At 58.5% G+C, this 114,610-nt stretch carries 105 protein-coding genes, 3 tRNA genes, 3 pseudogenes and 1 riboswitch (2 of these 112 cut by a window edge); of the genes and pseudogenes, 56 read left to right on the top strand and 55 right to left on the bottom strand.

The window, feature by feature from the left end; translation table 11 throughout:
* From DCL27_RS06925 to DCL27_RS06895, 7 genes and pseudogenes are all read right to left on the bottom strand, one after another.
* On the bottom strand, window positions 1-420 hold the 5' portion of the coding sequence (locus tag DCL27_RS06925; protein ID WP_035597688.1) for a cobalt-precorrin-4 methyltransferase. It extends 354 nt beyond the left edge of the window; the window shows 420 of its 774 coding nt (coding positions 1-420); it begins with the start codon at window positions 418-420; its stop codon lies off the left edge, out of view.
* Window positions 413-982 carry a decarboxylating cobalt-precorrin-6B (C(15))-methyltransferase gene (locus DCL27_RS06920; RefSeq protein ID WP_035597683.1) on the bottom strand — a complete coding sequence of 190 codons (570 nt, stop codon included), beginning with the start codon at window positions 980-982 and terminating at the stop codon, window positions 413-415. Before DCL27_RS06920 ends, DCL27_RS06925 begins: the two co-directional genes overlap by 8 nt.
* Window positions 972-1,577 (bottom strand): cobalt-precorrin-7 (C(5))-methyltransferase, encoded by a 606-nt coding sequence (locus DCL27_RS06915; protein WP_005293967.1) that lies wholly within the window; start codon window positions 1,575-1,577, stop codon window positions 972-974. The genes DCL27_RS06920 and DCL27_RS06915 overlap by 11 nt, the downstream gene beginning before the upstream one ends.
* Window positions 1,571-2,711 (bottom strand): annotated as a pseudogene (gene cbiD / locus DCL27_RS06910) (cobalt-precorrin-5B (C(1))-methyltransferase CbiD). Before cbiD ends, DCL27_RS06915 begins: the two are co-directional and overlap by 7 nt.
* Window positions 2,708-3,346 carry a cobalt-precorrin-8 methylmutase gene (locus DCL27_RS06905; RefSeq protein WP_035597680.1) on the bottom strand — a complete coding sequence of 213 codons (639 nt, stop codon included), beginning with the start codon at window positions 3,344-3,346 and terminating at the stop codon, window positions 2,708-2,710. The pseudogene cbiD and the gene DCL27_RS06905 overlap by 4 nt, the downstream one beginning before the upstream one ends.
* 10 nt (window positions 3,347-3,356) lie before the next feature.
* Window positions 3,357-4,316: an adenosylcobinamide-phosphate synthase CbiB gene (gene cbiB, locus DCL27_RS06900; protein WP_035597677.1), complete on the bottom strand. Its 960-nt coding sequence runs from the start codon at window positions 4,314-4,316 to the stop codon at window positions 3,357-3,359.
* Window positions 4,313-5,692 carry a cobyrinate a,c-diamide synthase gene (locus DCL27_RS06895; RefSeq protein ID WP_035597673.1) on the bottom strand — a complete coding sequence of 460 codons (1,380 nt, stop codon included), beginning with the start codon at window positions 5,690-5,692 and terminating at the stop codon, window positions 4,313-4,315. Before DCL27_RS06895 ends, cbiB begins: the two co-directional genes overlap by 4 nt.
* A gap of 95 nt (window positions 5,693-5,787) precedes the next feature.
* Window positions 5,788-5,964, bottom strand: a riboswitch (cobalamin riboswitch).
* 676 nt (window positions 5,965-6,640) lie between these two features.
* Here DCL27_RS06895 and DCL27_RS06890 point away from each other — a divergent pair.
* From DCL27_RS06890 to DCL27_RS06860, 7 genes are all read left to right on the top strand, one after another.
* On the top strand, window positions 6,641-7,507 hold the full coding sequence (locus DCL27_RS06890; RefSeq protein WP_005293955.1) for a GHMP family kinase ATP-binding protein: 867 nt from the start codon (window positions 6,641-6,643) through the stop codon (window positions 7,505-7,507).
* A gap of 869 nt (window positions 7,508-8,376) precedes the next feature.
* The gene (locus DCL27_RS06885) at window positions 8,377-8,970 is read left to right on the top strand and encodes a hypothetical protein (protein ID WP_035597671.1); all 594 of its coding nucleotides are present in this window, start codon (window positions 8,377-8,379) and stop codon (window positions 8,968-8,970) included.
* Between the two features lie 544 nt (window positions 8,971-9,514).
* Window positions 9,515-10,549, top strand: a complete 1,035-nt coding sequence (locus tag DCL27_RS06880) for an ABC transporter substrate-binding protein (protein ID WP_035597668.1) — start codon at window positions 9,515-9,517, stop codon at window positions 10,547-10,549.
* On the top strand, window positions 10,546-11,538 hold the full coding sequence (locus DCL27_RS06875; protein ID WP_035597666.1) for a FecCD family ABC transporter permease: 993 nt from the start codon (window positions 10,546-10,548) through the stop codon (window positions 11,536-11,538). Before DCL27_RS06880 ends, DCL27_RS06875 begins: the two co-directional genes overlap by 4 nt.
* The gene (locus DCL27_RS06870) at window positions 11,535-12,302 is read left to right on the top strand and encodes an ABC transporter ATP-binding protein (RefSeq protein ID WP_035597664.1); all 768 of its coding nucleotides are present in this window, start codon (window positions 11,535-11,537) and stop codon (window positions 12,300-12,302) included. Before DCL27_RS06875 ends, DCL27_RS06870 begins: the two co-directional genes overlap by 4 nt.
* Window positions 12,302-13,108, top strand: coding sequence for a class I SAM-dependent methyltransferase (locus DCL27_RS06865; protein ID WP_035597662.1), 807 nt, complete (start codon window positions 12,302-12,304; stop codon window positions 13,106-13,108). Before DCL27_RS06870 ends, DCL27_RS06865 begins: the two co-directional genes overlap by 1 nt.
* A gap of 69 nt (window positions 13,109-13,177) precedes the next feature.
* Window positions 13,178-15,145 carry a TonB-dependent receptor plug domain-containing protein gene (locus DCL27_RS06860; protein ID WP_035597660.1) on the top strand — a complete coding sequence of 656 codons (1,968 nt, stop codon included), beginning with the start codon at window positions 13,178-13,180 and terminating at the stop codon, window positions 15,143-15,145.
* A 357-nt stretch (window positions 15,146-15,502) separates the two neighbouring features.
* Here the strand turns inward: DCL27_RS06860 and dsdA are convergent, their stop codons facing one another.
* Window positions 15,503-16,831, bottom strand: coding sequence for a D-serine ammonia-lyase (dsdA, locus tag DCL27_RS06855; RefSeq protein WP_035597702.1), 1,329 nt, complete (start codon window positions 16,829-16,831; stop codon window positions 15,503-15,505).
* Between the two features lie 17 nt (window positions 16,832-16,848).
* Window positions 16,849-18,186 (bottom strand): D-serine transporter DsdX, encoded by a 1,338-nt coding sequence (gene dsdX, locus DCL27_RS06850; protein ID WP_005287028.1) that lies wholly within the window; start codon window positions 18,184-18,186, stop codon window positions 16,849-16,851.
* 227 nt (window positions 18,187-18,413) lie between these two features.
* On the opposite strand from dsdX, the gene dsdC reads away from it, so the two are divergent.
* Both dsdC and DCL27_RS06840 read left to right on the top strand, forming a co-directional pair.
* Entirely contained in the window at window positions 18,414-19,343 is a 930-nt protein-coding gene (gene dsdC, locus DCL27_RS06845; protein WP_005293944.1) for a DNA-binding transcriptional regulator DsdC, read from the top strand.
* A gap of 40 nt (window positions 19,344-19,383) precedes the next feature.
* Window positions 19,384-19,732, top strand: a pseudogene (locus DCL27_RS06840) (transposase); the annotation flags it as partial.
* Between the two features lie 74 nt (window positions 19,733-19,806).
* Here the strand turns inward: DCL27_RS06840 and araD are convergent.
* Complete coding sequence (gene araD / locus DCL27_RS06835; protein ID WP_035597659.1) at window positions 19,807-20,502, bottom strand: L-ribulose-5-phosphate 4-epimerase; 696 nt, start codon at window positions 20,500-20,502, stop codon at window positions 19,807-19,809.
* Window positions 20,503-20,931: 429 nt separating this feature from the next.
* On the opposite strand from araD, the gene DCL27_RS06830 reads away from it, so the two are divergent.
* From DCL27_RS06830 to DCL27_RS06800, 7 genes are all read left to right on the top strand, one after another.
* Window positions 20,932-21,741: a DeoR/GlpR family DNA-binding transcription regulator gene (locus DCL27_RS06830; RefSeq protein ID WP_035597657.1), complete on the top strand. Its 810-nt coding sequence runs from the start codon at window positions 20,932-20,934 to the stop codon at window positions 21,739-21,741.
* Window positions 21,742-21,979: 238 nt separating this feature from the next.
* Complete coding sequence (locus DCL27_RS06825; protein ID WP_035597654.1) at window positions 21,980-22,984, top strand: substrate-binding domain-containing protein; 1,005 nt, start codon at window positions 21,980-21,982, stop codon at window positions 22,982-22,984.
* Window positions 22,985-23,051: 67 nt separating this feature from the next.
* Window positions 23,052-24,554: a sugar ABC transporter ATP-binding protein gene (locus DCL27_RS06820; RefSeq protein ID WP_035597651.1), complete on the top strand. Its 1,503-nt coding sequence runs from the start codon at window positions 23,052-23,054 to the stop codon at window positions 24,552-24,554.
* On the top strand, window positions 24,547-25,533 hold the full coding sequence (locus DCL27_RS06815) for an ABC transporter permease (protein WP_035597649.1): 987 nt from the start codon (window positions 24,547-24,549) through the stop codon (window positions 25,531-25,533). Before DCL27_RS06820 ends, DCL27_RS06815 begins: the two co-directional genes overlap by 8 nt.
* 13 nt (window positions 25,534-25,546) lie before the next feature.
* Complete coding sequence (locus DCL27_RS06810; RefSeq protein ID WP_035597646.1) at window positions 25,547-26,599, top strand: ABC transporter permease; 1,053 nt, start codon at window positions 25,547-25,549, stop codon at window positions 26,597-26,599.
* Window positions 26,592-27,482 carry an L-ribulose-5-phosphate 3-epimerase gene (locus DCL27_RS06805; protein WP_050979571.1) on the top strand — a complete coding sequence of 297 codons (891 nt, stop codon included), beginning with the start codon at window positions 26,592-26,594 and terminating at the stop codon, window positions 27,480-27,482. Before DCL27_RS06810 ends, DCL27_RS06805 begins: the two co-directional genes overlap by 8 nt.
* Entirely contained in the window at window positions 27,479-28,966 is a 1,488-nt protein-coding gene (locus DCL27_RS06800; protein WP_035597643.1) for an FGGY-family carbohydrate kinase, read from the top strand. The genes DCL27_RS06805 and DCL27_RS06800 overlap by 4 nt, the downstream gene beginning before the upstream one ends.
* Before the next feature lie 404 nt (window positions 28,967-29,370).
* On the opposite strand, the gene DCL27_RS06795 is transcribed toward DCL27_RS06800, so the two are convergent.
* Both DCL27_RS06795 and xapA read right to left on the bottom strand, forming a co-directional pair.
* Window positions 29,371-30,630: a NupC/NupG family nucleoside CNT transporter gene (locus DCL27_RS06795; protein WP_005287037.1), complete on the bottom strand. Its 1,260-nt coding sequence runs from the start codon at window positions 30,628-30,630 to the stop codon at window positions 29,371-29,373.
* A 25-nt stretch (window positions 30,631-30,655) separates the two neighbouring features.
* Window positions 30,656-31,483 carry a xanthosine phosphorylase gene (gene xapA / locus DCL27_RS06790; protein WP_228594489.1) on the bottom strand — a complete coding sequence of 276 codons (828 nt, stop codon included), beginning with the start codon at window positions 31,481-31,483 and terminating at the stop codon, window positions 30,656-30,658.
* A gap of 230 nt (window positions 31,484-31,713) precedes the next feature.
* Between xapA and DCL27_RS06785 the strand changes: the two genes are divergently transcribed.
* The 9 genes from DCL27_RS06785 to DCL27_RS06745 all read left to right on the top strand — a co-directional run bounded on the left by DCL27_RS06785 (window position 31,714) and on the right by DCL27_RS06745 (window position 42,067).
* The gene (locus DCL27_RS06785) at window positions 31,714-32,760 is read left to right on the top strand and encodes a LysR family transcriptional regulator (protein ID WP_223931140.1); all 1,047 of its coding nucleotides are present in this window, start codon (window positions 31,714-31,716) and stop codon (window positions 32,758-32,760) included.
* 313 nt (window positions 32,761-33,073) lie between these two features.
* Entirely contained in the window at window positions 33,074-34,900 is a 1,827-nt protein-coding gene (atoS, locus tag DCL27_RS06780) for a two-component system sensor histidine kinase AtoS (protein ID WP_071526334.1), read from the top strand.
* Window positions 34,897-36,279 (top strand): acetoacetate metabolism transcriptional regulator AtoC, encoded by a 1,383-nt coding sequence (gene atoC, locus DCL27_RS06775; protein ID WP_005293931.1) that lies wholly within the window; start codon window positions 34,897-34,899, stop codon window positions 36,277-36,279. The genes atoS and atoC overlap by 4 nt, the downstream gene beginning before the upstream one ends.
* A gap of 290 nt (window positions 36,280-36,569) precedes the next feature.
* Complete coding sequence (gene atoD, locus DCL27_RS06770; RefSeq protein WP_035597635.1) at window positions 36,570-37,232, top strand: acetate CoA-transferase subunit alpha; 663 nt, start codon at window positions 36,570-36,572, stop codon at window positions 37,230-37,232.
* Complete coding sequence (locus tag DCL27_RS06765; protein WP_035597632.1) at window positions 37,232-37,882, top strand: 3-oxoacid CoA-transferase subunit B; 651 nt, start codon at window positions 37,232-37,234, stop codon at window positions 37,880-37,882. Before atoD ends, DCL27_RS06765 begins: the two co-directional genes overlap by 1 nt.
* Window positions 37,879-39,201, top strand: coding sequence for a TIGR00366 family protein (locus tag DCL27_RS06760; protein ID WP_035597630.1), 1,323 nt, complete (start codon window positions 37,879-37,881; stop codon window positions 39,199-39,201). The genes DCL27_RS06765 and DCL27_RS06760 overlap by 4 nt, the downstream gene beginning before the upstream one ends.
* Window positions 39,202-39,234: 33 nt before the next feature.
* Window positions 39,235-40,419: an acetyl-CoA C-acetyltransferase gene (locus tag DCL27_RS06755; protein ID WP_005293926.1), complete on the top strand. Its 1,185-nt coding sequence runs from the start codon at window positions 39,235-39,237 to the stop codon at window positions 40,417-40,419.
* A 133-nt stretch (window positions 40,420-40,552) separates the two neighbouring features.
* A complete protein-coding gene (locus DCL27_RS06750; protein ID WP_035597627.1) occupies window positions 40,553-40,882 on the top strand; it encodes a 5-methylcytosine restriction system specificity protein McrC in 330 nt (109 codons plus the stop codon).
* Window positions 40,883-41,206: 324 nt separating this feature from the next.
* The gene (locus DCL27_RS06745; RefSeq protein WP_005287083.1) at window positions 41,207-42,067 is read left to right on the top strand and encodes a helix-turn-helix transcriptional regulator; all 861 of its coding nucleotides are present in this window, start codon (window positions 41,207-41,209) and stop codon (window positions 42,065-42,067) included.
* On the opposite strand, the gene DCL27_RS06740 is transcribed toward DCL27_RS06745, so the two are convergent.
* The 5 genes from DCL27_RS06740 to DCL27_RS06720 form a co-directional block, all read right to left on the bottom strand.
* Window positions 42,054-42,410: a PTS fructose-like transporter subunit IIB gene (locus DCL27_RS06740; RefSeq protein WP_005287086.1), complete on the bottom strand. Its 357-nt coding sequence runs from the start codon at window positions 42,408-42,410 to the stop codon at window positions 42,054-42,056. The two genes, DCL27_RS06745 and DCL27_RS06740, sit on opposite strands and share 14 nt — an antisense overlap.
* A 1-nt stretch (window position 42,411) precedes the next feature.
* Entirely contained in the window at window positions 42,412-43,290 is an 879-nt protein-coding gene (locus DCL27_RS06735) for a [formate-C-acetyltransferase]-activating enzyme (protein ID WP_035596620.1), read from the bottom strand.
* Window positions 43,256-45,553, bottom strand: coding sequence for a formate C-acetyltransferase (locus tag DCL27_RS06730; RefSeq protein ID WP_035596617.1), 2,298 nt, complete (start codon window positions 45,551-45,553; stop codon window positions 43,256-43,258). The genes DCL27_RS06735 and DCL27_RS06730 overlap by 35 nt, the downstream gene beginning before the upstream one ends.
* Window positions 45,554-45,666: 113 nt before the next feature.
* A complete protein-coding gene (locus tag DCL27_RS06725) occupies window positions 45,667-45,987 on the bottom strand; it encodes a PTS fructose-like transporter subunit IIB (RefSeq protein ID WP_005293916.1) in 321 nt (106 codons plus the stop codon).
* A gap of 14 nt (window positions 45,988-46,001) precedes the next feature.
* Window positions 46,002-47,081: a PTS fructose transporter subunit EIIC gene (locus tag DCL27_RS06720; protein ID WP_005287098.1), complete on the bottom strand. Its 1,080-nt coding sequence runs from the start codon at window positions 47,079-47,081 to the stop codon at window positions 46,002-46,004.
* Window positions 47,082-47,391: 310 nt separating this feature from the next.
* Between DCL27_RS06720 and ptsP the strand changes: the two genes are divergently transcribed.
* The 5 genes and pseudogenes from ptsP to DCL27_RS06695 all read left to right on the top strand — a co-directional run.
* Window positions 47,392-49,893, top strand: a complete 2,502-nt coding sequence (gene ptsP / locus DCL27_RS06715) for a phosphoenolpyruvate--protein phosphotransferase (RefSeq protein WP_035596614.1) — start codon at window positions 47,392-47,394, stop codon at window positions 49,891-49,893.
* Window positions 49,894-49,903: 10 nt separating this feature from the next.
* Window positions 49,904-50,566 carry a fructose-6-phosphate aldolase gene (gene fsa, locus DCL27_RS06710; RefSeq protein WP_035596610.1) on the top strand — a complete coding sequence of 221 codons (663 nt, stop codon included), beginning with the start codon at window positions 49,904-49,906 and terminating at the stop codon, window positions 50,564-50,566.
* A 462-nt stretch (window positions 50,567-51,028) separates the two neighbouring features.
* The gene (locus DCL27_RS06705; RefSeq protein ID WP_035596607.1) at window positions 51,029-51,664 is read left to right on the top strand and encodes a hypothetical protein; all 636 of its coding nucleotides are present in this window, start codon (window positions 51,029-51,031) and stop codon (window positions 51,662-51,664) included.
* A 371-nt stretch (window positions 51,665-52,035) separates the two neighbouring features.
* Window positions 52,036-52,326, top strand: coding sequence for a hypothetical protein (locus DCL27_RS06700; protein ID WP_005287116.1), 291 nt, complete (start codon window positions 52,036-52,038; stop codon window positions 52,324-52,326).
* A 105-nt stretch (window positions 52,327-52,431) separates the two neighbouring features.
* Window positions 52,432-52,719: pseudogene (locus DCL27_RS06695) on the top strand (site-specific integrase); the annotation flags it as partial.
* Window positions 52,720-52,737: 18 nt separating this feature from the next.
* On the opposite strand, the gene DCL27_RS06690 reads toward DCL27_RS06695, so the two are convergent.
* The 7 genes from DCL27_RS06690 to uvrY form a co-directional block, all read right to left on the bottom strand.
* Complete coding sequence (locus tag DCL27_RS06690; RefSeq protein ID WP_035596604.1) at window positions 52,738-53,538, bottom strand: HNH endonuclease; 801 nt, start codon at window positions 53,536-53,538, stop codon at window positions 52,738-52,740.
* Between the two features lie 169 nt (window positions 53,539-53,707).
* Window positions 53,708-53,794 (bottom strand) — tRNA-Leu (locus tag DCL27_RS06685).
* Between the two features lie 14 nt (window positions 53,795-53,808).
* Window positions 53,809-53,882, bottom strand: a tRNA-Cys gene (locus DCL27_RS06680).
* 40 nt (window positions 53,883-53,922) lie between these two features.
* A tRNA-Gly gene (locus tag DCL27_RS06675) sits at window positions 53,923-53,998 on the bottom strand.
* 137 nt (window positions 53,999-54,135) lie between these two features.
* A complete protein-coding gene (gene pgsA, locus DCL27_RS06670; RefSeq protein WP_005287119.1) occupies window positions 54,136-54,684 on the bottom strand; it encodes a CDP-diacylglycerol--glycerol-3-phosphate 3-phosphatidyltransferase in 549 nt (182 codons plus the stop codon).
* Window positions 54,685-54,739: 55 nt separating this feature from the next.
* Window positions 54,740-56,572, bottom strand: coding sequence for an excinuclease ABC subunit UvrC (gene uvrC, locus DCL27_RS06665; RefSeq protein WP_005287122.1), 1,833 nt, complete (start codon window positions 56,570-56,572; stop codon window positions 54,740-54,742).
* A complete protein-coding gene (uvrY, locus tag DCL27_RS06660) occupies window positions 56,565-57,221 on the bottom strand; it encodes a UvrY/SirA/GacA family response regulator transcription factor (protein ID WP_005287125.1) in 657 nt (218 codons plus the stop codon). The genes uvrC and uvrY overlap by 8 nt, the downstream gene beginning before the upstream one ends.
* A gap of 555 nt (window positions 57,222-57,776) precedes the next feature.
* On the opposite strand from uvrY, the gene DCL27_RS06655 reads away from it, so the two are divergent.
* Window positions 57,777-58,001 (top strand): DUF2594 family protein, encoded by a 225-nt coding sequence (locus DCL27_RS06655; protein WP_005287130.1) that lies wholly within the window; start codon window positions 57,777-57,779, stop codon window positions 57,999-58,001.
* A 112-nt stretch (window positions 58,002-58,113) separates the two neighbouring features.
* Window positions 58,114-58,443: a GlpM family protein gene (locus DCL27_RS06650; RefSeq protein ID WP_035596397.1), complete on the top strand. Its 330-nt coding sequence runs from the start codon at window positions 58,114-58,116 to the stop codon at window positions 58,441-58,443.
* A 152-nt stretch (window positions 58,444-58,595) separates the two neighbouring features.
* Here DCL27_RS06650 and icd read toward each other — a convergent pair whose 3' ends face one another.
* Complete coding sequence (icd, locus tag DCL27_RS06645; RefSeq protein ID WP_035596394.1) at window positions 58,596-59,849, bottom strand: NADP-dependent isocitrate dehydrogenase; 1,254 nt, start codon at window positions 59,847-59,849, stop codon at window positions 58,596-58,598.
* A 242-nt stretch (window positions 59,850-60,091) separates the two neighbouring features.
* On the opposite strand from icd, the gene rluE reads away from it, so the two are divergent.
* The 7 genes from rluE to DCL27_RS06610 all read left to right on the top strand — a co-directional run bounded on the left by rluE (window position 60,092) and on the right by DCL27_RS06610 (window position 66,747).
* Window positions 60,092-60,721 (top strand): 23S rRNA pseudouridine(2457) synthase RluE, encoded by a 630-nt coding sequence (gene rluE, locus DCL27_RS06640; protein WP_223931142.1) that lies wholly within the window; start codon window positions 60,092-60,094, stop codon window positions 60,719-60,721.
* A 59-nt stretch (window positions 60,722-60,780) separates the two neighbouring features.
* Window positions 60,781-61,227 (top strand): NUDIX hydrolase, encoded by a 447-nt coding sequence (locus DCL27_RS06635; protein WP_035596229.1) that lies wholly within the window; start codon window positions 60,781-60,783, stop codon window positions 61,225-61,227.
* 89 nt (window positions 61,228-61,316) lie between these two features.
* The gene (gene mnmA / locus DCL27_RS06630; protein ID WP_035596225.1) at window positions 61,317-62,420 is read left to right on the top strand and encodes a tRNA 2-thiouridine(34) synthase MnmA; all 1,104 of its coding nucleotides are present in this window, start codon (window positions 61,317-61,319) and stop codon (window positions 62,418-62,420) included.
* Window positions 62,421-62,575: 155 nt separating this feature from the next.
* Window positions 62,576-63,631, top strand: coding sequence for a GGDEF domain-containing protein (locus DCL27_RS06625; RefSeq protein ID WP_005287150.1), 1,056 nt, complete (start codon window positions 62,576-62,578; stop codon window positions 63,629-63,631).
* Between the two features lie 163 nt (window positions 63,632-63,794).
* A complete protein-coding gene (hflD, locus tag DCL27_RS06620) occupies window positions 63,795-64,421 on the top strand; it encodes a high frequency lysogenization protein HflD (protein WP_035596222.1) in 627 nt (208 codons plus the stop codon).
* Window positions 64,422-64,449: 28 nt separating this feature from the next.
* Window positions 64,450-65,820, top strand: coding sequence for an adenylosuccinate lyase (gene purB / locus DCL27_RS06615; RefSeq protein ID WP_005287154.1), 1,371 nt, complete (start codon window positions 64,450-64,452; stop codon window positions 65,818-65,820).
* Window positions 65,821-65,988: 168 nt separating this feature from the next.
* Window positions 65,989-66,747: a GntR family transcriptional regulator gene (locus DCL27_RS06610; protein WP_005293897.1), complete on the top strand. Its 759-nt coding sequence runs from the start codon at window positions 65,989-65,991 to the stop codon at window positions 66,745-66,747.
* A 40-nt stretch (window positions 66,748-66,787) separates the two neighbouring features.
* Here DCL27_RS06610 and DCL27_RS06605 read toward each other — a convergent pair whose 3' ends face one another.
* The gene (locus DCL27_RS06605; protein WP_035596219.1) at window positions 66,788-67,840 is read right to left on the bottom strand and encodes an ADP-ribosylglycohydrolase family protein; all 1,053 of its coding nucleotides are present in this window, start codon (window positions 67,838-67,840) and stop codon (window positions 66,788-66,790) included.
* A gap of 334 nt (window positions 67,841-68,174) precedes the next feature.
* Here DCL27_RS06605 and phoP point away from each other — a divergent pair, with 334 nt between their 5' ends.
* From phoP to DCL27_RS06590, 3 genes are all read left to right on the top strand, one after another.
* A complete protein-coding gene (gene phoP, locus DCL27_RS06600) occupies window positions 68,175-68,849 on the top strand; it encodes a two-component system response regulator PhoP (RefSeq protein WP_005287166.1) in 675 nt (224 codons plus the stop codon).
* Window positions 68,846-70,312: a two-component system sensor histidine kinase PhoQ gene (phoQ, locus tag DCL27_RS06595; protein WP_035596216.1), complete on the top strand. Its 1,467-nt coding sequence runs from the start codon at window positions 68,846-68,848 to the stop codon at window positions 70,310-70,312. The genes phoP and phoQ overlap by 4 nt, the downstream gene beginning before the upstream one ends.
* Before the next feature lie 101 nt (window positions 70,313-70,413).
* Window positions 70,414-71,535, top strand: a complete 1,122-nt coding sequence (locus DCL27_RS06590) for a ribosomal protein uL16 3-hydroxylase (protein ID WP_035596213.1) — start codon at window positions 70,414-70,416, stop codon at window positions 71,533-71,535.
* 51 nt (window positions 71,536-71,586) lie between these two features.
* On the opposite strand, the gene cobB is transcribed toward DCL27_RS06590, so the two are convergent.
* Genes cobB through lolC form a run of 5 tightly spaced genes read right to left on the bottom strand, consistent with a single transcriptional unit; the run spans window position 71,587 to window position 76,571 of the window.
* On the bottom strand, window positions 71,587-72,447 hold the full coding sequence (gene cobB, locus DCL27_RS06585; RefSeq protein ID WP_161598454.1) for a Sir2 family NAD+-dependent deacetylase: 861 nt from the start codon (window positions 72,445-72,447) through the stop codon (window positions 71,587-71,589).
* A 6-nt stretch (window positions 72,448-72,453) separates the two neighbouring features.
* A complete protein-coding gene (gene nagK / locus DCL27_RS06580; RefSeq protein ID WP_035596211.1) occupies window positions 72,454-73,398 on the bottom strand; it encodes an N-acetylglucosamine kinase in 945 nt (314 codons plus the stop codon).
* Window positions 73,399-73,409: 11 nt separating this feature from the next.
* On the bottom strand, window positions 73,410-74,657 hold the full coding sequence (gene lolE / locus DCL27_RS06575) for a lipoprotein-releasing ABC transporter permease subunit LolE (RefSeq protein WP_035596207.1): 1,248 nt from the start codon (window positions 74,655-74,657) through the stop codon (window positions 73,410-73,412).
* Entirely contained in the window at window positions 74,657-75,376 is a 720-nt protein-coding gene (lolD, locus tag DCL27_RS06570; RefSeq protein WP_035596205.1) for a lipoprotein-releasing ABC transporter ATP-binding protein LolD, read from the bottom strand. The genes lolE and lolD overlap by 1 nt, the downstream gene beginning before the upstream one ends.
* Complete coding sequence (lolC, locus tag DCL27_RS06565; RefSeq protein ID WP_035596202.1) at window positions 75,369-76,571, bottom strand: lipoprotein-releasing ABC transporter permease subunit LolC; 1,203 nt, start codon at window positions 76,569-76,571, stop codon at window positions 75,369-75,371. The genes lolD and lolC overlap by 8 nt, the downstream gene beginning before the upstream one ends.
* 204 nt (window positions 76,572-76,775) lie before the next feature.
* Here lolC and mfd point away from each other — a divergent pair, with 204 nt between their 5' ends.
* Entirely contained in the window at window positions 76,776-80,237 is a 3,462-nt protein-coding gene (gene mfd / locus DCL27_RS06560) for a transcription-repair coupling factor (RefSeq protein WP_035596199.1), read from the top strand.
* Between the two features lie 96 nt (window positions 80,238-80,333).
* On the opposite strand, the gene DCL27_RS06555 is transcribed toward mfd, so the two are convergent.
* From DCL27_RS06555 to DCL27_RS06545, 3 genes are all read right to left on the bottom strand, one after another.
* Entirely contained in the window at window positions 80,334-80,873 is a 540-nt protein-coding gene (locus DCL27_RS06555) for a glycine zipper 2TM domain-containing protein (RefSeq protein WP_035596196.1), read from the bottom strand.
* Window positions 80,874-81,031: 158 nt separating this feature from the next.
* Entirely contained in the window at window positions 81,032-81,940 is a 909-nt protein-coding gene (locus DCL27_RS06550) for a DMT family transporter (RefSeq protein ID WP_035594640.1), read from the bottom strand.
* Window positions 81,941-82,044: 104 nt separating this feature from the next.
* Complete coding sequence (locus tag DCL27_RS06545) at window positions 82,045-83,349, bottom strand: NAD(P)/FAD-dependent oxidoreductase (protein WP_035594642.1); 1,305 nt, start codon at window positions 83,347-83,349, stop codon at window positions 82,045-82,047.
* Window positions 83,350-83,733: 384 nt separating this feature from the next.
* Between DCL27_RS06545 and DCL27_RS06540 the strand changes: the two genes are divergently transcribed.
* The 7 genes from DCL27_RS06540 (at window position 83,734) to pdxR (ending at window position 89,410) form a co-directional block, all read left to right on the top strand.
* Complete coding sequence (locus tag DCL27_RS06540; protein WP_005293873.1) at window positions 83,734-84,501, top strand: DeoR/GlpR family DNA-binding transcription regulator; 768 nt, start codon at window positions 83,734-83,736, stop codon at window positions 84,499-84,501.
* A gap of 98 nt (window positions 84,502-84,599) precedes the next feature.
* Window positions 84,600-84,848 carry a DNA damage-inducible protein I gene (dinI, locus tag DCL27_RS06535; RefSeq protein WP_005287203.1) on the top strand — a complete coding sequence of 83 codons (249 nt, stop codon included), beginning with the start codon at window positions 84,600-84,602 and terminating at the stop codon, window positions 84,846-84,848.
* Between the two features lie 187 nt (window positions 84,849-85,035).
* Entirely contained in the window at window positions 85,036-85,290 is a 255-nt protein-coding gene (bssS, locus tag DCL27_RS06530) for a biofilm formation regulator BssS (RefSeq protein ID WP_005287207.1), read from the top strand.
* A 144-nt stretch (window positions 85,291-85,434) separates the two neighbouring features.
* A complete protein-coding gene (gene solA, locus DCL27_RS06525) occupies window positions 85,435-86,559 on the top strand; it encodes an N-methyl-L-tryptophan oxidase (protein ID WP_035596193.1) in 1,125 nt (374 codons plus the stop codon).
* Between the two features lie 505 nt (window positions 86,560-87,064).
* Window positions 87,065-87,667 (top strand): helix-turn-helix domain-containing protein, encoded by a 603-nt coding sequence (locus DCL27_RS06520; protein ID WP_223931144.1) that lies wholly within the window; start codon window positions 87,065-87,067, stop codon window positions 87,665-87,667.
* Window positions 87,668-87,743: 76 nt separating this feature from the next.
* Window positions 87,744-87,860, top strand: a complete 117-nt coding sequence (locus tag DCL27_RS06515) for a DUF2770 family protein (protein ID WP_097364525.1) — start codon at window positions 87,744-87,746, stop codon at window positions 87,858-87,860.
* A gap of 92 nt (window positions 87,861-87,952) precedes the next feature.
* Window positions 87,953-89,410 carry a MocR-like pyridoxine biosynthesis transcription factor PdxR gene (gene pdxR / locus DCL27_RS06510; RefSeq protein ID WP_005293866.1) on the top strand — a complete coding sequence of 486 codons (1,458 nt, stop codon included), beginning with the start codon at window positions 87,953-87,955 and terminating at the stop codon, window positions 89,408-89,410.
* A gap of 30 nt (window positions 89,411-89,440) precedes the next feature.
* On the opposite strand, the gene DCL27_RS06505 is transcribed toward pdxR, so the two are convergent.
* The gene (locus DCL27_RS06505) at window positions 89,441-89,977 is read right to left on the bottom strand and encodes a hypothetical protein (RefSeq protein ID WP_005293863.1); all 537 of its coding nucleotides are present in this window, start codon (window positions 89,975-89,977) and stop codon (window positions 89,441-89,443) included.
* Between the two features lie 413 nt (window positions 89,978-90,390).
* Between DCL27_RS06505 and DCL27_RS06500 the strand changes: the two genes are divergently transcribed.
* Together DCL27_RS06500 and osmB are read left to right on the top strand one after the other, a co-directional pair.
* The gene (locus DCL27_RS06500; protein ID WP_035596186.1) at window positions 90,391-91,053 is read left to right on the top strand and encodes a DedA family protein; all 663 of its coding nucleotides are present in this window, start codon (window positions 90,391-90,393) and stop codon (window positions 91,051-91,053) included.
* Window positions 91,054-91,214: 161 nt separating this feature from the next.
* Entirely contained in the window at window positions 91,215-91,433 is a 219-nt protein-coding gene (gene osmB / locus DCL27_RS06495; protein WP_005293858.1) for an osmotically-inducible lipoprotein OsmB, read from the top strand.
* Window positions 91,434-91,526: 93 nt separating this feature from the next.
* On the opposite strand, the gene yciH is transcribed toward osmB, so the two are convergent.
* The 4 genes from yciH to DCL27_RS06475 all read right to left on the bottom strand — a co-directional run bounded on the left by yciH (window position 91,527) and on the right by DCL27_RS06475 (window position 94,209).
* Window positions 91,527-91,853: a stress response translation initiation inhibitor YciH gene (gene yciH / locus DCL27_RS06490; RefSeq protein ID WP_005287240.1), complete on the bottom strand. Its 327-nt coding sequence runs from the start codon at window positions 91,851-91,853 to the stop codon at window positions 91,527-91,529.
* Window positions 91,854-91,874: 21 nt separating this feature from the next.
* Window positions 91,875-92,597, bottom strand: a complete 723-nt coding sequence (gene pyrF, locus DCL27_RS06485; RefSeq protein WP_005293855.1) for an orotidine-5'-phosphate decarboxylase — start codon at window positions 92,595-92,597, stop codon at window positions 91,875-91,877.
* A 122-nt stretch (window positions 92,598-92,719) separates the two neighbouring features.
* Complete coding sequence (gene lapB / locus DCL27_RS06480; RefSeq protein WP_035596176.1) at window positions 92,720-93,889, bottom strand: lipopolysaccharide assembly protein LapB; 1,170 nt, start codon at window positions 93,887-93,889, stop codon at window positions 92,720-92,722.
* Between the two features lie 5 nt (window positions 93,890-93,894).
* On the bottom strand, window positions 93,895-94,209 hold the full coding sequence (locus DCL27_RS06475; protein WP_005287250.1) for a LapA family protein: 315 nt from the start codon (window positions 94,207-94,209) through the stop codon (window positions 93,895-93,897).
* Between the two features lie 440 nt (window positions 94,210-94,649).
* On the opposite strand from DCL27_RS06475, the gene ribA reads away from it, so the two are divergent.
* Window positions 94,650-95,240 (top strand): GTP cyclohydrolase II, encoded by a 591-nt coding sequence (ribA, locus tag DCL27_RS06470; RefSeq protein ID WP_005293851.1) that lies wholly within the window; start codon window positions 94,650-94,652, stop codon window positions 95,238-95,240.
* A gap of 204 nt (window positions 95,241-95,444) precedes the next feature.
* On the opposite strand, the gene ptsG is transcribed toward ribA, so the two are convergent.
* From ptsG to yceD, 14 genes are all read right to left on the bottom strand, one after another.
* Complete coding sequence (gene ptsG / locus DCL27_RS06465) at window positions 95,445-96,878, bottom strand: PTS glucose transporter subunit IIBC (RefSeq protein WP_035596173.1); 1,434 nt, start codon at window positions 96,876-96,878, stop codon at window positions 95,445-95,447.
* A gap of 305 nt (window positions 96,879-97,183) precedes the next feature.
* Window positions 97,184-97,972, bottom strand: a complete 789-nt coding sequence (locus DCL27_RS06460; protein WP_035596171.1) for a metal-dependent hydrolase — start codon at window positions 97,970-97,972, stop codon at window positions 97,184-97,186.
* A gap of 30 nt (window positions 97,973-98,002) precedes the next feature.
* On the bottom strand, window positions 98,003-98,986 hold the full coding sequence (gene holB / locus DCL27_RS06455; protein WP_005287273.1) for a DNA polymerase III subunit delta': 984 nt from the start codon (window positions 98,984-98,986) through the stop codon (window positions 98,003-98,005).
* On the bottom strand, window positions 98,983-99,624 hold the full coding sequence (gene tmk / locus DCL27_RS06450) for a dTMP kinase (RefSeq protein ID WP_005287275.1): 642 nt from the start codon (window positions 99,622-99,624) through the stop codon (window positions 98,983-98,985). Before tmk ends, holB begins: the two co-directional genes overlap by 4 nt.
* Complete coding sequence (mltG, locus tag DCL27_RS06445; RefSeq protein ID WP_035596169.1) at window positions 99,614-100,642, bottom strand: endolytic transglycosylase MltG; 1,029 nt, start codon at window positions 100,640-100,642, stop codon at window positions 99,614-99,616. The genes tmk and mltG overlap by 11 nt, the downstream gene beginning before the upstream one ends.
* A gap of 18 nt (window positions 100,643-100,660) precedes the next feature.
* Window positions 100,661-101,473, bottom strand: a complete 813-nt coding sequence (gene pabC, locus DCL27_RS06440) for an aminodeoxychorismate lyase (protein ID WP_035596168.1) — start codon at window positions 101,471-101,473, stop codon at window positions 100,661-100,663.
* Window positions 101,474-101,560: 87 nt separating this feature from the next.
* Complete coding sequence (gene fabF / locus DCL27_RS06435; protein WP_005293840.1) at window positions 101,561-102,802, bottom strand: beta-ketoacyl-ACP synthase II; 1,242 nt, start codon at window positions 102,800-102,802, stop codon at window positions 101,561-101,563.
* 82 nt (window positions 102,803-102,884) lie between these two features.
* Window positions 102,885-103,121, bottom strand: a complete 237-nt coding sequence (gene acpP, locus DCL27_RS06430; RefSeq protein ID WP_005293837.1) for an acyl carrier protein — start codon at window positions 103,119-103,121, stop codon at window positions 102,885-102,887.
* A 154-nt stretch (window positions 103,122-103,275) separates the two neighbouring features.
* Window positions 103,276-104,010: a 3-oxoacyl-ACP reductase FabG gene (fabG, locus tag DCL27_RS06425; RefSeq protein ID WP_005287291.1), complete on the bottom strand. Its 735-nt coding sequence runs from the start codon at window positions 104,008-104,010 to the stop codon at window positions 103,276-103,278.
* 12 nt (window positions 104,011-104,022) lie between these two features.
* Complete coding sequence (gene fabD / locus DCL27_RS06420; RefSeq protein ID WP_035596167.1) at window positions 104,023-104,952, bottom strand: ACP S-malonyltransferase; 930 nt, start codon at window positions 104,950-104,952, stop codon at window positions 104,023-104,025.
* Window positions 104,953-104,974: 22 nt separating this feature from the next.
* Window positions 104,975-105,928, bottom strand: coding sequence for a beta-ketoacyl-ACP synthase III (locus DCL27_RS06415; protein WP_005287299.1), 954 nt, complete (start codon window positions 105,926-105,928; stop codon window positions 104,975-104,977).
* A gap of 6 nt (window positions 105,929-105,934) precedes the next feature.
* A complete protein-coding gene (gene plsX, locus DCL27_RS06410; RefSeq protein ID WP_005293829.1) occupies window positions 105,935-106,969 on the bottom strand; it encodes a phosphate acyltransferase PlsX in 1,035 nt (344 codons plus the stop codon).
* Between the two features lie 28 nt (window positions 106,970-106,997).
* Window positions 106,998-107,168, bottom strand: a complete 171-nt coding sequence (rpmF, locus tag DCL27_RS06405; protein WP_005287307.1) for a 50S ribosomal protein L32 — start codon at window positions 107,166-107,168, stop codon at window positions 106,998-107,000.
* A gap of 16 nt (window positions 107,169-107,184) precedes the next feature.
* Entirely contained in the window at window positions 107,185-107,706 is a 522-nt protein-coding gene (yceD, locus tag DCL27_RS06400) for a 23S rRNA accumulation protein YceD (RefSeq protein WP_005287310.1), read from the bottom strand.
* 141 nt (window positions 107,707-107,847) lie between these two features.
* Between yceD and DCL27_RS06395 the strand changes: the two genes are divergently transcribed.
* Window positions 107,848-108,441: a Maf family protein gene (locus DCL27_RS06395; RefSeq protein WP_035596166.1), complete on the top strand. Its 594-nt coding sequence runs from the start codon at window positions 107,848-107,850 to the stop codon at window positions 108,439-108,441.
* Between the two features lie 315 nt (window positions 108,442-108,756).
* Here DCL27_RS06395 and rluC read toward each other — a convergent pair whose 3' ends face one another.
* Window positions 108,757-109,719 carry a 23S rRNA pseudouridine(955/2504/2580) synthase RluC gene (gene rluC / locus DCL27_RS06390; RefSeq protein WP_005287317.1) on the bottom strand — a complete coding sequence of 321 codons (963 nt, stop codon included), beginning with the start codon at window positions 109,717-109,719 and terminating at the stop codon, window positions 108,757-108,759.
* A 578-nt stretch (window positions 109,720-110,297) separates the two neighbouring features.
* Here rluC and rne point away from each other — a divergent pair.
* Window positions 110,298-113,501 carry a ribonuclease E gene (gene rne / locus DCL27_RS06385; protein ID WP_109691542.1) on the top strand — a complete coding sequence of 1,068 codons (3,204 nt, stop codon included), beginning with the start codon at window positions 110,298-110,300 and terminating at the stop codon, window positions 113,499-113,501.
* 126 nt (window positions 113,502-113,627) lie between these two features.
* Here the strand turns inward: rne and DCL27_RS06380 are convergent, their stop codons facing one another.
* Window positions 113,628-113,954 carry a putative quinol monooxygenase gene (locus DCL27_RS06380; RefSeq protein ID WP_080582873.1) on the bottom strand — a complete coding sequence of 109 codons (327 nt, stop codon included), beginning with the start codon at window positions 113,952-113,954 and terminating at the stop codon, window positions 113,628-113,630.
* A gap of 651 nt (window positions 113,955-114,605) precedes the next feature.
* Here DCL27_RS06380 and DCL27_RS06375 point away from each other — a divergent pair.
* On the top strand, window positions 114,606-114,610 hold the beginning of the coding sequence (locus DCL27_RS06375) for an undecaprenyl-phosphate alpha-N-acetylglucosaminyl 1-phosphate transferase (protein ID WP_035601087.1). It continues 1,093 nt past the right edge of the window; only the first 5 of its 1,098 coding nucleotides appear in the window; the start codon lies at window positions 114,606-114,608; its stop codon lies off the right edge, out of view.

Genomic DNA, 114,610 nt, shown 5'->3' with positions numbered 1-114,610 from the left:
CAGGCTCTGGGAGAGCTGCGGCACGGTGTACTCCACGCCAAGCTCGGCCGCCGCGCCGAGGAAGGCGCTGACGCCCGGCACCACCCGCCAGGCGATGCCGCGTTTCGTCAGTTCCTCGCCCTGCTCGCGAACCGAGCCATAGAGCGAGACGTCGCCGGTCTGCAGACGCACCACGGTCTTGCCCGCCTTCACCCCGGCCTCCATCAGGTCGAGGATCTGCGTCAGATGCAGCGTCGCGCTGTCGTGACACTCGGTCTCGGGCGAACAGTAATCCAGCAACGCCGGGTTAATCAGCGAACCGGCGTAGATGACCAACTGTGCCTGCTGCAACAAGCGGTAACCCTTGAGGGTGATCAGCTCTCGGTCGCCCGGTCCGGCGCCGACAAACCACACACACTGGGGATCGAAACGTTCAGACATGCTGCTGCTCCTTCTGGCAGGCGAGGACAAAGACGGGATTATTCGGTTTGAAGTAGTGGCCGCTCCCGAGCGCGCTCAGGGTGGCGATCTGCAGGTGTAGGCAATCGAGCGCCGCGACGTCGCAACGCCGCAGGTGGGTCAACGCCTCGTGCAGGTTCTCCTGCAGGATAAAGGTCATCACCAGCCGACCGCCGGGGCGAAGCTGTGCCAGGGACCAGTCGATCAGCGCCGTCAATCGGCCACCGCTACCACCGATGAACAGGGCGTCGGCCGGCGCGACCCCGGCCAACGGCGCCGTTCCTGCCAGGATCGTCATGTTATGGCAGGCGAACTGCTGCCGATTGTCGGCCAGCAGGCGCAGCGCCGCCGGCGCCTTCTCGATCGCCGTCACCCGCAGGGACGGGCACTGTAGCGCCGCCTCGATCGAGACGCTCCCGCTGCCGGCTCCGACATCGATCAGGTGATGGGCGCGGTGCAGCTCCAGCTTCGCCAGCACCACGGCACGCACCGCCTCCTTGGTCATCGGTACCGTCTCGCCGCGTAAGAAACACTCATCTTTCATCGAGGATCACCACCGTATTCATGTCATACTCGCCATCGACCTCACTGGCGCGCAGCCAGTGAATGCGCTCGTTCTCCATCGCCAGATTCTCCCCCACCACCATCCAGCGCTGCCCCTGGCCACGCGCCACCAGCTGCGCGGCGATCTCACGCGGGCCGCAGCGCGCATCCGTGACCAGCGCCACCTTGCTATGGCGCGCCAGCGCATCAAAGTCGAGCGCCCGCCCGTGGCTACTGGTAAGCCACATCTCGTTCATCGCGATCCCCGCCTGAGCGCACAAGTATTGCGGCGCGCTGATACCGGGGATGATGCACACCCGCTCACGGCCGAAATGCGCCAAGAGTCGCGTGCCGATGCCGTAAAACAGCGGGTCCCCCGAGGCCAGGATCACCACCCGCCGCCCCTGTTGTGCCTCTAGCCAGCACAGGAGCTCGGCAATATTGGCCCCCAGGACGAAGGTCTCTCCGGCAAAGTCGGGAAACTGTTGCAGATGACGCCGCCCCCCCACCAGGATCTCGGCGCACGCGATCGCTGCACGCGCCGCGGGCGTCATCAGCTCTCCCCCGGCCGGTCCCATTCCCACCACCGTTAACATTGCAGCGCCTCGGCGATCGCGGCCAGTGGGCGATTGCTACCCAACACCTGGTTATCGAAGGAGAACAGGATGGCATCACAGATCAAGGGCTGGCGGGTAAAACGCAGCCGCTCGTGGACACGCTGGCAGATACGCGCGGCCAGGTGATCATAAATCGCCTGAAAACCGTAGGCCGCGATCGGCTCCAGCGCGGCCTCGGTGGTGTCGCACTCACTGACCGCTTTCAGCAGCGCCGACGGGGCGCCGAGCAGCGCCAGATGCGCGACCAGCGTCTCCATGCGGGCATCGGCGATATGACTGTGGGTGTGAAAGATGCCGGCGGCGACCTTGATCAGCTTGCCGGGATGGCCGACCAACACGATCTGCTGAAAGCCCAAGCGGACCGCCTCTTCGATCATATAACCGACGAAGTTACTCATGGTGACCACCGCCTCGGCATCGATGCCCAGATGGGCGCAGGCGAAACGCTCGCCGTGATTACCCGGCACCAACACCACGCGCGTCAGCCCGGCGGCCCGCTTCATCTCTAACTCCAACGCCAGGGAGCGTTTCCAGCTCTCCTCCGACATCGGCGTCACGATACCCGTGGTGCCGATGATCGAGATCCCCCCCCACGATGCCGAGACGGGCGTTATAGGTCTGCTGCGCGCGGACCGCCCCCTCGGGGGCGAAGATTTCGACCTCGGCGCCGCGCGCCGGCCCGATCGCCTCGCGTACCGCCGCCTCAATGGTCTGGCGCGGCGTTCGATTGATCGCCGCGCTGCCGATCGGCAGGCCGATGCCTTTCCGCGTCACGGTCCCCACCCCCTCGCCGCCGCGCAGGCGGATCTCGCCGCTGTCGTCGAGCGTCACCCGCGCGAAGATCAGCATGCCGTGCGTCGCGTCGATATCGTCGCCGCCATCTTTACGAATCGCGGCGAGGGCCTGTTGCCCCGCGATATGCGGTGACTCGACATTCAGGCATAGGGTGACGCCGCTCGGCGTCACGATGGAGACCTGGTGGATCAGATGCTGGCGCAGCACCATCAGCGCGGCGACCTTGGCCGCCGCCGTCGCGCAGGAGCCGGTGGTATACCCCTTACGCAAGGCCTTGCCGTGGTGCCATACCGGGGCGCTAAATGTGGGATCGCTCATCCGGCCTCCCGCAGGTGGTAAAGTATCGCGTTGACGATCGCCGCCGCCACATTGCTGCCCCCTTTACGCCCAAGCGCGGCGATGGCGGGCAAGGCGCTATGCGTCAGCGCCGTCTTCGACTCCGCCGCCCCGACGAAACCCACCGGGACCCCGATCACACCGCCGACCGTAGCGCCGTGCTCTAACAGACGGAACAGCGCCGTCGGCGCGTTACCGAAGACGAACAGCGACGCCTCGCCTTCCGCCTCCGTCAGTGCGACATCCACCGCCGCCATGGAGCGCGTGATCCCCTGCGCCTGTGCCTGCGCCATCACCCGCGCATCACGGATATAGCAACGGCACTCGCCGCCGAAGTGGGCCAGCAGGGTCTTGTTGATGCCAGAGAGCGCCATGGTGGTGTCGGTATAGAGGATCGACGGCCGGCTCAACACCGCGGTGAGACGCGCCAGCGCATCCGGAGAAAACCAGAGAATATCCAGCCAATCGAAGTCGGCGGTCGTGTGGATCACCCGCTTGATAATCGCCTCATGCAGCGGGCTGGCGAAGCGGTAACTCGGCCGCGTCTCCCGGATGATCTCGTCGATGATGGCGAAGCTCTTGCTTTCGATCGCCTGGGGTTGTTGGATGTAGTGCATGTCCTGCTCCTCAGGCCGCGCCGACGACCAGCCAGCGCGCGGCGATAAACAGCAGCAGCGCCAGGGTCGAGGCGACCCACATCAGTCGAATCGTACGGGAGATATCGGCGACGGCGATCGGGCGCAGCGCGTCGCCGATCCAGGGCTTCTCGACCCGCTCACCAAAGTAATCGTTGGGGCCACCGAGACGGATGCCCAATGCACCGGCCACGGTCGCCTCCGCCCAGGCGCAGTTGGGGCTGCTATGCTGATAGCGATCGCGCCAGCCGATGCGTAGCGCACCGATGAAATCGTCGCGGCATATGCCCGCCGCGAGACTCAGCAACAACCAGCTTAACCGTGCCGGGATGGCGTTCGCTACATCATCCAGGCGGGCGCTGACCATGCCGATCGCCCGGTATTTTTCCTGCTTGTAACCCACCATCGAGTCGAGGGTATTGACCGCCTTGTAGGCCATCGCCAACGGGGCGCCACCCAGCAATAGGAAGAACAACGGCGCGATGACGCCATCCACCGTGTTCTCTGCGACGGTCTCGACCACCGCGCGATTGATCTGCTCGGGTTGCAGCTGGCGGGTGTCACGCCCCACGATCCAGGCCAGCTTCTCACGACTCTCCTGAAGCCGCCCCGCCTGTAACGGCCGTGCCACCGCACGCGCCGCCTCCGCCAGACAACGCCCCGCCAGCACGGTAAAGATCATCCACACCTCGACGATCCAGCCCAACCAAGGATGGATGGCCCGCGCCAGGGTTAATCCTCCCCAGGCCACGCCCCAGGTCACGCCTACCACCAACAGCCACATCACCCCACCGCCGATACGCAGCGCCCGGTCACTGTGGCAGTAGCGCCGTACCTGGCGTTGCACCAGGTTGATCCCACCGCCGATCCAGCGTACCGGATGCGGCCAGTGCGCGGGATCGCCGATCAGGCAGTCGATGAGCCAGGCGACACACCAGGTTAACAACGTCATTGCGCCCTCCTTGCCGCCGCCAGCCAATGCGTAAGCATCAGCGGCCGCTGGGCGAAGTGGAGGTGCAGATAGCTGGCAAAGGCGCTGCCCACCTGCCAGCCCCCCGACCAGGTCTGACGCGTTTGGCCATCGCACACCTTGCGGCACGCCAGCAGCGCCGGGGTCTGCGGAGTAAAATCGGAATAGTGAAACTCGTGGCCGCGCAGCACCTCGCCGGGCGCCGCCAGCAGCGTCGCCTGGCACGCCTGCACCTCACAATAGCCAAAGCGGGTGAGCCGTGTTCCCATCTTGCTATGACCGGGAATAATATTGGCCATGCGGTGCGTCTCGCCCTGCGCGTCCTCTAAGGTGCCGCCGAGATACATCAACCCGCCGCACTCGGCATAGATCGCCACGCCGCGCCGGTGCGCCTGGCGCAGGCTATTTAGCATGGTCTGGTTCGCCGCCAGCGCCCGGGCATACAGCTCCGGGTAGCCGCCCCCCAACCAGACCATCTGGCAGTCGGGCAGCTGGGCATCATGCAGTGGGCTAAAGCGCACGATCTCGACGCCGCAGCGTTCGAGCAGCAGGATATTGTCCGGATAATAGAAGTTGAACGCCTCGTCATCGGCCAGGGCCAGCCTCAGCCCGCGTCCGGCATCGGCGGCGGGCAACGCCGGCCAGGCCCCCTGGGGCAACGCGGATAACGGACTCAGCGCCAGCAGCCGATCGATATCGAGCGTCTGTTCGAGCGTGGCGGCGAAGTCACGCCAGGGTTGCGCCGTCACGAACGATTCGCGCGCGGTCACCAGTCCCAGGTGACGCTCCGGCAGGGAGATGCCCTCGACGCTGGGCACATGGCCGAGGACCGGGAGGGCGCAATACTGTTCGATCGCCGTCTTGAGCAACGCAAAATGCGCCGCGCTGTTGACCCGATTGACGATCACCCCGGCGATATTCAGGCTCGGGTCAAAGTGCTGAAACCCCATGACCGTCGCGGCGATGGAGGTGGACACCGCCTTGCCATCCACCAGCAGGATCACCGGGCAGCCGAGCTGCTTGGCCATCGCCGCCGTACTGCAATAGGCGGGATCGGTGCCATAGCCATCATACAGCCCCATCACGCCCTCGATGACGGCGACGTCGGCCTGCTGCATCTGCTCGTTGAATAACGCATTCAGCGTCGGGGTCGGCAGCATAAAGCTGTCGAGATTGCGGGAGGTGACACCACAGACCGCCGTGTGCCAGCCAGTATCGAGATAGTCGGGCCCCACCTTATAGGGCTGCACGCGTAATCCACGCTGCTGCAATACCCTCAGCAGGCCCAGCGTCACCGTGGTCTTACCACAGCCACTGCCGGTGCCAGCCAACACAAACGCATACGGCTTCGCCGTCATGACCCTGATCCTATTCAGGGTGGTAGGGATGTATCGACGCACGCCAGCGCTCTGGCGACGGTGTGCATCTGAGCAACCCACTTCCCACCGAAGTTGTTGATCGTCACCGACAGGCTGGTCTTCTGGCTTAGCGTCCTCCTCGCCCGTCCTTCCCAATCTTGCGATCAGTGGTATCTACGGGGTCGTCAGCATCACAGCAGCGGGGGCTGCGGGGGATTCACACCCCCTTCCCTGCCATACACGATGGCAAAACCTGTCGGTCTCTCTTTCATAGAAAGCCGAGCAACTCAGTGAGTTGACGGCATATCGCTACGCGGCCTGAAGCCGCACATCATTATCGAAGCGTGTTCGTCATCATCCTGTCATGGCTAGGCGCGGCGCGCGGCGACGGACGTCGATTCCCGCACAGCCAACCTAAGCAAAATAATTACTGGCATACTGTATCTCATCACACAAATAAAAACTGGCAAAATTTAGCATGGCCATGGCCATTTTCATGGTTATGACACGATAAATGATAATCGGTATTTGTTATTTTTATTTTATAAATCAATTGCATTAACCAAGTCAGCTCGACCGATGAAATAACGCTATTATTTATCCGACTTACTCACCATCGGGCAACCCCATCGCTGTCGACAGGGTGACGGATCAAGCCATCGCCTAGTGATAATCATTCGTTATAGACGACACAGATCCACATGGTGGCGGGCTACATACGCTCCCTGATGTCACAGACGCCCCTCCCTACACCGATGGCTCCGCCGGTAAGCGGCACGTTCCCCTGGATAGATAGCGCCGTTGGCACACCGATCGCTTGGAGGCAAAGAGGGAAAAACCCACTCACGCGCTCTCCCCCATACCAGAGCATAACCCGCTAAAAAATATGGTAATCCGTCGATCGCCATGACACTATGCGGCGGAGTTGTAGCGAGAGAGGATCATACGGTGGCGGTTGCGCAGTGCCCCGCATCATGCGGAGAGCTCATTCAGGGTTGGATTTTAGGCAGTGAGAAGTTAGTCTCCTGTCCCGTCGCCTGGTACAGCACGGTCGAGGTCTGCGACGGCGCGCCGCTGGCGCAGGAGCGTCCACTCTCCCGGCGGATGGTCGAACGCCTGCTGCAACACTGGGGCTACCCGGCGCAGATGAGCCAAGCGCTACGCATCGAGATCCACTCGACCATCCCCTTGGCCAAGGGGATGGCCAGCAGTACGGCGGATATCGCCGCCACCGCCGTGGCGGCCGCACAACATCTCGGACGGCGGCTAGACGAAGCGACGCTGGCGGCGCTGTGTGTCTCGCTGGAGCCGACCGACAGCACCCTGTTTCGTCAGCTGACCCTGTTCGATCATAACGATGCCTCCACCCAGATAGCCTGCGGCAGCGCGCCCGCAGTGGATGTGTTGCTGCTCGAAAGCCCGCTGACCTTACGCACGGCGGACTACCATCGCCGCGCGCGCCAAAAGGCGTTACTGGCGGAGGCGGCAGCGCTGCAACGCGCCTGGCAGCGGCTGCAAGAGGCCTGCCAGCACCACGATCCTTACCGCCTGGGAGAGGCGACCACCCTCAGCGCCATCGCCAGCCAGCGGCTGTTGCCAAAGGCGGGGTTTCCCGCGCTGCTGGCCATGGTGGAGAAGTACGGCCTGTATGGCGTCAACGTGGCGCACAGTGGCAGCGTCGTAGGCGTGTTGCTGGATCGCCGCCGGCATGATGTCGAGGCGCTGAAGCACCACCTCGCCCGACACGGGTTGACACGCCACTGGCCTACGCAGCACCTGCTCAAACTGGTCAGCGGCGGCGTCAGGCTACGCTGAGACGCAGCCGACGGATCGTCGGCGCGCCATCAGGCGCCAAGACGGGGTGAGCCGGGCCATTCACCCGCGCGGCGATCCCCGCTTCGCGCCTTCCCGCCCCCTCTCCTGTACCCCGCCTCGTGGCGGCAAAACCATCATCAGAATATATTACCGAGCCATTACAAATATAATCATGAGATTATTTAAAACCCGCCCGCGCATTAACCCTCAGCGCACTTACCATGATGGAGAAACGACGAGGTCGTGCGTTTAAACAGAAATATCCTCTTTTATCGGCGACAACAGCATTATTTTTATCTCAGTAACCTACCTGCCACTATTTCGCCCTATGACACTCCCCTCGCCGTCTTAAGACAATAAAAAATAAGCGACTTACTAGCCTATGACGGAACATATATCTGCGGAAATTTACATGAGAACAGTTTATATACCAGAACATGAATGGCGTTAATAAAACAATTAATAAAACCTGTCGGCCGACTCCTTTGATACTCACCGCCTCACCAAATGAATCATGCGTGAGTCGCCTTAACATATTATAAGCCTATCCCATTAGGCTCGAAGTCATATAATCAAACAATGTGTATAGATTATCAACTATCATCAAGTCATGGCACCAACCACCGAGCCCGATAAACGTCCAAACGGCTATCACGCTACCGATCATGATGAATCATGGCGTTTGTGCCTAATCAATCGCCAGCACACCGCCCATCGTTACGGCCTCGCCACGTGCGTTGACATACACGACGCGTCCCCCGGTTATATCGTCCCCCCAGGCGATAACCACCTGGCGCACGATTGCCTAAAAAGAACATGTCAACTTTTATCACAATAGTGATTATTAACACTCGCAACACTCTATTGCTATGTTTAACCAATTAAAACTGCCGTTTTTTTCTGCCATGTTATCTGCTGTAGTGATTCTTTTTCTATGGATCGACATACATGTGCTGGCTAATGGTATCAGTGAACTCTCACTCACCGAAATCAGCCAGGAGATGATTTTATGCTTTATCGCCAGTATGCATCTTTTCTGCGCACAAAAATATTGTACGATGCGCTATTGTAACGCGCTGATTGGTCTTGCCTTTCTGGCTATGTTTATTCGGGAATTAGATGCACTGTTGGATCTCGTCTGCGACGGACTCTGGCAATGGTTAGTCGCTCTCTGCGTCCTCCTGGCGTTATCTTTACTGGTGAAAAATTATCGCACAGTGTCATTCCAAATTAACCGCTATGCTCAACAATCCTATTATGGCTTTATGGTAAGTGGCGTGCTAACCATCTTGCTCTTCTCACGTCTATTAGGGATGGGGAGTCTATGGCATGATATTCTATTAAATGGTTATATTCGCATCGTAAAAAATGCCGTAGAAGAGGGCGTGGAATCTTTTGGTTATATGCTATGCCTGCTAGCGACAATAATGAATCACCAGCAACTACGACGAACCCATCAATAAATATGCGGCTGCCACAGGCGATAAATGCGTGACGTTGGCCGTGTGCTGGCTGCACCCCACTCAGGGGCGACGCGGAAAGCGTGTTCATCCGGTAGTGCAAGAAGACGCTACAGCCAACGCACTCCCTGCACGAAGAACGCTGTATTTTCCTTCGGTTATTTACACAGCTCGGGCCAGGGGAAATAGCCATGCCATATCGGCTAGTGAGCGGCGGTATCAATATATTGATATATATTGATCAGGATTATATCAAATAAGCCTCCGGAATAGGGCATGAACGCTAGCGCGATATCGCCCAGGGGGCGCGATCAATCGTCCCCTTATATCGCCATCCGCCACGACGGGCGCTTAGTCTGTTTCGCGGGTATCACGCCGTCCTCGCCTTGATGCACCTCCCCTCGTGCCGACGATCGCCATCTCCCCCACCCGCTCACTCGCTCTTAATATTTCATTTTGTTTCCAAATGTTGATACCGCTCAATTTATTATCGATATATAAATGATTATATAGCGCGCTATCGCAATAGCTCTCTAGGTAAGCCACCATGCCGATCTCACGCCGAGTATTACTACAGGCGCTCGCTACCGCCCCGCTATTTCCCACGGCGTTTTGCCGAGCAGAGACCAGTGCGCCGCCATTTCAGGTCGGCCACCTCCCCGCGCCACAACGGATCCGGCGGATTGTCAGCGCCGGCCCCCCTGCGGATCTGCTGTTAATGGCGTTAGTCCCGGAGAAAATGGTGGGGTTCTCCTCCTTGGATCTAGGGCAGGAGGCAGCGAGTTTCCTGCCCGAAGCTCTTCGCAAGATGCCTAAATATGGCCGTCTGGCCGGGCGCGCCAGCTCGCTCTCGCTGGAACGCCTGGTGGCCCTGCACCCCGATCTGATTGTCGATACCGGCAATATGGATGCCGCCTGGATCTCTGCCGCCCGCCGCATTAGCACCCAGACCCAGATCCCTTGGCTGCTGTTCGATGGCCGATTGATACAGAGCCCTCACCAATTGCTAAACGCCGGCGCCCTGCTTGGCGCCGCGCCGCGCGCCCAACGCCAGGCGGCACTCGCACAACGTTTTATCGACCAGGCCCAAACCTTTGCCGACACGCCGGCGGCGGCGATCCGTTTCTATGCGGCCCGAGGCCCACGCGGGTTGGAGACCGGACTCAAGGGGTCGATCCATACCGAGGCGGCGGAACTCCTCGGCCTGCGTAACGTGGTCGAGATACCTGATCGCCATGGGCTGACCACCGTTTCGCTGGAAAACCTGCTGGCTTGGCAGCCAGATATCGTGCTGGTCCAAGACGCCGTCACCTACCAGACGCTGTTGAGCGATCCCGCCTGGCAAGGCGTCGAGGCGGTCGCCCAGCGGCGCATCCTGTTCTTAAGCGGGTTACCCTTCGGTTGGCTCGATGCCCCACCCGGCCTCAACCGCCTACTCGGCCTGCGGCGTCTACACGCCTGGCTCGATCCGGCGGTACGTTCCGCCTTCCGCCAAGATATGCACGACTATAGCGAACTGTTTTGGCACACCACGCTGAGCGCGGCACAGTATCAGCAGTTAACCCGCACGGCGCCGCTATGAGGCGAGGTCGTTATACGCTGTTGTTGCTTGGCCTGGCGCTGCTGTGCATCGGTATCGCCCTGTTCTCCGGCGCCTACCGCCTCAGCATGGGGCAGATCCTGCATCTGCTGTTGCAACAGGGAGACCCCTCGCCGACGCTCAGCGCCGAGATCGTCCTATGGCGGATCCGCCTGCCTCGCATCGCGGCGGCGTTGCTCATCGGTGCCGCCCTCGCCGGGGCGGGCTGCGTCTATCAGGGTATGTTCCGCAATCCGCTGGTCTCGCCGGATATTCTCGGTGTGGCCGCCGGAGCGGGCCTAGGCGCCTGTGCGGCCATCTTGCTGGGTATGCCGATGATCCTGATCCAACTGTGCTCTTTTGCTGGCGGCCTGGCCGTGATCAGCACCGTCCTGATCATCGCCCGCTATACCCAGCGCCTGGACCCGGTGTTGACCCTGGTGTTGATCGGCATCGCCCTGGGTACCCTGTGCGGGGCGGGGATCTCGCTGATTAAAACCCTCGCCGATCCCTATACTCAGCTCCCCTCGATCACCTTCTGGTTGCTGGGCAGCCTGGCGACGATTAGCGCGACCGATCTGGCGTTGATGGCCCCGTTGATCCTGCTGGGCTGCGTCCCGATGCTGCTGTTGCGCTGGCGCATCAACCTGCTCACCCTCTCGGACGATGAGGCTAACTCGCTGGGCGTCAACGTTAAACGCCTGCGCCTGATCCTCATCGTCAGCGCCACCCTGGTGACCGCCGCCGCCGTCTCCGTGGCCGGGATCATTGGCTGGATCGGTCTAGTGATCCCCCACATCGGGCGCCTGTTGGTAGGGGACAACCACCAGAGCCTACTGCCGCTGAGTATCGCCCTTGGCGCCCTGCTGTTGCTGACCACCGATACACTCGCCCGTACCCTGAGTAGCAGCGAGATCCCGCTGGGGATCCTGACGGCCTTTATCGGTGCGCCGTTCTTCCTTGCCCTGCTCCTGCGCGGGAGGCGACCATGACCCTGCTCGCCCTGGAACAAGCCACGCTTGGCTACCACCGACGCCCGCTGCTACGCGAGGTCTCCTTTTCCCTACCGGCGGGTTCGCTCTGCTGTTTGCTGGGGGCCAACGGTAGCGGGAAGACCACCCTGATGCGCAGCCTCCTCGGGATATTGCCACTACTGAAGGGGCGCGTCCGACTGGACGGCATCCCGTTGCAACGCCTCTCCCATCGTGAGCGCGCCCGGCTGATCGCCTGGGTCCCCCAGGCGCACGAGGGGGCCTTCGCCTTTCGCGTGCTCGACATGGTGATGATGGGGATCACCCCGCATCTGCCCCCCTTCGCCGTGCCCGGCCCGCGCGAACGCGCACAGGCGCTGGCCCAGCTCGACGCCATGGGGATCGTCCACCTCGCTGAACGCAGCTGGCGCGAACTCAGCGGTGGAGAGCGCCAACTGGTGCTCATCGCGCGCGCGCTGGCCCAACGCCCACGCCTGCTACTGATGGATGAGCCGGCCTCTAGCCTCGACTTCGGCCATCAGATCAACCTACTGGATACGCTCAGCCGCTTACGGCGCGACGGCATGACGCTGTTGATGGCGACCCATCATCCCTTACATGCGCGCGCCCTGGCCGACAGCGTGGTGCGTATCGAGCCGGATGGCCGGGTCACCCAGGGCGATCCGTCCAGCCAGTTGAGCAGTGAGCGGCTCGCCGCGCTATACCGGGTGAGCGTCGAACAAATTCATCATCATCTGGGCTATCCGCGGGAGTCATCGACATAATGCTTATCAATGAAATTGATTTTTCAGAACTTTATCGCCAACAGATGGCGCTGGCGCGGCACAGTGAAAAAACGGTCGCCCAGTGGGACCAGCGGGCCGCGCGGCTGAGCGATCTCCCCACCCATGAGACGGATGATTACCTGTGCCAACTGATCGCCCATATCGATCTGCGCGCGGCCTCGACCCTGTTCGATATGGGGTGCGGGCCCGGTAGCCTCGCTCTCGCCTTGGCGCCGCGCCTCACGCGGGTGTATGGCGTCGATTACAGCCACGGGATGCTGGAGGTCGCCGCCCGGCGGGCCCAACAGGCCGCGATCCGTAACAGCGTCTGGCTACAGCGCGCCTGGGAGGATGACTGGTCCGATCTTCCCCGCTGCGATATCGCCGTCGCCTCGCGCTCTACCCTCCCCGCCGACCTCGGCCCGGCATTACTCAAGCTCGATCGCCAGGCCAAGCTACGTGTCTATACCACCCATCTGGTCACGCCCAGCTTCATCGCTCCCCAGATCCAGCGAGCCATTGGCCGAGAGGTCACCGAGCTGCCCACCTATATCTACGCCCTGAACCTCCTGTACCAACAGGGAATCCGGGCGCAGGTGGCGTTTATTCGCGGCCCGCGGCGCGCCGCCCCCGCCAGCCTCGACCAGCTCAGACAAAGCGTGACCTGGTCGCTCGGCGCACTCACCCCGCAGGAGGAGGTGCGCCTGGCCGAGTGGTACCGCCAGCAGCCGCACACTCCCGCGCTCGATGCGTGCTGTGGGCCGCGCGACTGGGCACTGCTCTCCTGGGAGGTCGACCACGACTAAGAGCCCAGCGGTGCGCCGGGCGCGGTTACCTCTCGACTTACCCACGTTCTAACTCAGCGGAATGAGATCATGAAATTACAAAAAAAATACCTCTGCGCAGCGTTAACGTTGCCCCTTGTCCACCCCGCACTCGCTCAGGCGCCGGACGATTCGCTGACCGTCTGGGCCAGCCCATTGGCCGCCTCCCCCAGCATCGTGAACCATGACACCATCCAGACCCTAGATAAGCAGGATGTGGCCAAGGCCTTGGCGCTGATCCCCGGCGTCGTGCTGCAAAAATCGGGGAATCGCAACGAACTGTCGGTCAATGTGCGCGGCTTTAACAGCCGCCAGGTACCGCTCTTCTTCGATGGCGTGCCGATCTATGTCCCCTACGATGGCAACCTCGATCTGGGGCGTTTTCTCACCAGTAACATCAGCGCACTGGAGGTCTCCAAAGGGTATAGCTCACTCCTACAAGGCCCTAATCAAATGGGGGGCGCCATCAACATCACCAGCCGTAAACCGGAGAAGCCGTTACAGGCCGATGTCGGCTACCGCCAAGGCTGGAGCCGAGGCGCGGACAATGCCTATGATGCCCACGCCTCCCTGGCGGCCAAGAACGACCTCGGCTATTTCCAGATCACCGGCAGCCAGCTCAAACAGCGCTTTTTGGGGTTACCGCACGGCTACGACAACACGACGGCTGGCGGCAACGGCCGCATGATCAACTCCGCCGCCGATGACCGCCAAGCCATCCTCAAGCTCGGCTTCACCCCGCGTGGCACCGACAACTACACCCTGACCTATATTCACCAAGAGGGGGAAAAGAACAACCCGCCCTATAGCGGATCCGGCTCACAAAAGTCGCGTTATTGGCAGTGGCCGCAATATGACAAAGAGAGCTATTACTACCAGGGCACGACCCAGTTAGCCGAGGGGTACACCCTAAAAAGCCGGCTCTACCGCGATAACTTTAAAAACACCCTGATGATGTATAACAGCCTGAAGGATCTCCAACAGCGCAGCGGCAACTATAGCCATTACGACGATTACAGCAATGGCGCCGGGCTTCAACTCGCCATCGATCTGCGCCAAAGCGATCTGCTCTCTTTTGCCCTCAACTGGAAGCAGGATGTCCATCGCGAAAAGGGCGCACCCGATGCCCCCTATGATCGGTACAAGGATCGGACCTGGTCGCTGGCAACCGAGTACCAGTGGAGCCTGCTGGAGGATCTGGACGTGGTGGCCGGCGCCAGCTATGACTGGCGCGATAGCCTACAAGGTATGAAGTATGAGAAAAAAGGCGACATTACCTATTACGATGCCAACCACCAACGCGCCTTTAACTGGGAGATCATGGGGAAATACACCCTCGATAACGCGGACACGCTAAGCCTGAGCTACGCGGATCGCTCACGCTTCCCGACCCTGAAGGAGCGCTACACCACCTCCAAGCCGTCGCGTAACCAGATAGCCCTGGTGAATCCCGGCCTGAAACCCGAGCGGGCGCGCAGCATCGACCTCACCTATAACGGCCGTCTCAGCCGTGACTGGCGCTACGAGGCCAGCGCCTACTACAACCGTGTCTCCGATGCCATCCTGTCCCATAACCTCAGCGCCGATCTCATCCAGAACCGCAACAGCGGGCGCGTCGACTACCTCGGCGTAGATCTCAGCCTGCAGGGCCAGATCAGCGAGATGAGCGATATCGGCCTCAAATATAGCCTGATCCATGCCTCCCCCCGCGATCTGTCGAACGACAAAATCACACAGCTGCCCACACAGACCCTGGTCAGTTGGATCAGCGTCAAGCCCCTGCCCGAGCTGACCCTGACCCTCTCCGAAGAGGCACGCTCCGCCAGCTACAGCGACAGCAGCGGCCAACAGAAAGCGCCCGGTTTTGCCCTCACCCACCTACGCGCCGAGTTTGAACTGGGCCATGGCTTCAGCGTGAATGCCTCGGTAAACAACCTGTTCGACACCCAGTACTACTATAGCGAGGGATTTATCGAGGAGGGGCGTAACTACTGGACGGGCATCGCCTATACCTTTTAATTACGTCATAACCCCCTGCTCGGGGGCGAGCACCACCTCGAGTGGGGAGAAAGCATAGCGGGAGGGGGTAGCGTGGGCGGAGCCCCCTTGAGATACGACAGCGGTGCATTGAGCAACAAAACCGCCCTCATTGCCCGCTTACTACACAGGCCTTACGCTACCTATCCCGCCTAAAAGGTGGGAGCTTCCCGCAAAAGAAATCGTGATGGAAATTTCTGGGGTTCCAGCGTAGAACCCCAACTTTATGCCGCCCGGCAATGGCCATCCGTTCGCTGACGGAAATTTCGGCGGTTGCGGCGTAGCCCCCTAAAAGTACGGTCCCCGGCAACAAAACGCCACCGGACGGTCGCTCACGCATCAGCGTCCTTTCGCCAGGTACTGCGCCATCTCGCGTTCAGGCACCATGCCGCCGCCGGTCGCCCACACCAGATGGGTCGCCTGCGCCAGTTGCTGCTCGCCGAAGTGGTGCATTCGTGGATACTCCGCCGAGGCGCAGACATGGACAGGTCCCGCCATACCGGCCAGCGCCGAGGGCTCCAGACGAATGCCCTCCTCCTGCGCCAGCCAGCCCAGCATGTTATACAGGCTCTGATCATCGAGCGTATAGCAGCCGTCCAGCAGGCGCTCCATGGCCCGCCCCACAAAGCCAGAGGCGCGGCCAACGGCCAGTCCATCTGCCGCCGTCAGGTTATCGATCCCCAGATCCTGTACGGCGATGGCGTCATGCAGGCCGGTATACACCCCCAGCAGCATGCAGGGAGAGTGGGTCGGCTCGGCAAAGAAGCAATGTACGTTGTCACCGAAGGCCAGCTTCAGGCCAAACGCGACCCCACCGGGACCGCCGCCGACGCCGCACGGCAGGTAGACGAATAGCGGATGATCGGCATCGACCGTACGCCCCTGCGCGGCAAACTGCGCCTTCAGCCGCTCGCCGGCCACCGCGTAGCCCAAAAACAGGGTGCGGGAGTTCTCATCGTCGATAAAGAAGCAGTTGGGATCGGACTCCGCCGCCTTACGCCCCTGCTCTACCGCCACCCCGTAGTCCTCTTCATACTCCACCACCGTCACGCCGTGGCTGCGCAGCTTGGCCTTCTTCCACTCGCGGGCATCGGCCGACATATGAACGGTCACCTTAAAGCCCAGGCTGGCGCTCATAATGCCGATAGACATGCCCAGATTACCGGTGGAGCCAACGGCGATGCTGTACTGGCTGAAAAAGTGTTTAAACGCCGGGGTGAGCAGGATGCTGTAGTCCTGATCCGTCGTCAGCAGACCGGCCTCCAGCGCCAACTTTTCTGCGTGCGCCAGCACCTCGTAGATGCCGCCGCGAGCCTTAATGGAGCCAGAGATCGGCAGATGGCTGTCTTTTTTCAGCAGCAGCTGACCGCCGATCGGCTGGCCGTACTCCTGTGCCAGGCGCCGCTGCATGGCTGGGATCGCCGCCAACTCGGACTCAATGATACCGTTGGTCGCCGCCGTCTCCGGAAACGCCTTGGCCAGATAAGGTGCAAAGCGGGCCAGGCGATCGTGGGCATCCTGCACGTCCTGCGCCGTCAGGCCAACATAGGGGAGCCCTTCCGCCAGCGTCGTCGTCGCCGGGTTAAACCAGACGGTTTCCCGTAAATTCACCAGATCGGCCACCAGCGGATACTGGGCAATAAGTGAGGTCATATTAATGTTCGTCATCATACGTCTCGTGATACTTAGATAATGAAAGAGAGCAAGAAGGTGCTTGCCAGGGCAATAATCGACGCAATAAAGGTTGCGGTCGTATAGTATTTAAAGGTTTCGTTCAGCGTTGCTCCGCAATACTGCTTCACCAGCCAGAACAGCGAGTCCGTGACGATCGTGCAGCCAATCGCGCCGGAGCCGATGGCGATCGCGATGATTTCAGGACTGACGTTGGGATACAGCGGCAGCATCGGCGCCACGATCGCCGTGGCCCCCATCATCGCCACCGTCGCCGACCCCACCGCCGCATGCAGGATCAGCGCCACCAGCCAGGCCAGCAAAATCGGGTGCATATGCAGGTTAGAAAGGATCAGCGCCAGGCTGTCCGCCAAGCCACTGCTTTTTAAAATGGCGTTAAACGCACCGCCTGCGCCAATAATCAGCAGGATATTGGCAATAGCGCCGAAGCCATTTTCGGTTTGACTCAGCAGCGTCCCCATCCCCATATGCTGACGCAGCCCCAGAATGTAATAGGCGACAAAGACGGCGATAAACATGGCGGTTATCGGATTACCGATAAACTCCAACAGCGTATACAGCGATCCCGTCTTCGCCATATTCAGCTCGGCCAAGGTTTTTACCAGCATCAGCGCAATCGGCAGTAATACGGTAAACAGCGTGGCGCCCAGCGAGGGTAGCGTCTTTTCATCGCGCACCTGCAGATCGGCAAACTCTGCCGGGATCGCCTTAAACGGCAGGCGGTTGCCGACCAGCTTCAGGAACAGCGGCCCGCCAACCAACGAGGCGATTAAGCCGACCAGCAGGCCATAGACGATCACCGTGCCGATATCCGCGCCCAGCTTATTCACCACAAACAGCGCCGCCGGATGCGGCGGTACCACACAGTGCACGGCCATCAGCGCGGTACACAGCGGGATCGCCAGCTTCAGCAGTGAGGTGTTAGTCTTCTTAGCAATGGAGAATGCCAGTGGGATCAGCAGCACCACGCCCACTTCTACAAACAGCGTAATGCCGCAGATCAGCCCTACCAGCACCATAATGACATCGGTAGAGAGCCAGCGGCAGCGCTGCAGGGTGATGCCGATACGCTCTGCCGCCCCGGAGATCTCCATCATCTTGCCCAGGATGGTGCCCAGGCCGATCACCGCCGCCAGAAACCCCAGCGTGCTGCCAATACCGCTCTCAATGGCGTTAACCATATCCAGCGGCCCCATTCCCATCATGGTGCCGACAAAGAAACTGGCCAGCAGCAAGGCCAGAAACGGGTGCAGTTTACATTTTATGATAGTCAGTACGATTAACACGATGCTGATCAGCAGCGTGCCCACAACCCAAATTTGCGAGTGCATATCTCACCTTTCCCTGTAATTAACCCGGTACTATTGAACAAAGAAACCGCATCGGCTGACAAACGATATAATTGGCGGCTCACATGAGGAAAATAGATGCAATGGCGTGACTAGCATCAAATAAAACGCCAGGAATGGAAAGTAAGTCAGAAATGCTCATCGATATGATGAAATATGCAGCAAATTTATTTACACTCCTTCCCTTTGCTCCCTGCCTGATTGACGCCATGGAATCGCTACGAGAAGTCAGAAACCGCCCCCTTAACGGCTGGCAGCTTGCCAAGCTTCATACCTTTGAGGTCGCCGCCCGCCACCAGTCCTTCGCCCTGGCCGCGGCCGAGCTTTCCCTGAGTCCCAGCGCCATCAGCCATCAGATCACCCAGTTGGAGGCCGATCTGGCTATTCTGCTGTTCGTGCGTTCGCACCGAAAGGTCGAGCTGACGCCGGAGGGCAAGCGGGTATACTGGGCACTGAAGTCATCGCTAGATGTCCTGAACCAGGAGCTCCTGGACATCAAAAACCAGCGTCTTTCCGGCACCCTGACGGTCTACTCCCGCCCCTCCATCGCGCAGTGCTGGCTGGTACCCGCCCTGGGCGACTTTGCCCGGCGCTACCCCTCGATTTCGCTAACGATCCTGACCGGCAATGACAACGTCAACCTGCAGTGGTCGGGGGTTGATGTGGCCATCTATTTTGACGACGCCCCCTCGGCACAGCTGAGCCATCATTTCCTGATGGATGAGGCCATCCTCCCCGTTTGTAGCGCCGACTACGCCCGGCAGTTCAACCTGCTGAACGCGCCGCACCATCTGCAGCACTGTACGCTGCTGCACGATAGACAGGCCTGGAGCAACGATTCCGGCACCGATGAGTGGTTCGGCTGGGCGCAGCATTTTGCCGTTCCCCTGCCGCCCGCCGCCGGCATTGGATTCGACCGTTCCGATCTGGCGGTCATCGCCGCGATGAACCATATTGGGGTGGCTATGGGACGTAAGCGACTGGTGCAAAAGCGGCTCGACAGCGGCGAGCTGATCGCCCCCTTCGGCCAAATGGCGCTGCAGTGCCATCAGCACTACTATGCCACCACCCTACCGGGTCGCCAGTGGCCCAAAATCGACGCCTTTATCGGTTGGCTACAGCAACAGGCACAGCGCTGAGCTCCGCTGCCATGAGACCGTCGCCACGATTCGTATTGGTGCCAGCTCCACTGTCCCGGTGGTTAAACGCGTCTTCCGACCGACCCTGCGGGTCGCATAGGGCTTTATTAATGTTATTTTTACCCTGATGGCGATCCCGCTGCGCAGTCTGGATTACACCCATGTCGGCAAGCGGGCTAAGTCGGTTAATGTCCGTTTTAAAACGCCCATCCGAGGGCTGAAGGTTTTTCGGCGGAGGTGAGTGGAGCGTCAAAAAATAGGGCAAAGAACGCCGCCATGTCTGGCAAAAACAGCATCTGGCTATTGATGCGAGCACGCATCAAGTTATTTGCGCAGACCTATCGCTGAACAACGTTACCAACGCTGAATTTTTCTCTGAACTTATCCGATAACCCCACCAGAAAATCAAGTCAGCGCCATTTACCGCCTCCCGCCCCTTAACAATGATTCCCTTTATAAAAAATCACTGCCCATAATAGGCATTTTCCCCATGTTTACGCAGAAAATGCTTATCGAGCAAGGTCTGTTGCAGACTATCCACATCAGACCTCAGTTGATGGGTAAACAAATTCATATAGGCGATCTCTTCAAGCACGACAGCATTATGTACCGCGTTATCAGCATCCGAACCCCAGGCAAATGGTCCATGTCCATTTACCAACACTGCCGGAATATCCTTCGCACTGATACCCTGCTGCTTTACCGTCTCCACGATGACATTACCGGTTTCATATTCATACTGGCCATTAATTTCCTCATTACGCATCAGGCGAGTACAAGGTATTGTGCCATAAAAATAATCTGCATGGGTCGTGCCCAACGCCTTCAATGGCTGACCGGCCTGGGCCCAGATTGTGGCATGTCGCGAATGGGTATGAACAATACCCCCGATATATTCAAAGGCACGATAAAGCACCAGATGCGTTGCGGTATCGGAAGATGGTTTTTTTTTACCCTCCACAACTTTTCCAGTCTGTAGGTCAATCACCACCATATCCTCCGGCTTCATATCTTTATAATTTACGCCAGAAGGTTTAATTACCACTAGACCTCGCTCGCGATCGATACCACTGACATTTCCCCATGTAAAGGTGACCAGGTGATGAACGGGTAATAATAGATTAGCCTCAAACACCTGCTGTTTTAGTTTTTGCAGCATTGTATACCTCACATAATAAATAACCTATTTACAGACAGTCATTGAGACGCTGCCAATTATGAAAGTAAGTGACTGAGGGTTATTACGTTACGCCTAATGCTGTGTAGCGGAAAGCACCGAAAAGCGGCGAGCAGTTTAAAACAAAAGCAAACGGTCATATTCGGGCATATACGGACATTGAGTCAATGTCCGATTATGTGTATTTGAAGATGTTAATGTCATTTTAACTGCGATAATGTCTGATTTTACGTGATAAGAATTAGAGAAATTCGCAGAACAAAATGAAATTGCAATAATATTTCGTGATTAATATCACGATAAAACACGATAGATAATTAATAGACAGTTTTCTTGAAATCAATCACTTTAAAAAAAAACATAAAGTAAGAGTATTTATCCCATATCATAATGCAACGCGTGTGAGGCGCTATGTTACAAGCTGAACGTTACAAAATGATTTGTAGCTATGTGCAACTGCATGGTTCTGCACTGGTTGCTGAGCTGTCAGCCATGTGTAAAGTCTCACAGGAGACTATCCGTCGTGATTTAAATTTGCTGGAGCGAAATAAAAAGCTGATCCGCAGCTTTGGCGGTGCCGTCTCGCTGAATGATTACGATGAACGGAGCCTCCCGGTGCAGGAGGCTTTCTATAATTCTCACACCATTGATCGGGCTGAGTCTTTACGTAAAAGAGCTGAAGAGCATCCCGACATAAAAATGAAACTGGCCAAAGCTGCTCTTCAATTCATTCATCCAGGTGACTGCATCCTGCTAGATAACAGCAGTACCTGCTGGTTTCTGGCACGACAAATTCCGGATATTGATATCACCGTGGTCACCAACTCGCTCACAATTATTCAGGCGCTTGCCTGCCGCGATAAGGTTCGGATCATCGGCTGTGGCGGTGAATACTCGGAGCGCCACGATGATTTCCATGGGCCGGTAGCCGAAAGTGCTATTCGTAACTTTCAGATTAATACTTTCTTTTTCTCCTGCCAGGGGCTGAATTTAGAAAATGGCATCCGTGATGGTAGTGAAATCAATGCCCGCTTAAAACAGGTAATGTTGCAGGTTTCCGGCAAGAAAATTCTGCTGGCCGACTCCAGCAAGTTTGATCAGTTCGCATTTTGCAAGATCTGTATGTTTGACGATATTGATATTTTAATCACGGATAAAGTGACCGAAGAAAGAAACTGGGGAACTAGCCAGAAATTTAACGTGATTGAGGTTGATAAATGATAAGCGGCGCTTAAATGAAATTTCTTCCTTACAAGAAATTTTATCTACGGATATTTTATTACGACCAACACCAGTGGAAGTTACAATATCATATTATAAAGAATTACATGCTATCTTTTTTATTTTAATAAGAATCAACATGTTAAATCATGTTGTCTATTGTTGTTTGCATCAATGATGTAACAAGGCACTAGCCAAAGCCGATTATAAGTTAAATATCCCCGTTGAGGACCTGATAATGAAAAAATTAATCATACCCTACGTAATTGCCTCACTGCTCACTTCTTTTTCCACCTGGGCTGATGACGCTGCGGTCCCGCAAAAAGCTAACAAGCCTTTTACTATGGGCGTGGTGGTGAAAGTTGGGGGAATTCCCTGGTTTAACGTGATGGAACAGGGAATTAAAGAAGAAGGTAACACCTTGGGTGTCAATGCTTGGCAGGTAGGGCCGACTACTGCCGACCCGGCCGAGCAGGTGCGTGCCATTGAAGATTTAATCGCCAAGAAAGTTGACGTGATTGGTGTGGTGCCAAATGATGCCAAGGTACTAGAGCCGGTGCTGAAACGCGCTCAGGAAGCGGGCATTAAGGTTATTACTCATGAATCACCGGCACAGGCCAATGCCGACTGGGACTTCGAACTGCTTGATACTCAGACGATGGGTGCTAACCATATGAAAGACATGGCCAAATGCATGGGTGAGGAGGGTAAATATGCCATGTTCGTCGGCAGCCTGACCGTTCCACTGGTTAATGACTGGGCCAACGCCGCCATCGCCTATCAGAAAGAACATTATCCGAAAATGCAGCTGGTTGAAGACCGTTTTGGCGTCGCCGAATCGGTCGATGACTCCATGCGTACAGCCAACGACCTGATGTCAAGACACAAAGATCTGAAAGGCATTATGTCCTTCGGTTCTCAGGGACCAATCGGTGCGGGTCGTGCCATTGATAAGCGTAAGAAAAACGATGCGATCTGCGTTTTCGGCACTTTCACGCCGGGCCAGGGTATCAAACTGCTGGAGAAAGGTGCCATCGACGGCGGCTATATATCTAACCCGATGATCGCCGGTAAAGTGTTTGTCCAGGTGGCTACCGCCATGATGAACGGCGAGCCAATCAAAGATGGCGTCAAACTGGGCAACATGGGCGTCATCAAAATCAAGGGAAATACTATCCTCAGCGATAACCCAGAAAAACTGGATCTGGAAAACACTAAACGTCTGGTAAAACTGGGCCTCTGACCATGAGCCATATTGCCGGAGCCCTACTGCTCCGGCAATATTCAACTCTGATACCAGGGAAAGAATCATGCTAAATAACAATGCCTCCGCGCTAATTACGTTGAATGCGCTGTCAAAGAGCTTTGGTGGTCATCAGGCATTAAAAAATATTACGCTGACACTGAATAAAGGCGAGGTCCACTGTCTGGCTGGGGCAAACGGCTGTGGTAAAAGCACTCTGATTAAAACGATCAGCGGCGTTTATGCCCCCGATATTGGCAGTGAAATCATTATTGATGACAAAGCGCACTCACGCCTCACACCAGGTCGTGCCCGAGATTTGGGCATTCAGGTTATCTATCAGGATCTGTCGCTGTTTCCCAATCTTACCGTCGCTGAAAATATTGCCTTCGAATATAATCTGAAGAGTTACTTCGGCTGGTTTAAGCACAAAAAACTGAAAGAAAAAGCACAGCAGACCCTAGACGAGTTGTCGTTCAATATCGACCCTGATGCACTGGTTCAGCATCTGCCAATCGCCCAGCGCCAGCAGATCGCTATTTGTCGCGCACTGGTGGCCGATGCCCGACTGGTGATTATGGATGAGCCCACCGCCTCGCTAACACGCACGGAAGTGAACCAGTTGCTGCGTACAGTGAATTACCTGCGGGATAAAAATATCACCGTGGTCTTCGTCAGCCATCGTCTCGATGAAGTAAAAGAGATTTCCGACCGCATCACTGTGATTCGCGATGGTGAAAAAATCGGCACCTGGGATGCCTCCTCGCTCTCAACCAGCAAAATTACTGAATTAATGACGGGATTAATCATTGAGCACCAGCAGAAACTGCCTAACGCCGAAACGAGCAAGGTGGTACTGGCGCTGAACAAGCTGAGCCGAAAAGGCCAGTTTGCCGATATCTCGTTGCAACTGCACCGTGGAGAAGTGCTGGGTCTGTGCGGGCTGTTGGGTTCTGGCCGCACCGAGCTAGCGCTGAGTCTGTTTGGCATCACCCATCCCGACAGCGGTGATATCCTGCTGGACGGTAAAAAAATTCGGATCAAAGACAACACCCAGGCACGAGAGATGGGCATAGCCTATGTATCGGAAGATCGCCTGACACTGGGCGCGATCCTGCCACAGTCAGTCGCCGACAATATGGTTATCGCCATTCTTGATGAGATTAAAACACCGTGGCATCTGCTCGATGAGCAGCGTAAAAACACACTGGTGCAGGCGTGGATTAACGATCTGGATATTAAAGTCAGCAACCTGGATAACCCCCTTTCGACCCTTTCAGGTGGTAATCAGCAGAAAGTCGTGCTGGCGAAATGGATCCTCACCCGACCAAAAGTTTTAATTCTCGATGCGCCAACCGTTGGCGTTGATATCGGCGCAAAAGACAGTATTTACAAACTTATTCACCGCCTTTCCGGCGTCGGTATTTCAGTACTACTGATCACCGATGAAGCCTCGGAAGCCTATTACAACTGTGATCGCGTACTACATATGAAGCAAGGCAGGATCGTTAATGAGTTAATTCCTTCAATGCTGAGCGAACATCAACTCGCGGAGGCTATCAATGGCTAACATTTTCAAAGTTCCCCGCTCAGTTGAAGGCTGGTTGGGCCTGGTTATCGTGTTAATGCTGGCGCTGTTTTCGATCTTAAGCAGTGAGTTTTTATCGATTCAGAACCTTTTGGATTTAACAGAAAGCTACGCCGTCACCGGAGTTTTCGCGCTGGGTTTATTTGTTGTACTGGTCACCGGCGGCATCGATATTTCCTTCGCTGCCGTGGCGTCCGTGGCTCAGTATTTCATTGCCTCGCTGCTGCTGAACGACGTAATTACCAGCCCGCTGCTGTGTATCGTGCTGGCGATTGTCTGCGGTGTAGTTTTCGGGTTGCTTAACGCCGTACTGATCTATTACCTCAATATCGTCTCTATCATTATCACCATCAGCATGCAGTCGCTACTGTTCGGCATGCTGATGTGGACCACCAACGGCCACAGTATCTACGACCTGCCAGACTGGTGGGTCAGCCAGCGTACTATCCTCCCCTTCGAATATGGCGGTGAGAGTTATCAGGTTGGTCTGCCAGTGATAGTAATGCTGGGCATGGCGTTGCTGACCTGGTTGCTGCTGAACAAAACCCATATTGGGCGACAGTTGTATGCCGTCGGCGGCAGCAACGAATCCGCACGTCGTATCGGTATTCGCGTCTCGGTGATCTATCTGTTCGCCTATGGCTACTTAGGCGCGGCGGCTGCGATTGGCGGCATGTTACAGGCGTACCGCATGAGCGAAGTCGTACCCAACGCCCTGGTCGGTGGCGAACTGGATGTGCTGGCCGCCGCGGTACTGGGCGGCGCCAGCCTCTCCGGCGGCAGAGGCTCGGTGACTGGCACGCTGATGGGCGTATTCCTGATCGGCATTCTGAAGAATGGTCTGAACCTGATAGGCGTTTCCAGCTATTTCGTCAACATCGTGATTGGCGTCGTTATCATCGCGGCTATCTGCGTCACCCACTATAAAAAGCGCAAAGAAACCGATGTCGGCTTCGTCTGATGGAGACTTTTCAATGAAAAATAAAACGTTTTTCCCTCTGGACGGCACCAGTACGGGGTTGCTTTGCATCTGTCTGCTGGCAACTATTGCCTTTTCGCTAGCCATGCCGGGCCGATTCCTTACCGAAAATACCTTTCTGAGCATTGCGTTTCAGCTGCCGGAACTGGGTCTACTGACTTTTGCGATGTTTGTACCAATGTTGAGCGGCGGCCTGAATCTGTCAATTATCGGTACAGCTAATCTTACCAGCCTGTTTATGGCCTGGCTGCTGATCCACTATGTTCCAGTTGATGCTCACGTTGGCGTACAACTGATGTGGCTGATGCTGGCGCTGCTGGGTGCGGCGGTGATTGCAGTAATCATCGGCATCCTGACCGGGCTGATGATCTCCCGCATCGGCGCGCACCCGATTCTAGTGACACTCGGTAGCATGACCATTATCAGCGGTATCGGCGTGTATCTGACCAAAGGCGCGGCACTGAGCGGCATGCCACCGGTGGTACGCAGCATGGGATCGGAGGTAATTTTTGGGATCCCGGTACCGCTGATTATTTTTATCGTCGCCAGCGCGTTTTTAGCACTGCTGCTGGGCAGAACTCGGCTGGGTAAAAACATCTATATGTGCGGCAGCAACATCAATGCCACCTGGTTCAGCGGGATTCGTACCGATCGCATCATGATGGCGATTTATGCCATCTCCAGCCTGCTGTGCGTGCTGGCGGGACTGATCATGATGGCACGTTTCAACTCGGCACGCATGGGCTACGGCGACTCTTACCTGCTACTGACCGTGCTGGCTATTGTGCTGGGTGGAACAGACCCATTTGGCGGCACTGGCAAAGTTATTCATGTGTTCTGCGCGCTACTGGTGTTGCAGGTGATCGCCACCGGACTGAGCCTGGCTGGGGTCAGCCTGCACTTCAATCTAGCGGTATGGGGCATCACGCTGATTTTTGCCCTGGCGTTCAAATTCTGTAAAAACCAATGGCAGGCTCAGCGAGCAATGAAGCTTAACCGCAAAAAGTACCAGCAGCTGCAGACAACTCGTGGGAGAGACAATGCGTAAACATCCATTAGGAATTTATGAAAAAGCGCTGCCAAAAGGGAGCAGTTGGCTGGAGAAGCTGGCCGTCGCAAAATCCTGCGGTTTTGATTTCGTCGAAATGTCGGTTGATGAAAGCGATGAGCGGCTGGCTCGTCTGGACTGGACGCCGGTGCAACGCATGGCGATACTCCAGGCCATACAGCAGACCGGTGTGCGTATTCCCACCCTGTGCCTGTCGGCTCACCGCCGTTTCCCCTTCGGCAGCCACGATGCGCAGATCCGTCAGCAGGCATATACCATTATGACCAAAGCAGTACAGCTGGCGCAGGATCTGGGTATCCGCACCATTCAACTGGCCGGTTACGATGTTTATTACGAATCACAGGACGACGGAACCATCGCCCGTTTTGAAGACGCCATCGCCAGGGCTGTTGAGCTAGCCGCCGGAGCACAGGTAATGTGCGCGGTAGAAATCATGGATACGCCGTTTATGAACTCGATCAGTAAATGGCAAGCGCTGAACGAAAAAATTCGTTCACCCTGGTTCACCGTCTATCCCGACCTCGGCAACCTGACAGCCTGGGGCAATGAGGTTGAGCGCGAACTGGCCACAGGAATCGATCGTATTGCAGCCATCCACCTGAAAGATACCCTGCCGGTAACTCCGGACTCTCCGGGACAGTTTCGTGATGTACCGTTCGGCGCAGGCTGTGTTGACTTCGTGCAGTGTTTTAAGACCCTACGCCGCCTGAACTATCGTGGCACATTCCTGATTGAAATGTGGACGGAGAATGCGGATGACCCCCTACTGGAAATCATCCGCGCCCGTCAGTGGATTGAAGAGAAAATGCAACTTGCAGGCTGGGGAGCACACGCTACGCAGCACAATCCGGAGGCCATATGAGTCACTACTATATGGGTATTGATTTAGGCGGTACGGTAACCAAAGCAGGAATTTATACCGCGGACGGTCAAGAAGTTAACGTTATTGAGCTGGCCGTGCCGCTGCTTAGTGCTCAGTTGGGATTCTGCGAACGGGATATGACTGAACTATGGTCGGCCACCTGTCAGGTTATCCGCCAGGTGCTGACAAAAAGCGGTATTGCAGCAGAGGCGATTCACGGCGTGAGTTTTTCTGCCCACGGCAAAGGGCTTTACCTGGTTGATAAACAAGGCCAGCCAATACGTCATGGTATTGTATCTTCTGACTCGCGGGCACAGTCGCTGGTGAGGCGCTGGAAAATGGAGGGGCGTGACAGAGAGGCTTACAGCTACAGTCTGCAACAGCTGTGGCCATCCCACCCTGCGGCGCTGCTAGGCTGGCTGAAAGAGTACGAGCCAGATAGCTATCAGCGCTCAGGCTACATCTTGATGGTTCACGACTATATCCGCGCCTGTCTGACCGGTGAATTTGCCTGCGAAGAGACCAACATCTCCGGTAGTAATCTGTTCAACCAGCAGACAGGGGAGTTTGATCGCACCGTGTTTACTCTCTTTGGCATTGAAGAGATGGTGGATAAGGCTCCGCCGGTCATTGGCTCCGCCGAGCGTGCCGGATACGTGACGCCACAGGCCGCTGCGTTGTGCGGTTTAACAGCAGGGACACCGGTATTCGGTGGGCTGTTTGATGTGGTCGGCGCGGCACTGACTTCGGGCACCCACGACAGCCACTGTCTAAGTGCTGTCGCAGGCACCTGGAGTATTGCCACCCGCGTGTTTGATCATATTGAGACCTCTGCTTATCCCTATGTCTGGGGAAAATACTGCATTCCCGGCACCTTCTTCGTTCATGAAGGCAGTCCGACCTCTGCCAGCAATCTCGCATGGTTTGTACAGCAATTCTTCCCGGATCTGCCGGACAGTTATCAGCAGCTCAATCAATGGGCGCAGGACGGCTACGAGAAAGATATCGACATTCAATTTTATCCGTGGCTGTACGGTTCCAACTTCCACGACAGCCTGCACGGCGGCTTCCTCGGCTTAAGTGGTCACCACAGCCGGAAAGATATGGTTTATGCGATTTATCAGGGTATCGTTTTTTCGCATTTACTGCATCAGGACCGTATACAAGCACTAACCCCAAGCAGCGAAGTCATTCGCTTTACCGGTGGTCCGACTCATTCGAATATCTGGATGCAGATGTTCTGCGACGCCAGTAATCTTCCGCTGGAGATAGTGAACGTGAAACAATCCGGCTGTCGCGCCGCCGCAATTTGCGCGGCGGTGGGTGCCGGAGAATATGAGAATTTCCAGACTGCGATGAAGCACTGCCAGCCTCCCATTGTCCGCCTGGAGCCAAACTCAGCCAGACATACGATGCTAAGAAAACGCTTTGAGCAATTTAAGCGGATTGCCGCCGCATTAAGTGAAGCATATGGAAAAAACTAACCTTGGAGTGACCTCGCACCAACGATGCGGGGAGCGGTCTGTCCTTCTCGCACCATGGGATAATCAAAAAAGTTGAGTCAATTGTTTACTCACCACTTCGTCATACCAGCTTTTTTAATGGAATAGTCGCCCCTACATCTTGTGCCACTGTGGGACGATACATCGTCACATTTGATAATACGGGTCGTCCCGTAACCAAGCATAAATTCAGAATCCCCAACTGGCGCACTGACAACAAAATCCTCGTCAATTGTAGCTCCGTCACCTTCTAGCTGGATGTTCAACAAGGCTGACCTCGACCCCATGCAGGGGCGCGGCGCTCCATGCTACCGCGGCCCTGGCCACCGCCGCCGCTGGTGGATAAACAGGGGCGACGAGGCGCCCCAAAGTCCAGGATGGCGCGCCTAGCTTAAGGAGAAGAAGATGCCGGCGATGACGGCACTCATCAAGTTGGAGCAGGTGGCGGCCAGCACGGTTCGTAGACCGTAACGGGCGATAAAGGCGGAGCGGGAGGGGCAAAGCGTGCCGAGGCCGCCGATCAGGATCCCCATGGAGGCCAGGTTGGCAAAGCCGCATAGGGCAAAACTGATGATCACCTTGGATTTCTCCTCCAGCACCTGCAGGCCGGCCGCGCTCACCACACTGCTCTCCTTAAGATAGGGGGCGAAATCGCTGTAGGCCACAAACTCGTTCACCACCAGCTTCTTGCCGATCATGGCCCCGGCGATACCGATGTCCGCCAAGGGTACGCCGAGCAGGAACGCGAGCGGCGAGAAGATCCAGCCGAGGATCAGCTCAAGCGAGAGCGGCATACCCATCATCTCTCCCGCCCCCGCCAGCAGCGTGTTGACCAGCGTCACCAAGCCGATCATCGCGATCAGCATGGCGCCGATAGCGGCCGCCAGCTTGAGGCCGCTACTGGCCCCCTCGCCCGCCGCTGCCAGCAGGTTCTCAGGCTTATGTCCATCAAACTGAATGCTGTTGTCGAAGACATAGTTCGGCTGCGTGGTCTCGGGAACGATCAGCTTGGCAAACAGCAGCCCGCCCGGCGCCGCCATAAAGGAAGCGGCCAGCAGATATTGCATGTTCACGCCCATCATGGCGTAACCCGCCAGCACGGTACCCGAGACCGAGGCCATGCCGCCACACATCACCGCGAAAAACTCAGAGTCGCTCATTTTGGGCATATAGGGCTTTACCACCAACGGCGCCTCGCTCTGACCGACGAAGACATTGGCCACCGCCGACATGGATTCGGTCTGGGAGGTGCCGAGCAGGCGAGCCATGGCACCGCCGATGAAACGGATCACCATTTGCATGACGCCCAGGTAGTAGAGCACGGCAATCAGTGCCGAGAAGAAGACCACCAGCGGCAACACATTCAGGGCAAAGACAAAGCCGATGCCCTCTACCGAGAAGTTGACCAGGTTGCCAAACAGGAAGTGAATACCCGACTTGCCGCTTGATAACACCACCTCGACGCCATGCGCCATCCCCTCCAGCGCCCGCCGCCCCAACGGCACGTACAGCACTAGGGCACCGATGGCGACCTGCAAGAGCAGGGCCAGTCCCACCGTACGCAAGCGAATGGCCCGGCGGTTGGTCGATGCGAGCACGGCGATGAGGATTAACGCCGCAATACCGAGAAATCCTGCTGCAAACATAACTGGCCTCCTTGTCTTGCTCTACCTACTGGAAGTGGTGGCGGATAAACGCATCGATGAGGCGAATAAAATCCGTTTCCGCCAGTTTGGCGCACCTGAGGGTCTGCTCATGGGAAAGCTGCACGTCGCCGAGCCCCTCCGCCATGTTGGTGATGGCGCAGATGGCCAATACCGCTAAACCGCAATGGGCAGCGCTCACCACCTCGGGCACCACCGACATGCCGACCACGTCACCGCCCATGCGCTGCATCATGCGGATCTCGGCGGCGGTCTCGAAGCAGGGGCCACTGTAGGAGACGAACACGCCCTGGTTGACGGCAATCCCCTCTCGTTCGGCCAGGGCCAAGGCCTCGTCGCGTAAGGTCTTATCATAGGCGTTAGCCAGGCTGAAAAAGCGCGGACCGTAGGCCTCGTCGTTAGCGCCAGTCATCGGAGTGCCCGGCATGGTATTGATATGATCATTAAAAATGACCAGCGAACCGACGCCGATACGCTCCGGCCGCAAAGAGCCGGCGGCATTGGTCACTAGCAGTAACTCGCAGCCGAGGCGTTTAAAGGTGCGCACCGGGGTGGTCATCACCTTCATGGTTTCGTGTTCGTAGTAATGGCCGCGCCCCTTCATGCAGATCACCTCCACCCCGTGCAGCTTACCTAGGGCCAGTTCGCCGCTATGTCCAACGACGGTACTGACCGGGAAGCCATCCAACGCCTCGTAGGGGATGACGACCTTCTCCTCTAGCGCATCGGCTAACACGCCGAGGCCGGAGCCGAGGATCATGGCCGCGCGGGGGGCAAAGCCGGGTTTGTGTGCGAGAATGGTGGCGACGGCGTTGAGAACCGGATCGTGTGGCATACGCTATACCTCTTGAGGGTGTAAATGAGACGTTGAGCTCACTCTAGGAGAGGTACTGGCAGATAAAAATCGCTAAAATCGGTCTAACTATCCCGATTTTCGGCACAATAAAGCCACGGAGAGCGGCCGAAAATGGGATTGACACGCTAAGGTCAGGTTGATGGGTGCCGTTTGGCGGCCATTTATCCCCAGATTGCAGAAAAACTTAAGTAAAAAATGCAGGCAACGGTGTGAGGCAGCGCGGGAATCGCCCGCGCACCGATCCGCAAACCGGCGCCCTCGGCGCTGTGATCTTTGACCGGGATCGCACCGGCGTCTCCCATCCACGAGAGCAGGAGATCCGTCCATTGTCCCTCGACAACCACTGGCGCGATCGCGTCTCCCTCAAGATGTTACGCTACTTTCACGCGGTGGCCAGCCACGGCCACTTCAGCCGAGCCGCCGAGCGGCTCAATGTCTCCAAGTCGCCGCTTAGCGCCCAGATCCGGGAGCTCGAATCCCTGCTGGGCGTAGCGCTGTTCGATCGCCATACCCGCCAAGTAAGCCTCACCCCGACCGGCCATCTGCTGCTGACCGAATGCACCCTGTTGTTCGACATGCTGGAGAGTAGCCTCAACCGGGTGGTACAGGCGGGGCGCAGAGAGCGCAACCAGATCCGCATCGGGCTGATCAGCACCGTTTTCTGGGCCGGCTTTGGTGAGGTGATCCGTCAGTGCCATCAACGCTACCCCGAGTTGCAGATCAGCTTTACCGAGCTCTCTCCAGAACGGCAAAAGCAGGCGCTGCTCAGCAGGGAGATCGATCTCGGCCTGGCCCGCTTCGCCGACACCATCAATATTCACCCACTATTGGCCGAGAGCCTCTATCGCGAGTCGATGATAGTAGTAGTATCGGACGAACATCCCCTACGCGATCGCAAGCGCGTCTCCTTGACCGAGCTCGCGGGGGAAGCCTTCGTATTGATGAGTCGCACCAACTCCGCCTCGACCAACCTCATCATCAACTCTTGCCTGATGGAGGGCTTCTACCCCCGGCTCAATCAGGAGGTGGTCGAACCCAACACACTGATGGCGGTGGTAGCCACCAGTCAGCAGGTGGCGCTGGTACCGGCCAGCTACAGCCGCCAGAAGTGGCCCCATGTGCGTTTTATCCGCCTCCAACAAGCCATTCCCGCCGACCTCTGCGTGCTCTACGCCTCCACCGACGAGGCGCCCCCCGCGGCAACGGCGCTGCGACATGTCATCGACACCATGGATGAGCTTATCAATGAGGGGTAACGCCGGGACGCGATCTAACGATTGCCACCTAAGGCATTTCCCGTAACTGTGCGCGGCGTCAACGCTCACGACCCGTTACGGCACACGCTCTAGTGTAATGGCCCCACCCTAAGCATCTGATAGCCATCACACAGAGACTTGATTCGGCGCCCAGCAATCCCTAGAGGCCGGCGGGCGCCCCTTCTCTGCCTACCGTCACGCGACCCTTCACAATGAGACGCCGCCCTTGCCGGAACATGATGCGCCGCTGAGAAACCGCCGGCGCAAACGCCGATAATCAGGGTTATCTGCGCCGAACCACCGGGATACCTGCATGCGCTTTCTAAGAGGGTTATACCCACGACGATTACGTAATCAAATGATACTCATGGCGATCCTGATGGTCATCGTGCCGACGTTGTCGATTGGCTATATCGTCGAGATCGAGGGGCGCTCCGCGGTGCTGGCCGAAAAAGAGAAAAAGCTGGCCGCCATCGTCCAACTGCTCGACCAGGCGCTGGGCGAACGCCTAGACCATTTCGCGGCGCTGCCGCGCGCTGAACGTATCCGGGCGCTGAATGCCGAGCTCAGCCCCATCACCGAGCGCATCACCCAGGCGTTTCCCGGCATCGGCGCGGGCTACTACAGCAAAACGCTGGATGCGATTATTACCTATGCTCCTTTCGCGCTGTATCAAAGCAACGTCGGCGTGACCATTGCCGCCGACCACCCTGGACGCGAAGTGATGCGCAGTGATACGCCGCTCGTCTTTTCCGGCCGCCAGGTGCGCGGCGATATTCTCAACTCAATGCGCCCCATTCGGCGAGGCGGTGAAGTGACGGGCTATATCTGGGCCAATGAGTTGACGCAGGATATTCACCGCCAAGCCAGGCAAATGGATCTGCGCATCATGGCGGTGCTGGCGGCGGGCCTGCTGTGTAGCCTGCTGCTGATCGTCCTCTTTTCACGGCGTTTCAGCGCCAATATCGACATCATCACCGAGGGGCTCTCGACGCTGACGCATAAAACGTCGGCGCCGCTCCCCGAGCTGCCCGGCGAACTGGGGCAAATCAGCCGCAGTGTCAACGCGCTGGCGCAAACGCTGCGTGAGACCAAGACCCTTAACGATCTGATTATTGAAAACGCCGCCGACGGAGTAATCGCCATCGACAGGCTGGGCGCGGTCACCACCATCAATCCCGCGGCAGAGGCCATTACCGGCTATACGCTGGATGAGCTGGTCGGGCAGCCCTACGCCGCCCTGTTCTCCGATTCTCATTTCGCCAGTCCGGTGCTGGATACCCTGGCGCACGGTACCGCACACCTGGCGCAAGAGGTCAGCTTCCCGGCGCGTCATCGAACCATTGAGCTCAGCGTCACCACCAGCCGCATCCACAATCCCCATGGCGAACTAATGGGAGCACTGGTGATTTTTTCCGACCTGACCGCTCGCAAAGAGGCCCAGCGCCGCCTGGCACAAACCGAAAGGCTTGCCACGCTGGGCGAGTTGATGGCCGGCGTCGCCCATGAGGTGCGCAATCCGCTGACTGCCATCCGCGGCTACGTGCAGATCATCCGCCAACAGACTACCTTGCCTGCACATCAAGAGTACCTGTCCGTGGTACTAAAAGAGATTGACTCTATTAATAAAGTTATTCAGCAGCTGCTCGACTTTTCCCGGCCGCGGCAAAGCCAGTGGCAGCGGGTGTCGCTCAATGCGCTGATCGAAGAGGCGCTGATCCTGGTGCAAACCTCCGGGGTTCAGGCGCGGATCACCTTCCACTGTGAGCTAGATAGGACACTGCCGGCGATCGTGGCCGATCGCGAGCTGATCAAGCAGGTGCTACTGAACATCTTAATCAATGCCGTGCAGGCCATCAGCGCGCGTGGCGAGATTCGCATACGTACCCAACAACGCACTCCCACACAGCAGACGGTGACGATAGAAGACAGCGGCTGCGGTATCGATATCGCGCTACAGAAAAAAATCTTCGATCCCTTCTTCACCACCAAGGCCTCGGGGACCGGCCTGGGGCTGGCGCTGAGCCAGCGCATCATCAACGCCCACTCGGGGGATATTGACGTGGTCAGCACGCCAGGAGGCGGTTCGACCTTTACCCTCACATTACCGCTCAATCCACCGGAGAGCCCAGCAGAATGAAAGCCCGCTACCGTATTCTCATCGTGGATGACGAAGATAACGTGCGTCGCATGCTCACCACCGCGTTGACGCTCCAGGGACATGAAACACTCACCGCCAGCCACGGTGCCGAAGCGCTGCAACGCTTTACTGACACACCGCCGGACGTGGTGCTGATGGATATCCGCATGCCGACCATGAACGGGATCGATGCCCTGAAAATCATGCGCACCCGGCGTCCACGCACCCCCGTCATTCTGATGACCGCCTACGCCGAGGTAGAGACCGCCATCGAGGCGCTGCGCAGCGGCGCATTCGATTATGTGATCAAACCCTTCGATCTGGATGAACTGAACTTATTGATCCAACGCGCGCTGCAGCTGCAAGCGATGAAGCAGGAGATCCGCAGCCTGCATCAGGCCCTGAGCACCAGCTGGCAGTGGGGGCATATCCTGACCAACAGCCCGCACATGATGGAGATTTGCAAAGACACCGCGAAAATTGCCCTTTCGCAAGCCAACGTACTGATCAGCGGAGAGAGTGGAACCGGCAAAGAGCTGATTGCCCGCGCCATTCACTACGGCTCGCGCCGGGCAAACGGCCCGTTTATCAAGATCAACTGCGCCGCCCTGCCGGAGTCGCTGCTGGAAAGCGAGCTGTTCGGCCATGAGAAGGGCGCATTCACCGGCGCACAGGCCCTGCGCCAGGGCCTGTTTGAGCGCGCCCACCGGGGAACCCTACTGCTGGATGAAATCGGCGAAATGCCGCCGCTGTTGCAGGCCAAGCTGCTGCGGATCCTGCAGGAAAGGGAGTTCGAGCGCGTCGGGGGACACCAAACCATTCGGGTAGATATCCGCATCGTGGCCGCCACCAACCGAGATTTGCAGGCAATGGTGCGCGAGGGAAGCTTCCGTAACGATCTCTTTTATCGCCTGAACGTCATTCATCTACAGTTGCCACCACTGCGCGAACGGCGACAGGATATCGCCCTGCTCGCCAACCATTTCTTACAAAAATTCAGCGCAGAGAATCAGCGCGATATGATTGAGATCGATCCTGCCGCCATGTCGCTGCTCAACGCCTGGCCCTGGCCGGGCAATATCCGCGAGCTCTCCAACGTCATTGAGCGCGCGGTGGTGATGAGCACCGGCGCAGTCATTTTTGCCGACGATCTGCCGACCCCGCTGCAGCGACCCGTCAGCGGCGGCAGTACCAACACTCCCCCGCCCGGCGAGCGCAATCTGAAAGAGGAGATCAAGCGCGAGGAGCGGCGCATCATCAGCGAAGTGCTCGAGCAGCAGGAGGGAAACCGCACCCGCACCGCCCTCATGCTAGGCATCAGCCGCCGCGCCCTGATGTACAAACTGCAGGAGTACGGCATCGATCCGGCCGGGAGCTAGGACGTGACCCGTAACCGTGCGCGGCGTCGACGCTCACGACCCGTTACGGAACTCGCCCTAGGCGCCGCCCATAGCGACGGCGCACCGAGCACGACCAGAATCTGCTATGCAGAATTTTGCACAGTGCGCAAAGCGCTGCACAGTACGCCTGCTCACCGCCGCGCGGCGGCATCAAACATAATTCATATTATTCAATAAGATATTCAATAATTCTCTCCTCCGGCCACTCTGGCATTCGGCTTGCTATTCCCTGTTCGTACTCACATTCGTGTAAGCAACAGGGAACAATAATGAAAACCAAACTAATTACCTTACAGAGTGCCGCCACACTGTTTCGCGACGGCATGACCATTATGGTGGGCGGTTTTATGGGCGTAGGCAGTCCACCCCGCCTGATTTCGGCCCTGCTGGAGTCCGGCGTCAGGGACCTGACCCTGATCGCCAACGATACCGCCTTTGTCGATACGGGCATCGGCCCACTGATCGTCAACGGGCGGGTCAGCCGTGTCATCGCCTCCCACATCGGCACCAACCCGGAAACCGGGCGGCGCATGATTGCCGGGGAGATGGCGGTTCAGCTGGTTCCACAGGGCACCCTGATTGAACAGATCCGCTGCGGCGGCGCCGGACTCGGCGGTTTCCTGACCCCCACCGGCGTCGGCACCGTCGTCGCCGAGGGCAAACAAACCCTAGAGCTCGACGGAAAAACCTGGCTGCTGGAGCGCCCGTTGCGCGCCGATCTGGCGCTGATCCGCGCCCATCATGCCGACCCCCTGGGTAACCTGACCTATCAGCTCAGCGCCCGCAACTTTAACCCGCTGATTGCTCTCGCCGCCGACATCACCCTGGCTGAGCCGGACGAACTGGTGGAGACCGGCGCGCTGCTGCCCGACCACATCGTTACGCCCGGCGCGGTCATCGACCATATCATCCTACCTCAGGAGAATAAATAATGGATGCGAAACAGCGTATTGCGCGCCGCGTGGCGCGAGAGCTGCACGATGGCGACATCGTCAATCTGGGCATTGGCCTGCCGACAATGGTCGCCAACCATCTGCCGCAGGGCATCCACATCACCCTGCAATCGGAAAACGGATTCCTGGGACTGGGGCCGATCACCACTACCCACCCCGACCTGGTGAACGCCGGGGGACAGCCCTGTGGGATCCTGCCGGGCGCAGCCATGTTCGACAGCGCGCTATCGTTCGCCCTGATCCGCGGCGGCCACGTGGACGCCTGCGTACTGGGCGGACTGCAGGTCGATGAACAGGCCAACCTCGCCAACTGGGTAGTTCCCGGCAAAATGGTGCCGGGCATGGGGGGAGCGATGGATCTGGTCACCGGGGCACGCAGAGTGATCATCGCGATGGAACACTGCGCCAAGGATGGATCGGCCAAAATTCTCCGCCGCTGCACCATGCCCCTCACCGCCCGCCATGCAGTGCATGTGCTGGTTACCGAACTGGCGGTATTCCGCTTTACGGACGGCAAAATGTGGCTGACCGAACTCGCCGCAGGGTGCGATCTGACCACCCTGCGCGCGAAGACCGAGGCCCATTTTGACGTCGCTGCCGATCTGCTGATCATGCGAGGTGACGCATGATTGGCCGCATCTCACGCTTTATGGCCCGCTTCGTCAGCCGCTGGCTGCCCGATCCGCTGATTTTCGCCATGCTGCTAACCCTGCTGACTTTCGGCGTCGCACTGTGGCTGACGCCGCAAACGCCGCTGACCATGGTGCGCTTCTGGGGTGACGGCTTCTGGAACCTGCTGGCGTTCGGCATGCAGATGGCGCTGATCATCGTGACGGGCCATGCGCTGGCGAGCTCCGCCCCGGTGAAAAGCCTGCTGCGCACCGCCGCGTCGGCCGCCAAGACTCCCGCCCAGGGCGTGATGCTGGTGACCTTTTTTGGCTCCGTCGCCTGCGTCATCAACTGGGGATTTGGGCTGGTGGTGGGAGCGATGTTTGCCCGCGAGGTCGCCCGGCGCGTGCCGGGTTCCGACTACCCACTGCTGATCGCCTGCGCCTACATCGGCTTCCTGACCTGGGGCGGCGGGTTTTCCGGCTCAATGCCCCTGCTGGCGGCCACGCCGGGTAACCCGGTGGAGCATATCGCCGGGTTAATCCCGGTCAGCGATACCCTCTTCACCGGCTTTAACCTATTTATCACCCTCGCCCTGATCGTGGTGATGCCCTTTATTACCCGCCTGATGACCCCCAGGCCGTCGGAGGTCGTCAGCATCGATCCGGCCCTGCTGCAGGAGGAGGCCGATTTCCAAAAAAGATTACCGGCCGATGCTCCCCCGTCGGAGAAGCTGGAAGAGAGCCGGACGCTGGCACTGATCATCGGCGCGCTGGGCATCGCCTATCTGGGGATCTACTTCGTCGAAAAGGGCTTCAACATCACCATCAACACCGTCAACATGATGTTTATGATCGCCGGTCTGCTGCTGCACAAAACGCCGATGGCCTATATGCGCGCCATCAGCGCCGCCGCGCGTAGCACCGCCGGCATTCTGACTCAGTTCCCGTTCTATGCCGGGATCCAGCTGATGATGGAGCACTCCGGCCTCGGTGGCCTGATCACCGAGTTCTTCATCAACGTGGCCAATAAGGACACCTTCCCGCTGATGACCTTCTTCAGCTCTGCGCTGATCAACTTTGCCGTACCGTCCGGCGGCGGCCACTGGGTCATTCAGGGGCCGTTCGTCCTACCCGCCGCGCAAACCCTGGGGGCCGATCTCGGTAAATCGGTGATGGCCATCGCCTACGGTGAGCAGTGGATGAACATGGCGCAGCCCTTCTGGGCGCTCCCCGCCCTGGCCATCGCCGGGCTCGGGGTCCGCGACATCATGGGCTACTGCATCACCGCCCTGCTGTTCTCCGGGATCATTTTTGTCATCGGTCTGACCCTGTTCTGACCGCGCCCTCTCCCCTTTTTGAAGGAAAAGAAGATGAAAAATTGTGTCATCGTCAGCGCGGTACGTACCGCCATTGGCAGCTTCAACGGTGCCTTGTCAGCCATGGGCGCCGTCGATCTGGGCGCCACGGTCATCAGGGCCGCCCTGGAACGTGCCCGCCTCGACCCGCAGCGGGTGGATGAGGTGATCATGGGCAACGTGCTACAGGCCGGTCTGGGGCAAAACCCGGCGCGTCAGGCGCTGCTACGGGCTGGCCTCAGCGAGGCGGTCTGCGGTTTTACCGTCAACAAAGTCTGCGGATCGGGGCTTAAAAGCGTGGCGCTGGCCGCCCAGGCCATTCAGGCGGGCCAGGCGCAGGCGCTGGTCGCCGGCGGCATGGAAAACATGAGTCAGGCGCCGTACCTGCTGAGTGCAAAGGCGCGCTGGGGCTACCGCCTCGGCGACGGCACGCTGACCGACGTCATCCTGCAGGATGGTCTGCTGTGCGCCACCCACGGCTACCCGATGGGGATCACCGCCGAAAACATCGCCCGCGAATACGGCATCAGCCGTGAGATGCAGGACGCGCTGGCCCTGCACTCCCAACAAAAGGCGGCCAGCGCCCTCCAACGCGGCGCGTTTCAGGCCGAGATCGTCCCGGTCAGCGTGACATCGCGTAAAAAAACCACCCTCTTTGAGCGCGACGAATTCCCCAAAACCGACTCCACGGCAGAAGGGCTTTCCACCCTGCGCCCGGCGTTCGATAAGGCTGGCAGCGTCACCGCCGGCAACGCTTCGGGGATCAACGACGGCGCGGCGGCGCTGGTGGTGATGGAGGAAAGCGCCGCCCGGACGGCGGGACTGACGCCGCTGGCGCGGATTAAGGGCTATGCCAGCGCGGGCGTCGCACCGGCGCTGATGGGGATGGGACCGGTCCCCGCCACCCAGAAGGCATTGCGCCAGTGTGGGCTGCAGATGGCCGACATCGATCTGATTGAGGCCAACGAAGCCTTTGCCGCGCAGTTCCTGGCCGTCGGCAAGACGCTGGGGCTGGATGCCGAGAGGGTGAACGTCAACGGCGGCGCCATCGCGCTGGGTCACCCCATCGGCGCCAGCGGCGCCCGGATCCTGGTCACCCTGCTGCACGCGCTCTCCGCCCGGGATAAAACCCTGGGGCTGGCGACGCTGTGCATCGGCGGCGGCCAAGGGATCGCCCTGATCGTGGAGAGGATCAACTAAAACCAAACCGGGCGCGCGTCGACGCGCCCATAGGCCTGCCCGACCTCCCCGCCCCGTGTCCAGGCAGCCGGCACACTTTTGCCTAGGCGCCCACCCCGCGCGGGCACGGTCCAGTCCGCCATCGCCGCAGCCGGTGATCGCCGTCCTGGATACCAAGTGGAAACTGCTTGACCCCATCTTGGCCAATGGCTCTGATCAATATGCGCTACAACAGAGCGATTTCTATCAGATGTTTGCCTATGGTCATCATTATTTTGATCAGCAGATTACTGTGCGGGAGATGTTCCTGGTGTACCCGGCACATGCCAATTTTGCCCCGATCGCGCAGCACTTTGCGTTCCCTACGCCAGGTAAACAGCCTTTACGTTTATGGATGGTCCCTTTTGTCATCGATAAGGTTAATCCTCGCCTGGCGTTACCGGAGGCGAGCCGGTTGTATCAAGCTTGCGCCAAGTCGTATTGATTTGAGGGATAAGAGTTTCTCTCCCGCCTCGTTGACGCGAGGGAGAGAGGCCGCCCTGAGGGTGTGGACAACCGTACCCGCCCTGGCGTCTTTCCCTGCGCCGATCCGCACGACACCACGACACCACGACACCACGACACCACGACACCACGACACCACGACACCACGACCAGATTGTTTATATTAAATTAAAAACAAATCAATAAGTTAAAATGAAACCCACCCTCAGCTATCTATAAATACAGCATAAACGACTCTTTTAAGGTGGCCTTTTCCGATAACCAACGTTACTGTTTCCCTGTCTGCGCGAAGTAAAGGATTAACATGTATCACGACATCAGCCATCTGCTCTCCCGCCTTATTCACGGCCCCACGCCACTGCACCAGATCTATTTTGCCAACACCAACGGAGCGACGCCGGAGTTGGCTTACCGGGTCAATTTCCCACGGTTGGAGATCGTGTTGGAGGGCGAATTTTTTGATCGCAGCCTCGTCGAGGCTGACGCGCCGCTGGCCGCGGGCGATGTCCTGTATATTCCCTCGGGGAATTGGAACTTCCCGCAATGGCAAACGCCAGTCACGACGCTCAGTATCTTATTCGGCAAGCAGCAGCTCGGTTTCAGCGTTGTGCACTGGGATGGCCATCGGCATCAAAATATGACGAAACAGCATGTCGCCCGACGTGGGCCGCGCATCGGTTCGTTCCTGCTACATACGCTTAATGAGATGCAGATGCAGCCTCAGGAGCAACAAACCGCCAGGCTCATTGTCGCCAGCCTGTTGAGCCATTGCCGTGATCTGCTAGGCAGCCAGATCCAGACGGCATCGCGTAGTCAGGCGCTATTTGAGGCTATTCGCGACTATATCGACGAAAATTACCCCTTGCCGCTCACCCGAGAGTCGGTCGCACAGGTATTTTATGTTTCACCTAACTATCTATCTCACTTGTTTCAGAAAGTAGGATCCATCGGCTTCAACGAATACCTGAACGCCACGCGCCTAGAGCATGCCAAGGCGCTGCTGAAGGGATATGACCTGAAGGTGAAGGAGGTCGCGCACACCTGCGGCTTTGTTGACAGCAACTACTTCTGCCGCCTGTTTCGCAAAAATACCGAGCGGTCACCGTCAGAGTACCGTCGCCAGTATCACAGCCAACTGACAGAAAAAGCGGTCACTCCAGAATAAGGTGGGTCTGGTGCGGCGCCGCAAGGAGTTTACGCACGGCGCCCATCACCCGCTGAGGTTCCCGCAGAAAAGCGCTGATACCTGATCGGACATAGCCGCAGTGGGTGAAACGATCCGCCCCCACCAGCTCAATATCGGTGAGTAGTATCACCCCATCTGCGCGGCTGATCTCCTCTGGTGTTAACGGATTCTCGATGCCGAGTGCGCCCTGAGTCTCAATCTTAACGCTCCACTTCTCCTGCTGACACAGCTTCTCCAACCGCTCCGCGGCCATATAAGTATGTGCGACGCCACTCACGCAAGCGGTCACCGCCACCAGATGTCGTACCGGTGCGATCGCCATGTTAACCTCCTAGGGTTACCTGAAAACCCGCGCGCTCCGCCATTTCACGCGCCTGCGCCAGCACTGAGGCCGATGGCTCAGGGACCGCCGCCATCGCCCACTCCCGCCCCAGCAAGCGATATTTTGCTTCGCCATACCGATGAAACGGTAATAGATGTACCTGTTGGATGCCGAGTGATGTCAGCAGCGTCAACGCTTGTCTCATGTTCTCTGTCGTGAGCGTATAGCCCGGAATTAACGGCAAACGTGGGATGACGTTGATGCCTTCCCGGACTAGCACGCGCAAATTTTCCAGCACCCGCGGCTGGTTCATATTCACCACCTCGCGCGCCTGAGACGCATTCATTATTTTGAGATCAAACAACACCTCATCGCACGCTTGTGCCAGCGGTAACAGGCGGCTGATCGGGGCGTCTCCGGCGGTTTCGACGGCGCAATGGATGCCGAGTCGCTGCAAGCGCCGTAAAAACTGGCCGGCGAACGCGGCCTGCATCAACACCTCGCCACCGGAGAGGGTGACACCGCCGCCGGAGGCACGAAAGAAGATATCATCTTTCAGCACCTCGCGTTCCAGCTCATCCAGCGTGATATCACGTCCGATCTGCGTAAACGCCCCGGAGGGGCACGCATCGACATCACGCAGGCACGGCGTACAGTGCAGGCATTGACTCTCCCGCCGCACCGTCTCACGACGCGGAGAGAGCGACTCAGGATTCGCGCACCACGGGCACGTGTGCGGGCAGCCCTTAAAAAAGACGACCGTACGGATACCTTGCCCATCATTCAGCGAGTAACGCTGAATGTTGAAGATGCGCGCGACCTCATCGCTACACGGCGCGCTAACCTCACAGCTGATGCGCGGTGCGACGAATGATGTCATCCTGAATCTCCTTCGACAGCTCGACAAAGAAGGCGCTGTACCCCGCCACGCGCACCACCAGTCCGGCGAAATCGTGTGGACGCCGCTGCGCCTCGCGCAATGTCTCGGCATTCACCACATTAAACTGGATGTGCTGTAGCTTAAGTTGAGTAAAGGCGCGCAGGAAGTCCGCCAGCTTGCGCAATCCCCCCTCCCCTTCGAGCGTCGCCGGGGTAAACTTCACGTTTAGCAAGGTGCCGTTTGACAGGAGTGTGTTGTCCAGCTTGCTTACCGATTTCAGCACCGCCGTTGGCCCCTCTCTATCCTGACCGAGCATCGGCGACAGACCGCCGTCCGCCAGCTGCTCGCCGGCCAAACGACCATCCGGTGTGGCCCCTACCACGGATCCCAGCGGCACGTGTGCGGACACGGTGTATGAACCTGGGGTGAATGACCCACCACGCGGATTCTGGTATTTCTCCACCTCTTTACAGTAATGGCGCAGCAGTTCAGCGCTGATGTTATCCACGCTATCAATATCGTTGCCATACTTTTCGAAACGATTGATCAACCTGGCGCGCACCTTTTGCCCTTCCGGCGTGGCAAAGTTACCCTTTAATACCGACAACAGTTCGTCAAAACTTAGGCGCTGTTGTTCAAAGACCATCCCGTTTAAGGCGTGCAGGGAGTCGCACAAGTTAGCGATGCCAATCCCCTGTACACCGGAGAAGTTATAGCGTGCCCCGCCGTCGGTAATGTCACGACCTTTATCCAAGCAATCGCTGATAAACGAAGAGAGTAGCGGTACCGGGGCCCAGTCGCGATGGCCGATATCGCAGATATTGCTGCCCTCCACCATCAGCCTGATGAAATGGCTAATTTTGGCGCGAATATGTGCCAGCAGGCCCGCGTAGGTCAATGCATGATTGCCTTCGTTCTCATACAGGCTAATTTCCATCACTTTTAGCAAGTTGAACATGGCGATATCGTGCAAACCATACGTTCGACCCGGAATCGACAACTCCACGCAACCGACCACGGCGTAATCCCGCGCATCCTCCAGCGACACGCCGCGGTTCAGAAAGGCGGGCACCACGACCTCATCATTAAAGATTTGTGGAATACCCGTACCGAGGCGAATGGTCTCCGCCGTTTTCATCAAGAAAGGAGTATCAATCAGCGTGTTGATACGCACACCCAGATTCGGCTGCGGCAGTTGTACGTGCTGATACGCGTCAAGGCAGAGGAACGAAAGCGCATTGACCGCGCTACGCCCGTTCGCTGTCAACCCACCCAACAGTGCGGTATATCCTGTTGGGAAACCCGCGAAATAACGCGCGCTACTGGTGGAGCGCAATAGAACGATGTCATTGCATTTCACCCACAGCGATTCCAGGATCTCTTGTAAGAATGCCGGGGGCTCCCCCTGAGTCAGTGAGGCCTGGTAGAACGGCAACATATACTGATCGAAACGCCCCAGCGAGAGCGAGCTGGCGTTCGATTCATACTGCAAAATGATGTTCATGTACCAGAATAACTGGCAGGCCTGCCAAAAGGTCTGTGGCTTGTGCTGCATCGTGTGGCGGGAGTTGGCGGCGATGGCGAGCAACTCCTGACGACGCGAGGCATCCGTGCAGTTTTCCGCCATCGCCTCGGCGAGCACGGCGTAACGCAGAATGTGACGCTGTGAGGCCTCAAGCAGCAACAGCGCGGCCTGATAAAAGGGGTTATCCGGCTGCTGCTGGCAGTATTGCCGCATCTGCGCTACCAGCGCCCCCAGCCCCTGATCCACGAGGCGGGGATAATCAATGATGATATGCCCCTGCCCTTTATCTGTCTGGTTAATACTAAAAATCTGGGTGCTGATCGCGGCCTTCACCTCATCGGTCATCTGCCCGTTGATGAAGTCCTTCATCGAGCGCTTTTCCCAGTACGGGAACAACACCTCGCGATAGAGGCGCTTATCGGCGTCACTGATGGCAAAACGATCCTGCGGACGCGTCGGGAACTGATCCAACTCGTTCAGCAGCCAGTAGGGATCCATCTCCGGCGACATAATGCCCGCCCGTGGCTTAACGGTGCGATTGCCGGCGATCAGCTCATCATCGCGAATCGAAATCTCAACCTGATCGAGGATATAGGCGGTCGCTTTCGCCCGACGCAAAATGGCGGGCTCGCCCTCTGTCTGCCGATGGCTCGCGGTATACAAGCACGCGCGCTCAAGTGAGATTTCACGCGGGTTTTGAAATAGCGCATTTTTTAAACGTTGGATGCGATTACTCATGAGGAATCCCTGGTGGGCCGACTGATTGCCGGATGGCGCCATGAATGTCTTATCGAGCCTACACGCTTTCGCCTCATAGACTCGCTAAGCTGACGCCATCGAATATGTTAACGTTAAGCCGTTTGCGACAGATGCGCGCCGATCTTGTTCATAATCGCGTCGGCACGTTTGACCGCATCGCTGATATTGACGCGAACGACCGTTTTACCGGTAAAACGCTCCTCAAATTTGATGCCGATATCCTTAGTTAAAATCACTATATCAGCCTCCGCCACATCGCGCGCGGTCAGTTCGTTTTCCAGGCCAATCGAGCCCTGCGTCTCCACTTTAACCTCCCAGCCTTTGGCTTTGGCCGCGCTTTCCAACGCCTCGGCCGCCATATAGGTGTGCGCCACCCCCGAAGGACATGCGGTCACTGCAATAATCTTAGTCATGGCTCATTCCTCATTTAATTAATTTCAAAATCTAAATCCAGATCATCTTCTTTCTCATTAATCTGAGGCTCTTTTTTACGCGCCAGACTTTTCAGCACGTTAACACAGAGCGCCGTCACCACCGCGCCAATGGCGACCGCCGCGACATACCCCAGCTTGCCTTCCACTACCGGGAGCACGATTAAGCCCCCCCAACCGGCATAACACTGCGCCCCCACCAGGGCGGCCGTTACCGCACCGCAGGCAGAACCGAGCATGATGGAAGGGATCACCCGCAACGGATCGGCGGCGGCAAACGGGATCGCACCCTCGGTGACGCCCACACACCCCATCACCAGCGCGGCTTTACCGGCCTCACGCTCCTCTGAGGAAAAGTTCTTACGGCCAATCAGCGTCGCTAGCCCTAATCCCAGTGGCGGAACACAGATGCCCACGGCGGCAATGGCCACGACGGTATAAATGCCTTGCGACACACAAATCAGCATGAAGGCATAAGCGACCTTATTAACCGGCCCCCCCATATCGAAGGCCAGCATCAGTCCTAAAATGATGGCCAGTACCACAATGCTGCCCTGCTGCATCCCCTGCAGCCAGGCGGTTAGGCTGGTGGTCAACGCGCCCACGGGTTCACCCAGCCCCCACATCATGATGCCGGCGGTAATAAATGTTCCCACGATAGGAATGACGAAGATAGGCATCACCGAGCGCAACACCTTATGCACCGGGATCTTCTTCAGATAGTACACCACAATGCCACCGATCATCCCGGCGATCAGCGCGCCAAAGAATCCGGCGCCAAAGCTGTTGCCGACCCATGCGCCGATCGCACACGGCGCCAGCGCAGATCGCTCGGCAATGGAGTAACCGATATAGGCCGCGAGAAAAGGAACCATCAACGTCAGTCCCGCGACACCGATATCAAAAAGCCTCTTGAGATTAGGATCCGTTGCCGCATCGGGTACCGCGCCCTTGCCATACAGCATCACGGAGATCGCCAGCAAAATTCCGCCAGCCACCACGAAGGGGATCATATGCGAAACACCGGTCATCAGGTGCTGACGGGTGTTTCTCAGGATCTGCATCAACTCTTTCATAAGTCGCTCCTGGGCTGGTTAAAGCCAACATCAATGATGGGGGGTTGCGGCAAATAATAGGCAATCCACCACGACGCAGACAGTGGACAAAAAGGCCATTTACTGGATTTTTGTAATATCAATAAGAAAATGAGACCCGTCTCATAACTTAGCAATTATCGGAAATTAATGGCTGCAGATTAACTTGTGAGGGGTATCTCACTTTGATGGTTATATTACATTTGTCCAGTGTTTGGCAGATTTGTCACATGGCATGCCCCAGCCATCCCCTTTTATTCTGTAACGAGAGAACCGTTATGGGAGAGAGGCGATGGCTTTAATTGTGGAATTTACTTGTGAGCTACCCAATGGGGTACATGCGCGGCCAGCAAGCTTGGTTGAGACACTGTGTAATACCTTCCACTCGCACATGGAGTGGCATAACCTGCGTACCGATCGTAAAGGGAACGCTAAAAGCGCACTCGCCCTCATTGGCACCGACACCCTGCGCGGCGATAGCTGCCGGTTATCCATCTCTGGCGCCGACGAACAGGCGGCCCACCAGCGCCTTAGTCAGTGGCTACGCGATGAGTTTCCGCGTTGTGATGCCCCACTGGCTGAAGTCAAAAATAGCGAACTGGCGCCGCTTCCTGTCTCATTGACGAATCTCAACCCACAATTTTTTCGCGCGTGTAGCGTCTGTTCGGGTAGCGCGAGTGGTGTTCTGACACGGCTCGCCGCGCTGGATCTCAACGCGCTGGGTCCCCTCCCGACGGCCAAGGATGTCGACAGCGAACAGTCCGCACTGGATAACGGCTTAACGCTGTTAATGAAGAATATCGAATTCCGTTTACTCGACAGCGACGGCTCCGCCCGTACCATTCTGGAGGCTCATCGTTCGCTGGTGGGAGACACCTCCCTCCGTCAGCACTTGATGGCCGGCGTTTCACGCGGGTTAAGCTGCGCCCAGGCGATCGTCGAAAGCGCCCGCCACTTCGGCGACACATTCGCCCGCTCCCCTAGCCAGTATCTACAGGAGCGCGCGCTGGATGTCCGTGATATCGCTTGCCAGCTCCTACAGCAAATTTATGGCGCACAGCGTTTCCCGGCACCGGGTCAACTCACGCAACCCGCGATCTGTATGGCGGATGAGCTCACGCCCAGCCAGTTCCTTGAGCTCGACAAAACCCTCCTCAAGGGCCTGTTGTTAAAAAGCGGCGGCACCACTTCACACACGGTCATTCTTGCCCGCTCCTTCAATATTCCGACGCTGGTTGGAGTGGAGACGGAACAGTTAGCGGCGTGGCTGCATCAGACGGTTTACCTCGACGGCAACGCGGGCGCGATTATCGTCGCGCCCGATGAATCGGTCAGCCGCTACTATCAGCAGGAGGCTCGACTCCACGCTGCGCTGCGCGAACAGCAACGCATCTGGTTGACGCGGGAGGCTCGCTCGGCTGACGGTATTCGCCTGGAGATTGCCGCCAATATTGCCCACCCCGTAGAGGCAGCGGCGGCGTTTGCTAACGGTGCCGAGGCCGTGGGTCTGTTTCGCACAGAAATGCTCTATATGGACCGCGCCTGCGCCCCCGATGAGAGCGAGTTGTACCACCTCTTTTGTCAGGCATTGGCGTCCGCGCAGGGGCGCAGCATCATTATTCGCACCATGGATATTGGGGGCGATAAACCCGTTGATTACCTGAACATTCCTGCCGAAGCGAACCCATTTCTCGGCTACCGTGCTGTGCGTATCTATGAGGAGTACGCCGCGTTATTCACCACGCAGTTGCGCGCCATCCTCCGCGCCTCTGCCCATGGTAGCCTGAAGATCATGATCCCGATGATCTCCTCTATGGAGGAAATTTTGTGGGTGAAAGAGCGGCTGGCAGAGGCTAAACAGCAGCTACGGCATGAACATGTTCCGTTTGATGAACGGATCCCGCTCGGCATCATGCTGGAGGTTCCCTCGGTGATGTTCATCATCGATCAATGCTGCGAAGAAATTGATTTCTTTAGTATCGGCAGTAATGATCTGACGCAGTATCTGCTGGCGGTCGATCGCGACAACGCCAAGGTCACCCGGCACTATAACAGTCTGAATCCGGCTTTCCTGCGCGCGCTGGATTTCGCCGTGCAGGCGGTGCATCGCCAGGGTAAGTGGATCGGCCTATGCGGCGAGCTCGGCGCAAAAGGGTCGGTCCTGCCGTTACTGCTCGGACTGGGGCTGGACGAGATCAGCATGAGCGCCCCCTCAATCCCCAGCGCTAAAGCACGGATGGCGCGACTCGATAGCCGCGCCTGCCGTCACCTGCTGGATCAGGCGATGGCCTGCCGTACCGCACTCGAGGTCGAGCATCTCTTGGCTCAGTTCCGCATGGCCCAGCAGGACGCGCCGCTGGTCACCGCCCAATGCATCACGCTGGATAGCGACTGGCGCAGCAAAGAGGAGGTGATAAAAGGGATGACGGACAATCTCCTACTGGCCAACCGCTGCCGCTATCCGCGCAAGCTAGAGGCCGACCTGTGGGCGCGCGAAGCCGTCTTCTCCACCGGGCTAGGCTTCGGCTTCGCGATCCCACACAGTAAATCCGAACATATTGAACAATCGACCATCAGTGTGGCGCGCCTAGCGGCACCGGTACGCTGGGGGGAGGACGAGGCGCAGTTCATCATCATGTTAACGCTCAACAAACACGCCGCAGGCGACCAACACATGCGTATTTTCTCGCGTCTCGCCCGCCGCATTATGCACCAAGAATTCCGCAGCGCCCTGGTTAACGCCGCCTCCGCCGACGCCATCGCCACGCTGCTGCAACATGAACTGGAACTATAAAGGAAAGAGTATGGAACTGTATCTGGATACCGCCAACGTGGCGGAGGTCGAACGTCTATCACGTATCTTCCCGATTACGGGCGTCACCACAAATCCAAGCATCATAGCCGCCGGCAAGGTGTCCATCTGGGAGGTATTGCCAAGGTTACAACAAGCCATCGGTGATGAGGGGACGCTGTTCGCCCAAACCATGAGCCGCGATAGCGCGGGGATGGTGGAAGAAGCCAAGCGGCTGCACAACGTCATGCCGGGGATCGTGGTCAAGATCCCCGTGACCTCGGCGGGCTTAGCGGCAATCAAACTGCTAAAAAAAGAGGGGATCACCACACTGGGGACTGCGGTGTACAGTGCCTCGCAGGGACTGCTCGCGGCGCTGGCTGGGGCGAAATATGTCGCGCCCTATGTGAACCGCATCGACGCGCAAGGCGGTGACGGTATTCGTACTGTGCAAGAGTTACAACGCTTACTGGAGCAGCACGCGCCAACCTGCAAGGTGCTCGCGGCCAGTTTTAAGACCCCACGCCAAGCGCTCGATTGCTTACTCGCCGGATGCCAAGCGATCACCTTACCTTTAGATGTCGCGCAACAAATGCTCGATACTCCGGCGGTAGTCGCGGCGACAGAGAAGTTTGAACAGGACTGGGAGAATGCCTTTGGCAGCCTGAGTCTTTAAGACGGCGCACGCGAGGGATCGCCTGATGCAATCCGCCGTTCAGGACATCCAAGATACGGCTGTCATCACGCTGTGCGCGCTTTAGGGAATATCCCCCCTGCACAAACATCAGATCCGGCCGGATGAAATGTCATCCGGCTGGAGAGGCGGGCAAAAGATCTAGGGCGATCGGTGACGGCGCGCCCGCGCGAGCCGATACCCGCCTCCGACTAGCGGAAGGGAAGCGGTATTTCCCCTGCATATTAGCCCTGCTGCCACCGATATATCCGTAATGGCTTCAACCACCGTAAATAGAAAAACTAATGGTAACTAAGCTGATATTACTCGCTAAGGAGGAGCTAATACTACGGGCGGATTACAGCCTCTCTCATCGGGTGATGCAATAATCTCTTCTATTATGGTGCGATTTCACGTAGCCTATCCGGCTGGACTTCTCCCAGCGAGAAGTTCGCAGAGATAACCATGAAGCGCCAATATACGCCATTCACATTCCTCTCTCGTCGTAAGCGTCGTGCTAAAACGCTCCAAGTCAAAACCCTTATCAACCGTGAGCGGGAAAGCTGGGGCGGTCTCTTCTATGATGAATGCGATCGGGCAATAGCTGTTGCCAGCGGGGACTGGCTCTGGAGTGATATTGTTTTTCTCGGTCATGACCCGGCGGTCTTCTGGAATGCAGAGATCATCACCACTAATTTCGCTTTTAGCGATGCCGTAGAAGAAACGGCATTCAATGAAGCCATGCTGCGGCTAGAGGCCGCTGGCGAGCAGAGAGTCGAACCTTTTGATTACAGCCACAGAACAACCATCGGCCATATATTGACGCCTCGCGCAGAGCAAACCTATTCGATATTTAACGGATTAACCTTCAATGATTTTATCGCGAAACGAGCGCAGGAGATTGCTCGGGATACGCCTCCAGCAGTTTACTGTGGCTACTGCATATTACCGGGTTTTACTTTCGGAATTGGCTTGGGGGTGATCGTTGAGGCCGATCTTTTAAGTCAGACGCTAATTGAAGCAACGATTCAGGATTTTCTTGCTCACGGCGAGCGAAACGGGGTCTCTGAGGTGCCTTCCCCCGTTCCGCTATACGGATAAGATTAGCGGTGATCGACTTAACGCTAAAAACTGAACATCTACGGGAACGAAGCTTGAACAACAAAACTGCAATCCTCATAGCCGCGCGGTTAATGACCGCGCTCAATATGAGGAAACACCATGGCTCGAACTCGCGCAGAAAGACGCCACCATATGCGTCGAATGAAACAAAGACGACGACACGACAATACGGTTGGCGACGGTTGTCCAAAACATCTGGGGCGTCATTATAAAACCCCGTGTCGCTGTTCCTGCTGGATGTGTGGACACCAACGTTACTGGTATGGACCAGGCATGCAGGAGCGCCGCGCACGCGCAAAAAATACCTAAGGAGGGCCTATGAGGTAACTATCTATAAATAGGAGCCTACCATGTCTGTTTTTAACACACGCAGAGATCGTGACCGGAACGGTCGACCGAAACCACATTACCACGTTGGTTATCCTGGATTCGACGGCAAGATGATGCACTATCGCGATCGCCTCTCTGGACTCTGGCCGGCCTGGAACACCTGTCATTGCCCGTCCGACTGGACACGTCTGTTTATGACCCGACCACGCCGGGCACAAGAGTTCCTCGCTATCAAACGGATAATGAAAGGAAGCGATCCCGACGGGATCCTCTTCCCTCATAGCACCAAGCCGTATTTCTATTATTACTAAACCCCGCCCCCTTTCCGGGGGCTTTATTCACGGAGTCAGCGACCGCGGATCGGCTATCAGTCCAGAATTATTTTGATGCGTGAATGGTCTGGTTCTTGTCCCCATCCCTTAAGCTCAGCTAAAAGCACGCTATATGTCATCCATCAGCCTTCTGGTCATAAGTACACGCGGGACGGGTTCAACCGTCGTTGGCGCCAAGCAAAGAAAACAGCCAAAGAGCGATACCCCGAGTTGGACGTTAACTTCACCTTTCACGATCTGAACGCTAAGGGGATCGCTGACCTGAAAGGGAACATCGACGAGAAGCAGGCCATTTCTAGTCATAAGAACGTAGAGCAAACCGCTCGTTATAACCGAAAAATCCCGATCGTTCCGACGGTAGATGGGCAGTGACTAATCCGCTAATACATACTACTCACGAGCCTCAGCAGTCATAATCAACGCTCTCAATTCAGCCAATGAGAGTGTCTTTTTTTTGTTCATATGAATCATCGCGTGACAATTCGGGCATAAGGGTATCAAATCTAAGGCCGGATCAATCAATTGTTCACCATCCCCCTCACTCAAAGGGTGAATATGGTGAATGTGGATGAAACCTTCAGCCTCAGCACCATAGTATTGACCGAAGTTAAAACTGCATCCAAAGCATGTTGTACCATGAATGGCTATCGCTTGCTGCCGTAGCTTAGACTTCCGCTCATACGTAGTAACATAACGCATGTCTTTTTTCCCTTCAGACAGAGACTCGTACTCCCCAAGCTCTAGCTCAATAGATGGCTCTATATCACCCTCTAAAGAATAAATCGCTGATGCTACAATACTGTTATAGTCATTTTGACTGATACCCCTGACACCATCTCGCCAGTAATTCCCAGATCGAGAGGTTGGTATCGTTTCGTAGTAACCTTGATGACCCAACTTTGCGAGCACTGCCTGCGAAAAGGGTTTAAACCCCTCAATCAAAGCAAAAAGATCACCTTTTTGGCTATCTTTGTCCGAAAACACTTTACCGATTTGCGCAGTACCAAAGTAGTGAGGCAAATCTGATAGCCTTTGTGACTGATAGGATTTGTCCTTTATCCTACCTTTGTAATAGACAACTTGCGTTCCAGGCAAAAGTAGTACCTGGTACCGTTTAGGGAAATGGTATACGGAGCCAGTTTTATCACTCCATTTTGAAACATCGTTTTCGGTGATTACAGCGAAAGGCATAATAAAGCTTCACATATCCAACTAAGTCGGATAGACAGCTTAACCAAACTACGATAGGCAAATAAAGCTATAGTAAAAATATTATGAAAGGTGATCTATAGGCACAAAAAAACCACCTTGCGGTGGTTTAGATGCAATGCTTACGCATTGATTTTTATATTATTTGTCATGGTACCCGGAGCGGGACTTGAACCCGCACAGCGCGAACGCCGAGGGATTTTAAATCCCTTGTGTCTACCGATTCCACCATCCGGGCGGCGACAAATAAAATGGAGGCGCGTTCCGGAGTCGAACCGGACTAGACGGATTTGCAATCCGCTACATAACCGCTTTGTTAACGCGCCAAACCGGATGACCCTGCCCTATCGGCACAGCCATAAAATTTGGAGCGGGAAACGAGACTCGAACTCGCGACCCCAACCTTGGCAAGGTTGTGCTCTACCAACTGAGCTATTCCCGCATAATCAACTTATTTAGTTGTATCTTCTGGCTTTTCATTATTGCCGTCCGATGCGATGCATTCTACTTATCTGACTGACGACGTCAACTCTCTTTTTCGCATCGGACGTGCGTTTGCCGCTTTTTAACGCAGCGGCCTCAAGAATCCAACAGATCGCCGCGTGCAGCGCTCAGGTATTGGAACATCGACCAGAAGGTCAATACCGCGGCGATATACAGCGCCACAATCCCGGCGATAATAATAGAGATGTCCGGGCGCCATAATAGCCCGACCAGTGCCAGCATCTGAGCCGTCGTCTTCACCTTACCGATCCAGGAGACGGCCACACTGCTGCGTTTGCCGATCTCCGCCATCCACTCACGCAGTGCGGAGATGATGATCTCGCGGGCGATCATGGTGGCCGCCGGTAGCGTCACCCACCAGACGTGATAATACTCGGTCACCAGCACCAGCGCCGTCGCCACCATCACCTTGTCGGCCACCGGGTCGAGAAAGGCGCCGAAGCGCGTGGTCTGCTTCCAGCGCCGAGCGAGGAAGCCATCGAACCAGTCGGTCACCGCCGCCACCACGAAAATCAGCGCACAGGCGAAGGGGGCCCAGGTGAACGGAAGATAGAAGGCCAGGACAAAAAACGGGATCAGGATGACGCGAAACAGCGTCAATAGCGTAGGGATATTTAATCGCATAGTACGGTGACTATCTTCCTTTCGTGGATATTGCGTTTATGTTGCTACAACGCCCTTATTGTTTCAACGCATAGTGGATCTTTTCCGCTAATGCGGCTGAAATACCGGGCACTTTTGCGATCTCATCGACACTGGCGTCGCGCAGCGATTGCATTCCCCCCATATACTTGAGCAATTGTTGGCGCCGTTTCGGGCCGATGCCCTCGATGGACTCCAACGCGCTGGTGTTTCGCACCTTGGCACGCTTCTTACGGTGGCCGCTGATGGCGTGGTTGTGCGACTCGTCGCGAATGTGCTGGATCAGGTGCAGCGCCGGCGAGTCGGGCGCCAGGGAGAAGCCCTCGCCATGGGGGACGAAGAACAGTGTCTCCAGCCCCGCCTTACGATCGCTTCCCTTGGCGATGCCCAGCAATAGCGGGCGCGTCTTATCCCAGGGGACATCCAGCTCGGCGAAGACCTCTTTCGCTTGCGCCAGCTGCCCCTTGCCGCCGTCAATAAAAATGACGTCGGGGATCTTCTCATCGTTCAGCGCCTTGCCATAGCGACGGCGTAGCACCTGGCGCATGGCGGCGTAGTCATCCCCAGGCGTAATGCCGCTAATATTATAGCGCCGATATTCGCTACGCAGCGGCCCGTTGCGATCGAAGACCACGCAGGAGGCCACCGTCTCCTCGCCCAAGGTGTGGCTGATGTCGAAACACTCCATGCGTTGAATGTCGGCACGCTGGAGTACCTGCTCCAACTGAACCAGGCGTTGCAGGATAGTCGACTGTTGAGAGAGCTTGCTGCTCAGCGCCGTGGCGGCGTTGGTGCGCGCCAGCTTCAGGTAACGCGCCCGATCGCCACGCGGCTGCGACTGAATGTGGATGCGGCGCCCGGCCAGTTCGCTGATCGACTCCGCCAACAGTTGCCGCTCCGGCAGCGCGAAGTCGATCAGGATCTCCCCCGGCAGGGTACGCGTCTGGCTGCCCTGCAAATAAAACTGGCCGATAAAGGTCTGCACCACCTCGGCGAGCTCCGTCCCGGCGGGGACGCGCGGAAAGTAACTGCGACTGCCCAGCACCTGCCCCTGGCGGATAAACAGCACATGGACGCAGGCCATCCCGGCCTCGAAGGCTACCCCCACCACATCGATATCATCGTGATCGCCGGAGATGAACTGGCGCTCGGTCACGCGACGCACCGCCTGGATCTGGTCGCGCAAGCGCGCAGCCTCTTCGAAACGCAGTGCGCGGCTGGCCTCCTCCATGCGGGCGACCAACGCATCCACCACCTGGCTGTCTTTGCCCGACAGGAATAGGCGTACGTAGTCGACCTGGCGCGCGTACTCCGCGTCGCTCACCAGACCGGCGACACAGGGGCCCAGGCAACGCTGGATCTGGTATTGCAGGCAGGGACGCGAGCGATTGCGGTAGACGCTATCCTCACACTGGCGAATGGGAAACAGCTTTTGCAGCAGGGCCAAGGTCTCGCGTACCGCGCTGGCGTTGGGGAATGGGCCGAAATAGTCACCGCGGGCGCGCTTGGCGCCCCGATGCACCGTCAGGCGTGGATGACGCTCGGCGCTGAGGTAGATCAGGGGGTAAGACTTATCATCGCGTAACAAGACGTTATAGCGCGGCTGGTAACGCTTGATGTAATTGTGCTCCAGCAGCAGCGCCTCGGTCTCCGTGTGGGTCACGGTGACATCGATGTGGGCAATCTGGCGGACCAAGGCCTCGGTCTTGCGGCTGGCGAGCTGACGGCGAAAATAGCTGGAGAGACGTTTCTTGAGATCTTTAGCCTTGCCGACGTAAATGACCTCGCCGCCGGCCTCGTACATCCGGTATACCCCCGGTTGGCTGGTCACCGTCTTGAGGAAGGCGACCGCATCAAAGCATTCACTCACCGCTTAGAATTTTCTCTGCATTACACAGCCCGTGCCGGATCGCCAGATGGGTCAATTCGACATCCCCACTAATGTTCAGCTTGCTAAACATGCGGTAACGGTAACTGTTGACGGTTTTGGGGCTCAGATTCAGCTGTTCGGAAATCTCCGTCACCTTACTGCCGTTGGTGATCATCAGCATGATCTGTAGTTCACGTTCGGATAGGCAGCCGAACGGCGACTCGCTCTGGGGGGCCAATTGGCTCAACGCCATCTGCTGGGCGATATCGGAGGCGATGTAACGCTGACCGGAGTAGACCGCACGGATCGCACTGATCATCTCCTGTGGCGCCGCGCCCTTGCTGAGATAGCCGAAGGCGCCAGCCTGCATGACCTTAGCCGGTAGCGGGTTTTCCGTATGGATGGTCAACATGATGACTTTCACCTCGGGCTTCACCCGTAAGATCTTCCGGGTCGCTTCCAGGCCGCCGATCCCCGGCATGTTCATATCCATCAACACAATGTCGGCACAGTTGCTACGGCACCATTTCACCGCGTCTTCGCCACACTGCGCCTCGCCCACCACTTTAATCCCTTTGATATCTTCAAGAATGCGTCGTATCCCTGCGCGCACCAGTTCGTGGTCATCAACAAGAAGAACGCTAATCAAAGATAAATCTCCCAGCTATGGAAACAACAACATACTTTATAACAAACTTTCCCAGTCTACTGTTTTTTAGCGAAAGAATGAATAGATTAAATGTTACTTAATGCAGAAAATTCGCTAAAAAAAGCGTGGCTTTGCCATGTACATTTTTTCTGCTTTTACAAGAGCATCATAAAACTCAACGAGTTAAATAGGTACTTTTTCTACGCCTCACTCGCCTCGTCTCGATACACGCTCGTGGCGAGGCCGAAAAGAGCGGCCGAGAATATACTCGTCATTCTGCAAAAATAGCCGTAGCAATAGATTCGAGTTAATGCCACCCCAATTACCTCAGCAAGCGCAAGAATGGCGACAACGCCAACCAAGGATTACGCAAAAATAAGAAAAATAGCCCTCATGGCTATAAAATCAATACTAACAATGTTACAGCACAATATTCGATATATTGTGATATACTTCGCCGCCGATTATGCCGCGCGTCAACGCACCGGCCACGGATCGTCAAACGAACAACCGCGTACCCGGTAACGGGTGCGCCAGATCAACAAAAGGTAACTTATGAGCAACGCTGATTTTTCTACCGAAGCGACCATCGAAGCTTTGACGCACGAGGTCACCTGTCTGAAAGCCACCCTGACCGAAATGCTCAAGGCCATGGGGCAGGCCGACGCCGGTAAAGTGATCATCAATATGGAAAAATATGCGGGCCGGTTAGAAGATCAGGAGCAATCTGAAGCCTTCAAAAAGACCATGGCGCAAATTAAACACGTCTATCGTCAGTAAGTCAGCGACTGACGCGCCGACGGCGGCTTTTCCCCGGCGAACCAGGGCGTTTTAAGCAAATAACGCCTTCCCCGGGGAGGGTCGGGCACTCGGCCAGCATCAGGATCCAGCGATGGGACTCGCGCTCAAAGCGCTAATCGGAGCCTTGGCGGTTTTGTTGATCGCCCTCTGCGCCCGCAGTAAAAATTACTATCTGGCTGGGCTGGTGCCGATGTTTCCCACCTTCGCCCTGATCGCGCATTACCTCGTTGGCCGCGAACGCTCCCTCGACGCGTTGCGCCACACCATCCTGTTTGGCCTGTGGGCCATTATCCCCTATCTGATCTACCTCCTCTCCCTCTATCTGTTGGCGGGGCATCTGCCGCTCCCCGTGGCGCTGTTAGGCGCGGTCCTCTGCTGGGCCCTTGCCGCCGGGGTATTGATTCTCCTGTGGCAGCGCTAGCTTTACCGCAGCAGCGCATCGCGGATATGCTGCCGCCGATGCCCAGGGGCGTCGCCGAAGGTATCTCGCAGCGTGGCGTTGGCATGGCTGGGCCGCCAATAAAAACGGGGACGATCACGCCCCCGTTAAACGTTTTCACTGACTTATATGCATCACATGTTGTCGATGATCGCGTCGGCAAACTCTGAGCATTTCAGCAGCGTGGCGCCCTCCATCAGACGCTCGAAGTCATAGGTCACGGTCTTGTTGGCGATCGCCCCTTCCATGCCGTTAATGATCAGGTCCGCCGCTTCCGTCCAGCCCATGTGACGCAGCATCATCTCGGCGGAGAGGATGATCGAGCCGGGGTTCACCTTATCCTGACCGGCATATTTCGGCGCGGTGCCGTGGGTCGCCTCAAACAGCGCGCACGCATCGCCGATGTTGGCTCCCGGCGCGATACCGATACCGCCGACCTGCGCGGCCAGGGCGTCGGAGATGTAGTCGCCGTTGAGGTTCATACAGGCGATGACGTCGTACTCCGCCGGGCGCAGCAAGATCTGCTGCAGGAAGGCATCGGCGATCACATCTTTGATCACGATGGTTTTACCGTTACGCGGGTTCTTCACCGCGACCCACGGGCCGCCATCGATGGGCTCGCCGCCGAACTCGTCACGCGCCAGTTGGTAGCCCCAATCCTTGAAGGCGCCCTCGGTGAACTTCATGATATTGCCCTTATGCACCAGGGTCACCGACTCACGATCGTTGGCGATGGCATACTCGATCGCGGCGCGCACCAGGCGCTTCGTCCCCTGCTCGGAGCACGGTTTCACCCCGATGCCGCAGTGATCGGTGAAGCGGATCTTGTTAACCCCCATCTCCTCGCGCAGGAAGTTAATCACCTTCTTCGCTTCGGGGCTGTCGGCCTTCCATTCGATACCGGCGTAGATGTCTTCGGCGTTCTCGCGGAAGATCACCATATCGGTCAGCTCCGGTTGTTTCACCGGGCTCGGCGTCCCTTGGTAGTAGCGTACCGGACGCAGACAGATGTACAGGTCTAACTGCTGACGCAGGGCGACGTTAAGTGAACGGATGCCGCCGCCAACCGGTGTCGTCAAGGGGCCCTTGATGGCGACGCGGTAATCACGGATCAGCGCCAGCGTCTCATCGGGCAGCCACACATCCAGGCCGTAGACCTGGGTCGCTTTCTCACCGGTGTAGATCTCCATCCAGGCGATCTTGCGCTCACCGTGATACGCCTTGGCGACGGCGGCATCGACCACCTTGATCATCGCCGGCGTCACATCGACCCCGATACCATCCCCTTCGATAAACGGAATAATGGGCTGTGCCGGGACGCTCAGTTTGCCCTGCGCGTCGACACTAATCTTCTGCCCTTCAGCCGGCACCACGACTTTACTTTCCATTAACCTCTCCCTCCGCGTAACTTGCCTAGGTCTCGCCTGCCGTAGGCTGACGATAACCGATTGATTTAATATATATTATACAGCATACGCTCAATGACTTTGTTAACTTACTGTAAAACCAATGTCAATAGTACTTAAATTAACAGCCAACGCCAATCGGAATACATTTTTAGGTATAATCCGTGTGTCATGACGCACAGTTTTGCCCATGCGCCTTGCTAACATCCTATATGGCCAGAAAAATGTCAAAATCAGACCCAAAATCCCGCGTTCGCCGTCCGCAACGCCCGATCCGTCGTCCCAGTATAGATAAACGCCCGCCAGCCCCGCGCCGCGTGGTGATCTTCAATAAGCCATTCGACGTGCTGCCCCAATTCACCGATGAGCAGGGGCGCACCACCCTGAAGCAGTACATTCCGCTCACGGGTATCTACGCCGCCGGACGCTTAGATCGCGACAGCGAGGGCTTGCTGGTGTTGACCAACGACGGACAACTCCAGGCGCAGCTGACCCAACCGGGCAAGCGTACCGGCAAGGTGTACTATGTACAGGTAGAGGGCGAGCCGACGGAACACGATCTGGCCCGCTTTCGTCAAGGATTGACACTGAAAGATGGCCCAACGCTGCCCGCCCAGGCGGAACGAGTAGCCGAGCCAGAGTGGCTCTGGCCGCGCAACCCGCCCATTCGCGAGCGCAAGAGCATCCCCACCAGCTGGCTCAAGATCACCCTCTATGAGGGACGCAACCGTCAGGTCCGACGCATGACGGCGCATATCGGTTACCCCACCCTACGGCTGATCCGTTATAGTATGGGCTCCATTACCCTAGAGGATCTGGCGTCGGGCTGCTGGCGTGAGATCGACTGGTCCTGAGGCGCCGCACCCAGGCGGCCAGTGAGGAGCCGCACCCAGGCGGCCAGTGAGGAGCCGCTATGTTGAAACCGCATGTTACCGTCGCCAGTGTCGTGCAGGCCGAAGGGCGTTTTTTGATCGTCGAGGAGACCATCGACGGCCAGGTGCGTTGGAACCAACCCGCCGGCCATCTGGAGCCGGGCGAGACCCTATTGCAGGCGGCGGCGCGCGAGTTGTGGGAGGAGAGCGGCCTACGCGCCGAACCGCAGTCTCTGCTGCAAATCTTTCAGTGGGTGGCACCGGACGCCACCCCGTTTCTGCGCTTCACCTTTGCCATCGACCTCGCCCACTGCCAGGCGACCAAACCACACGATAGTGACATCGACCGCTGCCTGTGGCTCCCCGCCGAGCAGATCCTCGCCTCGTCGCAGCTACGTTCGCCGCTGGTGGCGGAGAGTCTGCGCTGCTACCAGCGAGGAGAGCGTTATCCCCTCGCCCTCCTGTGCGCCTACCCACCCGCACGCTGACGTCAGCGCACCGCACAGGCGGTGCGTGTCCAGTGGCAACGTGGTAAACTAGACGCTCGTTTATGTTCCACTCAGACTGCGAGAGTCTCATGTCAGATAACAGCCAGAAAAAAGTGATCGTCGGGATGTCCGGCGGTGTCGATTCCTCCGTATCCGCCTATTTATTACAACAACAGGGGTATCAGGTTGCTGGCCTGTTCATGAAGAACTGGGAAGAGGACGATAACGACGAGTATTGTTCCGCGGCCGCCGATCTGGCCGATGCCCAGGCGGTCTGCGACAAGCTCGGCATCGAGCTGCACACCGTCAACTTCGCCGCCGAGTACTGGGACAATGTCTTCGAGTTGTTCTTGCAGGAGTACCGGGCCGGCCGCACGCCTAACCCGGATATCCTGTGCAACAAGGAGATCAAGTTTAAGGCCTTCTTGGAGTTCGCCGCGGAAGATCTGGGGGCCGACTACATCGCCACCGGCCACTACGTGCGCCGTCGCGACATCGACGGCACCACCCAGCTGCTGCGTGGCGTGGATGCCAATAAAGATCAGAGCTATTTCCTCTACACCCTTAGCCACCAGCAAGTGGCGCAGAGCCTGTTCCCGGTCGGAGAGCTGGAGAAACCGGAGGTGCGGCGCATCGCCACTCAGCTGGATCTGGCTACCGCCAAGAAGAAAGACTCCACCGGCATCTGCTTCATCGGCGAGCGCAAGTTCCGCGACTTCCTCGGCCGCTATCTACCGGCGCAACCGGGTAAGATCATCACCGTCGATGGCCAGGAGATCGGCGAACACCAGGGGCTGATGTATCACACCCTGGGGCAGCGCAAGGGGCTGGGTATCGGCGGCACCAAGGAGGGGAATGAAGAGCCGTGGTACGTGGTGGATAAAGACGTGGCCAATAACGTGTTGCTGGTCGCCCAGGGGCATGACCATCCGCGCCTGTTCTCCAATGGCTTGATCGCTCAGCAGCTGCATTGGGTCGACCGCCGCCCGCTGACGGCGGAGCTACGTTGTACGGTGAAGACGCGTTACCGCCAAGCCGACATCCCCTGCCGGGTGATACCGATCGACGAAACGCGCATTGAGGTACGTTTCGATCAGCCGGTCGCCGCCGTCACACCGGGGCAATCCGCTGTCTTCTACCAAGATGAAGTCTGCCTGGGCGGCGGCATCATCGAGGCACGCCTGGTCGATTAATTCCCTCGACGCCTCCCTCTGCCAGCCGGACACGCGATACACCACTGTCTGGCTGGCTTTACGCTTTTCGCACCACACACGCTATCCGCGGCTAGCGGCTCATTGTCCCGATTATGTTACACTCAGAATAGTCTGAACCCGATCGATAGTGAGTCATGAGTCCGCTGCAATCCCTCGATCTCCTGTATATCAACGCCTGCGTCACCTACGCGACGCTCTCCGTCAGTTACTTCGCGTTGAGTAAGCAGCGGGCGCTCGGCCCCTATTCGCCGCTGCCGGGCCGTATCCTGTGGGGATTAATCGCCGGCCTGCTCTCCTGGTATCTCAGCGGCAGCAAAATGCCCGTGAGCGCGCATATCCACTACTCGTTCGAGATCGTCCCGATGATCTTGGTCACCTTCTTCGGCGGCTGGTGTGCCGGGCTGACGGCCTGGCTGCTAAACTTCATCACCACCGGTGGATTCGTGCTCGATAATCTGTTTATCGGCCTGATGCTGGCGCCGCTGCTGCTGAGCCGGATCTGGCAACGCAACACCCTGCGCATGTTTATCCTGTGTATCTCGCTGGTCGCACTGTTCCACCTGCTGATCATCGTCCCGGAACTGACCCAGCGCATCGAACTGCTGGATGCGTTGTTGCACCAGGTCATCGCCTACTGTTGCCTGCTGGTCTGTTACCAGACGCTGACCCTCAAACAGCGCAGCATCAACGCCTACTTCACCCTGCGTGAATCCGCGCTGCGCGATCAATTGACCCAAACCTACAATCGCCAGGGGCTGCAGCAACAGATCCTGACGCTGGAGCGTGAGCAGCGCCCCTGCTGTATCGCGATGATCGACATCGATAATTTCAAGCAGATCAACGATCATTACGGCCACCTCTGTGGCGACCAGGTCTTGATCACGCTGGCGAAGATGGCCAACCAGACCCTCTCGCCGCAAGACTATATCGCCCGCTTCGGCGGTGAAGAGTTCATCATCCTGTTCGCCGAGTTAGAACTCAGTCAAGCCAACGCACGCTGCGAACATCTGCGCCGGCTGATCAGCCATGCCCCGCTTTATCTCGGTCACGGTCAACGCGCCTGGGTCACCGCCTCCTTCGGCCTGACGCGTTTCGACGGCTACTCCGATCTCGAACACGCCATCGCCCAGGCCGACGAGGCGCTGTATCGCGCCAAGCGCCAAGGGAAAAACCGCATCATCGTCACCTGATCCGCCGCTGACGACGTCATCGTTTGCGCAGATGTGCGCCAGTTGTCGGTTCCGATCGCCCATGCCGCTAGGTTTAGCGCCGGGTTTATGGCATGATCGGGCGTCAGAATCCCGCACCGGCGCCTCATCGTCGGTGTCTCGCGGCCCGCAAACAGGAGTCAACGTGGCGAAGAATTACTATGACATCACCCTGGCATTAGCCGGTATCTGTCAGTCAGCGCGTCTGGTTCAGCAGTTAGCCCATGAAGGGCAATGCGACAACAGTGCGCTACGCACCTCGCTGCACAGTATTCTTCAAACCGATCCGCCCAATACCCTCGCGGTCTTCGGCGACCATGAACGCGTGCTTAAACCGGGGCTGGAGACACTGCTCAACGTGTTGAATGCTAACCGTCAGGGGCCGGGTGCCGAGTTAACCCGCTACTGCCTGAGCCTGATGTTACTGGAGCGTAAGCTATACGGTAACCGGCAGGCGCTGGCGACCCTCTCCGAACGCATCGGCGAGCTCGATCGTCAACTGGCGCACTTCGATCTGGAATCCGACACCATCATCAGTGCCTTAGCCGCCATCTATGTCGATGTCATCAGCCCGTTGGGGCCGCGCATCCAGGTCACCGGCTCACCCAGCATCTTGCAAAACGCGTTGGTGCAGGCCCGAGTCCGCGCCGCCTTGCTGGCGGGTATCCGGGCAGGGATCCTGTGGCAACAGGTCGGCGGCAGCCGCCTCCAACTGATGTTCTCGCGTAACCGCCTGTTCCAGATGGCGCAGAATTTATTGACTCATAGTTAACCTTTCCCAACCCCAGGAGTTGCTACCGATGGAATTATCCTCTCTGACCGCCGTATCACCGATCGACGGCCGTTATGGCGACAAAGTCACCGCCCTGCGGCCGATCTTTAGTGAGTTTGGTCTGTTGAAGTTTCGTGTCCAGGTAGAAGTACGTTGGCTGCAAAAACTGGCTGCTTGCGAGGAGATCGGCGAAGTTCCGCCTTTTGATGACCAAGCAAACGCTTTCCTCGATCGTATCGTCAGCGAGTTCAACGAAGAGGATGCCCGCCGTATCAAGAGCATCGAACGCACCACGAATCACGACGTGAAGGCGGTCGAGTACTTCCTGAAAGAGAAAGTCGCTACCCAACCGGCGCTGCACGCCGTTTCCGAATTCATTCACTTCGCCTGCACCTCCGAAGATATCAACAACCTCTCTCATGCCCTGATGTTGCACAGCGCGCGTGAAGAGGTATTGAAGCCGAGCTGGCGCCAGCTGATCGAAACCCTTCAGGGGCTGGCGCACACCTACCGCGACGTCCCGCTGATGGCGCGTACCCACGGCCAGCCGGCGACGCCGACCACCGTCGGTAAAGAGTTCGCCAACGTCGCCTACCGTCTGGAGCGCCAGTTCCGCCAACTCACTCAGATCGAGATCATGGGTAAGATTAACGGCGCCGTCGGTAACTACAACGCCCATCTGGCGGCCTACCCAGACATCGACTGGCACGCCTTCAGCGCAAGCTTCGTCAGCTCGCTGGGGATCCAGTGGAACCCCTACACTACCCAGATCGAGCCGCACGACTACATCGCCGAGCTCTTTGACTGCGTCGCCCGCTTCAACACTATTCTGATCGACTTCGATCGCGACGTGTGGGGCTATATCGCGCTGAACCACTTCAAGCAGAAGACCATCGCCGGCGAGATTGGCTCATCGACCATGCCGCACAAGGTCAACCCGATCGACTTCGAGAACTCCGAAGGCAACCTCGGCTTGTCCAACGCCCTGCTCGGTCACTTGGCCGCCAAGCTGCCCGTCTCCCGCTGGCAGCGCGATCTGACCGACTCCACCGTGCTGCGCAACCTGGGCGTCGGCCTGGGTTATGCCTTGATCGCCTATGCGGCGACCATGAAGGGCTTGAGCAAGCTGGAGGTCAATCACGACCATCTGCTGGAGGAGTTGGATCATAACTGGGAGCTGCTGGCCGAGCCGGTGCAAACGGTGATGCGCCGCTATGGCATCGAGAAGCCCTACGAGAAGCTGAAAGAGCTGACCCGCGGCAAACGCGTCGATGCTGCCGGGATGCAGCGCTTCATCGACGGCCTGGCCTTGCCGGAGGCGGAGAAGCAGCGTCTGAAAGCGTTGACACCGGCCAGTTACATCGGTGCCGCCGTCCAGCTGGTCGATAAGTTGAAGTAATCGATCCGCCCATTGTTCACTTTTGCACCTTCCGCGGCGGGCGGAGGGTGCTCCTCTCCCTTCGCGACGCGCCTTCCGTCACAGCATACCGACTTTTTACTTCTGCCACGCCCTGCCAGCGATTACACTGGAACCATCCAATACAGCTTATGATTAATGCCGAACACTATGAGTGCCGACCCAACTCCACTGCTACAAAAGCTCCGTGATGACCTCGCTCAACCTGGATCCATGCCCATCTATCTCCGCTTCAACGAGTCCATCCGCCAAGCCATCGCTCAGGGGATGTTGCAACCGGGCGACTTCCTGCCCAGCGAGCGCGCCTTCACCGAGGCACTGAAGATCTCACGTATCACGGTACGCAAGGCGTTGGCCTGCCTGGAGCAAGATGACATCATTGGTCGCGGACGCGGCTTTGGTACCCAGATCAAACAGGTGCCGATGTCGTCGCTGGCCTACTCACTCGCGAATATCAAGGGCTTCTCCGATGAGGTCGCCATGCTGGGTCATACGCCCGGAACCCGTTGGTTGACGCGCGAGCTGGTGCCCGCCTCCGCCACCATCGCCGAAAAACTGGCGCTGCCTATCGACACGCCGGTCTATCGCCTGGAGCGTATCCGCAGCGTGGATGGCGAGAATCTCTCGCTGGCCATCTCCTATGTGGTGCGCGAAGCCATCGGTAATTGTAACGAGATCGGCGACTCGCTCTATGCCTACCTGCGCGCCCGTCAGATCCAGTTCGGTCGGCTCACCAGCCAACTCAGCGCCTGTCTGGCCGATCCCTCGCTACAGCAGAAACTGGCTATCCCGGCGCCGACCGCCATGCTGGTAATCCGCCAGCTGTTGTGCGATCAGGCCCAGCGGCCATTGGAGTACAGCATCAACTACTGCCGGGGTGACATGTACGAATATACGGCGGAGGAGTAAGTGGCGCGGGCCGGCGCTCAAGCGCCTGCCCGGCACACACTCAGCGCTGCGTGCGCTGATGGCGTAGGCGCTGCAACGCCGTGGCGTAATGCTGCATATCCTGTGGGTTGACCCGTTGCAGGGTCGCCAACCAATCGGGACGGATCGCCTGAATCCCGCCAAGCGCGCCGCAAATCGCCGTTGCCATCGCCCCGATGGTGTCGGTGTCGCCGCCCAAGTTGGCGCACAACTCGGCGCAACGGTTCGGGCAGCCTTGGGCCAGATCGACCATGGCGATGGCCGCTGGTACCGACTCGATGGTCGAGACGCCGGCGCCGATCAACTGATAGATCCGTTCGCTGCCCTGCTCATACCCCGATGCCGTCTCACTCACCGTTAACGCCAGTTCAAGCCGAGCCGCCAGGGATGGGCTAAAGGTCGAAGGCCGATACTGTTGGGCATAGGCCGCCACCCCCGGCAACGCCAGGCGGATCGTCGCCCAACTCGCCCCTTCGATCGCCCGCGAGACCGCCCAGGCGATCACCACCGCCCCGGCCACCGCGATGTCTGACTTATGGGTCGGGCTGGAGGCCTGCCACACCTGCTCGACGAAGTCCGGTAACGGCGCCGATGGCAATAGGCAGCCTAAGGGCGAGACGCGCATCGCGGCGCCATTCGTCACCCCGTTATTCTCCTGCGCGGCGATCGCCATCCCCGCCTGTTGCTCCGTCAGCGCCTGGCGCGAGCTGGGGCCAAGGATATTGCGCTCGAAGGCGTTAAACCCTTCGGCCCAGCGCATGATGTTACGCGCGATCAACTCGGGCACCACCTCCCCCTCGGCCTCGATCAACGCATCGGCCAACGCCAGCGCCATCGAGGTGTCATCGGTATACTGCCCGGCCAGGAAATAGCAGGCGGCGCTATTCTCCGCCGGTCCATCGAGGAAACGATCGATCCAACCGAAGTGGCGACGAACCCGCTCGCGCGGCCACAACTCCGACGGCATGGCTAAGGCATCACCCAACATCTGACCGTACAACGCCCCCAGGATATGCTGCGCCGTCTCCGCTTGGTTATCGCGTTGGACGCAGGCCTGCGCCGCCAACTCTGTCATACTCGCTCTCTCATTCTGTTCGCTGATTAGGCGTTAATAGTACCTTAATAATACCAAAAACAGCAATCACCGCCGCCTCACGGCGCGCTCTCGCTCACACCCTGTCGGCGCGTCTCGCCTCTATGGCAAGCGCCTAGTTTATCTGCCGTTGAGGTTAGGGTGTTTATGGTTAGCCGATCTAACGTCGTCGGCGATGCCGCGAGGCGTACAGGCTGAAGGAAAGCGGGCAACGTCAACAAGATCCCATGGACGCTCTAGCCACTTTCCGCTAGGGTGAAACCAGGCATTTCAGGGGGCAATCGTAACCCCGGCACGATAGTGGAAGGATTTGAATATGCGTATCTTAGTCGTCGAAGACAACAACCTGCTACGCCACCATTTGGCGGTACAAATGCGCGAACTCGGCCACCAGGTCGACGCGGCGGAAAATGCCAAAGAGGCCGATTTTTTCGTCCGTGAGCAAACGCCAGACATCGCGATCGTCGACCTCGGCCTACCGGGCGAAGATGGCCTGAGTCTGATCCGCCGCTGGCGGAGCGAGCAGGTCACGCTGCCGATCCTGGTGCTCACCGCGCGCGAAAGTTGGCAGGAGAAGGTCACGGTGCTCGAAGCCGGCGCCGACGACTACGTCACCAAGCCGTTCCATCTGGAGGAGGTGCTGGCGCGCATGCAGGCGCTGATGCGCCGGAATAGCGGCCTGGCCTCGCAGATCATCAGCCTGCCGCCCTTCCAGGTCGATCTGTCGCGCCGCGAATTGCGGGTGGACGACACGCTGATCAAGCTCACCGCTTTCGAGTACACCATTATGGAGACGTTGATCCGCAACAACGGCAAGGTGGTGAGTAAGGATGCGCTGATGCTGCAACTCTATCCCGATGCCGAACTGCGCGAAAGCCATACTATCGACGTGCTGATGGGCCGCCTGCGCAAGAAGCTACAGCAGGCGTTTCCGGCGGAGGTGATCACTACCGTGCGTGGTCAGGGTTACCGCTTCGACGTCCCGGCATGATGTGCCAACGCTGGCAGGTCTGGAAGGCTCGCCCCTTCTCGCTACGCACCCGTTTCATGCTGGCCACCGCCGCCATGGTGTTCCTCTTGTCGCTGGCTTATGGCCTGGTGGCCGTGGTCGGCTACGCCGTCAGCTTCGATAAGACGACCTACCGCCTGCTGCGTGGCGAGAGCAATCTGTTCTTTAGCCTGGCTCACTGGCAGGATGGGCGACTCACCATCACCCCACCGCCCAACATGGCGCTCAATACCCCAACCCTGGTGATGATCTACGATCGCGAGGGACACCTGCTTTGGAGTCAGCGCCGCGTACCGGCGCTGGAGAAACGCATCGAGCGCGCCTGGCTGGAGAAACCCGGCTTCTATGAGATTGACAGCAACAAACACTTCAGTAGCACGGTCCTGGGCGATAACCCGCAGATGCAGGATCAACTCAAGGACTACGACGACGACAGCGCCGATGCCATGACCCACTCGGTCGCCGTCAGCCAGTATAGCGCGACCGACCATCTCCCGGCGCTGACCATCGTAGTGGTCGACACCATCCCACAGGAGCTACAGAATTCGGATATGGTCTGGGGCTGGTTTAGCTATGTGCTGATCGCCAACGTGCTATTAGTGGTGCCGCTGCTGTGGCTGGCCGCCTACTGGAGCCTGCAACCGATCAAGGAGGTCGCCAGTCAGGTGCGTGAGCTGGAGAAGGGGCAGCGGGATAGCCTGAGCGAGAATCCCCCCCTCGAGCTGCGTGGGCTGGTGCGTAACCTCAACATCTTGTTAAGCAACGAACGACAGCGCTACACCCGTTATCGCACCACCCTCTCCGACCTGACTCATAGCCTGAAGACCCCGCTGGCGGTGCTACAGAGTACCCTGCGCTCCCTGCGCAACGGTAAAAGCCTGAGCATCGAGCAGGCCGAGCCGATCATGCTGGAGCAGATCAGTCGCATCTCCCAGCAGATCGGCTACTACCTGCACCGCGCCAGCGCCCAGTCGGAGCATAGCGTGCTCAATCGTGAAGTCCATTCGGTACCGGCGATCCTCGACGCCCTGGCTTCGGCACTGAACAAGGTTTACCAACGTAAGGGGGTCGATATCTCGCTGGATATCCCGCCGGAGTTGACCTTTATCGGCGAGAAAAACGATCTGATGGAGGTGATGGGTAACCTACTGGACAACGCCTGCAAATACTGCCTGGAGTTCGTCGAGGTCAGCGCCTGTCTGCAGGGCGATACCCTGCTGCTATGGGTGGATGATGACGGTCCAGGTATCCCCGACGATAAACGCGAACTGGTGTTTGCTCGCGGCCAACGCGCCGATACCCTGCGCCCGGGTCAGGGGCTGGGGCTGGCGTTAGTGGACGAGCTGGTCGCGCAGTACGAGGGGAGCGTCACCATCGACGATAGCCCGTTGGGCGGGGCACGTATGCACGTGCGCTTCGGCCAACAGCGGTTAGAAAACGATTAATTCCGTCGACGAGGGCACAAAATGCCCTCGCCTCTGGCGGCTGACGGCGCGCCATCCGTTATACTTCCCGCTGTGCCACCAACCATCACAGGATTGCAATCATGGACTATCAGCTCGATCTCGACTGGCAGGAATTCCTGCAAACGTATTGGCAAAAGCGCCCGTTGGTTATCCGGCACGGTTTCAAGAATTTTATCGATCCGCTCTCACCGGACGAACTGGCCGGGCTGGCGATGGAGCAAGAGGTGGACAGCCGCCTGGTCTGTCACGAGGAGGGGGCGTGGCAGGTGAGCCATGGTCCGTTTACCAGCTATGACCACCTGGGCGAGACCAACTGGTCACTGCTGGTACAGGCGGTCGATCACTGGCACTCCCCGGCGGCGGCGCTGATGCGGCCGTTCCGCCACTTGCCGGACTGGCGGGTGGACGATCTGATGATCTCCTTCTCGGTTCCCGGCGGTGGCGTCGGCCCACACATCGACCAGTATGATGTCTTCATCATCCAAGGTAGCGGCCGCCGACGCTGGCGTGTCGGGGAGAAGGGGCAACGCCGTCAGCACTGCCCGCATCCGGATCTGCTCCAGGTCGATCCCTTCGAGGCCATTATCGATGTGGAGCTGAGCGCCGGCGATATTCTCTATATTCCGCCCCACTTCCCTCACGAGGGCTACGCCCTGGAGAATGCGCTCAACTACTCCGTCGGTTTCCGTGCCCCCAACGCCCGCGAGCTGATCAGCGGTTTCGCCGACCATATGCTGGCGCACGACCTTGGCGGTAATCACTATGCCGATCCGCAGCTCGCGGCACGCGATAATCCGGCCGAGATCCTGCCGCAGGAGCTGGACACGCTGCGCGCCATGATGATCGCCCAACTGAGCGACGGCGAACACTTCCGCCAGTGGTTCGGTGAGTTCATCAGTCAGTCACGCCACGAGTTGGACATCGCGCCGCCGGAGCCGCCCTACCAGGCTGGCGAGATCTATGAACTGTTACAGGCCGGCGAGGTGTTGGAGCGCTTAGGCGGGATCCGGGTGCTACGCCTGGCCGAGGCGTGCTACGTCAACGGGGAGCGGCTCGAGTGCTCGAATACGGCGGCGCTCGATACCCTGGCGCGTCATGCCTGCCTGAACGCGGCCAGTCTGGGCGAGGCGCTGGATGATCCGGCGTTTCTCATCATCTTGACGGGATTGATCAATAGCGGCTACTGGTTCTTCCAGGACTAATCCCGACGTCGGCGCCCGTCTGACGGGCGCCGATGCCGTGGCCGCTACGCGTTACCACGCGCTAGAGGGCAGCCCGCAGCGGATCAACAACTGCTGAAGATAATGCGGCACCACCTGACTGGCGGGGCCGTAATGCTTCTCGGCAAACTCGCTCTCGACCTGACTCGGCTCGAGGTTCAGCTCCACGGTATGAGCGCCGCTCAGTCGCGCCTCATGGACGAAGCCGGCGGCGGGATAGACGTGGCCGGAGGTGCCGATGGCGATAAACTCATCCGCCTGTTGCAACGCCTGATAGATCTCATCCATGCCGAGCGGCATCTCGCCGAACCACACCACGTGCGGACGCAGCGGCGCCGGGATCTGACAACAGTGGCAACGATCGTCCACGCTCAGATCACCCAACCACTTCACCACCTGCCCCGACTGAGTGCAGCGCGCCTTCAACAACTCACCATGCATATGGATAACACGTCGATTGCCGGCACGCTCATGCAGATTATCGATGTTCTGGGTCACCAGCAGGAAATGGTCGCCCAGCTCTTGCTCCAGCCGCGCCAGCGCCAAGTGGGCGGCATTCGGCTGGATCGCCGGCGTTTGCAACTGGCGACGGCGGGCGTTATAGAACGCCTGCACCAGTTCGGGATCGCGCCGATACCCCTCCGGCGTGGCGACATCCTCCACCCGGTGCTCTTCCCACAGCCCATCCGCCGCCCGGAAGGTGCGGATCCCCGACTCCGCCGAGATACCCGCGCCGGTTAATACGACGACGCGCGGCCGATTGATCGTTTCACTCTTCTCCATGCCCCCTCCCCATACTCTATCCTCATAATAGACCAGCGAGCGCAGGCGCTGATGGCGCAGCCGTTTATTCTTTCTGAAGCGACAGATACGATGGCGCGTTTTCATGATGATGACTCCTTAATCCGCACACGCCGCCGCCCGGGCGGCGCAACGGGCGTCGCTCAGATGCAGGAACGCCGCACCGCGTGTCCCACCATCGTCGCCGTAACGCGCCGGCACAATGACGGGGGGCGTGGCGACGCGTAGCAGGTGGCGCGCGATACGCGGCTCCAGCAAGGCAAACAGCTCGCTAAAATTAGACAGACCGCCCCCGATCACCACCAGTTCGGGATCGAGCACGGTAAACAGATTGGCCAAGCAGATGGCCAGCAGATCGGCGAACTCGGCGGCGTGTTGACGCGCCCGTGCGTCGCCTTGGCGGTAGCGTGCCACGATCTGCGGGGCACTCAACGCCTCGCCGTGACGCCACTGATATAACCAGGCGAAACCGCGCCCCGAGATATAGTTCTCCAGGCAGCCACGTTGACCGCAGCCGCAGGGGAGACGTGGCGCATCGGCACCCAAGTAGTCGAGCGCATCGAGCGGCAGGCGCAGATGGCCCAACTCACCGGCCACGCCATTGGCGCCACGATAGATGCGCCCCGCGATCGCCAGCCCACCACCGACCCCGGTGCCGAGGATGAGTCCCAGCACGCTGCCATAGGCCTGCGCCGCCGGATCCCAGGCTTCCGATAGGGTGAAACAGTTGGCATCATTCTCGATGCGCACCGTGCGGCCGAGACGGGCTGCCAGATCGGTGGCCAACGGCTGCCCCATCGCCGCCGGGACGTTGGCACAGAACAGCGTGCCGTCCGGGCGTTGCAGGCCAGGGATACCGATGCCGACGCTACCCGAGACGCCATAGCGCCGATCGGCCTCCTCGGTCAACGACGTCAGCGCCGCCAGCAATGCCGGGTAGTCGTCGCGCGGCGTCGCCACGCGCCAATAGCCGACTTGCCTCAAGCCGGCGTCGTAGACCCCCAGCGCCAGCTTGCTACCGCCGAGATCGAAACCGTAGTACATCGTCGCCTCCGTCACTGGCCGCCGCTTAATACCCGCGCCGGATCGATGCGGCTGGCGCGTCGCGCCGGATACCAGCTCGCCAGCAGGCTGAGGATGATGGCGGTCAGTAACACCGCCAAGACATCCAGCCACTGTAACTGGCTGGGCAGGAAGTCGATCGGATAAATGTCCCCGGAGAGTAGACGATGGCCCAGCATGCGCTCGATGAAGCGCCCGATCAGGGTCAGCTTCAACGAGGCCAGTACCCCGATTACCACCCCACACAGACTCCCCATCAAGCCCGCCAACAGCCCGTACCAGATGAAGATGGCGCGGATCAGGCCATCCCTCGCCCCCAGGGTACGCAGCACGGCGATATCGCCGCTCTTATCCTTCACCGCCATCACCAGGGTGGAGACGATATTAAAACAGGCTACCCCGATCACCAGGACCATCGCCAGATACATGATCACCCGGATCATCTGGATGTCCCGGAACATGTAGCCGTAGGTGCCCTTCCAGCTCCGAATGTAGACATAGTCGTTGGTCACCTCACCGGCGGCGCGTACCACCTTATCCGCGCTGAAGGGATCGGCCACCTTGATGGCGATCCCGGTCACGCTATCACCCAGATCCTGATACTGCTGGGCATCGGCCAGCGGCACCAGCGCCAAGGTGTGATCCAGCATGCCGCTCAACTGAAGGATACCGCTCACCTGGAGACGAATGCGTTTCGGCTGCAACAGCTTCATTTGCGGATCGCTGTTAGGCACCATCACCGTCACCCAGTCGCCACGCCGGACGCCCAAGGCGTCGGCGACCCCCTTACCCAGTACCACCTGTTGCGCCCCGGCGTGGAAATCCGCCCAGGCATCATCCAACACATAGCGCGGCAGGGAACTAACTTGATGCTCTTGGGCGGGGTCGACACCACGCACCTGCACCGCACGCAGCTGGCTGCCATGCTCCATCAGGCCGGTGAAGGTGACATAGGGCGCCGCCCCCACCACCCCCTTGACCTGCGCGACGCGCGTCAAGACCGATGGCCAGTCATGGAAGGGCTGCTCCACCGGGTAGATTTCCCCGTGCGGCACCACCGATAAGATACGCTGATCCAACTCGCGCTCGAAGCCATTCATCGCGCTCAGGCCGACGATCAACACCGCCACCCCTAACGCGATACCGACCGTCGAGATCACCGAGATCAGCGAAACCATCCCGCCACGGCGCCGTCCTCGGCTAAAGCGCCGCGCGATCTGTAAAGCCAACGGCATTCCCATCACTGCGCCTCCATCAGCGTCAGCTCCTGGGTCAGCTGGCCGTCGCGCATCTCCAGTTGGCGGCGCAGACGGCGCGCCAGCGACAGGTCGTGGGTCACCACCAGGAAGGCGGTGCCCTGACGCACATTCAGCTCGCCCAACAGATCGAAGATGGTATCGGCGGTACGCATGTCCAGGTTACCCGTCGGCTCATCGGCCAAGACCAGCGACGGGTTATGCACCAGCGCCCGCGCGATGGCGACGCGTTGCCGTTCGCCGCCGGACAGCTCCGACGGGCGGTGGTGGGCGCGATGCGCCAGACCCACCGCCTTCAACATCGCCAACGCCTGCGGCTGAGCCTGTTTCGGCTTCATGCCGCCGATCAACAGCGGCATCATCACGTTCTCCAACGCGTTGAAATCGGGCAGCAGATGATGGAACTGGTAGATAAAGCCCAACTCGCGGTTACGCAGCGCCGCCTTGTCTGACGGCGACATGCGATTGAGCGACTGCCCCTTGAAGATCACCTCCCCGGAAGTCGGGCTATCCAGCCCACCCAACAGGTGCAACAGGGTGCTCTTACCGGAGCCGGAGCTGCCGACGATCGCCATCATCTCACCCGGGTGAATGTCGAACGAGACGTGACGCAACACGTCCGTGCTCAGCTTGCCCTCCTGGTAGCTCTTGCTCAGGTCGTTGCACTGCAACAGGACGGGAGTCTGGGATGAAGGGTTACTCATAACGTAATGCCTCGGCAGGATGAACGGCGGCGGCGCGCCAGGACGGATAAAGCGTTGACAGCAAAGAGAGCAGCATGGCGACCAGGGTGATGGTGATCACCTGACCGGAATGGATGTCTACCGGTAGCGTGCCGCCGCCGAGCATATCACCCAGCCACGGCAACAGGGTATTCAGTTGGCTAGCCAGCAGCGCCCCCAACAGGGCGCCCAGCAACGAGCCGATGATGCCGGCACTGGCGCCCTGCACCATGAAGACACTCATGATCTGGCGCCGGGTCAGCCCCTGGGTTTGCAGGATGGCCACCTCGCCCTGCTTCTCCATCACCAGCAGCCCCAACGACGTGATGATGTTAAAGGCGGCGACGGCGACGATCAGGCTCAACAGCAGCCCCATCATGTTTTTCTCCATCTTCACCGCCTGGAACAGCTCGCCCTTACGGGCCCGCCAATCCTGCCACACCAACCCCTCGGGCAGCGGATGGGCCACCAGCGCCTCGATATCCAATGGGCGTTGCATAAACAGGCGCCAGCCGCTGATGTGACCCAACGGGTAGCGCATCAGGCGCGAGGCATCTTGCTGGTTGACCAGCAACTGCGTTTGATCCACCTCGCTATCGGCGTTAAAGGTACCGATCACGGTGAAGATACGCTGGCTGGGAATGCGCCCCATCGGGGTAAACTGGCTGGCGCTCGGCACCATCAGGCGTACCCGGTCGCCCGCTTTGACGCCGAGCGAGGCGGCTAACTGGCTGCCGAGGATGGCACGGTACTGGCCCGGCTGCAGCTGTTGCTGACTGACACCACTCAGGTAACGATCCAGCGGATCGGCCTCCTGTGGGTTCACGCCGATCATCACCCCGACGCCGACACTGTGTGGGCTTTGTAGCACCACGTCACCGCTGGTCAATGGCGCCACGCGGGTCACGCCGGGTAACCCCTTCAGCAGTGACGCCGGATAGCGGGCGGGATCGAGCTCCCCTTGCGGCGTAGTGACCAATGCCTGAGGCATCAGGCTAAGGATGCTCTGCTCCAGATCACGCTCAAAACCGTTCATCACCGACAACACGGTGACCAGCGCCATCACCCCCAGGGTGATACCGATGGTGGATAACCAAGAGACAAAACGACCGAAGCGGTCCGAAGCGCGCCCGCGCATGTAACGCAGGCCAATAAATAGGGCGACAGGTTGATGCATGGCTCTCTTTCTTGCAATGCGCAAAGTGATTGGCAAGTATATGTCTGTGAACAGGTTACCACAATGGGCAGCGCGACGCCCGCCAGCGGCATCGCTCATGGCGTGCGCGTGTCGCGCCGCTGGCATATAGTGGTATTATCTACGCTGACATCCGTATCGCTCCCCTGCGCGGGACACGACGTACACGAGATCCGCTAACGCCCTATGTCTGAACAATATCGACTTACCCTGCCAGAACGCTACCCATTGCCTGCCCGTGCCGGCGATGTTCGCCAACTGGGCCAGCTCAGTGGCTCGGCCTGCGCCCTGGAGTGCGCCGAGATCGCCGCGCGCCATCCCGGCGCGGTGATGCTGGTGGTGCCCGACATGCAGACCGCGCTCCGCCTGCGCGACGAGATCCCCCAATTCAGCCGTCAGTGGGTCACCACCCTGGCCGACTGGGAGACCCTGCCCTACGACAACTTCTCGCCGCATCAGGACATCATCTCCGCCCGCCTCTCCAGCCTCTACCATCTGCCGGGGATGGAGCGCGGTATCATCATCCTGCCGATCAACACCCTGATGCAACGCGTCTGCCCGCACAGCTTCCTGCATGGCCACGCCTTGGTGATGCAGAAGGGGCAGCGGCTATCGCGCGACACCCTGCGCGCCCAATTAGAGCAGGCGGGCTACCGCAGCGTGGATCAGGTGATGGAGCATGGCGAGTTCGCCACCCGTGGCGCCCTGCTCGATCTGTTCCCGATGGGCAGCGACGAGCCTTACCGCATCGACTTCTTCGATGATGAGATCGATAGCCTACGGCTGTTCGACGTCGACAGCCAACGCACCCTGAACGAGGTCGAACGCATCGATCTGCTGCCGGCGCACGAGTTCCCCACCGACAAGAACGCCATCGAGCTGTTCCGCAGCCAATGGCGCGAGCATTTCGAGGTGCGCCGCGACGCCGAGCACATCTATCAGCAGGTCAGCAAGGGAGTCTGGCCGGCAGGGATCGAGTATTGGCAACCGTTATTCTTCGACCAGCCGCTACCGACCCTGTTCAGCTACCTGCCCAGCGGCACCCTGGTGTTGGGACTGGGCGACTTACATCAGGCTGCCGAACGCTTCTGGCAAGACATCGCGCAGCGCCACCAGAGCCGGGGCGTCGATCCGATGCGCCCCCTGCTGCCGCCCGAAAGCCTATGGATGCGGGTAGATGAGCTGTTCACCGCCCTGAAGCAGTGGCCTCGCGTCCAACTGACGCGCGAGACCCTCAGCGAACGCGCCGGGCATTGTAACCTGCACTACCAACCCCTGCCGACCCTGGCGGTCGAGGCGCAGAGCAAGAAGCCGCTGGACAACCTGCAGCGCTTCCTGGCGCAGTTCGACGGCAGCGTGGTGTTCTCCGCCGAGAGCGAGGGGCGGCGCGAAACCTTGCTAGAGCTGCTGGCCCGCATTCAGATCGCGCCACGGCTGATAGCACGCCTCGAAGAGGCGGAGCCCGGCGGCCATTACATCATGGTCGGCGCCAGCGAGCATGGCTTCATTAACAGCCAACTGGCGCTGGCGCTGATCTGCGAAAGCGATCTACTCGGCGAACGTGTCAGTCGGCGACGCCAGGACAATCGGCGTACCATCAATACCGATACCCTGATCCGCAACCTGGCGGAATTGGCACCCGGCCAGCCAGTGGTGCATCTGGAGCACGGCGTCGGGCGCTACGGCGGCATGACCACCCTGGAGGCTGGCGGCATCAAGGGCGAGTACCTGATCCTCAGCTATGCCGGCGACGCCAAGCTCTATGTACCGGTCTCCTCGCTGCATCTGCTGAGCCGCTACGCCGGCGGCGCCGACGAGAGCGCCCCGCTGCACCGCCTGGGGGGCGACGCCTGGACGCGCGCACGCCAGAAGGCGGCGGAGAAGGTACGCGACGTGGCGGCCGAGCTGTTGGACATCTATGCCATGCGCGCCGCCAAGGCGGGCTTCGCCTTCCGTCATGACCGTGAGGCCTATCAGCTGTTCTGCCAGGGCTTCCCGTTCGAAACCACCCCCGATCAGGAGATGGCGATCAACGCGGTGCTCGGCGACATGTGCCAGCCGCTGGCGATGGATCGCCTGGTGTGCGGCGACGTCGGCTTCGGCAAGACCGAGGTGGCGATGCGCGCCGCCTTCCTGGCGGTCCATAACAGCAAGCAGGTGGCGGTGCTGGTGCCTACCACCCTGCTGGCGCAACAGCACTACGATAACTTCCGCGATCGCTTCGCCAACTGGCCGGTACGTATCGAGTTAATCTCGCGCTTCCGCAGCGCCAAGGAGCAGGCGCAGGTGCTGGCGGACACCGCCGAGGGCAAAGTCGATATTCTGATCGGTACCCATAAGCTGCTACAGACCGATGTGCTGTGGAAGGATCTGGGGCTGTTGATCGTCGACGAGGAGCACCGCTTCGGCGTACGTCAGAAGGAGCGCATCAAGGCGTTGCGCGCCGATGTCGACATCCTGACCCTGACGGCGACACCGATCCCGCGCACCCTGAACATGGCGATGAGCGGCATGCGCGATCTCTCCATCATCGCCACCCCTCCAGCGCGGCGCATGGCGGTGAAGACCTTCGTGCGCGAATACGACAGCCTGCTGGTGCGCGAGGCGATCCTGCGCGAAACCCTGCGCGGCGGCCAGGTATACTACCTGTATAACGACGTCGACTCTATCCAGAAGGCCGCCGATCGACTGGCGACCCTGGTACCGGAGGCGCGCATCGCCATCGGCCACGGCCAGATGCGTGAGCGTGAGCTGGAGCGGGTGATGAACGACTTCCACCATCAGCGCTTCAATGTGTTGGTGTGCACCACCATCATCGAGACCGGCATCGACATCCCCAGCGCCAACACCATCATCATCGAGCGCGCCGACCACTTCGGTCTGGCACAGCTGCACCAGTTGCGCGGACGCGTGGGACGCTCCTACCATCAGGCCTACGCCTACCTCCTGACACCGCCGCCGAAGGCGATGACCGTCGACGCCCAGAAACGCCTGGAGGCCATCGCCTCGCTGGAAGATCTGGGCGCCGGTTTCGCCCTGGCGACACACGATCTGGAGATCCGCGGTGCCGGTGAGCTATTGGGCGACGATCAGAGTGGTCAGATGGCCAGCGTCGGCTTCTCGCTGTATATGGAGCTGCTGGAGAGCGCGGTCGATGCCTTGAAGGCCGGGCGCGAACCCTCGCTGGAGGACCTGACCAGCCAGCAGACCGACGTGGAGCTGCGCATGCCAACCCTGTTGCCGGAAGAGATGATCCCCGACGTCGGCACCCGCCTCTCCTTCTACAAACGCATCGCCAGTGCCGGCGACGCGGATACGCTGTCCGATCTACGCGCCGAGCTGATCGACCGCTTCGGCCCGCTGCCCGAGGCGGCGCGCAACCTGCTACAGTGCGCCGCGCTGCGTCAACAGGCGGCAGCGTTGGGTATTCGACGTATCGAAGGGCATGATAAGGGGGGCTTTATCGAGTTTAGCGAGAGCAACCACGTCGATCCGGGCTATCTGATCGGGCTGCTGCAACAGCAACCGGGCGTCTTCCGTCTGGATGGTCCCAGCAAGCTGAAGTTTATTCGCGATCTCGCCGAGCGCCCGGCGCGACTCGAGTTCATCGGCCAACTGCTGGCGGCTTTCGCCGAGCATCGCATCTAATCTTCTCCGCCGCATCGCGGCAGTCATCCAGATGGCCCCGTCGGGCCGTCTGGGTCGACGATCGGCATGGCGTGCCGATGGCTCGACGTTACTGGGTTAGGCCTTCTGGTCGATGACCAACTGTCCCTTGCTATCGAGCGGGATCTGCGAGCCTGGATCGCGATCCATGCGCACCCGGCCTCGCTGTTCGCCGATCAGGTAGGTGACGTCATAGCCAAGTAGACGCCGCGACTTGTCATACTCGGTGCTGCAACGCTGCTCGCGCGTGGCATAGGTGTCATTCTGCTGCATACGGTCCTGGATCTGATTCCCCGCATAGCCACCGCCCAGCGCCCCCAGCACCGTCGCCACATCGCGTCCCCGTCCGCTGCCGACCTGATGGCCCAGCACCCCACCGGCTACCGCCCCCAGCAACGACCCAGCCAGGCGATTCTCATCCTGCACTGGTCGACGGCGCATCACGGTCACCTCACGGCAGACCTTACGCGGCGTCTTGATCGTCTCATGGATCGGCTGGACCGAGAGCACCCGTGCATACTGCGGTGCCGCGTCGAAAACCTTCAATCCGGCGACCGCCGCCACGCTTAACGCGGCCGCGACCCCAATGCCGATACCGGCCAACATGGACTTATTCATCTGCGTGATCCTTCTGTTGTCTGGCCCGGCGCCCACACTAAGCGGCGCGGCACGGCCAGTCATGACTCAAGTGATGACAGGCAGTGTGCGCAGGGGACGGGACATCAACAATCGGAATAACGGAAGAAATGCCCGCCAGGCGGGCTATAAGGCGGGATTCAAGACAATTCTGAGGGACGCGCGCGACGCCGACGGGAAGTTAACTTCAACTCGCTGACCAGCACCCCGATGACGATCAACGCGGCCCCCAACAACGCCACGCCCGGCAGACGCTCGCCGGCGATACGCCCCACCACCCCGGCCCACACCGGTTCACCGGCGTAGATCACCGTGGCACGGGTTGGCGACACGCTGCGTTGCGCCCAGTTCATGGTCACCTGGATGATGCCACTGGCGGCACCCAGCCCCAAGGCGCTGAACAGCAGATAGCTGGAGCAGGATGGCAGCGACTCCCCATTCGGCCACATCAGCACGAAGCTGAGCAGCGACGCCGTGGCCAGCTGGATCAAGGTCACCCGGCGCACATCGACCCGCCCGGCGCAACCGCTGATCAGGATGATTTCCGCCGCGATGGCCAGGGTGCTGATCAGGGTCATCACCTCGCCGACGCCGAACGCCCCGTCCCCATTCTGGGGGCCCGCCAACAGCAACAGGCCAATAAACGCCAGGCCGATGCCGATCCAGGCCATCAGACGCGGCCTGCGTCCGAGAAACAGCCACTGCAACAGCGGCACCAACGGCACATACAGCGCGGTCATGAAGGCCGACTTACTGCTGCTGATGGTTTGCAGGCCATAGGTCTGGAGGCCGTAGCCGGCGGCGATCGCCGCACCGATGCTCATTCCCCAGGCCCATTCGCGCCGGGTAAAGCCATGCAGATGGCGCCAGCTCAGCAACAACAGCATCAGCGTGGCGGCGGCGAAGCGTAACCCGACGAAGAAGAAGGGGCCGCTTACCGTCATGGCATGATGCACGATCAGAAAGGTACCGCCCCAGAGCATGGTGATGAAGATCAGGATCAACTCTTGGCGTGAGAGCATCGGACGAAAAACAGAATGGGATGACATCGGCAGGAACCAGTCACAGATAACGGACTGCTCAGTGTGCGCGCCGCGCCGGATGCGGTCAAGAGGCAGGGCATAGGCGCCGCACAGCGGCACCTATGACGGGATTAATGCAGTTTGAGATGCGGGCGGATCACCCGGTTGATGCTATCGACCAACATGCGCAGACCCGTCTTCAGATAACCATGCAGGGCGATCTGGTGCATACGGTAGAGCGAGATGTACATCAGACGCGCGATACGCCCCTCGATCATCATTGAGCCCCGCGTCAGGTTGCCCATCAGGCTACCGACGGCGCTGAACTCAGAGAGCGAGACCAACGAGCCGCGATCGCGATAGATGAATGGTTTCAGCTCTTTGCCCTGCAATAACGCCAGGATGTTGTCGGCACACAAACTCGCCATCTGATGTGCGGCCTGACCACGCGGTGGCACGGTGCTACCGTTCGCCTGCGGACAGGCGGCGCAATCGCCGATGGCGAAGATGTGCGCATCGCGCGTGGTTTGCAGCGTCGGCTCCACCACCAACTGATTGATGCGGTTGCTCTCCAGGCCGCCGATATCGCGCAGGAAATCCGCCGCTTTGATGCCCGCCGCCCATACCATCAGATCGGCCGGGATAAACTCGCCGCCTTTGGTCTGTAGGCCGTTGCTCTCCGCGCAGGTCACCATGGTCTGGGTCAGGACGCGCACGCCGAGCTTACTCAGCTCCTGATGGGCGGCGGCCGAGATGCGCGGCGGCAATGCCGGCAGGATTCGCTCCCCCGCCTCGACCAGCGTCACATTCAGCGCCGCGCTGCTCAGGTTCTCGTAACCGTAGCTTTGCAACTGCTGCACCGCGTTATGCAGTTCGGCGGACAACTCTACCCCGGTCGCGCCCCCGCCGACGATGGCGATATTAACCTGCTCCTCCGGCTTGCCCGCCGCGGAGTATTTCAGGAAGAGGTTTAGCATCTCGTTATGGAAACGGTGCGCCTGCTGCGGGCTGTCCAGGAAGATGCAGTTCTGGCTGACGCCCGGCGTCCCGAAGTCGTTCGAGGTACTGCCCAACGCCATCACCAGAATGTCGTAGTCGAGCTGACGTTCGGCCACCAGCAATGCGCCCTGCTCATCATGGATCGCCGCCAAGGTGACACGGCGCTGCTGACGATCGAGTTCGGTCATGCTACCCAGCTGAAAGGTGAAGTGATGAGCGCGCGCATGGGCCAGGTAGCTCAGGGCGTCCACCCCATCATCCAGTGAACCGGTCGCCACTTCGTGCAACAACGGCTTCCACAGGTGGCTATGGTTGCGATCGATCAGCACCACTTCCGCCTTTCCTTTCCGCCCCAGCGAATGACCCAGGCTGGTCGCCAGTTCGAGTCCGCCGGCACCACCACCGACAATCACGATTTTCTTCTTTGCTGCGCTCAAAGCTCTCTCCCTTGGTAAAAAATGTAAACCATTCGTTAACCGAAGATGACTTCCGCATAACCCAGAGTGGCGGCTTGGCTGACGAAGGTTAATTTCATTCACTGCGGGCACAATACCACAAAGGGTAATATGGTCATACCAAAATTGATTCAAATCAAATAAAGTGGTGATTGTTTGGCTATTTTTTGTGCGCTGGCGCCGATTTTTTAAACTTAATAGCCAGACTGGCAACATAGCGATGACAATGCCCCCACCTAGCGCCAGCGGCACGCCCCCGCGCGCCATCGCGCCTGAGATATTCATCCTGCCGGGATGCGGTGCTATCATGGCCACATCGTGGCGCACACTCCGGCGCCATCCGCCGCCTGCCTGCATTAGGACGCCATGAACGCCAGACAACAGCTTATTCTGCAATTAGTTAACGACAAACGCCGCATCAGCGTCGCCGAACTGGCGCAGATCTGCCAGGTTTCCGAGGTCACCATCCGCCAGGATCTGACACTGCTAGAGAAACGCAACTACCTCAAGCGGGTACACGGTTTCGCCACCGCCCTGGAAAGCGAAGAGAGCGAAGAGGTCGATGCGCGTATGAGGATTAACTTCACCCTGAAGCAACAGCTGGCCGCCTATGCCGCCTCGCTGGTTGAGGATGGGGAGACCATTTTCATCGAAAGCGGCAGCACTAATGCCCTGTTGGCGCGCTACCTGGCCGAGCGCAAGCACATCACCTTGGTCACCGTCAGCACCTATATCGCCCACCTCCTCAAGGAGACCGACTGCGATGTCATCCTGATGGGGGGGATGTACCAGAAGCGTAGCGAGACGGTGGTCGGCCCGTTGACACGTCAGTGTATCCAACAGGTCCATTTCAGTAAGGCCTTTATCGGCATCGACGGTTTCCATCCCGATACCGGTTTTACCGGGCGCGACATGATGCGGGCCGAGGTGGTCAATACGGTGCTGGCCAAGGGGGCGCAGAATATCATCCTGACCGACGCCTCGAAGTTCGGCCAGATCCATCCCAACCCCGTGCTGCCTGCCTCCGCCATCAGTCGAGTGATCACCGACTATCGCCTCGCCGATACGCAGCGAGAACAGCTGGAGGCGTTGGGGATCGCCGTCGATAAAGTCTCCGAGAGTGGCATTCGCTGAGGCGCGCGCGAAGAAAGAAAAAAATCCTGCGTCCACCCTTGCACTGGGTCTGCATTACTGTATATATTTACAGTAATATTACTCATGAGGAGTGAACCATGCGCATTGAACTGACTCTGGACAAGCGCAACCCGCTACCCGACGGGGCGCTTGATGCCTTTCGGCACGAGTTTTCTCGCCGTATTCAACCACACTACCCCGATTGTATCGTGCAGGTACGCCAGGCCGGCGCCAACAACCTGAGTGTCCTAGGGGGAAACAAGAGCGACCGGGAGATCATCGAGACCATCCTGCAAGAGACCTGGGAGAGCGCCGACGACTGGTTCAACCCCGATTACCCGGAATAAGGTGCTATCGGCCTGATCCCTGGCGCTAATAGCTTGCTAAGTCACGTTTTTTCTGGTGGACGCAGAAAAAAACTATCGCCCACGACGCGGAAGCATATACTGAAAAGGCGCATGGCATGCGTTTGTTGATCCTAGCTTATTGCTCCTCGTTAGTACGTATTTCAGTGACTACGCTTAAGGGGGTCTTATGAACGGCAAAGATGAAGTGATCCAGACGCACCCGGTTATCGGTTGGGATATCAGTACCGTCGACAGTTATGATGCCTTAATGATCCGTCTTCACTACCTTTCATCGCAAGATCAACCCCCGGAGGATGCCCGCGTCGACCGCACATTATGGTTGACCACCGATGTGGCCCGGCAGCTCATCACCATCCTCGAGGCCGGTATCGCCAAGATCGAGGACAGCGATTACCAACAGATTGATTACATCAAGCATTAACCTTCCCCTACACCGCCGCCAGGCGGTGTTTTTCTTTGGGCACCCAGGCGCCCTAGACCATCCCGGTATACACTAAACAGAGAGGCCGCCTAGGCGCCTCTCCTGCACACCAATCTAACGCGTAGCCGCGTGACGGAGGCGGAGATGGACTATGATCTGGCAATCGTTGGCAGTGGCTCTGTCGGCGCCGCCGCCGGTTACTATGCTGCCCTGGCCGGCCTCAATGTCGCCCTGTTCGACCGCCATTCTCCCCCCCATCGTCTGGGAAGCCATCATGGCGATACCCGCCTAATGCGCCATACCGACGCCATCACGCCACAGTACGCCGCCTTGGCCCTGCGGTCACAGCGACTCTGGCTGGCGTTAGAGGAGATCAGCGCGCTCCCCCTGTTTCATCGTTGCGGCGTGCTGAGCCTCGGCCCCCGACACAGCGCCTTCATGCGCGGTATCCAGGCCAGTGCGCACCAGCAAGGCGTGACGCTCGACCTCCTAAGCCGGGAGGCCCTCGTTGAGCGTTGGCCGACCATCCGCCTCCCGGAGACCTACGCTGCCCTACTGGAGCCGGATGCCGGCTACCTCAAGTGCCATCTGGCCATCGCTACCCTGATCGAGAAGGCGGCCGATCTCGGGGCCCGACTACACTTCGACTGCCCATTACATACCTTACAAGCCGAAGGGGATGGCGTTCGTCTATGCGCCCCGCAGGGCGACTGGCATGCCCGGCGCGTCATCGTCTGTGCCGGCAGCGGGACCCACAGCCTGTTACCCGCACTACCGCTGCGTATCTGGTGTAAACCCTTCGCCTGGTATCAAGCGGGGGCGAGTTTCAGCGAGGCTCGTCACTTCCCTGCGTTGCACACCCTGACGCCGCAGGGCCGCTACTTCTATAGCTTTCCCGCCGTGGATGGTGCCCTCAAGGCGGGACGTTACGATGGCGGTCTCCCCATCGTCCCACCTGCACATTGTCCCAGTGCCCGCGACGCCCGAGAAGATGAGGCGATCCACGACTACCTGCAACAATTTCTCCCCCAAGTCGGTCCCTGCCTACGCGGGGAGATCGCCAGCGTCGCCTCAACACCCGACGATCGTCTCATTCTCGACCGACTGCCCGGGGCTTCGGCGATTATCGTGGTGGCCGGCCTCGGTAGTCAGGGGTTTAAGTTTGCGCCGGCGTTGGCCGAACTGGCGCTCGCCCTGGCACACGATGAAATGCCGGCGCTCGATCTGAGCCCGTTTCGTCTCGACCGTTGGGGAACGCCCGCTCACTAATCGGCGGCGGGAAACGCCCCGCCCCCTACACCATGGTGAGGGGGCGGCTTACGTTTGTCTCCCTCCCGGCCCCACGGGATCAGAGACACGGTGCTGGCGTGTTAGCTTGATGCGATGATGGTGCAAGAGGTGGAGGACGAGAGCCACCTCGTCATCATTCCCTTTATCCATCTCATACGCGAACACGAAGCCTAACCGTACCGCCTGCGCTCATCATACCGTCAATGTCACTCGCTAATATTTATTTTAATATAACGAGATATTTTTATTATTTATCTATTTTCTGGCGCGAGAAAAATAATTCCCAACCACAGACAGATGCTCGGCTTTTCCATTGACACGCTACAACAAAAAAATTAGTTTGTGGGTTTAATACGCCTTGGGCCGTTATCCTCTATTCCCTATCACCCGTGTCCTGCCTAGTCACGGGAGTGCGCCAAGTATGGTGCCTGACACCGCACCACAGCACGTGGTTGTGGTCGCTGCTATCGCTAAAGGACGAGTCATGGAGTTATTGGTTATTGAACCCTGCCGCTATACCCAAATGGGCATCGATTTATTTATTAAGGATGAGGAAAATATCAATATTAATTATGTCGATGATATCACCAAAATTAATGATGACCACGCAACAGCACAGACAGACTTTATTTTCGCCAATCTCAGCCTTTATTGCCAACATCATGCGATAAGTAGCGACTTACAGACTTTTCTCCATCGTCCTCGACGCGCAATAAGCTTTATTTATACCGAGGCGCACTACCCCTATACTAAACAACCGTTATATCTACAAAATGGTATTTATTTAATTAATAAAAAGATGACGCTGACGTTGCTCCATCTGATCGGTCGCCAGCCGCCCCAGTCATCGCTAACGCCCAGCGACCAGATCGCGCAGATCTACGGAGCCTGGCCGTTGCTAACCCCCCGCGAGATCACCGTACTACACGACTGGATGCAACAGATCGCCAATCATCGTATCGCCCAACGTCTACGCCTGAGTCCACGCACCATCTACGCCCATAAGCGACGCATCATCGAAAAAATGCGCGTGAGAAACCGCATCGAGCTCTGTTATCTGTATAATCTGCTGCGTCATCTCTATTAAGGATTGCGTGGCGAGGCTTGAGGGGCTGGCGGGTTTTTCCTATACTCGGATCCCGCTTTCTGTGCCGTGAGGCATCATGCTCGACCGTCTGTTGCAACGCCTAATCGAAAATGTGCGCCATCACCTGATTTTTTACCTCGTCGTGTCGCTGTTACTGTTGGCCTTTGACCTCTACTACTTCATGGTAAGCTGAGCATACGACGCATGGCGCATTGCGTGTGCACCGTACGATCCGCTATGCTGATAGCTGTGCTTTCAGTACGTTAACCCTCTTTGGTATCTGCTATGCTGTCGTTTACTCTGGATCGCAACAGCCCGCTGGCGTTACAAACGCAACTCTATCAGCAATTTCACACCGCGCTGCATGATGGCTCATTACGCCATGGCGAGCGGCTGCCCTCGATCCGCGAACTGGGCGGCAAGCTACACGTATCGCGCAATACCATCACCGCCGTGTATGAAAAGCTACTGCAAGAGGGGTTTATCGCCAGCCGGCCCGGCGTGGGCTACGACGTGATCTACGCCAGCCACATCGATCTCCCGGAGACGCCGACGGCGCGCCATGAGCTGGACCATCCCCCCAGTGTACTGCGCACCCAGGCGCCTGAAACCTATGTCGACGTCGACAGCCCACTGTTCTTCAGCCTGGGCAACCCGGACGAGTCGGCCTTTCCCTGGCAACGTTGGCGCAGCTGGAACAACAAAGCCTCGCGCAGCAAGCATCTGCTGATGACCCGCTACCATCCACCGGCCGGTCTGCTCTCGCTACGCCAGGAGCTGGTCAAATACCTGGCGGCGGCGCGCGGTATCCATACCGATGCCCAGCACATCATCATCACCAACGGTGTACAGGAGGGGTTGGCCTTACTGGCGCGAACCTTGTTGACGCCGCAGGAGCATATCGCCGTCGAGTCGCCCTGCTACCCCGGAGCCTGGAATCTGTTTACTAGCTTCGCCCCGCAGATCCATGCCATCCCGGTCGATGAGTGTGGGCTACGTACAGAGCTACTCCCCGAACAGCAGTGTGCATTAGCCTACGTCACCCCTTCGCACCAATACCCGGTCGGCAGCACCCTACCGCTGACGCGCCGCCTGGCCCTGCTCGACTGGTCGCGCCGCTCGAATGCCTATGTGATCGAGGACGACTACGATACCACCTTCCTGTATGGCACCCAGCCGTTACCCGCGCTCAAGTCGCTGGAAGACGCTAACAACGTGATCTATCTGAGTAGCTTTTCGAAGACGCTCGGTCCAGGGATGCGGCTCGGTTTCATGGTCTGCCCGGATCGACTGGTCGATCCCATCCTCAATCTAAAGGCGTTATGGAATCACGGCGCCAGTTGGCTCTACCAACAGTTCCTCGCCGATTTTATGTCGGATCAAGGCTATCACCGTCACCTGCGTAAGCTGGAGTTGGAGTATGCCGCTCGCCAGGCGCTACTGCGTGAGGGATTGTGCGCCCTGTTCCCCCGCGCCCGTCTGTTAGGCACCTCATCCGGTCTCCACCTGACGCTCAAGACCGATCTCAGCGCACAGAGCGTCAATCGCCTACGCGAACGCTGCCTACGCGACGGCGTGCGTTTCGATACCCTACAGAGTATGTGTAACGGCTCGGAGCGCGCCTACCTGGAGCACGACGGCGCGCCGTTGATGCTATTTGGCTTCAGTGCCTTGTCGGCGGTGAAGATCCGCCGGGCGCTGGAAATCATCGCCCGGGCGGCCAAGGAGTTGGCGTTGGTCTAAAGAGCACGCCATGGGGCGGCGTCGCGCCGCTCAGGCAGCCGGCAGCGCATTGCTCGGCAATTGCAGGCGGAAATCTTGTTGCAGGGCATGAGGCGCATCGCTATTCAGCAATTGCTGATAGATGTCACCCGCCACGATACAACGCTGGCGATCGGGGTCGCTGGCCATCGCCAACCCCAATGCGTTACCGGCCATCTCGTTATACAGCAGATCCGTCAGGCGATTCTTCTCCCCCAACGAGGTGACCGTACGTAACGCGTCTACCGTGGTGTTATACAACGGCGACAGGCTGTTCTGCTGGTTACAACGCCGATAGACCTCATGATAAAAGGCCAACTGCAACGCCTGCTCATAACGCAGGCTAGCGGCAGGTACCTTGACCTGAGCTTGCGCCGCGCTCGCGGCCGTGTTCGTCGTGGCCGCACTGGTCGGGGCCACGCCGCTCGAAGGCGCGCTGATGACCGGATGCGGGGTCGCGATCGTCACCGAGGTGCTAGGCTCCGCCGAGGCACTGGCGGCATACCATGCCATCAAGCTGGCGCCGAGCCATAGAAAGGGTTTATTCATCATCATTTCCTCTAGAAATGTTTTGCTACTATCCTAATGCGTCAAACGGACAAGAAAAGGGGCAATCTGTTGTGCCACAGCCCATTCTGTATCAGTCTGTGTCCTCGGTTAAGCTAGCCTAACAGGCTCTCCCCACGCCCCCGTTGCGCAATGCGCGATATATGCGCGTTTTTTCAACGGCGCGCCGCGTAGATTTCCAAGGCGGTCACATTCCCGCACGCTATTTCAGACTGATTTACAATTGTATTATCTTATTTATGGTACCATCGTCACGTCACGCTATCCTGCGAACTTGTCTGATATTTGGGGTATCACGGCTCACCGAATCGGCGACCAGTCTGGTTACCGGGATGGCAACGAGTCGCTCGTCCTTTTCCCTCTGGCATCCGTTCGTGGTTAATTAAGGTAAGGTAATGGAAGTCATCAAAGAGATCCTGCATGCACTGTGGGCCCAAGATTTCGCCGTGCTAAGCGATCCGCACGTAGTCTGGATTATTTACGCCATTCTATTTACGACTTTGGTCTTAGAGAATGGTTTGCTTCCCGCCGCCTTTCTACCGGGTGACAGCCTGTTGCTGCTATCCGGTGCGCTCATCGCGCGTTCGGTACTCCCCTTTTTCCCCACCCTGTGCCTGCTGGTCATCGCCTCTAGCCTAGGGTGCTGGCTCAGCTACTTGCAGGGGCGTTGGCTGGGCGATACTCGTTTGGTACAAGGCTGGCTGTTACGCCTGCCGCCACAATACCATCAACGCGCTTACAATCTTTTCCATCGCCACGGTTTGATGGCGTTGCTCATCGGCCGTTTCCTGGCCTTCGTACGCACCATCCTGCCGGTACTCGCCGGGCTATCGGGACTGCGTAGCACACGCTTTCAGATCTTCAACTGGATCAGTGCCCTGCTCTGGGTCGGCGTGGTGCTGGGGTTAGGGCTGGCCATCAGCCACATCCCCTTCGTCAAACAGCATCAGGATCAGGTGATGTCGATCCTCATCGTCCTGCCGGTGGTCTTGCTGGTCAGCGGCCTGATCGGCACCCTGTTACTCCTCCTGCGCCGCCGTCGGCAACCGCACGCCTAACCCCACACGCTGTCGCCCTCGTCACCTGCGCCGAGGGCGACAGAAATCAGACTATTTACCTGTCGATAAATTCTCCGGCACCTATACTGCTCTCATTATCAGCCGGTTCCGCCACGCCTCAACTATACTTAAAACGTGTCGGACGCAGTAAGGAGCCCAACATGAACCTCACCATGAAACGTGCCACCAGCGTCGCCTTAGCGCTTGCCCTGGTCGCCTCCCTCAGTGCCTGTTCCAACATGTCTAAACGCGATCGCAATACCGCCATCGGCGCCGGTGCCGGTGCGATCGGTGGCGCCATCCTGACCGATGGTAGCGCGCTGGGTACCGTCGGCGGAGCCGCCATCGGCGGGCTGATCGGCCATCAGGTCGGCAAGTGATGTCGCTCGGCTCACCCCGGTCGTAGGCATGAAAAAGCCGGCAAGCATGCCGGCTTTCTTGTCTTCACACGCGATGGCGGCGAAGCGCCGCCCTTAACCGCCAGCCAACTTCACCCGCAGGCCTTTCGCCTCCAGCAGCTGTTTCAGTAAATCGCGTTTATCGCCCTGGATCTCGATCATCCCGTCACGCACGCTACCGCCGCAGCCACAGCGCTTCTTCAGCTCGGCCGCCAGCGCCTGCGTCGCGCCATCATCCAGATCCAGCCCGCTGATCACGCAGACGCCTTTCCCCTTACGCCCGCTGGTTTGGCGCTGAATACGTACGATGCCGTCCCCTTTCGGGCGCGCGATCGGCGCCGCCTCCTGCTGGATACGCCCGCTGGCGGTGGAGTAGACCAAACGACTGTTACTCTCTTGCATGACTCGGTTCTCTATCTCTCGTTATGCTAGGCTCGCCAGAATGGCGTGCAATGCCTCGGCCGGCTTTGCCGCCTGGGTGATCGGGCGACCGATCACCATGTAATCGACACCGGCTTGAAGCGCCTGTTGCGGCGTCATGATGCGCCGCTGATCCCCGGCGTCGCTCCCCTGCGGGCGGATACCCGGGGTGACCAAATTAAACGCCGGGCCACAGCAGGCCTTGAGGCGTACCGCCTCCTGGGCCGAACACACCACCCCATCCAAACCACACTCCTGACTCAGACGCGCCAGGCGCTCGGCATAGTCGGCCGGCGCCATATCGATACCGATGGCCTGCAGATCGGCCTGCTCCATACTGGTCAGCACGGTCACCGCGATCAGCAAAGGGGCCTCGGCGCCATAAGGCAGCAGCGCCTCACGTGCGGCCGTCATCATGCGAGCGCTGCCGCTGGCATGCACGTTAACCATCCAGACGCCCAGTTCCGCCGCCGCCGCGACGGCCCGCGCCACGGTATGGGGAATATCATGGAACTTGAGATCCAGAAAGATATCGAAGCCACGCTGTTGCAGGGTACGCACCAGTTGCGGCCCGAACAGGGTAAACATCTCTTTACCGATCTTCAGACGGCAGTCACGCGGATCGAGGGCGTCCACCAGCGCCAGCGCGGCGTTCTGGTCGGCATAGTCGAGGGCGACGATGATCGGTGAGTGGCTGGGAGCTCGCATCGGGATAGATTTTGACATGGTGGGTTCCTGAATCTGGCGTTTATCGGAGAAATACCTTTTTCAGGGGGGGCATTGTACACAGCGTGCCCCGCTCTGCCTAGGGCCTCGCCCTATTCGCGGGGCAAATCCTCCCCCGATGCTTACTGACCGTCCAAGCCACGGATCGGTTTGACCGTCGCCCAGGCTCGGCAAGAGGGGCAATGCCAGTACAGGCTGTGAGCAGTGAAGCCGCACTTCAGGCAACGATAACGAGGTTTGGTGCGGATCTGTTCGCCGACCATGTCACGTAACAGCAGCAAACTCTCACGCGCCCGGCCATCCTCAGCCTCTGCCAGATGGTAGTCCATCAGGCGATGGAACACCCGCATGGTCGGATGGCGCTGTAACTGGCGACTCACATAGATCTGTGCCGCCTCCAGCCCCTCCTCCGCCTCGATCACCTGGCCGAGCATCAACTCGGCGCTGGCGCCTGCATCCTCCTCGACGCAACGGCGTAGGAAGTCATGCCACGGCCCCGCTTGGCCCAGGGTCTGGTAGCATGCCTCCATCAACGGCAAGACCTCACTGACGAAGGCGCGGTCCTGTTCGAGAACCTGGGCGAAGGCCGTTACGGCCTTGGCAGGCTCACCCAAGGCCTGATAGACTCGGCCCTGCATGATGGAGACGCGGGCACAGCCCTTATCTGCCGCCGCCGCCTTCTTCAATAGACTCTGCGCCTTATCGAGATCGTCGCTGCCCATGGCCTGCAACGCCAGCTCACAGTAGAAGTGGGCGATTTCGCCCCGCTGCTGCTCTTTTCCTAGCCGGACGAGCTTCTCCGCCACCTCAATGGCCTTGTGCCACTCGCTGGTAGCCTGGTGGATCACCAGCAACTGCTGCAGTGCTGACAGACGAAAATCGGCCTCGTCGACCAGTTGGCTAAACATCTCCTCGGCGCGGTCATACAAGCCCGCCGCCATATAGTCGCGCCCCAGCTGTTGCACCGCCAGCAGACGCTGTTCGAAGGAGAGCGAGGCACTCTCCATTAAGGACTGGTGGATGCGGATGGCGCGATCGACTTCGCCACGAGAACGAAACAGGTTGCCGAGTGTCAGATGGGCTTCGACGGCGTTACTGTCCTCCTTGAGCATATCGAGGAACAGCTCGACCGCCTGATCTTGCTGGTTAGACAATAAGAAGTTCACCCCGGTCACGTATTCGCGCGACAGGCGATTAGCCTCTTGCTGTTTATCCTGCTGTGCACTCCTGCGCCCCATATACCAGCCATAGGCAGCCGCTACCGGGAGAAGCAGAAACAGCAGCTCAAGCATGACGGTTATTCCTTGGCGGCGCGGGTCGGCGCGGCGCTAGCACCCACCGGCACATCAGCCGGCGCCAGTTGCTGCTCCAGACGACGGATCTTGCGCTGAGCGCGAGCCAGCCCCAGCCGCACGCGCAAATAAAACAGCCCGCAGATCAACCAGCCCAGGACGAAGCCCGCGGCGAACAGCGTCGCCAGCAGCGTCGACAGGCGGTACTCCCCTTTCGCTAACAAGTAGTTGAAGGTAACCAGCTGATCATTTTGCGTGCCGAGGGTAACCGACAGTACGAAGATGGCCAGTACGATCAGAAAAATCAGCAAATATTTCACATTTCTTCCCGTTGTTCAGGTTAAGCAAATGAATAATGCTTAGAAAATCGAGACAGCGTCTAAATTAACATTTACTCATGGGGCATGGAAACCCCGCCTAGCAGAAAGGCAAGGGTTTATTGAATGCTGCGCTATTTTTGTACCATCGCCACAATCTCTGCGCCCGCCACCCTTGAATCGCGCCATGGGTATCACCATATCAAATAATAGTTTTACTATTGATGCAGCATTTTTATTCCCTTTTTTGCGCCATCGGCTGCAACAAATGTGCTTTCTTGGCCGAGCTTTACGCACATTTTATGGCAAAATGAGGCCAGACTTTTATAGCCGAAGTAGGAAGCGTCACTCATCCTCTTGCGTACCCTGTGCTATCTACATCCGCAGTGTGCCGTAGATGTGACGCCGTCATGATGGAAAATGATGTGGTTGTGGAGACAAACATGCAGCTTAAACAGGTGGCAGAGGCAAAACTGCCGACGCCATGGGGCGACTTTTTAATGGTCGGCTTTGAAGAGATTGCGACAGGTCATGACCATCTGGCCCTGGTTTATGGAGATATTTCCGGCACGACGCCGGTACTGGCGCGTGTTCACTCCGAGTGCCTGACGGGCGATGCCCTGTTCAGCCTGCGCTGCGACTGCGGCTTCCAGCTGGAAGCCGCGCTGGAACACATTGCAGAAGAGGGGCGCGGTATCCTGCTGTACCATCGTCAGGAGGGGCGTAACATCGGTCTGCTCAATAAGATCCGTGCCTATGCCTTGCAGGATCAGGGCGCCGATACCGTCGAGGCCAACCATCAGTTGGGCTTCGCCGCCGATGAGCGCGACTTTACCCTGTGCGCCGACATGTTTAAATTGTTGGGCGTGAGCCAGGTACGTCTGTTGACCAATAACCCGAAGAAGGTCGATATCCTGACCCAGGCGGGGATCAATATTGTCGAACGCGTGCCGCTGATCGTCGGGCGCAATCCGAAGAATGAACGCTATCTGGCCACCAAGGCCGCCAAGATGGGCCATCTGCTGAACGGCTGAGCCGCCCACTCACGGGCGGTATAACGCCGCCCGCACCTCTCGTGTCTCCCTCCTCCGCGTTATCACATCCCGCACGCCCCACGCTATGCCTATGCCTATGCTCAGCCGCGTGCCCCGGTCAGGCGCGCTGAAGCATAAAAAAAGCCCCCAAAACGGGGGCTAAGCGACGTCATCGCCCTGTCACAGGCGTATCACGTACTTGCATCAATGGCTACGAATATAATCATCCATCTCGGTCTTCAGGTTATCCGATTTCGTGCCGAAAATGGCCTGAACACCGGAACCCGCGACCACGACGCCAGCGGCGCCCAGCTTCTTCAAGCCGGCCTGATCCACCTTGGCGACATCGGCGACGCTAACGCGCAGACGCGTAATACAGGCATCCAGGTTAGTGATATTGTCCTTGCCCCCGAAGGCTTGTACCAGTGAGGCCGCCATCTCGTTGCTCCCCTGGGCAGACTGTTCGGCCGCGCTATCTTCACGCCCCGGCGTCTTCAGGTTCAGCTTGACGATCAGCACACGGAAGATCACGTAATACAGCAGGGCGTAGCACAGGCCGACGATCGGGAATAGCCACAGCTTGCTGCCGTTACCACTCAACACGATAAAGTCGATCAAACCATGCGAGAAGCTGGTACCGTCGCGCATCCCCAGCAGGATACAGATCGGGAAGGCCAGACCGGCCAGGATGGCATGGATCACATACAGGATCGGCGCCACAAACATAAAGGCGAACTCGATAGGCTCGGTGATCCCCGTCAGGAATGAGGTCAGCGCCGCCGAGATCATGATCCCGGCAACCTTGGCGCGGTTTTCCGGTTTCGCCGAATGCCAGATGGCGATCGCGGCGGCCGGCAGGCCGTACATCTTGAACAGGAAGCCACCGGAGAGTTTGCCCGCCGTCGGGTCCCCCGCCATATAACGCGGGATGTCGCCGTGGAACACCTGACCGGCCGCATTGACGTACTCACCGATCTGCATCTGGAACGGGACGTTCCAGATATGGTGCAAGCCAAAGGGCACCAGCGCGCGTTCTACCAGACCATAGATACCGAAAGCCACAACCGGGTTCTGGTAAGCGGCCCACTGAGAGAAGTGCTGAATGGCGGATCCGATCGGCGGCCAAATAAAGGAGAGCGCCACACCAAGGGCGATGGCGGCCAGGCCAGAAATGATCGGCACAAAGCGCTTACCGGCAAAGAAGCCCAGGTACTCTGGCAACTTGATACGATAGAAGCGATTAAACATATAGGCCGCGATGGAACCGGCGATGATCCCGCCGAGCACCCCGGTGTCCGCCAGATGTTTCGAGGCGATCTCTTCGGCCGGTAAATGCAGCACTAACGGTGCGACCACCGCCATGGTTTTCACCATGATGCCATAGGCGACCACGGCGGCCAGCGCCGAAACCCCGTCATTGTTGGTGAAGCCTAATGCCACGCCGATAGCGAAGATGAGCGGCATATTGGCAAATACCGACCCGCCCGCCTCGGCCATCACATGGGAAACAATCTCGGGTAGCCAACTGAAATTAGCCGAACCGACACCGAGAAGAATACCTGCGATGGGCAAGACTGATACTGGCAGCATCAGCGACTTGCCTACCTTTTGCAGGTTAGCAAATGCGTTTTTAAACATGTTTGAGTGTGCTCCTGAGTAAAAATGCTCTTTTTATTCACGCCAGGGGCGGCGTGTGCCAGAGGGAAGAGGGCCCCCGGCAAGGGGTGTCTTTGCACCCTGTTATTTTTTACGCAGAGTAAAATAAATAGAGCATTTGGTGTTTGATGGCTGTCACGTTTCACACATTACAGCGATCTATTTAACATTTACGCAAGAAAATCGACCAACCCTAGCGAGTATGTTGCATTATTAGCCAGTTAGCCGATCACTGTTGCGCACAAAAAATGCCCATCGATGGGCATTTTTACGCAGTGTAAAATATATTAATCCGCGTTCGGCAGCGTCACCGCGAACAGGCGGCTAAAATTCGCACTGGTCGCGCGCGCCAACGCCTGCGCGTCAATCCCCTTCAACACCGCCAGATACTCGGCGACATCGCGCACATAGGCCGGCTGATTCTCGCGTCCGCGATGTGGCACCGGCGCCAGATAGGGCGAGTCGGTCTCCACCAGCAGGCGATCGAGCGGCACATAACGCGCCACTTCACGCAACGCCTCGGCATTACGGAAGGTGACGATACCCGAGAAAGAGATATAAAAACCGAGATCCAGTAACGCCGCCGCCGTCGCCTTATCCTCAGTAAAACAGTGCAGCACGCCACCGCACTGATCGGCCCCCTCCTCTCGCAGGATCGCGAGCGTATCCTGGCGTGCCTCACGGGTATGCACGATCACCGGTTTGCCCAACTCGCGGCCAATACGAATATGCTGGCGGAAGGCCGCCTGCTGTTCGGCGATATTGTCCTGCTGATAGAAGTAATCCAACCCGGTCTCGCCCAACGCGATCACCCCCGGTTCGGCGGCCAGACTCTGCAACGCCTGCGGCGTATAGGGTTCGTCCAGATTCAGCGGATGCACGCCGCACGAGAAGGCGACATCGGGACGATCGCCGATACGGGCGCGCATCGCGCGGTAACCGGGCAGGGTGGTGGCGACGGCCAGGACAAACCCGACACCACGAGCGTGCGCTTCGGCCAACACGCTATCGACGCTATCGTGCAGTCCATCATAATCCAAGCCATCGAGATGGCAGTGAGAATCGACTAGATACATAACCAACCTATTCTGTCTATGCCGGGCCAATTAGCCGGCCGGCGAGGAGTCGCTCCATGCGCACAGCTGGCGCATAAGCAATAATTCACGATTGATCCCTGGCGTCGCCAGGAGTTGATGGCGGCACGCCACCCAGGCGTGCAGCAGCTGTTGCAGTTTGGCCGGCGCATGCCGCTTTGCCAGCAGGGTCACCAGCGCCAGCTGATCTCGATTGGCGATGCTCGCGGCCACGCCGAGCTGACGCTTCTGTGCATCCAGCAGCAGCGCGCATAGCCATCCCAGCCGCTCGCTGACATCCTCTTGGTTCAACGACGGCAGCAGATCGAGCCACTGATCGCTCGCCAGCGCCTGACTCAGCGCCTGGCATAACGCCTCGCGCTGGGCCCAGCGCGCCGGTTGCAATAACGCCAGGGCGGCGACCGGTGCCCCACCGCACAGACGCAAGGCGGCGCTCATCGCCTGAGGATCCCCGGGCTGTTGCTGTTGTAGCCAATGCAGGCTGACGCTCTCCGCCGGCGCGGCCAGATGCAGATAGAAGCAGCGGCTGCGCAAGGTAGGCAACAACTGCGCGGGTTCGCGGGTGCTCAGCAGAAAATAGGTCTGAGCCGGCGGCTCCTCCAGCGTCTTCAACAGCGCATTGGCCGCCGCCTCACTCAGCTGCTCACAGCGCGCGATCCAGACGAGCTTCGCCCCGCCCTGCTGAGCATGACTCTGCAACTGCTCGATGATCTGGCGTACCGGCTCGACGCCCAGCGTATTTTTCCCCTTCTCCGCCTGGAGACAATGCCAGTCGGGATGCGTGCCTGCCATCATCAGGCGACAGGCATGGCACTGACCACAGCTCCGCTCCCCCTCGGGATGCTGACAAAGCAACCAACGCGCCAAGGCATAGACCAGCGATGCCTCCCCCATGCCTTCGATGGCATGCAGCAGTAACGCATGATGGCCTCGCCCACTCTGATGCTGCGCCAGTAATTGACGATAGGGGGCGTTGAGCCAGGGATACCAATTCACGCCTGCGCCTCCTGACGCGCCAGCCACGCTTGCAACGCCTGGCGGATCGCGTCACTCACCTGTGCCAGCGGCTGTGAGGCATCAAGGGTGACGATGCGCTCATCCTGGCTGGCCAACGCCAGATAGCGCGCCCGAGTCCGCTCAAAAAACGCCAGTGACTCACGCTCGATGCGATCCAACTCACCACGGCTACGCGCCCGCGCCAACCCCTGTTCGGGCGGGATGTCCAGATAGAGGGTGAGATCGGGCTTGAACGATCCCAGTACCGTATCACGCAGGGTTTGCAGCAGCTGAGGATCGATGCCACGTCCGCCCCCCTGATAGGCCTGTGAGGAGAGATCGTGACGATCGCCGATCACCCAAGCCCCACGCGCCAGCGCGGGCTTGATCACGTTCTCTACCAGTTGAACCCGTGCGGCGTAGAGCATCAGCACCTCGGCGCGATCGGTCAGGGTCTCCCCCGCACAGCCCTCTTTCACCAACTGGCGCAGCTGTTCGGCCAGCGGTGTACCGCCCGGCTCTCGGGTAAAGACAACCTCTTGCACGCCGTGTCGGCGCAACTCCTCCACCACGACGTCGCGTGCCGTCGTCTTGCCGGCGCCTTCTAGCCCCTCGATCACGATGAACTTACTTTTCATTCTTATCCCTTAATGCCTGCAAATAGGCGCGCACCGCCTGATTATGACTTTGCAGGTTAGTGCTAAATACATGCCCGCCCTTACCATCCGCCACGAAGTAGAGATAGGGCGTCTTGGCCGGGTGCGCCGCGGCGACCAGCGAGGCCTTGCTCGGCATGGCGATGGGCGTCGGCGGCAGACCGGCGATGACATAGGTGTTATAGGGGGTCGGCTGCTGAAGATCACGCCGCGTCAGGTTGCCATTATAGGCATTTCCCAGGCCATAGATCACCGTCGGATCGGTCTGCAGACGCATCCCGATGCGCAGACGGTTGATGAATACCGAGGCGACCTTGGGACGCTCCTCACCCAGTCCCGTCTCTTTCTCGATGATCGACGCCATGGTGACCAACTGCTGCGGCGTCTTGTAGGGCAAGGCCACATCACGCTGCGCCCACTGCTGCTCCACGGTCTTCTCCATGCGGGCGTAGGCGCGCTTCAACAGCATCAGATCCGTGGTACCGGCAGTATAACGATAGGTATCGGGATAGAGCCATCCCTCTAGCGACTGCCCCGCCTTGATCCCCAGCCGTTGGGCGATCTGCGCCTCACTCTCTCGCTGTAGGGTATGCTTCAATTGTGGCGCCTCGGCCAACACCTTCAGCCAGTCGCTGAAACGGGTTCCCTCGATAAAACGCAGATCAAACTGCGCCTCACGCCCGCTGCTGAACAGCACCAGCATGTCTCGTACCGTCATGCCGGGCGTCAATCGGTAGGTCCCCGCCTTAAACTTGGCCAACGCCGGATCCAACTGCAATAACCAGGGAAGGTAACGTCCAGATCGGATCAGACGATCGCGCACCAACAACGCCTGTAGCATCTCCCGTCCGCTCCCCGCCGGCAGCTTAAACAGGGTCGGCTGACTCAGCGGCAAAGGGGTGCGGGCGAAGCGCTCCACCTGGTGATACCCCACCACGCCTAAACCGACCAGCAACAGCAGCGCCAACGCCGCAATCAAGGCTATCCGTTTTTTCTTCATTCCACCGCCATGGCGCCGCTATGCCTCAACCTGTAGGCAATGCGGCAATAAAAATTGATACAATGTGCGTGCGGCGAAAGCGCGCCCCAACGCCTGGTTAACCGGTAACAGCGGCATCAACGCATTGCACACCACCACCTCATCGGCCTGCTGCAAGGCCGCCAACCCGCTCTCCACCTCCTGCAGGCGATAGGGACTCTGCGCCAATAGGCGGCAGATACGCTGGCGCATCACGCCATCAACCCCACACTGCGTCAGGCGCGGCGTGAACACCTGTTGCCCACACCGCCAGAACAGATTGGCCGCACAGCATTCCACCAGCCTATCCTGGGTGTCAAGCACCAGCGCCTCATCCGCCTGTGTCTGCGCCAGATGGGCGCGGATCAACACCTGCTCCAGCCGGTTCAAGTGTTTGATACCGGCCAGCAGCGGCTGACGCGCCAGGCGGATCGGGCTGACGGTCAAGGTGATGCCTCGCTCACGCAACGCCATATAGTGGGTCGGCGCCGGGGCGGTGACGAAAATGCGACGGGGCGTATCGGCGCCATGCGGATCATAGCCACGTCCACCGCTCCCCCGCGTGATCATCCCCTTGAGCACCCCCTCCCCCAGCAACGCGGCATAGCGCTCGGCCTCCGTCAGCCAACGGCTCCAGTCCACGCCCTGGATCTGTAGACGATCACAGGCCTGGCGCATGCGCGCCAGATGCGCACGCAATCCATCGACGCGCCCCTGGCAGACGCGTGCCGTGGTAAAGCAACCGTCGCCATAGTTCAGTCCGCGATCGCTCAACGCAATCTGATGCTGCTCTTCGCCATCGATCCAGTACATGCCGCCTCCTTATGCCGTAGTGCCCTATTCTACCTGGCGAGACAAAAAAAATGGCTCCCGAAGGAGCCATTAGCCGGCGTGACCCGCTTACATCTTACGGAAGATGATCGAGCCGTTGGTTCCGCCGAAGCCGAAGGAGTTACACAGGGCATACTCCAGACCACTAACCTGACGGGCTTCGTGCGGTACGAAGTCCAGATCACAGCCCTCGTCGGGGTTGTCCAGGTTGATGGTCGGCGGCACCACCTGATCGCGCAGCGCCAGGATGGTAAAGATGGACTCGACCGCGCCAGCGGCGCCCAGCAAGTGACCGGTCATCGACTTCGTCGAGCTGACCATCACGCGCGCGGCGGCATCACCATAGACGCTCTTCACCGCTTGGGTTTCCGCCTTATCGCCCGCCGCCGTCGAGGTCCCGTGGGCGTTGATATAGCCGACTTGTGCCGGCGTCACACCCGCGTCACGCAAGGCGTTTTCCATCGCCTGCGCCGCACCGGCGCCATCGGCCGGTGGGGACGTCATGTGATAGGCATCGCTGCTCATGCCAAAGCCAACCAGCTCGGCATAGATCTTGGCACCACGAGCCTTGGCATGCTGGTACTCTTCCAGCACTAGAATGCCGGCGCCATCACCCAACACAAAACCGTCACGATCTTTATCCCACGGACGGCTGGCCGCCTGCGGATTGTCGTTACGCGTCGAGAGCGCACGCGCGGCACCGAACCCGCCAACACCCAGTTGGGTACTGGCCTTCTCGGTCCCACCGGCCAACATGGCATCGGCATCGCCATAGGCGATCATGCGCGCGGCATGGCCGATGTTATGTACGCCAGAGGTACAAGCCGTCGAAATAGAAATGCTCGGGCCACGTAACCCCAGCATGATAGTCAGATGCCCGGCCACCATATTGACGATGGTCGACGGGACGAAGAACGGGCTAATCTTACGCGGACCACCGTGCATCAAGGCCGTATGGTTCTCTTCGATTAATCCTAAGCCGCCGATCCCGGAGCCGATAGCGGCGCCAATACGCGGGGCGTTTTCTTCCGTAATCTCCAGCCCGGAGTCTTGGAAGGCCTGAATGCCGGCCATGATCCCGTACTGAATGAAGAGATCCATCTTCCGCGCATCTTTGCGCGAAATATGCTCTTCGCAATTAAAATCCTTTACTAAGCCCGCAAAACGCGTTGCATAGGCGCTAGTATCGAAATGGTCGATCAGGCTGATGCCACTCTGACCGGCAAGGAGCGCATTCCATGTGGAATCTACGGTATTGCCGACAGGAGACAACATGCCCAGTCCGGTCACAACAACTCGACGCTTAGACACGTTTGTCCTCCAGGGAGGGAAATGATACTGATTAAATGCAGGAAAAACGTAGGCGGTCGAGTGACCGCCTAGATGAGTTCACTTACTTGTTTGCAGCTTCGATGTAGTCGATAGCGGCCTGAACAGTGGTGATCTTCTCTGCTTCTTCGTCCGGAATCTCAGTATCAAACTCTTCTTCCAGAGCCATAACCAGTTCAACGGTGTCAAGAGAATCAGCACCCAGATCGTCAACGAAAGAAGCTGAATTCACAACTTCGTCTTCTTTAACACCCAGCTGTTCAACAATGATTTTCTTAACGCGTTCTTCGATAGTGCTCATACTCTTAAATTTCCTATCAAAACTCGCTTGCGCGATGGTTTTCGTAGTGTATTGAAAGTTGAAAAAGATGCAACCAAATCCCGGCTGGTCAAACCACGATTTTACCCTATTTTGCGGTGTTTCGCGCAAGAAAGGCAAATAGTTTTCGTGATTTTTAGATCATGTACATGCCGCCATTGACATGCAATGTCTCACCGGTAATGTAAGCCGCCTCATCAGAGGCCAAAAATGCGACAGCGTAAGCGATCTCTTTAGCATCGCCCAGACGACCGGCCGGAACCTCGGCCAGAATGCCGCTGCGCTGCTCATCGGAGAGCGCGCGCGTCATGTCGGTTTCAATGAAACCCGGCGCGACCACGTTGACGGTGATGCCGCGTGAAGCGACTTCGCGCGCCAGCGATTTGCTGAACCCGATCAGGCCCGCCTTGGCAGCGGCATAGTTAGCCTGCCCGGCGTTCCCCATGGTCCCCACCACCGAACCGATGGTGATGATACGCCCGCAACGCTTCTTCATCATAGCGCGCATTACCGCTTTTGACAGGCGGAAAACGGAAGTCAGGTTGGTGTTCAGGATATCCTGCCACTCGTCATCCTTCATGCGCATCAGCAAATTGTCGCGGGTGATACCGGCATTATTGACCAGGATATCGATCTCGCCGAACTCGGCGCGTACACGCTCCAGTACGCTATCGATAGAGGCGGAATCGGTCACGTTCAGCGCCATTCCCTTGCCGTTATCGCCCAGATAGGCGCTGATCGCTTCCGCGCCCTTGTCGCTGGTCGCGGTACCGATGACGCGTGCGCCGCGCGCAACCAACGTCTCGGCGATAGCGCGGCCGATGCCACGGCTGGCACCGGTTACCAGTGCAATTTTACCTTCTAAGCTCATGTTTTCCTCGTCTTACTGTTCGAGAGCGGCGCTCAGGGACGCGCAATCATTCACCGCGGCGGCCGTCATGGTGTCCACGATACGCTTGGTCAGGCCAGTCAACACCTTGCCTGGGCCGATTTCCAGCAACTGGGTCACCCCTTCGGCGGACATCTGCTGCACGCTCTCCGTCCAACGGACCGGATTATACAGCTGGCGTACCAGCGCATCACGGATCGCGTCGGCGTCGCTGACCGCTTGCACATCGACGTTGTTGATCACCGGGCAGAGCGGGGCATTGAACGGGATCGCCTGCAGCGCCTCAGCCAACTGATCGGCCGCCGGCTTCATCAGCGCACAGTGGGACGGCACGCTGACCGGCAGCGGCAGCGCACGCTTGGCGCCAGCCGCTTTACAGGCGGCACCAGCACGCTCGACGGCTTCTTTATTACCGGCGATCACCACCTGACCCGGTGAGTTAAAGTTAACCGGCGCCACCACTTGACCCTGAGCGGCATCGGCACAGGCCTGTGCGATGGCATCATTGTCCAACCCGATGATGGCATACATGGCGCCGGTGCCTTCCGGTACCGCCTGCTGCATCAGCTGGCCACGCAACTCGACCAGGCGTACCGCCTGTTTAAAGTCGATCACCCCGGCACACACCAGCGCGGAGTATTCCCCTAGGCTATGCCCGGCCATCATCGCCGGCTGCTTGCCATGGTTCTGCTGCCAGACACGGTAGATCGCCACGGAGGCGGTCAACAGCGCCGGTTGGGTCTGCCAGGTCTTGTTCAGCGCTTCGGCTGGCCCCTGCTGCACCAGGCTCCACAGATCATAACCCAGCGCCTCGGAGGCCTCGGCGAAGGTCTGCTCGACCAGCGGATAGTGTGCGGCCAGATCGGCCAGCATCCCGACGCTCTGCGAGCCTTGTCCCGGGAATACCATTGCAAATGTAGACATGAGTGTTTTCCTGAACAAAAAATCAAAAACGAACCAAGGCGGAACCCCAGGTGAATCCCCCACCGAAGGCTTCCAGCAAAATCAACTGACCGCGTTGGATACGGCCATCGCGCACCGCTTCGTCCAACGCCGCCGGTACCGAGGCGGCGGAGGTGTTGCCGTGACGATCCAGCGTCACCACCACGCTCTCCAGGCTCATCCCCAGTTTCTTGGCGGTGGCGCTGATGATGCGCAGGTTAGCCTGATGCGGCACCAGCCAGTCGAGATCCTCGCGGGACAATTGATTCGCCTGCAGGGTTTCATCGACGATGTGAGCCAGCTCGGTCACCGCCACCTTAAAGACCTCGTTGCCAGCCATGGTCAGGTAAGCCTGATCCTCGGTATGACGCGGGCGATTCGGCAAGGTCAACAGCTCGCCATAGCGGCCATCAGCATGAATGTGCGTCGAGAGGATCCCCGGCTGCTCGGCGGCGCCGAGAACCACGGCACCCGCCCCGTCACCAAACAGGATCACCGTGCCGCGATCTTGCGGATCGACGGTACGCGCCAGCGCATCAGAGCCAATCACCAGGGCATGGCGAATCGCGCCCCCTTTGATGTATTGATCGGCGATACTCAGGGCGTAGGTGAAACCTGCACAGGCGGCAGCGACATCAAATGCCGGGCAGCCGTTACGCATCCCCAGCAGGTTCTGCACCTCACAGGCGGCGCTCGGAAAGGCGTGGTTCGCCGACGTGGTCGCCACGATGATCAGGCCAATGTCGTCTTTATCGACCTGAGCCATCTCAAGGGCGTGTTTGGCGGCCTCAAATGCCATGGTGGCGACAGACTCGTCCGGCGCGGCGATACGACGCTCGCGAATGCCGGTACGACTGACGATCCACTCGTCAGAGGTCTCCACCATCTTCTCTAAATCAGCATTGGTGCGTACTTGTACGGGCAGGTAGCTCCCCGTACCGAGAATTCTTGTATGCATGTACGATTAGTCACTCTTGGGTAATACAGCCTTAAGGCGCAGCGCGATCCGCACGGGGATCTGCCGTTGCACCGCCTGCACAGCCTGTTGTATGGCGACGGCGAATGCCCGTTGGTTTGCCGCCCCATGGCTCTTGATTACGGTGCCACGTAATCCTAACAGACAAGCGCCATTATACTGGTCGGGGTTCAACTGCCCGAAACGCTTTGCCACTCTTTTTTGTATCCAACGACCTAACCAGCGTAGCCACCACGCGCTACGCGGCTTATCGCCCGCCGGTTTTAGCAGGGAGAGGAACATGCGCACCACTCCCTCCATGGTCTTCAGCGTAACATTACCCACGAAGCCGTCACACACCAACACGTCGGTTTTTCCGCTCAGCAGATCGTTGCCTTCCAGATAACCAATATAGTCGATGGCCGGCGTTGTCTTCAGCACAGCGGCGGCTTCGCGGATATTGTCCAGTCCCTTACACTCCTCCTCGCCAATATTCAGCAACGCGACACGCGGTGCCGGGATACCAACTATCTCTTCGGCCAGTACGGCGCCCATCACGGCGAATTGTACCAGCATGGTGCTACTGCAGGCCACGTTAGCCCCCAGATCCAGCACCACGGTCTTCCCCTGCCGTTGATTCGGCAATACTGTCACCAATGCCGGGCGTTCGATACCCTCCAGCGGTTTGAGTAACAGTGTCGCCAGACCCATTAACGCACCGGTATTTCCCGCGCTAACCACCGCCTGCGCCTCGCCATTTTTCACCAGCTCTAGCGCAACGCGCATCGAGCTGCCACGGCTATTACGAATAGCGTGTGATGGCTTGGCATCGTTGGGGATTACGGTTTCGGCGGCGACCACGCGCAAGCGGGAAAGCAGCGTAGCGTCCGCGGCGGAGAGATAAGGCGCGATGGCGTCGGGCTGGCCGACCAACAAAAGGGACAGTGACGAGGTTGAAGCCAGTGCCTGCAACGCGGCAGGCACTGTGATGCAGGGACCAAAGTCCCCGCTCATCGCATCTAACGCTAGGGTTAGACGAGTCAAAGTATCGCCTTGTTAATACAGAGCTGTATTACTTAGCGATAACCTTGCGACCGCGGTAGAAACCATCCGCAGTGACGTGGTGACGCAGGTGAGTTTCACCGGAAACCTTGTCAACAGAGACGGTTGCAGTGGTCAGCGCATCGTGGGAACGACGCATACCACGGCAAGAGCGGGTTTTTTTGTTCTGCTGTACGGCCATTGACCTTACTCCTTGATTACTTTCGCTTTAAACTGGCTAATGCGGCAAATGGGTTCGGCTTTTCTGCCTCGGGAGGCAGCTTACCGAAGACCATGTCCGCGTCGGACACTTCACAGTGTTCAGATTCATGCACCGGAACCACCGGCAAGGCAAGGATGAGTTCATCTTCGACCATCGCCTGCAGATCGACCTCGCCGTATTCATTGACGTCGATCGGCTCGTAAATTTCCGGTAATGCCTCAGCCTGCTCGTCATTGGCGACCGGACTGAAGCAATACGTTGCGTGGAGGTGATGCTGGAATGGCTGATTACAACGCTGGCATTGCAACGTTACAGTCACGTCGGCATGCCCGCGAATAACAGCCAAGCGCTGATTGTCGATCGAGAAGGACATTTCAGCGCAGACATCGCTGTCCACGCTGACCACAGATTCAGCTAAGCGCGTAACCTGCTCGGAAGCATAGACACCAACATAGTCTAAACGCTTCTGCGCAGCGCGAACCGGATCAAGGGTCAAGGGTAATTTTACCTTTTGCATAGGGCGCGCATATTAACTTTGTAAAGCCATTGAGTCAAAGGAAAAGGCCACTCTCGCACCCCTTTCCCCCAATATTCGCTTCCTGAGCGGCGGACAGTTTAAAATGATGACATGATTAACGCCATGCTTTCGGAAAAAAATATGTTACCCCTACTGCTCGCCTCGACCTCCCCCTACCGCCGCGCCCTGTTAGAGAAGCTGGCGCTTCCCTTCAGCTGTGCCGCGCCGCACACCGACGAAACCCCGCTGCCCGGTGAAACGGCGCAGGCGTTGGTCTGCCGTCTGGCCGAGGCTAAGGCGCGCGCCCTGGCCGATGCCTACCCGGACCATCTCATTATCGGCGGTGATCAGGTGTGTGTGCTCAATGGACAAATCAGCGGCAAGCCCCTCAGCGTCGAGCGCGCCTGTGCCCAACTGCGCGCCGCCAGCGGACAACGCGTCACCTTCTATAGCGGTTTGAGCGTACTCAACAGCGGCAACGGCGAGTGCCATACCCTGTGCGAACCCTTCCATGTCCATTTTCGTGAACTGAGCACGGCGGAGATCGCGGCCTATGTCGCACTGGAGCAGCCATTGCAGTGTGCCGGCAGCTTTATGTGCGAGGGCGCCGGCATTCTACTGTTCGAACGTCTGGAGGGGCGCGATCCCAATGCCCTGATCGGGCTGCCGCTGATCGCCCTCAACACGCTGCTCCGCCGTCACGGTGTCAACCCCCTACTGGTCCCCCGCGATTAATCTTCTGCCAGGCAGCAAGCCAACAGGCGCGTGCCGACGCGAGACCGGGCACATCGTGGCACACCCTCGCGCGACAGTCAGGTGCCTGGGCAAGGTGTGAGGGCAGGATACAGGATAATAGAGGGATAAGGCGGTGCTGCGTATCATGGTGCCGCCCCGTGAGTCTGCCGCGCCATGCAGTCGACGCCTAGCGTGCCGCACGTCAGCCAGCGCGCAACAGCGGAGCAGCGGAATAGCGTAGAACCGGAGGCGAGCAAGAGAAGAGCGCCTCAACAGGCCGCCGAGGCCTGCCGAGGTGAGGAGGATGCGCCGAGGTTAACGCGGCGTATTCGCGGCGCGTAATACGGCCAGGCAACGGCGCAGCGCGGCGTCTAACGGCGCCTCGACCCGCATCGTCTCGCCGCTATGGGGATGGACGAAACGCAGGGCCGCCGCATGCAGAAACAGACGATTGAGGCCGGTCTCCGCCAACTCACGATCGAAGTCACGGTCGCCATAACGGTCATCGAAGGCGATCGGATGGCCGGCATGCAAGGTATGCACGCGGATCTGGTGAGTACGCCCGGTCACGGGGCTGGCCTTCACCAGGGTCGCGTTGGCGAAGCGCTCCTCCACCTTAAAACGTGTCTCCGACGGCTTCCCTTCCGCGTTAACGCGCACGATGCGCTCACCGCTCTGTAAGATGTTCTTCAGCAACGGGGCCTGTACCACCTTGCAGTGCGACTGCCAGTGGCCACGCACCAGGGCCAGGTAATCCTTCTGCATCCCCTTCTCACGCAGCTGCTCATGCAACGAGCGTAACGCCGAGCGCTTCTTGGCGACCAGCAGCACCCCTGATGTCTCACGATCCAGCCGATGTACCAGCTCCAGGAAGCGAGCCTCGGGGCGTAAGGCGCGCAGCCCTTCGATCACGCCAAAACTCAGCCCGCTGCCGCCATGTACCGCCGTACCGGAAGGCTTGTTCAGCACCATCAGGTAGTCGTCCTCATACAGGACGCAATCGTTGAGTGCCGCCACCTTATCCAGTCGTGCGGAAACCGGTGCCTCATCACGCTCGGCGACCCGAACCGGTGGGATACGCACCTCATCCCCGGCCTCTAGCTTATATTCCGGCTTGATGCGTTTCTTATTGACCCGCACCTCACCCTTGCGCACGATGCGATAGATCATACTCTTCGGCACACCCTTTAATTGGTTGCGCAAAAAATTATCGATCCGCTGGCCCGCCTCGTCGGCGGCGATCGTGACTAACTTGACGGAAGTGTTTTGTGTATTCATGGGGCGCGATTTTAAAGAGCGGCAGGCCTATACGCCACTGCTATTTTGACACACGGGAACAATAATTCGGCAATATCCCTGACAAGCGCCTCGACGGCGTATATACATAGATATGCCAAATAGCATGACGTTGTGCTATTGAGCAACTTTCTGCGCACCAGGCGCAATGGCGTCTTGCTATATTTGCCATTGCAGTGGAATAATGGAGCCGTTTTCCGCGTTTTTTTCCGCCAATGTGGAAAAAGAAGCGGGATACGATGTTTACCTGATAGCGCAAAAATGCAGCAATGGCGTAAGACGTAATGCGAAATCAAGTAATTAGCGGGCTGCGGGTCGCAGTCTGACCAACAACATGGAGTCAGTTTGCCGCATCCTTTTTCTGCGGCGTCATCCTGATAAACAGCGCTGCCTTTCACAAAGAAATGCAGGCTTACCGAATATTGCGCCCCTATGCAGGCGACAACCGTGAGGTTGACGACTTTGCGATAAGACTCGGGGTCATCGGTCTTCCTCCCGGTCAGATAGGTCTTTTCGCCCGCAGCTTAAGTAGCCAATGCAAAAAAACGAGTACGTTAACGATGAAAAGAATGTTAATCAACGCAACTCAGCAGGAGGAGTTGCGTGTCGCCCTTGTGGATGGCCAGCGACTGTATGACCTGGATATCGAAAGCCCCGGTCACGAGCAGAAGAAAGCAAACATTTACAAAGGTAAAATCACCCGTATTGAACCCAGTCTAGAAGCTGCCTTCGTCGATTACGGTGCCGAAAGACACGGTTTCCTACCCTTAAAAGAGATCGCCCGCGAATACTTCCCCAGCAATTACTCCGCCCATGGCCGTCCGAATATCAAAGACGTGCTGCGTGAGGGGCAGGAAGTCATCGTCCAGGTTGATAAAGAGGAGCGTGGCAACAAAGGCGCCGCGCTGACCACCTTTATTAGTCTGGCGGGTAGCTATCTGGTGCTGATGCCGAACAATCCTCGCGCCGGCGGTATTTCACGTCGCATCGAGGGTGACGATCGCACCGAGCTAAAAGAGGCGCTCTCATCGCTGCAAATCCCTGATGGAATGGGACTCATCGTCCGCACCGCGGGCGTCGGCAAGTCTGCCGATGCGTTGCAGTGGGATCTCTCGTTCCGCCTGAAACATTGGGACGCCATCAAGAAAGCCGCAGAGGGTCGCCCGGCGCCGTTCCTGATCCACCAGGAAAGCAACGTCATCGTCCGCGCCTTCCGCGACTACCTGCGCCCAGACATCGGCGAGATCCTGATCGACAACCCGAAGATCCTCGACCTGGCCAAGCAGCATATCGCCGCCTTGGGCCGCCCGGACTTCAGCAGCAAGATCAAACTGTACACCGGTGAAATCCCGCTGTTCAGCCACTATCAGATCGAGTCGCAGATCGAATCCGCCTTCCAACGTGAGGTGCGTCTGCCCTCCGGCGGCTCGATCGTTATCGACAGCACCGAAGCGTTGACCGCCATCGATATCAACTCCGCGCGCGCCACGCGCGGCGGCGATATCGAAGAGACCGCCTTTAACACCAACCTGGAGGCGGCCGATGAGATCGCGCGCCAGTTGCGCCTGCGCGACTTGGGCGGCCTGATCGTCATCGACTTCATCGATATGACGCCGGTACGCCACCAGCGTGAGGTGGAGAACCGCCTGCGCGATGCGGTGCGTCAGGATCGCGCCCGTATTCAGATCGGTCGCATCTCGCGCTTTGGTCTGCTGGAGATGTCGCGTCAACGCCTCAGCCCGTCATTGGGCGAGTCCAGTCATCACGTCTGCCCGCGCTGTAACGGTACCGGTACCGTGCGTGACAACGAATCGTTGGCACTCTCCATCCTGCGTCTGATCGAAGAAGAGGCGCTGAAGGAGAATACGCGCGAAGTCCATGCCATCGTACCGGTTCCGGTCGCCTCCTACCTGCTGAACGAGAAACGTGACGCCGTGAGCGCCATCGAGAAACGTCAGCCAGATATTCGGGTGATCGTGGTGCCTAACGATCAGATGCAGACGCCGCATTACGCCGTGATGCGCGTACGCAAAGGCGAAGAGACGCATACGCTGAGCTATAAGCTGCCGCAACTGCACGAAGCGGAAGCCTGTGGCGAAGAAGAGGCTCCTGCCGAACGGAAGCGTCCAGAACAGCCTGCCCTGGCAGCCTTTACCCTGGATGTCAGCGCACCACCGTTGGAAGAGAGTGAGAGCAAGCCCGTCGCCGCCGCAGTAGCACCGAGCGAAACACGTACCCAACCGAGCGCTGCCGCTCGCCCAGGCCTGTTTGGTCGCTTGGTCGCTTCACTGAAAGGCCTCTTCGCCGGCGATGCGCCGCAACAGGAAGCCACACCGCAGCAAGAAACATCGAGCCCGCGTGAAGAAAACCGCGCGCCACAGGAGCGTCGCGCCCGCCGTCAGAATCCGCGTCGTGAACGTGGTGAGCGTGGTGAACGTGGCGAGCGCAATGGCAGTGATCGTAGCGAACGCGCGGAGCGCGGTGAACGCGGCGAGCGTCAGGATCGTGGCAACCGCGAAAATCGTGAGGCCCGTGACGAACAGCGCCGTAATCGCCGTCAGTCTCAACCGGCTCAGTCTGCCGAGGGAGGGAGTGAGAACGCCTCGCCGATGCGCGAAGAGCAGCAGCAACGCCGCGAGCAGCGTAACGAGCGTCAGCGTCGTCGTCAGGAAGAGAAGCGCCAGGCTCAGCAAGAGGTCAAGGCACTGGATGTCGCCGCGCAACCCGACGAGGAGATCGTCGAGGAGAACGCACCGGCACAGCGTCGTCAGCGTCGCCAACTGAGTCAGAAGGTGCGTATCGTCGACAATGCCGCCGTTGCCGCGAGCGCCAGCGAGGCCGTCGTCGAGGCTCCCGCCGAGGAGAGTAAAGCAACGCTGCCGTTAGTCAGCGCTCCGTTAGCGGAAAGCGTACCGCAAACCGCCACAGCGGTGAGCGAAGAGGAGAACGGCAACCGCCATGAGAATGGTATGCCGCGTCGTTCTCGTCGCTCTCCGCGTCACCTGCGCGTCAGCGGTCAGCGCCGCCGTCGTTACCGTGACGAGCGCTATCCGCAGCAGTCGCCGATGCCGTTGACGCTGGCGGTCTACTCACCCGAGATGGCCTCCGGCAAGGTGTGGATCAGCTACCCGATTACCCCGGTGAGCAGCAACGTCCATGAGGCGGAGCACACCGCGCCAGCCGACGCCGTGGCAACGAACATCATCGCCCCGATCGCCGCCGCCGACAGCGCACCTCAGCCGGCCTTGCCGCCAGAGGAGGCCACCCACGCAGCAGCTGATATCGCCGCACCGGTATCCCTCGACGCCACCGTCGAGACCCTCGCGGTCGAGACTCCCGTCGTCGCTGAGAGCGTCGTCGAGAGTCCTGTCGCGCACGTCGAGGCTGAGCCGGTTCCGGCTAATGAGCCCGCCACGACGCACGCTACCTGCGACGCCGCGGCACCGACCTTAACCGAGACGATTTTGCCGCTGGCGCAAGCCGAAGCCGAAGCCGAAGCCGAAGCCGAAGCCGAAGCCGAAGCCAGTGTAAACGCCCAACCGGTGGAAATGGCAAGCCGTCCAGACGACACGGTAGTCGTCCATGGACATGGTCATGCTAGTGCACCGATGACCCAAGCCCCGGCCCCGGCCTATGAGGCTCCGGCCGTCATCGTTAGCACCTGGGTACGCCCAACCTATGCGTTCCAGGGTCGTGGTGCCGCCGGTGGTGCTGCCGCTACCAACCAGGCAACCGCACCAGCGACGAAGCCGCAGATGCCATAAAACGCCATCGCGTTCGATAGCATAAAAAAACCCGCCTGATGGCGGGTTTTTCTTTGCCTCTTTTTCGTCGCATCCCCGAGACATCACCGCCCCACTCGTCAACACTGCCGGATGAAGCGCGCTAACTTAGGCGATAGGCTGTAACACCTTGACCTCTATGCTGAGGCATTTCCCCTCGATCGCCGCGAGGAAAGAAGCAAAATGGGGGCTACCTTCGTGTTGATTCAAGGCCTGCTGGGATTGCCAAATCTCGAAGAAGAGCAATGTATCGGGTTGCCCTTGTACCTGATGCAGGTCATAACGCACGTTGCCTCGCTCCGCCCGACTGGGCTCCACTAAACACAACGCCGCCTGACGAACCCCTTCGATCTGCCCTGGCGATGCGACTAGCGTCGCGACGATGCGTACTTCATTCATAATCCGCTCCTCTCGCTGAATAACCAGACCCAGCATGTTAGGTCTCCTGACGGATCACCTTACGCCTTTTCTCGCCAGAGCCACGCCCTTCGTGTGCGCTATACCACCTTGGTGGCCACCACGTTTTATCACTCAGCGAGACAAGTGAGTCTACCGACCGCTCATGGTATCACCACGGCTGTGGTAGTCGCGCCATCTTGCGTAACAGCAATCAAGCAAAATGAGTCACGAGCAATAATCACTACCGTTAACATTTTGTTTCCATTGGTTAGCTGAATTAACCATCAAAAACATAATGACAAATGTAAAGATTTCTTGTCACATATTGAAATAATTGTGACATTCATCACATTTATCAATTCGATATACAGAAAACAAATACTTTATATTAATAAAATGCATGTTCTATATGTATAATCCCCCCGTTAAAAATTCCGCTCAATAAATTAGACAGAGATAGTCTAAGAGCGGTAGCGTAGCCACGCTACCATTACAATAAAAATATAATACCGCACTAAACTATAATAGATGTATTATTTGGCACTGACATTATTTCCTCATCCAGACAGATAGCATCCTAGCTAAAGCCTAATGGTGAGAACGCCTCATACCAGGGTATCAATTAATCTTTCTCTCTCTGCTCACAGAGCAAAGCAGCTTTTTTGAGCTTAGCAAGGAATAAATAGCATGGA

Source organism: Edwardsiella tarda ATCC 15947 = NBRC 105688 (genome assembly GCF_003113495.2).
GTDB lineage: Bacteria > Pseudomonadota > Gammaproteobacteria > Enterobacterales > Enterobacteriaceae > Edwardsiella > Edwardsiella tarda.
Note: the sequence above shows the minus strand (reverse complement) of the source record. Positions and strands in the feature narration are given on the sequence as shown.

What these genes read in the sequence shown, in the direction of transcription:
- lolD (WP_035596205.1), bottom strand. Translation starts at nt 75,376, where the DNA reads ATGAGTAACCCTTCATCCCAGACTCCCGTCCTGTTGCAGTGCAACGAC.
- rluE (WP_223931142.1), top strand. Translation starts at nt 60,092, where the DNA reads ATGTCAAAATCAGACCCAAAATCCCGCGTTCGCCGTCCGCAACGCCCG.
- dsdX (WP_005287028.1), bottom strand. Translation starts at nt 18,186, where the DNA reads ATGCACTCGCAAATTTGGGTTGTGGGCACGCTGCTGATCAGCATCGTG.
- DCL27_RS06705 (WP_035596607.1), top strand. Translation starts at nt 51,029, where the DNA reads ATGAAGCGCCAATATACGCCATTCACATTCCTCTCTCGTCGTAAGCGT.
- DCL27_RS06635 (WP_035596229.1), top strand. Translation starts at nt 60,781, where the DNA reads ATGTTGAAACCGCATGTTACCGTCGCCAGTGTCGTGCAGGCCGAAGGG.
- DCL27_RS06875 (WP_035597666.1), top strand. Translation starts at nt 10,546, where the DNA reads ATGAGGCGAGGTCGTTATACGCTGTTGTTGCTTGGCCTGGCGCTGCTG.
- mfd (WP_035596199.1), top strand. Translation starts at nt 76,776, where the DNA reads ATGTCTGAACAATATCGACTTACCCTGCCAGAACGCTACCCATTGCCT.
- DCL27_RS06690 (WP_035596604.1), bottom strand. Translation starts at nt 53,538, where the DNA reads ATGCCTTTCGCTGTAATCACCGAAAACGATGTTTCAAAATGGAGTGAT.
- DCL27_RS06515 (WP_097364525.1), top strand. Translation starts at nt 87,744, where the DNA reads ATGCTCGACCGTCTGTTGCAACGCCTAATCGAAAATGTGCGCCATCAC.
- yceD (WP_005287310.1), bottom strand. Translation starts at nt 107,706, where the DNA reads ATGCAAAAGGTAAAATTACCCTTGACCCTTGATCCGGTTCGCGCTGCG.
- atoS (WP_071526334.1), top strand. Translation starts at nt 33,074, where the DNA reads ATGCGCTTTCTAAGAGGGTTATACCCACGACGATTACGTAATCAAATG.
- DCL27_RS06800 (WP_035597643.1), top strand. Translation starts at nt 27,479, where the DNA reads ATGAGTCACTACTATATGGGTATTGATTTAGGCGGTACGGTAACCAAA.
- rne (WP_109691542.1), top strand. Translation starts at nt 110,298, where the DNA reads ATGAAAAGAATGTTAATCAACGCAACTCAGCAGGAGGAGTTGCGTGTC.
- DCL27_RS06755 (WP_005293926.1), top strand. Translation starts at nt 39,235, where the DNA reads ATGAAAAATTGTGTCATCGTCAGCGCGGTACGTACCGCCATTGGCAGC.
- DCL27_RS06555 (WP_035596196.1), bottom strand. Translation starts at nt 80,873, where the DNA reads ATGAATAAGTCCATGTTGGCCGGTATCGGCATTGGGGTCGCGGCCGCG.
- DCL27_RS06505 (WP_005293863.1), bottom strand. Translation starts at nt 89,977, where the DNA reads ATGAATAAACCCTTTCTATGGCTCGGCGCCAGCTTGATGGCATGGTAT.
- ptsP (WP_035596614.1), top strand. Translation starts at nt 47,392, where the DNA reads ATGGCTTTAATTGTGGAATTTACTTGTGAGCTACCCAATGGGGTACAT.
- DCL27_RS06610 (WP_005293897.1), top strand. Translation starts at nt 65,989, where the DNA reads ATGAGTGCCGACCCAACTCCACTGCTACAAAAGCTCCGTGATGACCTC.
- DCL27_RS06810 (WP_035597646.1), top strand. Translation starts at nt 25,547, where the DNA reads ATGAAAAATAAAACGTTTTTCCCTCTGGACGGCACCAGTACGGGGTTG.
- DCL27_RS06905 (WP_035597680.1), bottom strand. Translation starts at nt 3,346, where the DNA reads ATGCACTACATCCAACAACCCCAGGCGATCGAAAGCAAGAGCTTCGCC.
- fsa (WP_035596610.1), top strand. Translation starts at nt 49,904, where the DNA reads ATGGAACTGTATCTGGATACCGCCAACGTGGCGGAGGTCGAACGTCTA.
- DCL27_RS06650 (WP_035596397.1), top strand. Translation starts at nt 58,114, where the DNA reads ATGGGACTCGCGCTCAAAGCGCTAATCGGAGCCTTGGCGGTTTTGTTG.
- DCL27_RS06415 (WP_005287299.1), bottom strand. Translation starts at nt 105,928, where the DNA reads ATGCATACAAGAATTCTCGGTACGGGGAGCTACCTGCCCGTACAAGTA.
- pdxR (WP_005293866.1), top strand. Translation starts at nt 87,953, where the DNA reads ATGCTGTCGTTTACTCTGGATCGCAACAGCCCGCTGGCGTTACAAACG.
- ribA (WP_005293851.1), top strand. Translation starts at nt 94,650, where the DNA reads ATGCAGCTTAAACAGGTGGCAGAGGCAAAACTGCCGACGCCATGGGGC.
- DCL27_RS06765 (WP_035597632.1), top strand. Translation starts at nt 37,232, where the DNA reads ATGGATGCGAAACAGCGTATTGCGCGCCGCGTGGCGCGAGAGCTGCAC.
- DCL27_RS06655 (WP_005287130.1), top strand. Translation starts at nt 57,777, where the DNA reads ATGAGCAACGCTGATTTTTCTACCGAAGCGACCATCGAAGCTTTGACG.
- DCL27_RS06625 (WP_005287150.1), top strand. Translation starts at nt 62,576, where the DNA reads ATGAGTCCGCTGCAATCCCTCGATCTCCTGTATATCAACGCCTGCGTC.
- DCL27_RS06920 (WP_035597683.1), bottom strand. Translation starts at nt 982, where the DNA reads ATGAAAGATGAGTGTTTCTTACGCGGCGAGACGGTACCGATGACCAAG.
- DCL27_RS06760 (WP_035597630.1), top strand. Translation starts at nt 37,879, where the DNA reads ATGATTGGCCGCATCTCACGCTTTATGGCCCGCTTCGTCAGCCGCTGG.
- atoC (WP_005293931.1), top strand. Translation starts at nt 34,897, where the DNA reads ATGAAAGCCCGCTACCGTATTCTCATCGTGGATGACGAAGATAACGTG.
- dsdA (WP_035597702.1), bottom strand. Translation starts at nt 16,831, where the DNA reads ATGACGAACATTAATATGACCTCACTTATTGCCCAGTATCCGCTGGTG.
- ptsG (WP_035596173.1), bottom strand. Translation starts at nt 96,878, where the DNA reads ATGTTTAAAAACGCATTTGCTAACCTGCAAAAGGTAGGCAAGTCGCTG.
- icd (WP_035596394.1), bottom strand. Translation starts at nt 59,849, where the DNA reads ATGGAAAGTAAAGTCGTGGTGCCGGCTGAAGGGCAGAAGATTAGTGTC.
- DCL27_RS06700 (WP_005287116.1), top strand. Translation starts at nt 52,036, where the DNA reads ATGTCTGTTTTTAACACACGCAGAGATCGTGACCGGAACGGTCGACCG.
- rpmF (WP_005287307.1), bottom strand. Translation starts at nt 107,168, where the DNA reads ATGGCCGTACAGCAGAACAAAAAAACCCGCTCTTGCCGTGGTATGCGT.
- acpP (WP_005293837.1), bottom strand. Translation starts at nt 103,121, where the DNA reads ATGAGCACTATCGAAGAACGCGTTAAGAAAATCATTGTTGAACAGCTG.
- osmB (WP_005293858.1), top strand. Translation starts at nt 91,215, where the DNA reads ATGAACCTCACCATGAAACGTGCCACCAGCGTCGCCTTAGCGCTTGCC.
- phoQ (WP_035596216.1), top strand. Translation starts at nt 68,846, where the DNA reads ATGATGTGCCAACGCTGGCAGGTCTGGAAGGCTCGCCCCTTCTCGCTA.
- tmk (WP_005287275.1), bottom strand. Translation starts at nt 99,624, where the DNA reads ATGAAAAGTAAGTTCATCGTGATCGAGGGGCTAGAAGGCGCCGGCAAG.
- lolC (WP_035596202.1), bottom strand. Translation starts at nt 76,571, where the DNA reads ATGCATCAACCTGTCGCCCTATTTATTGGCCTGCGTTACATGCGCGGG.
- DCL27_RS06395 (WP_035596166.1), top strand. Translation starts at nt 107,848, where the DNA reads ATGTTACCCCTACTGCTCGCCTCGACCTCCCCCTACCGCCGCGCCCTG.
- DCL27_RS06590 (WP_035596213.1), top strand. Translation starts at nt 70,414, where the DNA reads ATGGACTATCAGCTCGATCTCGACTGGCAGGAATTCCTGCAAACGTAT.
- DCL27_RS06500 (WP_035596186.1), top strand. Translation starts at nt 90,391, where the DNA reads ATGGAAGTCATCAAAGAGATCCTGCATGCACTGTGGGCCCAAGATTTC.
- pgsA (WP_005287119.1), bottom strand. Translation starts at nt 54,684, where the DNA reads ATGCGATTAAATATCCCTACGCTATTGACGCTGTTTCGCGTCATCCTG.
- DCL27_RS06795 (WP_005287037.1), bottom strand. Translation starts at nt 30,630, where the DNA reads ATGTTTGCAGCAGGATTTCTCGGTATTGCGGCGTTAATCCTCATCGCC.
- DCL27_RS06520 (WP_223931144.1), top strand. Translation starts at nt 87,065, where the DNA reads ATGGAGTTATTGGTTATTGAACCCTGCCGCTATACCCAAATGGGCATC.
- DCL27_RS06745 (WP_005287083.1), top strand. Translation starts at nt 41,207, where the DNA reads ATGTATCACGACATCAGCCATCTGCTCTCCCGCCTTATTCACGGCCCC.
- DCL27_RS06460 (WP_035596171.1), bottom strand. Translation starts at nt 97,972, where the DNA reads ATGTATCTAGTCGATTCTCACTGCCATCTCGATGGCTTGGATTATGAT.
- DCL27_RS06735 (WP_035596620.1), bottom strand. Translation starts at nt 43,290, where the DNA reads ATGACATCATTCGTCGCACCGCGCATCAGCTGTGAGGTTAGCGCGCCG.
- DCL27_RS06815 (WP_035597649.1), top strand. Translation starts at nt 24,547, where the DNA reads ATGGCTAACATTTTCAAAGTTCCCCGCTCAGTTGAAGGCTGGTTGGGC.
- cbiB (WP_035597677.1), bottom strand. Translation starts at nt 4,316, where the DNA reads ATGACGTTGTTAACCTGGTGTGTCGCCTGGCTCATCGACTGCCTGATC.
- DCL27_RS06380 (WP_080582873.1), bottom strand. Translation starts at nt 113,954, where the DNA reads ATGCTGGGTCTGGTTATTCAGCGAGAGGAGCGGATTATGAATGAAGTA.
- DCL27_RS06740 (WP_005287086.1), bottom strand. Translation starts at nt 42,410, where the DNA reads ATGGCGATCGCACCGGTACGACATCTGGTGGCGGTGACCGCTTGCGTG.
- pyrF (WP_005293855.1), bottom strand. Translation starts at nt 92,597, where the DNA reads ATGTCAAAATCTATCCCGATGCGAGCTCCCAGCCACTCACCGATCATC.
- purB (WP_005287154.1), top strand. Translation starts at nt 64,450, where the DNA reads ATGGAATTATCCTCTCTGACCGCCGTATCACCGATCGACGGCCGTTAT.
- DCL27_RS06725 (WP_005293916.1), bottom strand. Translation starts at nt 45,987, where the DNA reads ATGACTAAGATTATTGCAGTGACCGCATGTCCTTCGGGGGTGGCGCAC.
- lolE (WP_035596207.1), bottom strand. Translation starts at nt 74,657, where the DNA reads ATGGGAATGCCGTTGGCTTTACAGATCGCGCGGCGCTTTAGCCGAGGA.
- DCL27_RS06730 (WP_035596617.1), bottom strand. Translation starts at nt 45,553, where the DNA reads ATGAGTAATCGCATCCAACGTTTAAAAAATGCGCTATTTCAAAACCCG.
- dsdC (WP_005293944.1), top strand. Translation starts at nt 18,414, where the DNA reads ATGGAATCGCTACGAGAAGTCAGAAACCGCCCCCTTAACGGCTGGCAG.
- DCL27_RS06895 (WP_035597673.1), bottom strand. Translation starts at nt 5,692, where the DNA reads ATGACGGCGAAGCCGTATGCGTTTGTGTTGGCTGGCACCGGCAGTGGC.
- DCL27_RS06830 (WP_035597657.1), top strand. Translation starts at nt 20,932, where the DNA reads ATGTTACAAGCTGAACGTTACAAAATGATTTGTAGCTATGTGCAACTG.
- DCL27_RS06805 (WP_050979571.1), top strand. Translation starts at nt 26,592, where the DNA reads ATGCGTAAACATCCATTAGGAATTTATGAAAAAGCGCTGCCAAAAGGG.
- dinI (WP_005287203.1), top strand. Translation starts at nt 84,600, where the DNA reads ATGCGCATTGAACTGACTCTGGACAAGCGCAACCCGCTACCCGACGGG.
- DCL27_RS06880 (WP_035597668.1), top strand. Translation starts at nt 9,515, where the DNA reads ATGCCGATCTCACGCCGAGTATTACTACAGGCGCTCGCTACCGCCCCG.
- rluC (WP_005287317.1), bottom strand. Translation starts at nt 109,719, where the DNA reads ATGAATACACAAAACACTTCCGTCAAGTTAGTCACGATCGCCGCCGAC.
- DCL27_RS06720 (WP_005287098.1), bottom strand. Translation starts at nt 47,081, where the DNA reads ATGAAAGAGTTGATGCAGATCCTGAGAAACACCCGTCAGCACCTGATG.
- fabD (WP_035596167.1), bottom strand. Translation starts at nt 104,952, where the DNA reads ATGTCTACATTTGCAATGGTATTCCCGGGACAAGGCTCGCAGAGCGTC.
- DCL27_RS06865 (WP_035597662.1), top strand. Translation starts at nt 12,302, where the DNA reads ATGCTTATCAATGAAATTGATTTTTCAGAACTTTATCGCCAACAGATG.
- mltG (WP_035596169.1), bottom strand. Translation starts at nt 100,642, where the DNA reads ATGAAGAAAAAACGGATAGCCTTGATTGCGGCGTTGGCGCTGCTGTTG.
- DCL27_RS06885 (WP_035597671.1), top strand. Translation starts at nt 8,377, where the DNA reads ATGTTTAACCAATTAAAACTGCCGTTTTTTTCTGCCATGTTATCTGCT.
- lapB (WP_035596176.1), bottom strand. Translation starts at nt 93,889, where the DNA reads ATGCTTGAGCTGCTGTTTCTGCTTCTCCCGGTAGCGGCTGCCTATGGC.
- DCL27_RS06860 (WP_035597660.1), top strand. Translation starts at nt 13,178, where the DNA reads ATGAAATTACAAAAAAAATACCTCTGCGCAGCGTTAACGTTGCCCCTT.
- atoD (WP_035597635.1), top strand. Translation starts at nt 36,570, where the DNA reads ATGAAAACCAAACTAATTACCTTACAGAGTGCCGCCACACTGTTTCGC.
- mnmA (WP_035596225.1), top strand. Translation starts at nt 61,317, where the DNA reads ATGTCAGATAACAGCCAGAAAAAAGTGATCGTCGGGATGTCCGGCGGT.
- DCL27_RS06820 (WP_035597651.1), top strand. Translation starts at nt 23,052, where the DNA reads ATGCTAAATAACAATGCCTCCGCGCTAATTACGTTGAATGCGCTGTCA.
- yciH (WP_005287240.1), bottom strand. Translation starts at nt 91,853, where the DNA reads ATGCAAGAGAGTAACAGTCGTTTGGTCTACTCCACCGCCAGCGGGCGT.
- nagK (WP_035596211.1), bottom strand. Translation starts at nt 73,398, where the DNA reads ATGTACTACGGTTTCGATCTCGGCGGTAGCAAGCTGGCGCTGGGGGTC.
- bssS (WP_005287207.1), top strand. Translation starts at nt 85,036, where the DNA reads ATGAACGGCAAAGATGAAGTGATCCAGACGCACCCGGTTATCGGTTGG.
- xapA (WP_228594489.1), bottom strand. Translation starts at nt 31,483, where the DNA reads ATGCCACACGATCCGGTTCTCAACGCCGTCGCCACCATTCTCGCACAC.
- pabC (WP_035596168.1), bottom strand. Translation starts at nt 101,473, where the DNA reads ATGTACTGGATCGATGGCGAAGAGCAGCATCAGATTGCGTTGAGCGAT.
- phoP (WP_005287166.1), top strand. Translation starts at nt 68,175, where the DNA reads ATGCGTATCTTAGTCGTCGAAGACAACAACCTGCTACGCCACCATTTG.
- fabG (WP_005287291.1), bottom strand. Translation starts at nt 104,010, where the DNA reads ATGAGCTTAGAAGGTAAAATTGCACTGGTAACCGGTGCCAGCCGTGGC.
- DCL27_RS06540 (WP_005293873.1), top strand. Translation starts at nt 83,734, where the DNA reads ATGAACGCCAGACAACAGCTTATTCTGCAATTAGTTAACGACAAACGC.
- araD (WP_035597659.1), bottom strand. Translation starts at nt 20,502, where the DNA reads ATGCTGCAAAAACTAAAACAGCAGGTGTTTGAGGCTAATCTATTATTA.
- DCL27_RS06915 (WP_005293967.1), bottom strand. Translation starts at nt 1,577, where the DNA reads ATGTTAACGGTGGTGGGAATGGGACCGGCCGGGGGAGAGCTGATGACG.
- DCL27_RS06550 (WP_035594640.1), bottom strand. Translation starts at nt 81,940, where the DNA reads ATGTCATCCCATTCTGTTTTTCGTCCGATGCTCTCACGCCAAGAGTTG.
- DCL27_RS06605 (WP_035596219.1), bottom strand. Translation starts at nt 67,840, where the DNA reads ATGACAGAGTTGGCGGCGCAGGCCTGCGTCCAACGCGATAACCAAGCG.
- DCL27_RS06870 (WP_035597664.1), top strand. Translation starts at nt 11,535, where the DNA reads ATGACCCTGCTCGCCCTGGAACAAGCCACGCTTGGCTACCACCGACGC.
- solA (WP_035596193.1), top strand. Translation starts at nt 85,435, where the DNA reads ATGGACTATGATCTGGCAATCGTTGGCAGTGGCTCTGTCGGCGCCGCC.
- DCL27_RS06825 (WP_035597654.1), top strand. Translation starts at nt 21,980, where the DNA reads ATGAAAAAATTAATCATACCCTACGTAATTGCCTCACTGCTCACTTCT.